The 112120-nt window shown below is 70.6% G+C and carries 113 protein-coding genes and 1 pseudogene (1 of these 114 cut by a window edge); 69 read left to right on the forward strand and 45 right to left on the reverse strand.

Annotation, left to right across the window (positions count from 1 at the left end):
• Positions 1–354: 354 nt before the first annotated feature.
• The 4 genes from O5O46_RS26875 to O5O46_RS26890 all read right to left on the reverse strand — a co-directional run bounded on the left by O5O46_RS26875 (position 355) and on the right by O5O46_RS26890 (position 3095).
• Positions 355–732 (reverse strand): hypothetical protein, encoded by a 378-nt coding sequence (locus O5O46_RS26875; RefSeq protein WP_269858172.1) that lies wholly within the window; start codon positions 730–732, stop codon positions 355–357.
• Positions 733–1002: 270 nt separating this feature from the next.
• A complete protein-coding gene (locus O5O46_RS26880; RefSeq protein WP_269858173.1) occupies positions 1003–1368 on the reverse strand; it encodes a hypothetical protein in 366 nt (121 codons plus the stop codon).
• 196 nt (positions 1369–1564) lie between these two features.
• On the reverse strand, positions 1565–2125 hold the full coding sequence (locus O5O46_RS26885; RefSeq protein WP_269858287.1) for a DUF998 domain-containing protein: 561 nt from the start codon (positions 2123–2125) through the stop codon (positions 1565–1567).
• Positions 2022–3095, reverse strand: coding sequence for an NAD(P)H-binding protein (locus O5O46_RS26890; RefSeq protein ID WP_269858174.1), 1074 nt, complete (start codon positions 3093–3095; stop codon positions 2022–2024). The genes O5O46_RS26885 and O5O46_RS26890 overlap by 104 nt, the downstream gene beginning before the upstream one ends.
• A gap of 611 nt (positions 3096–3706) precedes the next feature.
• Here O5O46_RS26890 and O5O46_RS26895 point away from each other — a divergent pair.
• From O5O46_RS26895 to O5O46_RS26910, 4 genes and pseudogenes are all read left to right on the forward strand, one after another.
• On the forward strand, positions 3707–4876 hold the full coding sequence (locus tag O5O46_RS26895) for a UDP-N-acetylglucosamine--N-acetylmuramyl-(pentapeptide) pyrophosphoryl-undecaprenol N-acetylglucosamine transferase (RefSeq protein ID WP_269858175.1): 1170 nt from the start codon (positions 3707–3709) through the stop codon (positions 4874–4876).
• The gene (locus tag O5O46_RS26900; RefSeq protein ID WP_269858176.1) at positions 4873–5868 is read left to right on the forward strand and encodes an SDR family NAD(P)-dependent oxidoreductase; all 996 of its coding nucleotides are present in this window, start codon (positions 4873–4875) and stop codon (positions 5866–5868) included. The genes O5O46_RS26895 and O5O46_RS26900 overlap by 4 nt, the downstream gene beginning before the upstream one ends.
• Before the next feature lie 254 nt (positions 5869–6122).
• Positions 6123–6351, forward strand: a pseudogene (locus O5O46_RS26905) (hypothetical protein); the annotation flags it as partial.
• Between the two features lie 152 nt (positions 6352–6503).
• Positions 6504–6941: a VOC family protein gene (locus tag O5O46_RS26910; RefSeq protein ID WP_269858177.1), complete on the forward strand. Its 438-nt coding sequence runs from the start codon at positions 6504–6506 to the stop codon at positions 6939–6941.
• Between the two features lie 108 nt (positions 6942–7049).
• Here O5O46_RS26910 and O5O46_RS26915 read toward each other — a convergent pair whose 3' ends face one another.
• Entirely contained in the window at positions 7050–7553 is a 504-nt protein-coding gene (locus O5O46_RS26915; RefSeq protein ID WP_269858178.1) for a metallophosphoesterase family protein, read from the reverse strand.
• Positions 7554–7813: 260 nt separating this feature from the next.
• Between O5O46_RS26915 and O5O46_RS26920 the strand changes: the two genes are divergently transcribed.
• Complete coding sequence (locus O5O46_RS26920) at positions 7814–8263, forward strand: SRPBCC family protein (RefSeq protein WP_269858179.1); 450 nt, start codon at positions 7814–7816, stop codon at positions 8261–8263.
• A gap of 345 nt (positions 8264–8608) precedes the next feature.
• The gene (locus O5O46_RS26925) at positions 8609–9145 is read left to right on the forward strand and encodes a hypothetical protein (RefSeq protein WP_269858180.1); all 537 of its coding nucleotides are present in this window, start codon (positions 8609–8611) and stop codon (positions 9143–9145) included.
• 123 nt (positions 9146–9268) lie between these two features.
• On the opposite strand, the gene O5O46_RS26930 is transcribed toward O5O46_RS26925, so the two are convergent.
• A complete protein-coding gene (locus tag O5O46_RS26930; RefSeq protein WP_269858181.1) occupies positions 9269–10192 on the reverse strand; it encodes an alpha/beta hydrolase in 924 nt (307 codons plus the stop codon).
• Between the two features lie 43 nt (positions 10193–10235).
• On the opposite strand from O5O46_RS26930, the gene O5O46_RS26935 reads away from it, so the two are divergent.
• Positions 10236–10712, forward strand: a complete 477-nt coding sequence (locus O5O46_RS26935; protein WP_269858182.1) for a MarR family winged helix-turn-helix transcriptional regulator — start codon at positions 10236–10238, stop codon at positions 10710–10712.
• A gap of 150 nt (positions 10713–10862) precedes the next feature.
• Here the strand turns inward: O5O46_RS26935 and O5O46_RS26940 are convergent, their stop codons facing one another.
• From O5O46_RS26940 to O5O46_RS26950, 3 genes are all read right to left on the reverse strand, one after another.
• The gene (locus O5O46_RS26940; protein WP_269858183.1) at positions 10863–11603 is read right to left on the reverse strand and encodes an SOS response-associated peptidase; all 741 of its coding nucleotides are present in this window, start codon (positions 11601–11603) and stop codon (positions 10863–10865) included.
• A gap of 466 nt (positions 11604–12069) precedes the next feature.
• The gene (locus O5O46_RS26945; protein WP_269858184.1) at positions 12070–12765 is read right to left on the reverse strand and encodes an alpha/beta fold hydrolase; all 696 of its coding nucleotides are present in this window, start codon (positions 12763–12765) and stop codon (positions 12070–12072) included.
• A gap of 315 nt (positions 12766–13080) precedes the next feature.
• Positions 13081–13236, reverse strand: coding sequence for a DUF6131 family protein (locus O5O46_RS26950; protein WP_269858185.1), 156 nt, complete (start codon positions 13234–13236; stop codon positions 13081–13083).
• A gap of 712 nt (positions 13237–13948) precedes the next feature.
• Between O5O46_RS26950 and O5O46_RS26955 the strand changes: the two genes are divergently transcribed.
• The 5 genes from O5O46_RS26955 to O5O46_RS26975 all read left to right on the forward strand — a co-directional run bounded on the left by O5O46_RS26955 (position 13949) and on the right by O5O46_RS26975 (position 18046).
• Complete coding sequence (locus O5O46_RS26955) at positions 13949–14521, forward strand: EF-Tu/IF-2/RF-3 family GTPase (RefSeq protein ID WP_269858186.1); 573 nt, start codon at positions 13949–13951, stop codon at positions 14519–14521.
• Between the two features lie 451 nt (positions 14522–14972).
• Positions 14973–15416, forward strand: a complete 444-nt coding sequence (locus tag O5O46_RS26960) for a hypothetical protein (protein ID WP_269858187.1) — start codon at positions 14973–14975, stop codon at positions 15414–15416.
• Positions 15417–15866: 450 nt separating this feature from the next.
• A complete protein-coding gene (locus tag O5O46_RS26965) occupies positions 15867–16217 on the forward strand; it encodes a hypothetical protein (protein ID WP_269858288.1) in 351 nt (116 codons plus the stop codon).
• Positions 16218–16531: 314 nt separating this feature from the next.
• Positions 16532–17374, forward strand: coding sequence for a class I SAM-dependent methyltransferase (locus tag O5O46_RS26970; protein WP_269858188.1), 843 nt, complete (start codon positions 16532–16534; stop codon positions 17372–17374).
• A gap of 225 nt (positions 17375–17599) precedes the next feature.
• Positions 17600–18046, forward strand: a complete 447-nt coding sequence (locus O5O46_RS26975) for a DMT family transporter (RefSeq protein ID WP_269858189.1) — start codon at positions 17600–17602, stop codon at positions 18044–18046.
• Positions 18047–18206: 160 nt separating this feature from the next.
• On the opposite strand, the gene O5O46_RS26980 is transcribed toward O5O46_RS26975, so the two are convergent.
• The 3 genes from O5O46_RS26980 to O5O46_RS35670 form a co-directional block, all read right to left on the reverse strand.
• Positions 18207–18830, reverse strand: a complete 624-nt coding sequence (locus tag O5O46_RS26980; protein WP_269858190.1) for a DUF6294 family protein — start codon at positions 18828–18830, stop codon at positions 18207–18209.
• A gap of 403 nt (positions 18831–19233) precedes the next feature.
• Complete coding sequence (locus tag O5O46_RS26985) at positions 19234–19581, reverse strand: DUF1330 domain-containing protein (RefSeq protein WP_269858191.1); 348 nt, start codon at positions 19579–19581, stop codon at positions 19234–19236.
• A gap of 266 nt (positions 19582–19847) precedes the next feature.
• On the reverse strand, positions 19848–20285 hold the full coding sequence (locus tag O5O46_RS35670; RefSeq protein ID WP_443072635.1) for a hypothetical protein: 438 nt from the start codon (positions 20283–20285) through the stop codon (positions 19848–19850).
• Positions 20286–20545: 260 nt separating this feature from the next.
• On the opposite strand from O5O46_RS35670, the gene O5O46_RS26995 reads away from it, so the two are divergent.
• Together O5O46_RS26995 and O5O46_RS27000 are read left to right on the forward strand one after the other, a co-directional pair.
• Positions 20546–22030 (forward strand): MFS transporter, encoded by a 1485-nt coding sequence (locus O5O46_RS26995; RefSeq protein WP_269858192.1) that lies wholly within the window; start codon positions 20546–20548, stop codon positions 22028–22030.
• 342 nt (positions 22031–22372) lie between these two features.
• Positions 22373–22978, forward strand: coding sequence for a polysaccharide deacetylase family protein (locus tag O5O46_RS27000; RefSeq protein ID WP_269858193.1), 606 nt, complete (start codon positions 22373–22375; stop codon positions 22976–22978).
• Positions 22979–23565: 587 nt separating this feature from the next.
• Here the strand turns inward: O5O46_RS27000 and O5O46_RS27005 are convergent.
• Complete coding sequence (locus O5O46_RS27005) at positions 23566–24108, reverse strand: flavoprotein (protein WP_269858194.1); 543 nt, start codon at positions 24106–24108, stop codon at positions 23566–23568.
• A gap of 529 nt (positions 24109–24637) precedes the next feature.
• Positions 24638–25825 carry a PP2C family protein-serine/threonine phosphatase gene (locus O5O46_RS27010; protein ID WP_269858195.1) on the reverse strand — a complete coding sequence of 396 codons (1188 nt, stop codon included), beginning with the start codon at positions 25823–25825 and terminating at the stop codon, positions 24638–24640.
• A gap of 77 nt (positions 25826–25902) precedes the next feature.
• Between O5O46_RS27010 and O5O46_RS27015 the strand changes: the two genes are divergently transcribed.
• Positions 25903–26085 carry a hypothetical protein gene (locus O5O46_RS27015; protein WP_333482430.1) on the forward strand — a complete coding sequence of 61 codons (183 nt, stop codon included), beginning with the start codon at positions 25903–25905 and terminating at the stop codon, positions 26083–26085.
• Between the two features lie 88 nt (positions 26086–26173).
• On the opposite strand, the gene O5O46_RS27020 is transcribed toward O5O46_RS27015, so the two are convergent.
• On the reverse strand, positions 26174–26611 hold the full coding sequence (locus O5O46_RS27020; RefSeq protein WP_269858196.1) for a MarR family winged helix-turn-helix transcriptional regulator: 438 nt from the start codon (positions 26609–26611) through the stop codon (positions 26174–26176).
• 98 nt (positions 26612–26709) lie between these two features.
• Here O5O46_RS27020 and O5O46_RS27025 point away from each other — a divergent pair, with 98 nt between their 5' ends.
• From O5O46_RS27025 to O5O46_RS27035, 3 genes are all read left to right on the forward strand, one after another.
• Positions 26710–27516, forward strand: a complete 807-nt coding sequence (locus O5O46_RS27025) for an LLM class F420-dependent oxidoreductase (RefSeq protein WP_269858289.1) — start codon at positions 26710–26712, stop codon at positions 27514–27516.
• Positions 27517–27831: 315 nt separating this feature from the next.
• On the forward strand, positions 27832–28089 hold the full coding sequence (locus O5O46_RS27030) for a hypothetical protein (protein ID WP_269858197.1): 258 nt from the start codon (positions 27832–27834) through the stop codon (positions 28087–28089).
• A 30-nt stretch (positions 28090–28119) separates the two neighbouring features.
• Positions 28120–28467 (forward strand): DUF6233 domain-containing protein, encoded by a 348-nt coding sequence (locus O5O46_RS27035; protein WP_269858198.1) that lies wholly within the window; start codon positions 28120–28122, stop codon positions 28465–28467.
• A 165-nt stretch (positions 28468–28632) separates the two neighbouring features.
• Here O5O46_RS27035 and O5O46_RS27040 read toward each other — a convergent pair whose 3' ends face one another.
• A complete protein-coding gene (locus tag O5O46_RS27040; protein ID WP_269858199.1) occupies positions 28633–28809 on the reverse strand; it encodes a hypothetical protein in 177 nt (58 codons plus the stop codon).
• A gap of 470 nt (positions 28810–29279) precedes the next feature.
• On the opposite strand from O5O46_RS27040, the gene O5O46_RS27045 reads away from it, so the two are divergent.
• The 3 genes from O5O46_RS27045 to O5O46_RS27055 all read left to right on the forward strand — a co-directional run bounded on the left by O5O46_RS27045 (position 29280) and on the right by O5O46_RS27055 (position 29919).
• Complete coding sequence (locus tag O5O46_RS27045; protein ID WP_269858200.1) at positions 29280–29480, forward strand: hypothetical protein; 201 nt, start codon at positions 29280–29282, stop codon at positions 29478–29480.
• A 115-nt stretch (positions 29481–29595) separates the two neighbouring features.
• The gene (locus tag O5O46_RS27050; protein ID WP_269858201.1) at positions 29596–29790 is read left to right on the forward strand and encodes a hypothetical protein; all 195 of its coding nucleotides are present in this window, start codon (positions 29596–29598) and stop codon (positions 29788–29790) included.
• A 27-nt stretch (positions 29791–29817) separates the two neighbouring features.
• Positions 29818–29919: an LPFR motif small protein gene (locus O5O46_RS27055; RefSeq protein WP_269858202.1), complete on the forward strand. Its 102-nt coding sequence runs from the start codon at positions 29818–29820 to the stop codon at positions 29917–29919.
• 264 nt (positions 29920–30183) lie between these two features.
• Here O5O46_RS27055 and O5O46_RS27060 read toward each other — a convergent pair whose 3' ends face one another.
• Positions 30184–31800, reverse strand: coding sequence for an FAD-dependent oxidoreductase (locus tag O5O46_RS27060; protein WP_443072636.1), 1617 nt, complete (start codon positions 31798–31800; stop codon positions 30184–30186).
• Positions 31801–32172: 372 nt separating this feature from the next.
• Here O5O46_RS27060 and O5O46_RS27065 point away from each other — a divergent pair, with 372 nt between their 5' ends.
• The 7 genes from O5O46_RS27065 to O5O46_RS27095 all read left to right on the forward strand — a co-directional run bounded on the left by O5O46_RS27065 (position 32173) and on the right by O5O46_RS27095 (position 37510).
• Positions 32173–33306, forward strand: coding sequence for a SchA/CurD-like domain-containing protein (locus O5O46_RS27065; RefSeq protein ID WP_269858203.1), 1134 nt, complete (start codon positions 32173–32175; stop codon positions 33304–33306).
• A gap of 62 nt (positions 33307–33368) precedes the next feature.
• Positions 33369–33782, forward strand: a complete 414-nt coding sequence (locus O5O46_RS27070) for a cupin domain-containing protein (RefSeq protein WP_269858204.1) — start codon at positions 33369–33371, stop codon at positions 33780–33782.
• Positions 33779–35047, forward strand: coding sequence for a beta-ketoacyl-[acyl-carrier-protein] synthase family protein (locus tag O5O46_RS27075; protein ID WP_269858205.1), 1269 nt, complete (start codon positions 33779–33781; stop codon positions 35045–35047). Before O5O46_RS27070 ends, O5O46_RS27075 begins: the two co-directional genes overlap by 4 nt.
• The gene (locus O5O46_RS27080) at positions 35044–36288 is read left to right on the forward strand and encodes a beta-ketoacyl synthase N-terminal-like domain-containing protein (RefSeq protein WP_269858206.1); all 1245 of its coding nucleotides are present in this window, start codon (positions 35044–35046) and stop codon (positions 36286–36288) included. Before O5O46_RS27075 ends, O5O46_RS27080 begins: the two co-directional genes overlap by 4 nt.
• Before the next feature lie 37 nt (positions 36289–36325).
• On the forward strand, positions 36326–36577 hold the full coding sequence (locus tag O5O46_RS27085) for an acyl carrier protein (protein ID WP_269858207.1): 252 nt from the start codon (positions 36326–36328) through the stop codon (positions 36575–36577).
• 2 nt (positions 36578–36579) lie between these two features.
• Positions 36580–37068: an SRPBCC family protein gene (locus O5O46_RS27090; protein ID WP_269858208.1), complete on the forward strand. Its 489-nt coding sequence runs from the start codon at positions 36580–36582 to the stop codon at positions 37066–37068.
• Positions 37069–37177: 109 nt separating this feature from the next.
• Positions 37178–37510, forward strand: a complete 333-nt coding sequence (locus O5O46_RS27095; RefSeq protein WP_269858209.1) for a TcmI family type II polyketide cyclase — start codon at positions 37178–37180, stop codon at positions 37508–37510.
• 2 nt (positions 37511–37512) lie between these two features.
• On the opposite strand, the gene O5O46_RS27100 is transcribed toward O5O46_RS27095, so the two are convergent.
• From O5O46_RS27100 to O5O46_RS27110, 3 genes are all read right to left on the reverse strand, one after another.
• Complete coding sequence (locus O5O46_RS27100) at positions 37513–38544, reverse strand: methyltransferase (protein ID WP_269858210.1); 1032 nt, start codon at positions 38542–38544, stop codon at positions 37513–37515.
• A 30-nt stretch (positions 38545–38574) separates the two neighbouring features.
• Positions 38575–39633 carry a right-handed parallel beta-helix repeat-containing protein gene (locus O5O46_RS27105; RefSeq protein WP_269858211.1) on the reverse strand — a complete coding sequence of 353 codons (1059 nt, stop codon included), beginning with the start codon at positions 39631–39633 and terminating at the stop codon, positions 38575–38577.
• 264 nt (positions 39634–39897) lie between these two features.
• Entirely contained in the window at positions 39898–40683 is a 786-nt protein-coding gene (locus O5O46_RS27110) for a VOC family protein (protein ID WP_269858290.1), read from the reverse strand.
• A gap of 284 nt (positions 40684–40967) precedes the next feature.
• Here O5O46_RS27110 and gndA point away from each other — a divergent pair, with 284 nt between their 5' ends.
• Positions 40968–42404 carry an NADP-dependent phosphogluconate dehydrogenase gene (gndA, locus tag O5O46_RS27115; protein WP_269858212.1) on the forward strand — a complete coding sequence of 479 codons (1437 nt, stop codon included), beginning with the start codon at positions 40968–40970 and terminating at the stop codon, positions 42402–42404.
• 73 nt (positions 42405–42477) lie between these two features.
• Here the strand turns inward: gndA and O5O46_RS27120 are convergent, their stop codons facing one another.
• Positions 42478–43689, reverse strand: a complete 1212-nt coding sequence (locus O5O46_RS27120) for a PucR family transcriptional regulator (protein WP_269858213.1) — start codon at positions 43687–43689, stop codon at positions 42478–42480.
• A 136-nt stretch (positions 43690–43825) separates the two neighbouring features.
• Between O5O46_RS27120 and O5O46_RS27125 the strand changes: the two genes are divergently transcribed.
• The 3 genes from O5O46_RS27125 to O5O46_RS27135 all read left to right on the forward strand — a co-directional run bounded on the left by O5O46_RS27125 (position 43826) and on the right by O5O46_RS27135 (position 47360).
• Positions 43826–45013 carry a lactate 2-monooxygenase gene (locus O5O46_RS27125; protein WP_269858291.1) on the forward strand — a complete coding sequence of 396 codons (1188 nt, stop codon included), beginning with the start codon at positions 43826–43828 and terminating at the stop codon, positions 45011–45013.
• A gap of 10 nt (positions 45014–45023) precedes the next feature.
• On the forward strand, positions 45024–46010 hold the full coding sequence (locus O5O46_RS27130; RefSeq protein ID WP_269858214.1) for a 2-hydroxyacid dehydrogenase: 987 nt from the start codon (positions 45024–45026) through the stop codon (positions 46008–46010).
• A gap of 186 nt (positions 46011–46196) precedes the next feature.
• Entirely contained in the window at positions 46197–47360 is a 1164-nt protein-coding gene (locus O5O46_RS27135; RefSeq protein WP_269858215.1) for a permease, read from the forward strand.
• Between the two features lie 35 nt (positions 47361–47395).
• On the opposite strand, the gene O5O46_RS27140 is transcribed toward O5O46_RS27135, so the two are convergent.
• The 3 genes from O5O46_RS27140 to O5O46_RS27150 all read right to left on the reverse strand — a co-directional run bounded on the left by O5O46_RS27140 (position 47396) and on the right by O5O46_RS27150 (position 49447).
• The gene (locus O5O46_RS27140; RefSeq protein WP_269858216.1) at positions 47396–47683 is read right to left on the reverse strand and encodes a hypothetical protein; all 288 of its coding nucleotides are present in this window, start codon (positions 47681–47683) and stop codon (positions 47396–47398) included.
• A 35-nt stretch (positions 47684–47718) separates the two neighbouring features.
• Positions 47719–48921, reverse strand: coding sequence for a globin domain-containing protein (locus O5O46_RS27145; protein ID WP_269858217.1), 1203 nt, complete (start codon positions 48919–48921; stop codon positions 47719–47721).
• Between the two features lie 88 nt (positions 48922–49009).
• Positions 49010–49447, reverse strand: a complete 438-nt coding sequence (locus O5O46_RS27150) for an RrF2 family transcriptional regulator (RefSeq protein WP_269858218.1) — start codon at positions 49445–49447, stop codon at positions 49010–49012.
• A 161-nt stretch (positions 49448–49608) separates the two neighbouring features.
• On the opposite strand from O5O46_RS27150, the gene O5O46_RS27155 reads away from it, so the two are divergent.
• The 4 genes from O5O46_RS27155 to O5O46_RS27170 are packed head-to-tail and all read left to right on the forward strand — an operon-like array spanning position 49609 to position 52301.
• A complete protein-coding gene (locus tag O5O46_RS27155) occupies positions 49609–50469 on the forward strand; it encodes a polysaccharide deacetylase family protein (RefSeq protein ID WP_269858219.1) in 861 nt (286 codons plus the stop codon).
• 14 nt (positions 50470–50483) lie between these two features.
• Positions 50484–51266, forward strand: a complete 783-nt coding sequence (locus O5O46_RS27160) for a uracil-DNA glycosylase (protein ID WP_269858220.1) — start codon at positions 50484–50486, stop codon at positions 51264–51266.
• 47 nt (positions 51267–51313) lie between these two features.
• On the forward strand, positions 51314–51595 hold the full coding sequence (locus tag O5O46_RS27165) for a hypothetical protein (protein ID WP_269858221.1): 282 nt from the start codon (positions 51314–51316) through the stop codon (positions 51593–51595).
• A 46-nt stretch (positions 51596–51641) separates the two neighbouring features.
• Complete coding sequence (locus O5O46_RS27170) at positions 51642–52301, forward strand: PhzF family phenazine biosynthesis protein (protein ID WP_269858222.1); 660 nt, start codon at positions 51642–51644, stop codon at positions 52299–52301.
• A 42-nt stretch (positions 52302–52343) separates the two neighbouring features.
• On the opposite strand, the gene O5O46_RS27175 is transcribed toward O5O46_RS27170, so the two are convergent.
• The 5 genes from O5O46_RS27175 to O5O46_RS27195 all read right to left on the reverse strand — a co-directional run bounded on the left by O5O46_RS27175 (position 52344) and on the right by O5O46_RS27195 (position 56254).
• Positions 52344–52736 (reverse strand): CBS domain-containing protein, encoded by a 393-nt coding sequence (locus tag O5O46_RS27175; protein WP_269858292.1) that lies wholly within the window; start codon positions 52734–52736, stop codon positions 52344–52346.
• A gap of 333 nt (positions 52737–53069) precedes the next feature.
• Complete coding sequence (locus O5O46_RS27180) at positions 53070–53585, reverse strand: hypothetical protein (RefSeq protein ID WP_269858223.1); 516 nt, start codon at positions 53583–53585, stop codon at positions 53070–53072.
• A 194-nt stretch (positions 53586–53779) separates the two neighbouring features.
• Positions 53780–54724: a polysaccharide deacetylase family protein gene (locus O5O46_RS27185; RefSeq protein WP_269858224.1), complete on the reverse strand. Its 945-nt coding sequence runs from the start codon at positions 54722–54724 to the stop codon at positions 53780–53782.
• Between the two features lie 486 nt (positions 54725–55210).
• Entirely contained in the window at positions 55211–55555 is a 345-nt protein-coding gene (locus tag O5O46_RS27190; RefSeq protein ID WP_269858225.1) for a histone-like nucleoid-structuring protein Lsr2, read from the reverse strand.
• A gap of 111 nt (positions 55556–55666) precedes the next feature.
• Entirely contained in the window at positions 55667–56254 is a 588-nt protein-coding gene (locus O5O46_RS27195) for a pyridoxamine 5'-phosphate oxidase family protein (RefSeq protein ID WP_269858226.1), read from the reverse strand.
• Positions 56255–56782: 528 nt separating this feature from the next.
• Between O5O46_RS27195 and O5O46_RS27200 the strand changes: the two genes are divergently transcribed.
• Positions 56783–57817, forward strand: a complete 1035-nt coding sequence (locus O5O46_RS27200; RefSeq protein WP_269858227.1) for a winged helix-turn-helix domain-containing protein — start codon at positions 56783–56785, stop codon at positions 57815–57817.
• Positions 57818–58000: 183 nt separating this feature from the next.
• Here O5O46_RS27200 and O5O46_RS27205 read toward each other — a convergent pair whose 3' ends face one another.
• Positions 58001–58759 (reverse strand): PP2C family protein-serine/threonine phosphatase, encoded by a 759-nt coding sequence (locus tag O5O46_RS27205; protein ID WP_269858228.1) that lies wholly within the window; start codon positions 58757–58759, stop codon positions 58001–58003.
• Positions 58760–58853: 94 nt separating this feature from the next.
• Positions 58854–59498, reverse strand: a complete 645-nt coding sequence (locus tag O5O46_RS27210) for a ScbR family autoregulator-binding transcription factor (protein ID WP_269858229.1) — start codon at positions 59496–59498, stop codon at positions 58854–58856.
• A gap of 149 nt (positions 59499–59647) precedes the next feature.
• Here O5O46_RS27210 and O5O46_RS27215 point away from each other — a divergent pair, with 149 nt between their 5' ends.
• From O5O46_RS27215 to O5O46_RS27235, 5 genes are all read left to right on the forward strand, one after another.
• A complete protein-coding gene (locus O5O46_RS27215; protein ID WP_269858230.1) occupies positions 59648–60568 on the forward strand; it encodes a ScbA/BarX family gamma-butyrolactone biosynthesis protein in 921 nt (306 codons plus the stop codon).
• An 18-nt stretch (positions 60569–60586) separates the two neighbouring features.
• Complete coding sequence (locus O5O46_RS27220) at positions 60587–61525, forward strand: NAD-dependent epimerase/dehydratase family protein (RefSeq protein ID WP_269858231.1); 939 nt, start codon at positions 60587–60589, stop codon at positions 61523–61525.
• The gene (locus O5O46_RS27225) at positions 61522–62256 is read left to right on the forward strand and encodes a hypothetical protein (RefSeq protein ID WP_269858232.1); all 735 of its coding nucleotides are present in this window, start codon (positions 61522–61524) and stop codon (positions 62254–62256) included. The genes O5O46_RS27220 and O5O46_RS27225 overlap by 4 nt, the downstream gene beginning before the upstream one ends.
• A gap of 218 nt (positions 62257–62474) precedes the next feature.
• The gene (locus tag O5O46_RS27230; RefSeq protein ID WP_269858233.1) at positions 62475–63410 is read left to right on the forward strand and encodes a TauD/TfdA dioxygenase family protein; all 936 of its coding nucleotides are present in this window, start codon (positions 62475–62477) and stop codon (positions 63408–63410) included.
• Positions 63411–63482: 72 nt separating this feature from the next.
• Entirely contained in the window at positions 63483–64739 is a 1257-nt protein-coding gene (locus tag O5O46_RS27235) for a hypothetical protein (protein WP_269858234.1), read from the forward strand.
• On the opposite strand, the gene O5O46_RS27240 is transcribed toward O5O46_RS27235, so the two are convergent.
• The 6 genes from O5O46_RS27240 to O5O46_RS27265 form a co-directional block, all read right to left on the reverse strand.
• On the reverse strand, positions 64691–68332 hold the full coding sequence (locus O5O46_RS27240; protein ID WP_269858235.1) for a glycosyltransferase: 3642 nt from the start codon (positions 68330–68332) through the stop codon (positions 64691–64693). The genes O5O46_RS27235 and O5O46_RS27240 overlap by 49 nt on opposite strands.
• On the reverse strand, positions 68329–71403 hold the full coding sequence (locus O5O46_RS27245; protein WP_269858236.1) for a glycosyltransferase: 3075 nt from the start codon (positions 71401–71403) through the stop codon (positions 68329–68331). Before O5O46_RS27245 ends, O5O46_RS27240 begins: the two co-directional genes overlap by 4 nt.
• Positions 71400–72197, reverse strand: coding sequence for a glycosyltransferase (locus tag O5O46_RS27250; protein WP_269858237.1), 798 nt, complete (start codon positions 72195–72197; stop codon positions 71400–71402). The genes O5O46_RS27245 and O5O46_RS27250 overlap by 4 nt, the downstream gene beginning before the upstream one ends.
• Before the next feature lie 194 nt (positions 72198–72391).
• Entirely contained in the window at positions 72392–74134 is a 1743-nt protein-coding gene (locus O5O46_RS27255; RefSeq protein ID WP_269858238.1) for a TIGR03767 family metallophosphoesterase, read from the reverse strand.
• Between the two features lie 192 nt (positions 74135–74326).
• Complete coding sequence (locus O5O46_RS27260; RefSeq protein ID WP_269858239.1) at positions 74327–76240, reverse strand: ABC transporter ATP-binding protein; 1914 nt, start codon at positions 76238–76240, stop codon at positions 74327–74329.
• Between the two features lie 255 nt (positions 76241–76495).
• Positions 76496–76927 (reverse strand): hypothetical protein, encoded by a 432-nt coding sequence (locus O5O46_RS27265; protein WP_269858240.1) that lies wholly within the window; start codon positions 76925–76927, stop codon positions 76496–76498.
• A gap of 249 nt (positions 76928–77176) precedes the next feature.
• On the opposite strand from O5O46_RS27265, the gene O5O46_RS27270 reads away from it, so the two are divergent.
• The 9 genes from O5O46_RS27270 to O5O46_RS27310 all read left to right on the forward strand — a co-directional run bounded on the left by O5O46_RS27270 (position 77177) and on the right by O5O46_RS27310 (position 88594).
• On the forward strand, positions 77177–79573 hold the full coding sequence (locus tag O5O46_RS27270) for a phosphoketolase family protein (protein WP_269858241.1): 2397 nt from the start codon (positions 77177–77179) through the stop codon (positions 79571–79573).
• A gap of 80 nt (positions 79574–79653) precedes the next feature.
• Positions 79654–82092, forward strand: coding sequence for a glycoside hydrolase family 65 protein (locus O5O46_RS27275; protein WP_269858242.1), 2439 nt, complete (start codon positions 79654–79656; stop codon positions 82090–82092).
• A gap of 92 nt (positions 82093–82184) precedes the next feature.
• Positions 82185–82613: an Hsp20/alpha crystallin family protein gene (locus O5O46_RS27280; protein ID WP_269858243.1), complete on the forward strand. Its 429-nt coding sequence runs from the start codon at positions 82185–82187 to the stop codon at positions 82611–82613.
• Between the two features lie 33 nt (positions 82614–82646).
• Positions 82647–84056: a nicotinate phosphoribosyltransferase gene (locus tag O5O46_RS27285; protein ID WP_269858244.1), complete on the forward strand. Its 1410-nt coding sequence runs from the start codon at positions 82647–82649 to the stop codon at positions 84054–84056.
• The gene (locus tag O5O46_RS27290; protein ID WP_269858245.1) at positions 84053–84652 is read left to right on the forward strand and encodes a class I SAM-dependent methyltransferase; all 600 of its coding nucleotides are present in this window, start codon (positions 84053–84055) and stop codon (positions 84650–84652) included. Before O5O46_RS27285 ends, O5O46_RS27290 begins: the two co-directional genes overlap by 4 nt.
• A gap of 97 nt (positions 84653–84749) precedes the next feature.
• On the forward strand, positions 84750–86465 hold the full coding sequence (locus O5O46_RS27295; protein WP_269858246.1) for a sensor histidine kinase: 1716 nt from the start codon (positions 84750–84752) through the stop codon (positions 86463–86465).
• Between the two features lie 156 nt (positions 86466–86621).
• A complete protein-coding gene (locus tag O5O46_RS27300; RefSeq protein ID WP_269858247.1) occupies positions 86622–87485 on the forward strand; it encodes a universal stress protein in 864 nt (287 codons plus the stop codon).
• A 56-nt stretch (positions 87486–87541) separates the two neighbouring features.
• Positions 87542–88120, forward strand: a complete 579-nt coding sequence (locus O5O46_RS27305; protein WP_443072639.1) for an Rv1733c family protein — start codon at positions 87542–87544, stop codon at positions 88118–88120.
• Between the two features lie 48 nt (positions 88121–88168).
• Complete coding sequence (locus O5O46_RS27310; RefSeq protein WP_269858249.1) at positions 88169–88594, forward strand: pyridoxamine 5'-phosphate oxidase family protein; 426 nt, start codon at positions 88169–88171, stop codon at positions 88592–88594.
• A gap of 8 nt (positions 88595–88602) precedes the next feature.
• Here the strand turns inward: O5O46_RS27310 and O5O46_RS27315 are convergent, their stop codons facing one another.
• Both O5O46_RS27315 and O5O46_RS27320 read right to left on the reverse strand, forming a co-directional pair.
• Positions 88603–88833: a hypothetical protein gene (locus O5O46_RS27315; protein ID WP_269858250.1), complete on the reverse strand. Its 231-nt coding sequence runs from the start codon at positions 88831–88833 to the stop codon at positions 88603–88605.
• 40 nt (positions 88834–88873) lie between these two features.
• Positions 88874–89158: a hypothetical protein gene (locus O5O46_RS27320; protein WP_269858251.1), complete on the reverse strand. Its 285-nt coding sequence runs from the start codon at positions 89156–89158 to the stop codon at positions 88874–88876.
• Positions 89159–89351: 193 nt separating this feature from the next.
• Between O5O46_RS27320 and O5O46_RS27325 the strand changes: the two genes are divergently transcribed.
• Positions 89352–90326 (forward strand): CapA family protein, encoded by a 975-nt coding sequence (locus O5O46_RS27325; RefSeq protein ID WP_269858252.1) that lies wholly within the window; start codon positions 89352–89354, stop codon positions 90324–90326.
• On the opposite strand, the gene ftsH is transcribed toward O5O46_RS27325, so the two are convergent.
• The 5 genes from ftsH to O5O46_RS27350 all read right to left on the reverse strand — a co-directional run bounded on the left by ftsH (position 90321) and on the right by O5O46_RS27350 (position 95290).
• The gene (gene ftsH / locus O5O46_RS27330; RefSeq protein WP_269858253.1) at positions 90321–92273 is read right to left on the reverse strand and encodes an ATP-dependent zinc metalloprotease FtsH; all 1953 of its coding nucleotides are present in this window, start codon (positions 92271–92273) and stop codon (positions 90321–90323) included. The two genes, O5O46_RS27325 and ftsH, sit on opposite strands and share 6 nt — an antisense overlap.
• Before the next feature lie 117 nt (positions 92274–92390).
• A complete protein-coding gene (locus tag O5O46_RS27335; protein WP_269858254.1) occupies positions 92391–93248 on the reverse strand; it encodes a universal stress protein in 858 nt (285 codons plus the stop codon).
• 3 nt (positions 93249–93251) lie between these two features.
• Positions 93252–93677, reverse strand: a complete 426-nt coding sequence (locus tag O5O46_RS27340) for an STAS domain-containing protein (RefSeq protein WP_269858255.1) — start codon at positions 93675–93677, stop codon at positions 93252–93254.
• A gap of 146 nt (positions 93678–93823) precedes the next feature.
• A complete protein-coding gene (locus O5O46_RS27345) occupies positions 93824–94828 on the reverse strand; it encodes a 2-hydroxyacid dehydrogenase (protein ID WP_269858256.1) in 1005 nt (334 codons plus the stop codon).
• A 12-nt stretch (positions 94829–94840) separates the two neighbouring features.
• Complete coding sequence (locus tag O5O46_RS27350) at positions 94841–95290, reverse strand: SRPBCC family protein (protein ID WP_269858257.1); 450 nt, start codon at positions 95288–95290, stop codon at positions 94841–94843.
• Positions 95291–95376: 86 nt separating this feature from the next.
• Here O5O46_RS27350 and O5O46_RS27355 point away from each other — a divergent pair, with 86 nt between their 5' ends.
• The 5 genes from O5O46_RS27355 (at position 95377) to O5O46_RS27375 (ending at position 100110) form a co-directional block, all read left to right on the forward strand.
• Entirely contained in the window at positions 95377–95616 is a 240-nt protein-coding gene (locus O5O46_RS27355; RefSeq protein WP_269858258.1) for a hypothetical protein, read from the forward strand.
• A 134-nt stretch (positions 95617–95750) separates the two neighbouring features.
• Entirely contained in the window at positions 95751–96284 is a 534-nt protein-coding gene (locus O5O46_RS27360; RefSeq protein ID WP_269858259.1) for a SixA phosphatase family protein, read from the forward strand.
• Positions 96285–96390: 106 nt separating this feature from the next.
• A complete protein-coding gene (locus O5O46_RS27365; protein ID WP_269858260.1) occupies positions 96391–97152 on the forward strand; it encodes a hypothetical protein in 762 nt (253 codons plus the stop codon).
• Positions 97153–97287: 135 nt separating this feature from the next.
• A complete protein-coding gene (locus O5O46_RS27370) occupies positions 97288–98352 on the forward strand; it encodes a hypothetical protein (protein WP_269858261.1) in 1065 nt (354 codons plus the stop codon).
• A 237-nt stretch (positions 98353–98589) separates the two neighbouring features.
• A complete protein-coding gene (locus O5O46_RS27375) occupies positions 98590–100110 on the forward strand; it encodes a glutamate synthase subunit beta (protein ID WP_269858262.1) in 1521 nt (506 codons plus the stop codon).
• Positions 100111–100163: 53 nt separating this feature from the next.
• Here O5O46_RS27375 and paaK read toward each other — a convergent pair whose 3' ends face one another.
• The gene (gene paaK, locus O5O46_RS27380) at positions 100164–101510 is read right to left on the reverse strand and encodes a phenylacetate--CoA ligase PaaK (protein ID WP_269858263.1); all 1347 of its coding nucleotides are present in this window, start codon (positions 101508–101510) and stop codon (positions 100164–100166) included.
• Between the two features lie 246 nt (positions 101511–101756).
• Between paaK and O5O46_RS27385 the strand changes: the two genes are divergently transcribed.
• The 12 genes from O5O46_RS27385 to hypF all read left to right on the forward strand — a co-directional run.
• The gene (locus tag O5O46_RS27385) at positions 101757–103508 is read left to right on the forward strand and encodes an enoyl-CoA hydratase-related protein (RefSeq protein WP_269858264.1); all 1752 of its coding nucleotides are present in this window, start codon (positions 101757–101759) and stop codon (positions 103506–103508) included.
• A 78-nt stretch (positions 103509–103586) separates the two neighbouring features.
• A complete protein-coding gene (locus O5O46_RS27390) occupies positions 103587–104672 on the forward strand; it encodes a hydrogenase expression protein HypE (RefSeq protein WP_269858265.1) in 1086 nt (361 codons plus the stop codon).
• 84 nt (positions 104673–104756) lie between these two features.
• Positions 104757–106535, forward strand: a complete 1779-nt coding sequence (locus tag O5O46_RS27395; RefSeq protein WP_269858266.1) for a nickel-dependent hydrogenase large subunit — start codon at positions 104757–104759, stop codon at positions 106533–106535.
• Positions 106532–107080 (forward strand): hypothetical protein, encoded by a 549-nt coding sequence (locus O5O46_RS27400; RefSeq protein WP_269858267.1) that lies wholly within the window; start codon positions 106532–106534, stop codon positions 107078–107080. Before O5O46_RS27395 ends, O5O46_RS27400 begins: the two co-directional genes overlap by 4 nt.
• Entirely contained in the window at positions 107077–107709 is a 633-nt protein-coding gene (locus O5O46_RS27405) for a DUF5947 family protein (RefSeq protein ID WP_269858268.1), read from the forward strand. Before O5O46_RS27400 ends, O5O46_RS27405 begins: the two co-directional genes overlap by 4 nt.
• Entirely contained in the window at positions 107706–108353 is a 648-nt protein-coding gene (locus O5O46_RS27410) for a DUF6084 family protein (RefSeq protein WP_269858269.1), read from the forward strand. The genes O5O46_RS27405 and O5O46_RS27410 overlap by 4 nt, the downstream gene beginning before the upstream one ends.
• Positions 108350–109729 carry a hypothetical protein gene (locus O5O46_RS27415; protein WP_269858270.1) on the forward strand — a complete coding sequence of 460 codons (1380 nt, stop codon included), beginning with the start codon at positions 108350–108352 and terminating at the stop codon, positions 109727–109729. The genes O5O46_RS27410 and O5O46_RS27415 overlap by 4 nt, the downstream gene beginning before the upstream one ends.
• Entirely contained in the window at positions 109726–110274 is a 549-nt protein-coding gene (locus O5O46_RS27420; protein WP_269858271.1) for a hydrogenase maturation protease, read from the forward strand. Before O5O46_RS27415 ends, O5O46_RS27420 begins: the two co-directional genes overlap by 4 nt.
• A complete protein-coding gene (locus O5O46_RS35675) occupies positions 110271–110375 on the forward strand; it encodes a DUF6893 family small protein (protein ID WP_443072638.1) in 105 nt (34 codons plus the stop codon). Before O5O46_RS27420 ends, O5O46_RS35675 begins: the two co-directional genes overlap by 4 nt.
• Positions 110376–110555: 180 nt before the next feature.
• Complete coding sequence (locus tag O5O46_RS27425; RefSeq protein ID WP_269858272.1) at positions 110556–110936, forward strand: hydrogenase maturation nickel metallochaperone HypA/HybF; 381 nt, start codon at positions 110556–110558, stop codon at positions 110934–110936.
• A gap of 4 nt (positions 110937–110940) precedes the next feature.
• Positions 110941–111648 carry a hydrogenase nickel incorporation protein HypB gene (hypB, locus tag O5O46_RS27430; RefSeq protein WP_269858273.1) on the forward strand — a complete coding sequence of 236 codons (708 nt, stop codon included), beginning with the start codon at positions 110941–110943 and terminating at the stop codon, positions 111646–111648.
• Positions 111645–112120: the start of a carbamoyltransferase HypF gene (gene hypF, locus O5O46_RS27435; RefSeq protein WP_269858274.1), read on the forward strand. It continues 1888 nt past the right edge of the window; only the first 476 of its 2364 coding nucleotides appear in the window; it begins with the start codon at positions 111645–111647; its stop codon lies off the right edge, out of view. Before hypB ends, hypF begins: the two co-directional genes overlap by 4 nt.

Genomic DNA, 112120 nt, shown 5'->3' on the forward strand with positions numbered 1-112120 from the left:
GCACCGCTACGGCTCGATCGACAACGTCAACTCCGCCTACTGAGCACGCACTCCAGGCGAGACACCACTCCACGCGGGGCGACGGCACTCCAAGTGCCGCCGCCCCGCGTGGCGTTTGCGTTCGCCCCCCGGCGCTTTGCCTCGGCGGGAGGCGTCAGCCATGAGACGGTCAGAGTTCCACGGCGGGGGTGGATGGCCAGAACGACTGCGTCGGTCAGGCCAACGAGGAGTGGGATCACGTTCCCGTCAGCACCTTGACGGGGCAGCGGCAACGCTGAGCCGCTTCCGCCTCCTGTTGGATTTTCGAGCAGCGACACAAACGGTGGGAGCGGTCCCAACTGACCTGCTCTCGCGTTACGGGCTGACCAGTCGGCAGGGGATGTCGAGGTCTTCCGTCAAGTGGTAGGCGGCGCAGACCCGGTGATAGCCGTCGGCGATGATCAGCGGCTGGCCTCGGACAAGGAGCACGGGACTGAGTTTCTTGCCATCCCGGACCTTGTGGATGTTGTGCTTCACATGGATGTTGTCCGCGGGCAGCAGCGGCAGCTGAGACGCCCGCATGATGTCCTTCGCCTTCTTGGCGATCGTCCCGGCTTGGCGTAGTGCAGTCACGGCCCGCTCCACCTGCTCCGCATCGACGAGCAGGTCCAAGTAGTCGGCGGCCGCCGGGAAATCATGCTCTTCCGGATCCGGGAGCCACAGGTCCGCGGCAGACAGGTCGGGGGTACTCACGGCTTCCTCCCCAAGGCTAGGACGCGCTTGAAGAGATGGTACGGCGGTGCCGTCGCGGGTCGGGCGCATATTGGGCGCAACATCCTTTGCCTGGGATCTTCAGTGGCGAGCGACGGGGTGTTCGTGTACCTGGAGAACTACGCACCGGCGACCCGCGCCCTGGACGTATCCGGGCCGCTGAGCGTTGCCCAGAGCACAGTCGAATCCAGCTACGTACGAATCGTGCGAAACTTCAGTTCAGTTCCGCCTAACTCCACCCAGATCAGGCTGTCAGAGCTGCTCCTCCATCCCGATGGCCTCCTTGAGACACTGCCGTGCCTCGCCCTGCTCACCGCCCCAGTGGTGAAGCAGCGCGGTCGCGAGGGCATCCAGCTTCCGCTGGACAGCATGCTCCGCACGACGCTCAGCGTTCTTCAACAACGCCAGCAACAGCAGCGTGAGAGCGCCCATCGCGTCGCCCGCGACGTGCTGCCAGTCCAACGACAGACCGGCCACATGGACCGCGATGAACGCCCCGACGAGCAGGAGGCAGAACGAGAAGAACAGCGGCGAACTGGTCAGGTTCGAGCCCCACTCGGCAAGCCGGGCGAACGTGCCGCGCTGCGGGCCGCCACGCTCCGCAGGGTGTCGGATCATGACCTCGGCGCCGCGGGAGCGCCCAGCCGGGACAGGGTGTACATTCTCACGGCCCTACCAACGTCGGCCGCACTCCTGCCGACACGGGACGCGGCTCACCTACACCGGAACGGACGCGCCCCGGTTCGCGGGCGTGTACCGGACCCCGTGCTCACGACCACGCGGTCCAGCAGCGGCACGGCCCCCGCAGTCCCTCCTACGCTGTGCCTTCACCGTTCGTCCGGCGGCACCGCAGTTCGGCTGCCAGCAGGAAGAACCACAGAGCCACGGTCACCAAGTGGATCCGCTGGGCGATCCCATGCCCGCCCGGCCAGCCCACATAGGGGCCCACGGAGGAGATGGCCGCGGCCATGGACACCGGCAGCAGCCACCGCGCCCAGCGTCCCGCCAACGGCCAACGCCTGGGAGCCGAGTGGGCGGCGATGATGAACGCCGCCATGGAAGCGAACAAGGAGAAGTGCACCAGGGCACTGGTCAGGGTGTGCCAGAGGTTGTCGGCGGGACAGCCCGACTCCCTTGAGGGCGCGCAGCGCATCGGCAACGCGACATCCGCCACCGAGAACATCCCGAACGCCACGACGGCAGCCCAGCCCCCCAGTGCGCCGTCCACAGCCATCAGCCCCGCGGCCATCACCATGACTGCCGTGGCAAGTTCAACTCCGCTGAACAGCAGGCGATGGGGTTGGTCGGCGGCAAATACCTCGCTGACGTAGGAGTTGCGCTGGTCCAGCCCGGTGGGAATCAGGAACTGCAGCAGCCAGTCGTTGTAGGTCACCGCCGCCACCGTCAGCAAGACCGCGGCCGTGGTCGACCGACCCCCCGGTTCCGGCCGGTCGCCGACGACTGGCGTGGCGGTCCTCCCGCGCCGTGGCCTCACCACGGGATGAAGGCTTCCGAAGTTCGGCCGCGTGGTCCTTCGCCCACTGCGAGAACGGGACGGCGGGACGCCCCGTGACTTCCCGTACCCCGTCGTGTACCTCGGCGGGCACGCCGTCGCCTGCGGCGCGGTACGCGATCAGGACATCGGCGATTTCGGGGCCCGTGGACCGTGCCGTACGGGCGAGCTCCTCCTCGCGGCTGATCGGCTTGATCCGGACCGGCTTGCCGATGGCGTGCGCGATGAGCTCGACCATCTGCTCCTCGCTGAGCGACTCGGGGCCGGTCAGGTGGTAAGTCGCCTTGCGATGCGCTTCGTTGAGCAGCGCTTGGACCGCCACCGCCGCGATGTCCCGCTCGTGCACGGGCGAGTTGTGCGTGTTCGGGAACGCGGAGAGCACCACGCCGTCGGCGCGGATCGAGGGTGCCCACTGCAGCGCGTTCGTGGCGAACGCGCCGGGCCGCACGATGGTCCAGTCAATGCCCGACGCGATCAGCGCCTGCTCCGCCGCGATGTGGAACGCGCCGATGGCGTTCGGCTCCGCGCGCTTCTCGCCCGCCGACTGCGACGACAGCAGCACGATGTGCTCCACGCCCGCGGCGCGCGCCGCGTCCAGGAACGCGCCGATGCCTGCGGGCTCCGCGTACAGGAACACCTTGCGGACTCCGTCGAGAGCGGCCTCGAACGTGGTGGGGTCGGAGAGGTCGAGCCGCACGGCCGGCACGCCCTCCGGCAGCCGAGCCTCCTGGGGCTTGCGCCCGGCGGCCCGCACGGGCTCGCCGCGTTCCAGCAATTCCCGCAGGACGGCCGCGCTCACATGTCCTCGCGCGCCGGTCACCAGAATCGTCATGAGTTCTCCTGTCGAGGGGCAGCGATGGGCGTTCCCGCGCCGACCCGCCGCGAGCGGATCGTCCGCACGGACCTGTCGAACCGTATCGATGACCTCAACCGGCCAGTCAGCCCTGGAATTCCCAAGTTGACGCTGGCGAGTTTCGCGCCAACTGCCGTGTTCGCCAAGGACTCCGGAGTCGACGCGGCGGTCGCGACGCCGCGACCGCCTCGGCCGTGTTCACCAGGACGTAGGTATGGGCTCGGCCATTTCGGCGAACGTCGATGAAGCGCCGGTAGTCCGTTGACCACGACGACCCGACCCGTCTTCGGGGCTTCCCGCCAAGCGCAGCCATAGGTCGCCAAGTTCAGGAGTCATCCTTTGGGACCGGATGCTGCGCGAGCGCGGTCCAGGAGCGCAGGAGAAGGTCGAAGGTGTCGACGACGACATCGCCCGGTACAGCGTCGGGGATCAGCAGGTGCTGGACAAGGGGTGTGTGAGGCGCTGGCCTCGGCCGCGGTGGGAGCGTCGGGTGTGCCAGGTTGGGGCCGGAGTGTGGAATCTCCGACGGGTTCCAGTGTGCCGTTTTCCTTTCAGCTTTCTCTTAGGGTTCCAACGCACAGTCCCCGGGCATGGGCACTCACCAGATCCAGAGCTCGGGCCCCGTCATCGCCATCGGCGCCGGCGGGACCGGCGGACACATCTACCCGGGGCTCGCGCTTGCCGAGGCGGTACTGCGGGCCGAGCCGGACGCGACCGTGGTCTTCACCGGCACTGAGCGCGGGCTGGAGACCAGGCTGGTACCCGAGGCCGGGTACCGGTTGCACACCGTCGACATGATTCCGTTCGACCGATCGCTCGGTTCCCGCCGCTTTCTGCTGCCTGCGGCGCTGGCCCGCTCCGCCGAACAGGCCCGCCGCATTCTGCGGGAGGTCGCAGCCGATGTAGCGGTGGGCATGGGCGGCTACAGCAGCGCGCCGCTCATCGCCGGTGCGCGCCTGGCCCGTATCCCCTCGTTGATACATGAGTCCAACGCGGTGCCCGGGCGCGCGAACCGCTTCTCGGCGTCTTTGACGCCCAACATCGCGGTCGCCTCCCGGGCCGGGGCGGCGGCCTTCGGCTATCGGTGCCGGGTCATCGGCATGCCGCTGCTGCCGCAGATCGCCTCACTGGACCGGGCCGCCTCCCGCCGACTGGCCCGGCGCCGCTTCGGCGTGCCGGAAGGCGTCCGGTTGATCGTGGTCAACGGTGGCAGCGCGGGCGCGGTACGGCTCAACGATGCGGCCGTCGAACTGGCGGGCCGCTGGCGGGACCGGCGTGACGTGCAACTGCTGATCAAAGCGGGCAAGGGCGGTCCAGGCCCGTTGAACGCTCGAATAGCCCAGCTCGGCGCCGAGTCGGTGGCACATGCGGTCGGCTACCTGGAGCGCATCGACCTCGCCTACTCCGCCGCCGACCTCATGGTCTGCCGCTCGGGTTCGGCCACCGTCGCCGAGCTCAGCGTCGCCGGAGTACCCGCCGTGCTGGTGCCGTACCCCTATGCGCCCGGCGACCACCAGACGCACAACGCCCGCGAACTGGTCGAGGCGGGCGGGGCCGTGCTCGTCCCCGACACCGAGGCGACCGCGGAGCGTCTGCAGCGGGAACTCGGCGCGCTGTTGGACACCCCCGGGCGTCTCGAAGCGATGGCACAGGCTGCCGCGTCCCCACTGCATGCCCACGCGGCGGACGAACTCGCCGACTGGGTACTCGACTTGGCCGCACAACACCGCCACACCAAGCAGACGAAGGAGATCGCATGAAGAACGACGCCACCACCTACTGGCAGGGCCGCACCGTACTGGTGACGGGAGCCGAGGGCTTCATCGGCAGCACCCTGGTCGAACAGTTGCTGGCTCGGGGCGCGAAGGTGCGTGGCTTCGCGCACTACAAGCCGTACGGCGACCGAGGCCACCTCGCCAATCTGCAACACGATGTCGAGATCGTCTCCGGCGACGTCCGCGACCCCGGCCGGGTGGCCGACGCCGTCGCAGGATGCGAAGTCGTCTTCCACCTCGCCGCCCTGATCGGGATTCCCTACAGCTACCAGGCTCCCGAGTCATACGTGCAGACGAACACCGCAGGCACACACAACGTCGCCGCCGCCTGCCTGCGCCATGGCGTGGCACGCATGGTCCACACCTCGACCAGCGAGGTCTACGGCACCGCCCGCACCGCCCCGATCGACGAGTCGCATCCCCTGCAACCGCAGTCGCCGTACTCCGCTTCCAAGATCGGCGCGGACATGATGGCGCTGTCCTACGCCCATGCCTTCGATCTGCCGGCCTCCGTCGTCCGCCCGTTCAACACCTACGGCCCCAAGCAGTCGGCCCGCGCGGTCATACCCGCAATCCTCGGCCAGCTCCACGCCGGTGCGACGCAGATCAAGCTCGGCGCGACCACGCCCACCCGAGACTTCACCTTCAGCGAAGACACCGCGCGCGGCTTCCTCGCCGTGGCCCAGTCGGACCGCACGGTCGGTGAGGTCGTCAACATCGGTTCGGGACAGGAGATTTCGATCGGCGCACTCGCCGAACTGCTGATCGAAGTCACCGGCTCGCCCGCACGCGTGGTACGCGACGAGGGTCGGATACGCCCGTCCGGCAGCGAAGTCGAACGACTGCTGTGTGACGCGACCAAGGCACACGACCTGACCGGCTGGAAGCCTCAGGTACCGCTGCGCGAAGGACTGCTGCGTACGTCGGAATGGCTGCGTCAGAACGCCACCAACAGGTCGATGGCCTACCAGGTCTGACCGGGCCACGGGATGCGCCCCCGTGACTTCGTCATGTGGCGACGAGCGTGATTTGTGCGGGCCTTACCAGGGCCCGCACAAAGCTGACGACCTGTACGTCCCCCGGGCCCTACGAACAGACAACATCAAACGAGGGAGAGGGAGCCGGACCGTGGTTCAGCCAGACGCACCGGGCACATCTCGTGCCACGGCTGAGGTGAGGGACACCGATACCCGGTCCGGACCAGGCGATTGCCCACGAGTCGTTGCGCGACATCATCGTGCTCGGTGACTTCAACGGAACCGTGGACGACCGAAGCCTTGCCCCGGTAACCTCTCAGCTCCATTCGGCACAAGCCGCGGCGGGCGACGGATTCGGCTTCAGCTGGCCTGCGCGGTTCCCGATGGGACGGATCGCCAGATCCTGGCAGAGGCGTCACCCCGACCAAGGCGTGGGTGCTGCCGAACTCCGGCAGCGACCACCGCCCCGTGGCCGCGACCGTGAGGGAGGGTCCTGCCCCGCAGACACACGCGCATCCGGTGGGCGCCAAAGCGATCGGCATCAGCGGACACCCGTACTGGTCTGGTTGGCCTGGGCACCACCAAGCGTCTGTTGCCTCCAACCGTCCGGCCATCGCTTGCGGCACAGTGGAGAAATGAACGCAGTGGACAGGGGCCTGTTGGCCGGGGCGCGCGTAGCTACCAGGCTTCCGGCTCAGAACCTGGAGCGGGCGCGGCGTTTCTACTTCGAGCAGCTCGGGCTGGAGCCGGTCGACGAACGGCCCGGTGGGCTGCTCTATCGGTGCGGAGGCGCGGACTTCGTACTTTTCCAGTCGACGGGGGCCTCGCCCGGCACGTTCACGCAGATGGCCTGGGAGGTCGACGACCTGGGGAGGGTCGTGTCGGAACTCAAGCGGCACGGCGTGGTGTTCGAGGAGGTCGACCTGTCTGGTCTGCTGGGCGGCGGGCGAACGAGGGACGGCATCGCCGAGATCGAGGGCAACTACCCGAGCAAGGGTGCACGCGGCGAACGCGGCGCCTGGTTTCGTGACAGCGAAGGGAACATGCTGGGTATCGGCCAGCCGGTCGCCTGACCCTCCGGCGGAGCCCAAGTCCGCCCCCGAACTAAGCGCTGCGTCGGCGCGGCTCGGCATCATGTGTGCCCATTCCCGGAGCTGTCTGGTCAGAGGCGCCCGCGCTCGTCATCGACGGGGTGGCAATGCGTGCAGGACGACCTCGAAGAGGCGTCCCGGCTCCGTCACCGCGGTCATGTAGCTGCAGTAGGGCTGGCGTCGACGATCGGTCGGCGACCCGGGATTGAGCAGCCGGAGTCCGCCGGGAGCGATGGAGTCGTACGGGATGTGGCTGTGCCCGAAGACCAGCACGTCCAGGTCCGGAAACCGCTGTGCGCAGCGCTGGTCGCGACCGCGCGTTGGTCCGGTCTCGTGGACAACGCCGAACCGCAGCCCGTCCAACTCGGCGCGAGCCACCTCCGGCAGCCGGGCACGCAGCTCAGGGCCGTCGTTGTTGCCGTACACACCGATCAACCGCTGGGTACGTGAGGTGAACAGGGTGAGCGTGGCCAGGTCGACCCAGTCACCGGCGTGCACCACCACATCGGCGAGTTCCATCTGTGCCAGGAGTTCCTCGGGGAGCTTCTTGGCTCGTTTCGGGAGATGGGTGTCCGAGGTGAGCAGCAGGCGCATGGATCGACGGTAGCGAAGCCGAGCGCGGGAGGCGCGCTGCTGGTTCCGGCCAGGCGCCCCCGGCGGCATGGCCGTTTCGGAAGGTCTGTGATCACGTGCTCCTCAAGGCGTGTGTCGGACGGCCCAGCCGGATGTGACAACCCGTCGGCGGGAAACAGGAAACGCGCAGGCCGAGGCCCTCCCGGTTGCTGGCATGCCATCTGCTGACTCGGGTACCCGCACTGAGGAACAGTCGTCCCCGCACAAAGGAGCGCTGTCACATGTCGACTGTCGAAGAATCCATCACCGTCGACGTCCCCGTCACCACTGCCTACAACCAGTGGACCCAGTTCGAGGACTTTCCCCAGTTCATGGACGGTGTTGAACGCATCGAACAACGCACCCCCACGCTGACCCACTGGGTCACCAAGGTCGGTGGGCGGCAGCGGGAGTTCGACGCGCAGATCACGGAGCAGATTCCCGACGAGCGGGTCGCGTGGACGACCGTGCAGGGTGAGGCTCGGCAGGCCGGTGTGGTCACCTTCCACCGCCTCGACGATCACCACACGAAGGTGATGCTGCAGATGGAACACGACCCGCAGGGCATCGCCGACACCGTCGGCGACAAGCTGGGTTTCGTGACGCGGCAGGCCAAGAACGACCTGAAGCACTTCAAGGAGTTCATCGAGTCCCGCGGCCGGGAGACCGGCGCCTGGCGCGGGGAGGTCTGAGCACAGCCTTCGTTTGGCCCCGGTCAGCCCTCCCAGGCCTGGCCGGGGCCGCTTCGTAGCCACGCCCATTCGCGCGATCCCGCAGGATGACCTCGGCGGCCTCTGCGGCCGGGCGCCCACGGCGTCACCGTCGCGCTCACCGCCGACTTGGTGACCGCGGCCTGGGCGAGACGCCTGCGCCATCCATCGCACGGGAGTGTCACCGGCGAGTTGCTGAGCGTGTGCCCGACCGTGGCGGGATGGGATCTTTGGGTTTATCCGCCTTGATCAGGGTGATCCGTCCCATAGAGGAGCATGCAGCCCAGGAGCGGATGTCAGGAAGCGTGTGGGGGACAGGGAGGAACCGTGGAACGGTCACACGCGGGACAGCCGCGGGCGGAGCGGTTGCGGCTTCTGGGGGTGTATCTCAACGATCACCTCGGGGGAGCCACGTTCGGTACCGACCTGGCCCGTCGGTTGGCGAACCTGCCCCATGAACCCGGGACCGCCGAGTCGCTGCGTCGGCTGGCGGCTGAGATAGCCGAGGACCGGGCCCATCTGCTGGACATAATGAAGCGGCTTGACGTTCCGGTCCACCGCCACAAGGTCGTCGCGGGATGGGTGGGGGAGAAGGCGAGCAGGCTGAAGACCAACGGTCGACTCGTACGGCGTTCGCCGCTCAGTCTGCTGCTGGAACTGGAGATGCTGCGGCTGGGGGTGGAGGGCAAGGCGGCGGGTTGGCGGACGCTGCGTGAGGCGGCCGAGACCGAGCCGAACCTCTCCAAGGGCCTGCTCGACGATCTGCTGGAGCGTGCCGAACGGCAGCGGGACCTGCTGGAGAAGCTGCGGGTGGAGCAGGCGGCACATGTCTTCGTGTCGGATCGGGCGACTGAGCGAGCCTAGGGCGGTCCCATTCCGCTCGGCGCGGGTTCTGCGGCCGACGTGACCGCCGTCGTGGCCGTGGCGTTCGGAGGCGACGCGGACTGCGGTCTCACCACAGCCCGCTCCGCCGTCGTCAGCTGCGGGCTACCGCGCTGACGCAGTCGCCGTGTCGGGGGTGCGGATGTGTTGGGCGATGAAGAGGGCTGCGCGATCCAGCGCCTGGTCGGCCTCGTCGAGGACACCGGCGAACGCCTGGAACACGTGGGGCACGTCGGCGGTGACGTCGAGGATCACGTCCACTCCGGCTGCGCGGGCGCGCGCGGCCATGCGCGTGGAGTCGTCCAGGAGTACTTCGTTCGTGCCCGCCTGCAGGAGCATCGGCGGGAAACCGGTCAGATCGGCGAGGAGGGCCGGGCTGAGCAGTTGCTGTCGCGGATCCTGCCCTGCGAGGTACATGGCTCCGGTGTGTTCCAGGCTCTCGCGCGTGAAGAACGGGTCGAAGCCCGCCCTGGTGTCCATGCTCTCTCCCGTCCGGGTGGCGTCGAGTCCGGGAGAGAAAGCCACGATCGCCGCGGGCAGCGGTAGACCCGCGTCGCGGGCGGCAAGGCAGGTTGTGACGGTGATGCCGCCTCCGGCGGAATCACCGGCGAACGCGATGGTCGCGGGGTCTTCTCCACTGTCGAGAAGGGCGCGGTAGGCGCTCAGCGCGTCCTCGATCGCGGCCGGGAACGGGTGCTCGGGGGCAAGTCGGTAGTCCAGCGAGAAGGCCCTGAAGCCGGTCTTGGCCACCAGGTTCCCCGTCAGCGACAGCGCGGTTTCGGGAGATCCGAACACGTAGGCGCCGCCGTGGAAGTACAGGATCGTCCCGGTGCGCGGGCGCTCGACCGGCTCGACGAGCAGCGCGGGCCGGTTGCCGAGCGTCGAAGCCGCCGTGCGGATGCCATCCGGGACGATCATCTCGGCCATCATCGCCTTGAAGCCTGCCCGCATCTCCTCGACCGTTCGAGGGCCCTCGGGTCGGGGCTGCCGCAGCATGGCGTCGATCTTCGCGCGCTGTTCCTTGCTCATGTGTCTGCTCCCCTTGTAAGTAGCTTCCACTACACTATATGCCGTGGAATATAAATTGAGTGGTGGCACAGTTGACCTGCAGGGTTTCTTCGCTGACCTCGTCCGGTGCGAGACGCGTGTGTACAACGCCCTCAACGACCGCCTTCGCGAGCGGCACGGGATCGTCACCTCGCAGTTCGAATTCCTGCGCTACCTCCGCGACCACCCCGGCTCCCGGGTCGCCGACCTCGCCGCCGAGTTCGCCATCGGCATCGGGGCGACCAGCAAGGGCGCCGACCGCCTGGAGAAGCAGGGATGGGTCGTCCGGCAACCGAATCCGTCGGACCGCCGCTCCTCACTACTGGCCCTGACCGACGACGGCTTGCGACTGGTCAACGAAGCGGAGGAAACCTTCACAGAGCGGCTGATCGAGCTGCTCGGAGACGCCCTGAAGGGGGCGCCCATCTCGGCCGCCGCACGGGCCCTCTCGCAACTCCGCTCCGTGCTGGAACGCGACCAGGTAGGCATGCCCGCAGGGTGAGGTGCGTTCGTGAGCGCCCGCGTCGATGCTGGTCCGTGGATCCGACCCCCGCAGCAGCTTCTCGGCGGTGGCGGCGTCGTCCGCGCGCCTCCCGTTCGAGGGACCTATCGCTTCACCCAGCACACGGCTCAGGGCATCCGCAGCGGTGACTCATCCGGCCTGCGGCGGTGGCGGGTCCAGCAGGTGCGGTCCGTTGTTGCGAACGTTGTTGACCGCGGTGGACACCGGTCGGGCGGCGAGGTGTCCGGCGGCTGGGGTGGTCAGGAGCGCTCGGAGTTCCTCGGTGTCGTGGTGGGTGGGGTCGAGCCAGGAGGCCCAGTCAGTGCGGGCGACAGCCAGTGGCATGCGTGGATGGATACGGCCGGCCGCATCTTTGGCTTCGGTGGTGATGATGGTGCAGGTCATCCACCAGGCCGCCGGATCCTCCTCCGCACCCTCGGGGTCACGCCAGTACTCGTACAGCCCGGCCATGGCCATCACCGACGCGTCTTCCGGTGCGATGAACCACGGCTGCTTGCGGGCCTTGCCTTTCTCGTTGGCCGGGATGGTCTGCCACTCGTAGAAGCCGTCAGCCGGCAGGAGACAGCGGCGTTTGGCGAAAGCGCGCCGGTACGCCGGCTTCTCGTGCGCCGTCTCCAACCGAGCATTGATCATCTTCGATCCGATACTGGGGCTCTTCGCCCATGACGGCACCAGGCCCCACCGGAGCGGGCGCAGTTGCCGCTCCACCTCGCCTGTGTCTTCGTGCGCCCGCTCCAGGACCGCCCAGACCGCGTCCGTCGGAGCGACGTTCCAGCTCGGCTCCACGACTTCTTCCGCGTTCCAGCGGGTGACTTGGAACAGCCCGGCCAGGTCCTCCGGGCGACGGGTGGATACGTAACGGCCACACATGCCTTCCAGCCTGCCACCTGTACCGCGTCGGCGAGGACTGTCACCCGGTCCGGGCAGACGCGGGTTCGGCGACGCTTCCAAACGCCCGTGAGAGCGAGTCCGGCGCCCGCGCCAGTACCCGAGCACTTCAGTCGGCATGGCCAACTGAAGTGCTCAACAGGGTGGTTGAGTCGGTCGATCTTGGGCCGGTCTGGATCAGTTGGCTTCTGCCCCGATGACCGAGGACAGGAGCTGGGTCGGGATGATGGTGTTCAGGCGGAACCCGGATCGGTGAGCAGGGCCTCGAACTCGTCGGCGGTGCGTTCGGTCCGCGCAGCATCATCAGCATGACGATGTCCAGCGCGAGGGCGGGGGGCGGAAGGTGCCGAGGACGCGCAGGCAGTCTTCGTCGGGCCAGTCGTGCGAGATGTGCTTGAGCAGGTAAGGCCGCCGCTCTCCGGCAGGCGGTGGAGACCGCGGTAGTCGGTCAGCGCGTCGCCAGATCGACGAGCAGGTTGCCCAACCGCTCTGGCATCGACCAGAACGGCGAGTGGCCGGCGTCGAGTTCTTGGACGTCGGCTCCGAGCACATCCTGGGCAACGGCCGCATTCCACTTGCCGTCCACCGCTCGGTCCTGGCGGCATGACACGTAGGTGGTTGGCACGCGACGCTCTGGCAGGGCGGGGCAGGTCTGTTGGTAGATCACGCTCGCGTCCGGGCGCAGCCGGGCGACGGCGTCCGCGGAGTCGGCTGGGGTGCAGTCATGGTAGAAGATCTCGGTCGCGACAGCGGGGTCCAGGGTCGAACGTCCCAACTCGTCGAAGTTCATCCTGGCCAGACGTCCCCGCATCTGTTCCGGAAACGGCTCCAATCCGTTGGCCTGCCACGCAACCTCGGGTCGCGGTACCAGGGCCGCGAGCAGGATGAGGGACTTGACCGCGGGGTTGCCCGTCGCCAGCGGTGCCACGAGTCCGCTCATCGAGTGCGCGACGAGAACGACCTCGGAGCGGGACTCGAGCGCGTCGCTGACGGCGGCGAGGTATTCGGCCCGTCCGGACCCGGCGACATCGGAGGGCAGTTCCGGCGTCACCACCTGGTGACCGCGCGCCGTCAGGTGCTTGCGCACCCGTTCCCAGCACCAGGCTCCGTGCCAGGCCCCGTGCACGAGCACGAACGTTCCCATGATCGGTTCCCTCCCCGTAGACGCCGCCGTCAGGATAGGCTTGGCGGCCTTCCGTGGCGACCCTAAACCTGGTCTCGCTTGGCCCGCAGCGGTGCGCCCTTAGTCTGGAAAACGCTTGCCTTTCGCCTCCGCCCACTCCAGTCAGAAGGCGTGGGCGCCGCCACGCGAGACCGGCGGTCGACCGCCGAACTCACCTTGCAGGCACCCATACTTGACGACGCACTGCCGTGCGGTGCCGTCGCGGCCCAACGCGACGACCCCGGGCATGCTGCCTAGGGCCGCCGCCCATCGTTGAAGGGGACGCCCAATCGTCCGCTACCAGTAATGCCGTCGGCCGCCAACGGCGTGCCCGACCGAACCCAGGACCCACAAGATCGCGCCAATTACCACCAGGATGATGCCGATGGTCCAGAGGATGGCGATCTTGAGCAGGAATCCGACAATCAGACAGATGATGCCCAGGATGATCACGGCGGTCTCCGATCCCGCGTATGTGTCCCCCTTCCACACTGTTCCCGAACATCGATGAGGGCAACTCGTCCCGAGCGTCGGTAGCCCTCCGACCTGCAGAACTGGCAGGTTGGGCGCGGTCTGGGGGGTGCGGCCGGGAATCCCGAGCGCGTCGTGGGGCCTGGCCTTCGGCGGACCGCCACGACGGCGCCGAGCCCCAGGCCATGTCGCTGTTCGTCTTGCCGACCCTCATCGCCTTCTCGCATGTCAAACATCGACCCCGGCGGCCTCTGAAACCTGTCCCGTACCCTCTGGCTACCGCTGAGATGATCACGGCGTCAGTTTTGGAGAGCGGTTGCCCGCGCGGTCTTCTCCCAGGATTGATCTCCGCGTGCACGGTCTCCAGGTGGGCGAGGAGGGGCGCCTACGGAATCGGCACCGAGTGGGAGCCGTAGCGGGGTGTTTCTTCGCTCCTACGAGGCCCTGGTCGACCGTTGCGGCATCTGCCTGGTCGCCGTCGGCCATACCCCACCCCTCACGCGCGGCGATGTGGTCTCCCGACCAGTTGCCGGACTGACTCCCTCCCGACTCGCCCTGGCCCGGCGCGCGGACGACGCACAGCCGCTCGTCTGCGGAAGCTGGTTGCCGGTCAGGGTGGGCCGAACATCGTTGATCGTTGCTAGGCTCAGGTGCCTGCGCACGGCCGATGCGCTGGACGGTGAGGGGAGCATCGGTGAATCCCGTGGAGACGCCGTTCCTGATGGTTGTGGAGGATGTCTTCCGCCTGAACCAGGGCAGGGTCATCATGGCGACGGGCCCGATCGAGCGCGGGCGGGTCCGAACGGGCGATGAGGTGGCGACGGTCGGCTTCCACGGCGGTGCGATTGCATGCGTCACCGGAATCGAAGCCTTTCGGCTGCGCGTCGAGGAGGCGAGTGCGGGCATGAACGTAGCACTGCTGCTGCCTGGCGCGACGGCGGGAGCGGTGGAGCGCGGACAGGTGCTCGCGGCGCCGGGATCGGTCGACGCACACACTGCCTTCGGGGCGGACATCGCACTGCTGTCGGAGGAGCAGGGCGGCGGGGAAGTGCGCACTGGTGAGAGACTTGACTTCTACATACGCGCTGGTGGAGTGAAAGGCGTCGTGGCGCTGCCCCGTAAAATGGACGCGCTGCAGCCACTTCACCAAGCCGCGGTGAGGGTAACGCTCGACCGGCCCGTCGCCCTTGAGCCCGGCCAGTCCTTCGCATTCCGGCTCCACGGTCGTGCTGCCGGTTCAGGAACCGTGACCCAACTCCTGCACTGAGCCAGTGCCTGCCGCTGGTGTACTTCTTGCAGGTTGACGTGCGCGTCAGCGGACGTGGTCGAGTGCGTCCCGCGCCACCGGGCGTGCGGCTGCCGGACGACGTCTAGCGGCCTGTGGGGACCCAGCCACCGACGTGTCGCGTCGATTGCGTGTAGTCAACGGGCCGCAACGGCACGCTGCTTCGGCCACTGAGGACGGCGAGGTACCCGGAATCGGCCATACCGGCGGGTCATTTGGCTGCGGCTCCCGCGCCCTTCGACCAACCTCCGCGATGATCGTCCGGTACGGGCAGACGAACGTGGAGGAGGACCGGGGCATGACGGTGATCAGGACGACGGGGGTCCGGGTCGGGATACCGGCAGTGTCGGTGCTGGCTGTGCTGGCGGCGGGGTGTGGAACTCATCGGCCCGGAGACGAAGTTGGTGCGGACAGACCCTCCCGGACCGCGGCAGTGACGCCGAGTACGCCGGTGGACTTCCCGTGCCCTGGCGAGAGCCCCACGTCGGCGCCGTCGACGACCGCGGACGCCACAGGCCCAGCCGCGCCGCCCACCGACCACTACGCCGAGAACCACGGCTTCAGGGTTCCCATCCCGTTGCACGGCCAGAGCCGCTGCGACGGGCTCGCGGCTGCCAAGCGCATCGAGAGTGCGCTTGAACCGCTACGTAAGCGCCGTGACTTCAAGGTGGAAAGCACCCGCAGCACGCTGACCGGCCTCGGCTACCCCGCCCGGACGGTGGAGGTGTACCAGAACGGCCCCACCGGGATCGACTTCCTCGTCGACGCCTCCCGGATGTGCCTGGAGGGGACGATGGACCGAGTCTCCACCCAGGCGGATGCCTTCGCTGGCTACCCCGACCATACCGGCTGCGACGTTCCGTCCGGCGGCCACTGACCGCAGCCGTCCAAGCCTTCATCGCTCTCCTCGCGCTGGTTTTTGGGTCCCTCGTGGCCCAAGCCTCGTGCATAGCTCAGTGGTATGCCAGTCGATGACGTCGTGTCGCTGCCCACTCCAGCGACTTGCAGTCTGCGGATCTCGACGCTCGGTTCCATGTGGCCTGTCGCCTCTGGTGGTCGGGCCTTCCCAGGTCAGTCGCGAGCAGCAGGATGCTGTGTGGCGGGGACTGGCGAGGAGGCGGAGGGAGGTCTCGGTCCGGCTACCGCGCTCGGACTTGTAGACCGCGGTGCGCCGCGGCACCGCGCGAGGGCGTTCGCGAACCTCCGGGTCCATGAAGACGCGGTGAGGTGTGGACGACCTCGCGCTCCACCAGAGCGTCGGGCCTCTGAACGGACGCTGGCCTGGCGTTTGGGAACCAGCTCGGTCGACTGGTTCGTCCCCTTGGGCATGCCTTGCGTTCTCATTCTTGGAATCGACCCGCACGCAGTGCCCGGTATGGATGGAGGCACCATCCGCGCTGGCCTCGATCAGGAACTGGCACGCTTTGGCGAACACGCCATCGATGCGGCCATGACGCTGATTGCGTTGGACGAGTCGGCCGAGTCAGTGATCGCCGCAGCACTGGCCGAACGCGATTGGGATGTGGTCGTCATCGGGGGTGGGATCCGCAAGCCGGAGCCTCTTCTACCGCTTTTTGAGCAGGCTGTGAACCTGGTCCGACGTCATACGCCGAAGGCTGCAATTGCGTTCAACACGAGCGGCGGTGACAGCGTCGAAGCAGCCAAGCGGTGGCTGTGAACCCGAAGCTCGTGCGCAGCCGCGCGGCCCGCCCCGCCTACCGGACGTACCGGTGTTCGGCAAGCTTGCCGTTTGCGACCGCATCACGTCCGCCACCACCTGGGCGCGGATTGAGCCGTTTCTGCTGGATCGGACTTCGAGGCGGGAGTGAGCGCTGTGGTTGCCACCGCGACGTGATCGCTGCGATCTCCTGAAACCTTCTGACGGGTCCCAGCGGTGTAGCCCCGCGAAGGCGCTTGCTGGGGAGGTGACTGCGAGCGGAGGCCTGTCGTCGACTGGCTGGCCGGGTGGCGCCCAGCCCCGGGCGTTCAACCATGGGTTCGGCATGGCGGCGATGGGCTGGCCGCTATCGTCAACGGATGGCTGAAGCTGCGGAGAAGTTCAATACCGCCATGTCCGCTTGGAGGGAGTGGCAGGAGGCCCCCTGGGGCCGCCTGCGCTACGTCGTTGGAGAGGTGAACCTGGTCCGCCATCTCGACGATCTGGCAGATGGGCCGTTGCGCGTCCTCGACCTCGCGGGCGGCGACGGCGGCGACGCCGTACGTCTCGCCGCTCGCGGCCACCATGTCACGATCGTCGACCACGCCCCCACCATGCTCGCCGCCGCAGCCGAGCGGGCGGACGCGGGCGGCCTGGCGGAGCTGATCACTTGCGTCCAGGCCGATATGCACGCGCTGCCCGCTGACCTCGCTGCAGGGGAGTTCGACGTGGTCCTGTGCCACAACCTCCTCCAGTACGTTGATGATGTCCGCCAGACGCTTTCCTCGGCTCTCGGCCCGCTTCGGGCGGGCGGACTGTTCTCCGTGATGGCGATCAACCGGCATTCGGCGCCGTTGACCGTTGCCGTCCGCGAGATGGACCTTGTCGCCGCGATGGCCGCGCTCGACACCGATCAGGCTCGGACCCAGACGTTCGACGCGGCGCTGACGCTCCACACGGCCGAGGAGATCGCCCCGGTGCTTGAGGAGTTGGGCTGCCGTGAAGTGCGGCACTACGGTATCCGCTGCGTGTGCGACTACGTAACCGACGATGAACGCAAGCATGATCCCGCGTTCTACAACAGCCTTGAACGCCTCGAACTCGCCATGACCGCGCGCCACCCGTACATGCACACCGCTCGCCTCTTCCAGTTGATCACCCGAAGGCACGAGAAGTGATGCCGCGGCGGGCGCCCTACGACGGTCGCCCTCGCCTGAGTTCGGTGCTGCCGGATGGGTCCGGCGGATGGAGGAAGCACCCGGTTCAGCATGCCGAAGCGGTGGCGGAGAACGGCAAGAGGGGGGGCACGTCCTCTTCGTGCACGTTGAAATCGTCTGCTGGTGTTAAACGGTGCAGTGCGTTGAGCACCACCCCGCCGCACTCGGCTGCTACGGCGCCTGCTGTTGCGCGAGAGCCCGCCCGATGACGCGTGCGCCGTCTGGGAAGGCGCCAGGGTTCGGACCGGAGTAGTTGAGCCGGAGGTAGGCGCCGGTCGGTTCGGCGGGGAACCCACTCATTACGGCGTCTCGATCGCCCAGCACGCTCCGGCGGGGACCCCGATCCACTGGGCAGCGTGCGCCTACCTCGGCGTGGTGAGTATGTTCCTCAGCGTCTTCGCCTGGTACCGCGGACTGGCAATCGGCCCGATGGCGCAAGTCAGTCAGATACAGCTCGTCCAGCCCGTGATGAGCATTTGCTGGGCCGCGCTGTTCCTGCGCGAGGGAATCACCTTGCCCACGATCCTCGGCGGCTTCACAGTCATCGCCTCTGCGGGCATCGCCGTACGCACCCTGCTGGGGAGAACCCGGGCTTTGACGAAGCGTCACCGCAGTCTTGCCCGGAGGTCGTGACAGTGCAGATCGCATCGTGCATCGCCCGGATAGTGGTGGCGACCCAGCGGACGCACCGGCGCGGTCTAGGGGTTGATCGTCGCGACGGCGAGCCGAACCCTGCCACCGGCCTTGATGGCGGCTTTGCGCAGGACGCACGAAGCCGCCACTCGTGTCTTGTTCAGCACGATGCCCATTGGGTCACGCTGGCGATGCCGTTGTAGACGCTGGGTTCGAAGGTGCCGTTCGCTGTCCAGTCGTGCGGTTTGCTCGGCCACATGACCGGGCTGTCGTATGTGGCCGTGGTGAACAGGGATCGGCCGGAGGAGTCCTTGAGTTGGAAGCGCGCATGCCAGATGTCTCCACTGAACGTTCGGTCCGTCCAGGTTCGTGCGCTGAAGGTGAGCCTTCCGTCTGAGTAGAGCCGGAGATAGCCGCCGGTCTGATGGCAGTCGCCGACCTGCAGGTCCCCCCAGCTGAACCACTTGTACGTGGTGGCGGCTACGCCCGGCCGTGCGTCGCTTGAGAGGCCCGAGTGGATGGCGTTACCGCTTCCCGCGTCGGCCGACGCGGGTGTGTGGAAGACGAGCAGGGTGGCGAGGACGGCGACCACCGTCACTACGGCCCTGCCAGCTTGCCGAAAAGCGGACATGGACAAACTCCCCCCATAGGATTGGGCGTTCGTGGCGGTCGCACCAAGCCGCACGGCGAACGGGCGACTGCTGGGGCCGAGTTGCGCAACCGGCGCGACGACCTTGTCATTTTCCTGATCCGCGGGACTGGCCGGTGTCAGCAGCTTCCACACGGAGGTCTAACGGCAGTTGGCGTCGCGGGCACAGTGAGGGCGAGGCCCACAGCGAAGAGAGCCGCTAAGGCTCTGCGAAGGTTCACCATGCATTCAGGTTGCCCGCCGCCCAATGGGCTACTCGCGGGGGTAAATAGGTCATATGAACGGCTGACTACCGTTGTTGGTGTGGCGCTTGCGCAACGTCCAGTTGGTCGACGAGCGTTACAAGAGACGTGGCGCAACTCGGCCGGGGAAGGCGGCGATGTGCATCGGGTCGGCGGGTGATGGCGGATGTCGACTCGCTCGGGAGTGGCGGCCTGTCGTCGGCGACTCAGGGAAACCTCCAGGCCGCCTGGTCCCGGGCGTTGACGTGCGTTTCCCCAAACTGGCGTGGTGCCCGTCGCTGCGGCAATTCCGAGGGCTACTCGGAAGGCAGGCTCTCCCGTATCGAATTTGCGGTGGCAGCCGGGTCGTAGCCCTCGGGAACACCTTCGACCAGGATGATGTCGCCCACGATGTGCCGCGAGCGTAGCGGTGCGATCTCCTGGTATGCGGGGGAGTCCCACCAGGCCCGCGCCTCGGCGATCCCGGGGAAGCCGATCACCACGACGTGCCCTGGCCAGCTGCCCTCTTTCACTTCATGCGACGTCGCGTGCACGAGGAAGTGTCCGCCGTACGGCTCGAAGGTGGACGTGATGCGCTCGATGTACTCGGCGATCTCTGGGTGAGGGGCAGCCTCTTGGAGGTGAGCTATGGCGTAGGCGGGCATGGCGTCCTTCCGGTCGGTCGGGCTCCGTACGCCAAAGATCATGGCATGTGGACCCGCCAGGTTCGACGGCGTGACAGGTGCGCGGCGTCAAAACGCAGCACGGACACGCCAACTCGGCCAGCACATACCGCAGGTCGCCTGAGTTCGGACGGTGCGGTACCAGTCTGTGGCATGGTCATCAACTCCTGCTCGTTCCAATGGCGTTGAGGCCCGCCACAATGGCGCGGGAACACCACCAGCTATCTGAAACAACCTCCGCATTCGCCTCACGACGGGGAGTAGCCTGCCGAATGCGGAGCTGGCGCCTCAACTCCGGGCTTCCTGTGCTGTGGTGGGCGCACCGTGCGGGAGCCTGATGGTGACGCAGAGCGCTGCGGCGAGGCCCAGACGGTGGAGTAGCTGCCGGTGGTGTCCCGGACCACGTCGGCCAGCATCAACGCGTCGAATGAGCCCGGCAGTTGCTGGAAGAGACCGACACGACCGTCGAACACACCGCCTCCCAGGTCGGCTTCGGCACTCCCGTCTCGCTCCGCCAGCATCTGCAGGCCCGGCTCGGTGTCACCCCCAGCGCCTACCGTGCCGTGCCACCTTCCACGGCCCGGCGACCACACCAGACGAAGCCAGGACGCCACCCCGTACGTCTCATCTGGGGCGAGGAGCTCCCGGTCCAGGCGACCACTGACGGTGCGTCGATCCTTCAGCATGGCTTCGGTGCTGGAACGAGTCGTCAGGCGATGGAGTACCGGGCCGTCCGTCGCTGGCTGCGCAACCGTCAGACGCCACCTTGGCGAGTCGCTGCCGTCCATACAGCCGGGCAAAGTGTCCGCACACCCTGGGGGAGGCGGGTGGCGCTCGGCCTCGCGCTCACCCGCACGGCCCCGGCATGCCGTTGGCGTCGGCGGGAAGAGGTATAACGCGCGCAACCAGCAGTGGGGTCCTCGGGACGCATCAGGGAGGCTTTGTCATGGCGAGTGCTGACCTACGTCCCGAGGGAACGGGAACCATCACCACCTCCGTGCCCGCGCGGCTGGACCGGCTGCCGTGGTCGCGATGGCACTGGATGGTCGTGATCGGGCTGGGCACGGTGTGGATCCTCGACGGCCTCGAAGTGACGGTGGTGGGCAACATCGCCACCCGGCTGTCGGAGAAGGGCAGCGGGCTGGCCATCACCAGCGCCCAGGTCACCGGCGTAGCGGCGGCCCTGTACGTGGCGGGCGCCTGTGTGGGCGCGCTCTTCTTCGGCTGGCTCACCGACCGCTACGGACGCAAGAAGCTCTTCCTTGTCACCCTCGCGCTCTACCTCGGCGCCACCGCGCTGACGGGGCTCTCCTTCCACGCCTGGTGGTTCTTCCTCTTCCGCTTCCTGACCGGCTGTGGCATCGGCGGGGAGTACGCCGCCATCAATTCGGCCATCGACGAGCTGATCCCCGCGACCTACCGCGGCCGGGTCGACCTGATCATCAACGGCAGCTTCTGGGTCGGGGCGGTCGGTGGCTCGCTGCTGTCCATCCTCATGCTCAACAAGGCACTCTTCCCGGCCGACCTCGGCTGGCGGTTGACCTTCGCACTCGGGGTGGTGCTGGGCCTGGTCATCCTGCTGGTCAGGCGTAACGTCCCCGAGTCGCCGCGCTGGCTGTTCATCCACGGCCGCAAGGCGGAGGCCGAGGAACTCGTCGCGTCCATCGAGGCCAAGGTCGCCGCCCAGGTAGGCCACGACCTGGAGCCGGTCGACCGAGAGATCACCGTCCACCAGCGCAAGAGCATCGGGTTCGGCAAGATCGCGGCAACCGTCTTCCGGTCCTATCCGCGCCGGGCGGTGCTGGGGCTCTCGCTCTTCATCGGCCAGGCCTTCCTCTACAACGCGGTCACCTTTGGCTTCGGCGCCATCCTGACCACCTTCTACCGGGTCCCCTCCGGTAGTACCGGCTACTACTTCGTGGTCATCGCGATCGGCAACTTCCTTGGGCCGCTGTTGCTCGGTCACCTCTTCGACACCCTGGGCCGCCGTCCCATGATCACTGGAACGTACGTGCTCAGCGGATCGCTGCTGTTCGTCACCGCCTGGCTCTTCGGCCGGGGCTCGCTGACCGCGGTCACGCTCACCGCGTGCTGGTGCGTCGTCCTCTTCTTCGCCTCCGCGGGCGCGAGCAGCGCTTACCTCACCGTCAGCGAGATCTTCCCGATGGAGACCCGGGCAATGGCGATCGCCTTCTTCTACGCGGTCGGCACCGCCGCTGGTGGCATCACCGGACCGCTGCTCTTCTCCCAGCTCACGAGCACGGGAGTCGCGTCCGACACGGTGCTGGCGTTCCAGATCGGTGCCGCGCTCATGATGGCGGCTGGCGTCGTCGCCGCCTTCCTTGCCGTGCCAGCCGAACGCCGCTCGCTGGAGGACATCGCCGCCCCGCTGACGGCGGCAACCAGCCTCGCCCCGCGAAGCGCCGGTTAGGCGGTTTGATGGGGACCGTCTGGTCGTGTGGTCCGGTGACCGTAGGGCCGCTTGTTGCCTCGCCGGTACGGTTGCTCACGCCGTGGATGGAGCCGTTCGGCGGCGGCCTGCCTAGGCGGCGAGCGAGATGGGACGGCGTACCGCGAACGGTCCTGGCGGTTTCTGTGTCCGTGCCGCGGGCAGGAAGACCGACAGGGGGCGTAAGAGGCGAGCTGGTGCGTTATGCCGAACCGGATCAACTGGTGGCATCCGGCGATCGCAGCGGCTGCTGTCGTGGTCGGGACGGCCTCGGCGGCGGTGCCTGCGTACGCCTCGCCTGTGAGTTCCGGGCCAGACTGTCGGGTGTCCAAGTGCGTGGCGCTCACTTTTGACGACGGCCCTTCCCGGTACACCCCGCAGCTGCTCAGTGACCTTGAGGCCCGGCACGCGGTGGCCACGTTCTTCCTCATCGGGCCGCATGCGCTGGCCCACCGGCAGGTCGTGCTGCGCGAGGCGCGGGACGGGAACGCGATCGGCGACCACACGGTCCACCACCCCCGCCTGACCGGGATCTCCTCGGCGCGGGTGAGCTACGAGATCACCACCGCCGCCCGGCAGATCGCCTCCATCACGGGGCACCGGCCGACCATGCTGCGACCGCCGTACGGGGCGTGGAACGCCCGCGTGCGAGCCCTTGCGGGCAGGGCTGGGCTGGCGGTGATCATGTGGAACGTCAATCCGCGGGACTGGAAGAACCACAACACCCCGCTCATCGAGCAACGCGTTCTCAATCACGTCCGGCCGGGCGCGATCATCGACATGCACGACACGTACGCGACCACCCCACCGGCCGTTCCCAAAATCATCTCCGGCCTCAAAGCCCGCGGCTACACCCTGGTCACCGTCCCGCAGCTGTTCGCGAACACCGGCGGCATCAAGTCGGGTGTGGTCTACCACCACGGGCCCTGATCAGCCGACCGCGAAGGGTGATCAGGCCAGGCGCCGCGCGTTGGGTGTGGCGGGCTGCGAGGTCCCCACGGCCCTCGGGGTGCGGCCCGCGTTCGCGCCCTGGACCGGTGAGGGCGCGGCCGGGAAGCCTCTCCGTGCCTCGGGCCGATTGCTGACGTACCGTCACGTAGGGATGTGAGTAAGCTCGTTCAGCGGGACTTGCCCGGCGTGACTGCTCCACTGGCTGGCGTTTGACCAGCTGGCTGCGTCGAAGCGGTTTGCGACGCCGAGGGGTGTTCTGGCGCCTGAGAGCCCGTAAGGCGTTCGTCCACGGCCCTGCCCACTCCGTAATTGCTCGCACCAGAGCCCCGGTCGCTTCCAGTTGCGCATCTAGCCAGCGCCGCCGGGCACGCCCTCCCCGGGCCGATAATGCGTTGTCGGCTTCAGCCGGGCTGCGAGAGCATCCGGTGTATGGAAGAGCCTGCCGAAATTCTCACTTCCGACCAGGTTGAACTGACGCTGAGACGGCTCCGGGGCATGCGGCCATGACCATGAGAGGGCGTATGACTGTTACCGTCGTCGACTGACTGGCGCCGCGTCCAGCTCGATCACCGCGGACTCGCAGCGCGCACCGCGTCAAGGACCAGGTGCCACGGATACGTTTCCGGACGTTCCTCGCCAGGTTGTTCGGGCACGAACCCGCCGTCGCCGTATACCAAGTTGACGCCGACCGACCGTAGCGTCTCCATGGACTTCTCGAACTGCGGGTGCTCCACGAGTGCCTGGTTCACGCACGGCATTGCCACCAGCGGAATGCCCTTCCCGATCGCCTCCGCAGCCACCCCGACGGCGAAGTGGTCCGTGATCCCAAGCGCCCACTGGTTGATGGTGTTGAACGTCGCCGGGGCCACGGCGATCACATCCGCAGGCGGCCACACGTCCGGCTCGCCCGGCAACTTGTATTCGCTCCGAACAGGGTGCCCGGTGAACGCCGCGAGCCTGCTCACAGACGAGTTGAGCCAGCGCGCTGCGGTCGGCGACAGGCCGACGCACACGTCCCACCCTTCCGTCTGGGCCTGCTCGACGGCGCGGCCGATGTCGACGACGGGCGGGGCCGCAGTCCCGAACAGGTACAACACGCGAGACGTCATACGCTCTATCCCACCCGCACTGCCGAAAACGCGCAACCGTCCCTGCCGGAGAACAGTAGAGGCGGAACACCCGTCACGGCAGTGCACGCCGTTGAAGACACGTACCGTTCCGGCTGACGAGGCAGGAACAAGCGGAGCCCGGTGTGCGCAGGCCCAAGGCGACCACACTGACAACGGTGTTGCCACGCTGCTCCGGACTCCGCGGATCTGGACGATGCGGTAGCCACGCGTAAGACGATCACCCAACCCGCCACCGCCACCCGGGGACTGGTCCGTGAGGTTCCGGCGGTGGAGCCGTTTGCATCCTGGCCTTCTTCGCAGGCCGGGCCTGAACCGTCGATGGCGCTGCCAGCACCGCACGTTGTCCGCCGCACCGCCTCCTGCTGCTACTTCCGCATGGAGTTTGGCGACCATGTCGCGCGTCGCGCGGTCTGTCGGGTCGCTGGTAATAGGTCGAACCACCGCACTCGGGCGTCGGGTCCGCAGTCGGCCGGGACGTGGGCGTGGCTCCGTCGACCCACGGCATCGCTCAGCGAGGTTCGGGCGGTTGCGGTCCGTTGCTGCGGTGGTGGTGCGAGGTGAGGTGGGGGTGGTGAAGGTGGTGGGGGGAGGGGGTTCGTTCGATGACGAGGACGGCGGCGTCGTCGGCGGGGTTCTCGCCGATGTGCGCGAGCAGGTCGCTCTGGATGTGGTTCAACAGGGTCTCTGGGCTGCCGGCGGGCAAGGAGCCCAGCCGTTCGATGAGCGGGTAGAAGGCTCCGGCAGGCGAGCGAGCCTCGATGACACCGTCGGTGTACAGCACGAGCATGTCACCGGCCTCGAAGGTGAACGGATCCGCGCTGCGGCGTGGGCTGGACAGGTCGCACATGCCCAGCGGGGGCGCGGGGCGGTGGGGGTTCAGGACCGTGACCTTGTGATCGTGTAGTAGGAGCGGCGGCGGATGGCCGCAGTCGAACATCTCTGCCTGCTCCTCGTGGTCGGGGATGTCAACCATCAGAGCGGTGATGAAGTGCTCGCCGGGGTCGTGCTCGGTGTCCGCGACCTCCTCCAGGTGGCGGCAGACGCTGTCTTCGACGGCGGCCGCGAGTTCGGGAAGGTCGGCGCACCGGTGAGCCCCCTCGCGGAACGCGCTCATCACCATCGACGCCTCGCCGATGGAAGCCAAGCCCTTGCCACGGACATCGCCGATGAGGAGCCGGGTGCGGGCGTCGTCAGCCCGGGCGATCGCGAACAGATCGCCGCCGATCTGCGTCTCGTCCTCGGCGGCCAGATACAGCGAAGCCACGCGCAACGGCCCGATCCGGCGGGGCGGGGGTCGCAGCAGTACCCGCTGTGCCGCCTCGGCTACTGATCGCGACCGGCTCAGCGCCCGCTCACGCCGCTCCCGCACGCAACTGAAGAAGACCACCATTGCGGAGAGCAGGGCCAGCGCGATGATCTGGGCCATGTGGTTGGCTGTGGTCAACCCGCCGTGGAACGTACTGACGAGTGCCAAGGCCACAACTGCCAGTGCCCCGACGAAGGCGGTGAGCCGCGGTCCACCGAAGGCGGCCCCGAGGGCCGGCGCGATGATCAGGAACGGGCCCAGATGGATGCTGGTCGGGGTGTAGATGTCCGCGATGACGATCACCACGATGAGCACGACCGGGACTGCGACCAGCCCCCGACCAGGGGGCCGCTCCAGCAGCCGGTCCATCGACACACGCCGACCACTCATGCGGCCCTTCTGCCCGCCGGTTCCCCATACATGCTTCAGGGGAGCGCAGCCCCCAGGTGGTGGGCCCGTGAAAGGTGGTGCTGCTCAGCCCGCTGGTCATTGATCCGCGGATCGAGGTCGCGGAGTACATGGACTACGGCGATCCTGACGGCGCGACCGGGTTCGAGCATCGCAACGTGCTCCACGGCTACGGGCCGGAGCGGCCGGGCGTCGGCAGGCACTACTACCAGACACTGATCATGCTTGGGCTGGCCGGATGAGGTGGAGCGGCTGGCTCTGTAGGTGTGCGTCCGAATGAACGGGCGGGCGGTCAGGGCGGTTCGCCATCGCTCGGGGCCGTGGTCGGCGTCAGATGCTCTCGGCCAGGCGCTCGATCAGCGGTGCTGCGGCTGTGAGGGTCTCCAACTCCGCAGCTGTGAAGTGCTGTTCGAGGGCGGTCGCGAGCTGCCGGGCTCGGGCGTCGTGCTTGCGTCGCAGCATTGCCAGACCGGTCTCGGTCAGCGACATGAGGACTCGTCGGCGGTCACGGGGGTCGGGGCGCCGCTGGACGAGGCCCCGCCCTTCCAGGCCGCTCAAAGTGGTCCCCATCGCCTGAGGGGTGATCTGCTCGGCTCTCGCCAGCTCTGCGGCCGTGGCCGGGCCGCCGCGATCCAGCCGTGCCAGCGCGGAACGTTCGGGCAACGAAAGCTCGCCGGGGGCCGACGCATGGCGGAGCCGCCGCGCGATCAGCCTGATGCCGTCGTAGAGCGCTCCGCCCAGGTCATCAACGTTCGCAGACTGAGCCATGGGGTCAAGCTAATTTCATCAACTAAGGTTGTCAAACTGGATTGTCAGCCCAGGCTGATGGGTTTAGCGTGTGAGGCATGAAGACCGAATTAGGCGCTATGACGTTCGGCATCCACGCCATTGCCACCGACGAGGCCATCCACCCCGCCAAGCTCGGTCCGGCCGTGGAGGAGCGCGGGTTCGGGGCCCTCTTCCTGGCCGACCACAGCCACATTCCGGCTGACAGCGTGACCTCCTACCCGCTCGGCGGCGAGTTGCCCCGGCAGTACTACCGGACGCTCGACCCGTTCACAGCTCTCGGCATGGTTGCCGGAGTGACCGAGAACCTGCTGCTGGGAACCGGAGTCGCCCTGCTGGTCCAGCGTGACCCGATCCAGACCGCCAAAGAGGTCGCCTCCCTGGACTTCCTGTCCAACGGTCGGGTGATCTTCGGTATCGGCGCGGGCTGGAACCGCGAGGAAATGCGCAACCACGGGACCGAGCCACGTACCCGAGGCCGGCTCCTGGACGAGCGGATGGCCGCGATCATCGAGATCTGGACCAAGGACCAGGCCGAATTCCACGGGAAACACGTCGACTTCAACCCGGTCTTCGCCTGGCCCAAGCCGGTGCAGCGACCGCACCCGCCGGTGTATGTGGGCGGCCAGAGCGCCAGGGCGATCGCCCGGGCCAAGCGGTTCGGCGGCTGGATGCCCAGCGCCACGACCGACGCCGGCGAGGTGCTTGAGCAGATGGCGCTCATCGGCCGGGAGACACCGGTGATCGTCAACGCCGTCCCGCCGGAGCCGGACATCGTCGCGGCCTACCGGGAGGCCGGTGCGGCGGGCATCACCTTCCATCTGCCCAACGTCCCGGAAGTCGAAGCGCTGCGCGTCCTGGATGAACTGGCCCGACTGATCGGCTGAGCCACACGCGCGCAGACCTGTTCACAGGTCTGCGCGCTCACCCTCCCGCGTCTGAGCCAGCAACCGCTGAGGTGCCGCGCCCATCGCGGGGGCCGGGGGTGAAGGCGGACTGCGCGTCGCTCGACATGGGCGACACAGGCGAGACGGGAGACACAAGCGACATGGGCGCCCCTCAGTCCCGTGTGCGACTTGGCCTCGCAGCCCCGCGCGCACCCGTGTGTCGCGATGTCGGCGCCTTCCGTGAGCTGACCCGGTGGGTCGACTTCACCCGCACGTGTGTCGCACTAGAAATCGAACATGTGATGCAATCTTGTGGTGACGTCCTATGCCTTCCCTGACGATCTTCTGCAAGCTCAACGAGCCTGGTATGCCGCGTACCGGCAGCTCGCCGAGGCGAACAACCCTGCGCAGACCACGGTCCTGCGGCGCACGCTGCAACGACTTTCCGTGAAGATCAGCACGCACCCGTTCTGGGCCACCGTGCCCGACCGAGGGCCTGCCGCGCGGATGGCGCTGAAGGAGATGGCCTGGGGTGCTGGGCAGGAGGAGACGAGGTCGTGCGCTCGCTCCTGACTGGTACGGGGTGCGGGCGGGTGACCGGGAGTGAGTGACCTCCCCCCGGATCTGAACCGCCTCCAGGTGCTGCGGACCTACCTGCGGCTGCAGTTGGAAGCGGTCGACGCGCGGATCCGCGAGATCGAACGTGCCCCTGGTGCGGCCCGTGGGGTGGCGTCGGGGCACCCTGTACACGGCAAGGAGGCGGCGAACGAACTGAAGTGGTGGCGCTTCGCCCCTGACGGTGCTGGCAACGTCGGCGGCACGCTGCACCGTGGGGACTGTCGCCACGCTGTCGGCGGGGCCCTGCTCACTCTGACTCAGGCCAGGCTGATCCTCGAAGAGGGCGCCCGGCCCTGTCGGCAGTGCGGCCCGGAGGCCCGGCTTCAGGGGTAGCGGACGACGGCCGCGTGTTTGACGTTCCGTGACCGCCGGGGCTTTCTGTGTCGGGAGACGTCCGGTTGGGCGCCTCGATGGGCGGGGTGGTCGCGCAGACGATCGCGATCGAGCATCCCGGTCGCGTCCGGTCGCCGACGGGGACGTACTCAGGCGTGTGCGCAGTCAGTCACCGCGATGCTGCTCGACGATCGAGTCCGCGTCCACGGGATCGTCGGTACGAAGCGTCGTGGCGTATTGCTCGGTCAGTTTCAGCTGCATCTCGCGTGACTGGGCCTCCACCCATCGGCGGTTCTCCGGGCTCAGCTGTTCCAGGAATCCGGAAAGGTCCATGTCGCTCATGGCTGGCCTCCTGTGGCTGGTGGACGAGGCGCGGAAGGCCTCATGAGGCAGCACCGGCGCCAAGCCTGGTCCAACGGGGGAGCGTAAGCCTGCGTTTGGGTGCACTTGAGCCGTATTGGTAGCAGATTTTGAGCCGGTTGTTCGCAAACCGAGATTGGATCAGGCGTTGCCGTAGAGGACGCGCGGCTCATTCCCTCGCCACTCCTTAAGGAGGTACAAGATGGTTCTTACCGGGCTGCTCGGAGCTGTCCTCGGGCTCGTCGGAGCGCTGCTCTCGATTCTGTGACGCGTGACGACGGAACCTGTCGGTAACTCCGCCTGCTCCTTCTCCTGGTTCGGCTTCGTTCGATTCCGTACGGGAGAAGGCAGCTGGACAGTCTGGCGATCTTTGACGGCGGCGGTACCGGTTACCGCCGAAGGAATAGCGGGTCGGCGTGCGCCCGAGGAGGGCTGGGCGCAGGGTGGGGGGTATGGAGGGTCCGCTGATCGTCGTGCATCCGCCTCGGGACGGCGAGCGTCTGCTGACGGTCCTCGGGGAGCCCGTCGGAATCGTTGATTCGCTGGGTGAGATCGAGTTGCTACTGCGCCGCGCGGGGCTGAGTCCCGCCGATGTCCTGGATGATCCGGATCTGATCGAGTGGCGCGGCGGCGGCCCCGAGGTTTGGGGCTAGATCGGTGTCGCGGCGCGGCGGGGTGCGCGCGGGGAGCTTCTCGGAATATGTAGGTGCAAAACGGAAGGAATTGCACATATGTGCGGAATATTCCGTGGTCGGGTGGGAGAGCGCGATGCCGAAGGCACCCAGGAAATCACGCAAGGCGGCCGAGAAGTCCGGGGAGAGCCTGTCTCGGGGCGCCGAGGAAACCGCGCAGGCGGGCGACAAGGACGTGGAGCACCGGGGGCACAGGGGCCGCGCGCAGCGCCCCACCGGAAGCGTCGATCCGTCGTCCTACACAGGGGTCAAACCGCCGTCCGACAAGTGAGCGGGCTTAGCGACTCTGGGGTGAGTGATGTTTCAGACGATTGCCGAGGTTCTGGGCTCCATCGGTCATGCGGTCGCGACGGCGGTGGCGGCACCGTTCCGTCTGGTCGCCAGGCTGTTCGGCGGCTGAATCCGCCCGCCGGGCCCAAGGTCCACGGTTGGGGTCTTTGTGTGCTCCCCGGGAGGAGCGCCGGGTGCGCCGTGTCGGTGCGCCCTGGGCCGTCCCACCGGGTTCTCCGCAGCTGCCGTCGGCGTGCCCGGCGGAAACCCCCGTCGACGTGGAACAGGACGCCGCCGTTGCGTTGGTGGGCACTGCGAATGCCCACCGAAGCCACTTGAAAGGCCGTGGAGGTGTGAGGTCCCGCCGTCAGCCCGACGCCTCACCCCCGACGCCTCATCCCCGGCGCAGAACGGATGCCAGGACCTTGGTGAGGGTTGTCGCGGGGTCGGCCGCGGCGGCCGTTGCTCGCCAGGCGACGAAGCTGTCGGGGCGAACTAGTACGGCGCCGTCCGGTGAAGTGCCGTGTGCCTGGGCCCAGTCGGTGTCCGGGTCCACGATCAGGTCGTGGCCGACCTGGTAGCACTCCAGAGGTAGCCCCAGCCGCTGGGCGACCCGACGCCCCGCCTCGAACCACGTGTGGCCGTGGGTGCCGCTGAGCAGTACCAGGGACCGTTCGTACAGGTCGAGCGAGGACATCCGTACCCCGTCCCTGCGCAGCCAGAAGTGCGGTGCGCGGCTGCCAGGGGCGGCGGTCAGCTCCAACTGGTCTGGTACGACGGGCGCGTTGGGGTCGGTGCCGACGACGGCACCCCGGTTGTAGCGGTAGCCCAGGGCGGTGGGCAGGACGCCGCGCTGCGGGCCGGTGGTCGGCGCGGCGTCGTAACCCGGGTGCCGGTGCTCGGTGGAACGGGCGGAGGCGCGCTCGCTCGTCGCCTGTGCCACCGGCTGCCGCTCGGCGCCGTAGGTCTCCAGCAGGCCGGGCCCGGCCCAGCCGCCCAGTACCGCGGCGAGCTTCCAGGCCAGGTTGTGCGCGTCCTGGATCCCGGTGTTCGAGCCGAAAGCGCCGGTGGGTGACATCTCGTGCGCGGAGTCACCGGCCAGGAACACCCGCCCGGTGCCGTAGCTGCTGGCCACCCGCTCCGCGGCGTGCCAGGGTGCCTTGCCGGTGATCTCCACCTCCATCTCCGGTACGCCGGTGGCGCGCCGGATGTGTTCGGCGCACCGCTCGTCGGTGAAGCTCTCCAACTCCTCGCCGTGCTCGGGGTGCCACGGGATGTGGAACACCCACTGCTCCCGGTTGTCCACGGGCAGCAGCGTGCCGTCGGCCTCGGGATTGCGCAGATAGCAGGCGATGAATCGGCGGTCGCCCACCGCGTCCGCCAGCCGTTTGGCCTGGAACGTCACGCTGACGTTGTGGAACAGGTCGCCGCGCCCGGTCTGACCGATGCCCAGCCGCTCCCGGACCGGGCTGCGCGGGCCGTCCGCGGCGATGAGGTACTGGGCGCGCACCGTGCGGCACTCGTCCGTGCCCCTGCGGCCGATGACGGCGGTCACCCCGTCCGCGTCCTGCTCGAAGGAGCGCAGTTCGGTGCCGTAGCGCAGGTCACCGCCCAACTCGCGGGCGCAGTCCAGCAGTACCGGCTCAAGGTCGTTCTGGCTGCACAGGCACCAACTGGTGGGGCTGAGGCGGGACAACCGGCCGCCCGGGTCGACCTCCTTGAACAGCCACTCCTGCTCGGTTCCGGTCAGCGTCTCGGCCTGGAGGATGCCGTGGTTGTCCGCCAGGACCGACGCCGCCACTTGGATGCGCGATTCCACCCCGGCGACCCGGAACAGTTCCATCGTGCGCACGTTGTTCCCGCGACCACGGGGGTGCCGGGAGGTTCCCGGGTGCTTCTCCACCAGCGTGTGCGGGACCCCCAGGCGCCCCAGGAAGAGGGAGGCGGACAGGCCCACCAGAGACCCGCCCGCGATCAGTACCGGCACCCGCTCGTCGATCTTCGCGTTCATCCATGGCTCCAGGCGTTGCGCGGATTCCCGAGTGCGGACTCCCGGATGCGGGAGCGGCTTCGCGGGTCACAGTGGCCCGCGTCATCGATCCTTGCCCGGGTGGCGGTGTTCCGCCCGGCCAGGTCACCCGAACGGCCTACACACGTTGCGGCATCCGTGGTAGCCCATCACCATCGATTCACGGGCCTGCTTCCGGAAATCCCGAAATAATTCCGGGGATTGGGTTCAGGTGGCGAAACTTTTTCGGAACGCCGCGGAAGGAACAATGCGTGCGGCCTGCCGGGAAGTTTATCCGGCCACCGCCCGTCCGGCATCCAGTCCGGCCCGAGGCCCGTTGACGCCGAGTCCCCTGCCCGCGAAGGAGCGGTGAAGATGACGGTGCTGTCCAAAGCCGAAGCGCCCCGATCCAAAGCCGGAGCACTTGAATTCATCCCCAGCGAATCCAAGCTGCGGGTCATTCTCGTGCTGCACATCAAGGACGGCGCCGAAAAGCGCTTCATGGAGGTCTACAGGACCCTGCGCGATCAGGTGGCGGAGGTTCCGGGACACATCAGCGACCAGCTGTGCCAGTCGATCCAGAACCCCTCCGAGTGGATCATCACCAGCGAATGGGAGGGCCCGGCCCCGTATTTCGCCTGGGTCAACAGCGCCGAGCACGTGCGCATGGTGGAGCCGATGCACGAGTGCGTGCACAACACCAGGTCGATGCGCTACGGCGTGGTCCGCGAGACCCGACCCGCTGCCGCCGCTCCCGTCCCGAGGGCGGAACGCCACACTGAGCGCCCGCCCGACGACGTGGTGCGGCACGCCGTCACGTTCACCGTCAAGCCCGGCAGTGAGCAGGCCGCCGCGCGGGTCCTGGCCTCGTACGCCTCCCCGGACCCGGAGGTCGACGCGATCACGAGACTGCACCGCACCTCGCTGTTCATGCGGGGCAACCGCGTGGTGCGGGCGATCGAGGTGATCGGCGACCTCGGCGCCGCGCTGCGCCACGTGGCCGGCCAGCCGGGCGTCAGGGCGGCCGAGGAGGCGCTCAACCCGCATCTGGAAGAGGCCCGAGACCTGGACGACCCGAAGGCCGCGCGTGAGTTCTTCATGCGCGCCGCACTGCCCGCCGTGCACCACCTGACGGTCGGTGACGTCAACGCCCCCGGCGTGCGGCGGCGTGCGCTGAGCTACCCGGCCCGGCCCGGCTGCGGGGCGGCGGTGGCGCTGTTCCTGTCCCGGCAGGATCAACTGGCCGCGGCCCGGCATCCGTCGGCACTGGTGAGCAGCACGATCTACCAGCGCGGCGACATCGTCGTACGCGTGGTGGACCTGCGCTCGGCCAGTGAACCGGACCCCCGGGTGATCCTCGGCATCGAGGGAGTGCGCGCCCCCGCCGTCCTCAGCCGACTGGTCGACGTCGGCGCCGACGGCGATCTGGGCACCAGCGCGGGGATCAGCCGCTTCCTCGCCGACTGCGACATGGACCTGGTCACCGACCGCCGGGCCCAAGAGCCCTGAGGACGGCGGCAGTTCACGGAGACAGGCAACCGCCCGCCCGACGCGATGACCGGGAGAACACCATGCCCACACAGACCGCACGCATCGTGCACATCGACGAGACCAAGCCCAACCGGCGACGCGGTGGCGACCTGCGCACCCTGCTCACCCCCACCACGGTGGGCGCCACGAGCGGATTCATGGGGATGGCCATCATCAGGCCGGGCGAGCGCATCGGGGAGCACTACCACCCGTACTCCGAGGAGTTCGTCTACGTCGTGCAGGGCCAGGTCGAGGTCGACCTGGACGGTGAGCCGCATCCGCTGGGCCCCGACCACGCACTGCTGATCCCGACCCACGTGCGGCACCGGTTCCGCAACGTGGGCGACACCGAGGTACGGATGGTCTTCCACCTCGGACCGCTCGCCCCCCGACCGGAGTTGGGGCACGTGGACACCGAGGAAGGGCCGCCCGAACCGGCGAAGGCGGTGTCGTGATGCGACGTGTGGCCGTCACCGGCGTCGGCGTGGTCGCGCCCGGCGGAGTGGGGGTGCCCGCGTTCTGGGACATGCTCACCGCCGGACGCACCGCGACCCGGGGGATCACCCTGTTCGACCCCGAGGGGTTCCGCTCCCGGATCGCCGCCGAGTGCGACTTCGACCCGATCCAGTGCGGCCTCGACGCCGACCAGGTCGAACGCGCCGACCGGTACGTACAGTTCGCGCTGGTGGCCGTGGACGAGGCGGTGCGTGACGCCGGCCTCGACCTGGCGGCGGAGAACCCCTGGCGGATCGGGGTGTCGCTCGGCTCCGCGGTCGGCGGCACCACCCGGCTGGAAGCCGATTACGTGCGGGTCAGCGGCGCTGGCGAGCGCTGGGACGTGGACCACCAGCACGCCCGGCCGCATCTGCACCGTGCCTTCTCGCCCAGCGCGCTCGCCTCCGAGGTGGCGGAACGCACCGGCGCGCACGGTCCCGTGCAGACCGTGTCCACCGGCTGCACCTCGGGCCTGGACGCGGTGGGGTACGCCTTCCACGCCATCGAGGAGGGCGACGCCGATGTCATCGTCGCCGGTGCCGCGGACTCGCCCATCTCGCCCATCACGGTGGCGTGTTTCGACGCGATCCGGGCCACGTCCCCCAACAACGACGACCCGGAACACGCCTCACGGCCGTTCGACGCGCGCCGGGACGGTTTCGTCATGGGCGAGGGCGGTGCGGTGCTGGTACTGGAGGAGGCGGAGCACGCACGGCGGCGTGGGGCGCGGATCTACTGCGAGATCGGCGGCTTCGCCACGTTCGGCAACGCCTACCACATGACCGGGCTGACCCGGGAAGGACTGGAGATGTCCCGGGCGATCGACAACGCACTGGACCATGCGCGCATCGACCGCTCCGACGTCGACTACGTCAACGCTCACGGCTCCGGCACCAAGCAGAACGACCGGCACGAGACGGCGGCGGTCAAAAGGTCGCTGGGTGAGCACGCCTATGCGACACCGATGAGTTCGATCAAGTCCATGGTGGGGCACTCGCTCGGCGCGATAGGCGCGATAGAGCTGGCCGCCTGCACCCTCGCCCTGGCAAACGGCGTCATACCGCCGACCGCCAACTACGAGACGCCCGACCCCGAGTGCGACCTGGACTACGTGCCGCGCACCGCGCGCGCGGTACCGCTGCGCACCGTCCTGTCGGTCGGCAGTGGATTCGGTGGATTCCAGTCCGCTGTCGTCCTCAACCGCAGGGAGAGGCGGACACGATGAGTCAGCGCAACAGCCGCCGTGTGGTGGTGACCGGAATCGGTGTGATCGCCCCCAACGGGGTGGGCAACCGGGCGTTCTGGAAGGCCACCAAGGAAGGTGTCAGTGCCCTCGACACGATCTCCCACGACGGCTGCCGGAACTATCCGCTCCGGATCGCCGGGGAGGTAAGGGGCTTCGACCCCGCGGACGCGATCGAGGGCCAGTACCTGGTGCAGACCGACCGGTTCACGCACTTCGCGATGGCCGCGGCCGACCTGGCGAAGGACGACGCCCGGCTCGACACCACCGGACTGTCTCCGTACGCGGTGGGCGTCGCCACCGCGTCCGGCTCCGGCGGCGGCGAGTTCGGCCAGGGCGAACTGCAGCAACTGTGGGGCCGGGGGCCGAAGTTCGTCGGCCCATACCAGTCCATCGCCTGGTTCTACGCGGCGAGCACCGGCCAGATCTCGATCCGCGGCCAGCACAAGGGGCCGTGCGGAGTACTGGCCAACGACGAGGCCGGGGGGCTGGACGCGATCGCCCACGCCTGCCGGAACACCCGGCACGGCGCCGACGCGGTCATCGTCGGATCCACCGAGGCACCGCTGGCGCCGTACTCGATCGTCTGCCAGCTCGGCTACCCGGAACTCAGCCGGGCGGACGTCCCCGAACGCGCCTATCTCCCGTTCACCGCGGACGCCTGCGGCTTCGCGCCCGGGGAGGGCGGGGCGATGCTGGTGGTCGAGGACGAGGAGGCGGCCCGGCGGCGCGGCGCCACGCCCAGGGCGGAGGTCCGCGGCCACGCCGCCACGTTCACCGGCGCCTCCGCCTGGGAGCGGTCCCGGGAGGGGCTGGTGCACGCCATCCGCGGCGCACTGGACCAGGCCCGGTGCGCCCCGGAAGAGGTCGACGTGGTGTTCGCCGACGCGCTCGGGGTGCCTGCCGCGGACCGGGCCGAGGCGCTGGCCATCAACGAGGCGCTGGGCCGCCGGGCCGCCGAAGTACCGGTGACCGCACCGAAGACCGGTTTCGGCAGGGCGTACTGCGGGGCCCCGGTACTGGACGTGGCCACCGCGGTGCTCGCCATGGAGCACGGCCTGGTGCCACCCACCCCCAACGTGGTCGACGTCATCCACGACATCGACCTTGTCACCGGCCTCGCCCGCCCCACCGAGGTGCGCACCGCGCTTGTGCTCAGCCGCGGACTGATGGGGTGCAACGCCGCGCTCGTGCTGCGACGCGGCGCCGACAAGCCGGCATGACGGCAGCGCCGTCAGCGGAACCGGAAGGAGAGTAGTGGTGAGCGATCGACTGACCTTCGACGAGTTGGCCTCGTTGATGAAGAGCAGCGCCGGAATCACCGTGGAGGCCGGGGAGTTGGAGAGCCGCCCCGACTCACCCTTCGCCGAGTTCGGGCTGGACTCGCTCGGCCTGCTCGGCATCGCGGAGAAGCTGGAACACCGCTTCGGGCAGCCCGTTGAGGCGGAGAACTGCAAGACCCCCGCCGAGTTGCTCGACCTGGTCAACTCGGCACTGATCGCGGGAGCGTGACCATGTCCGGACACACCGAGAACGAGATCACCATCGCGGCCCCCTTCGACCTCGTCTGGGACGTCACCAACGACCTGGAGAACTGGCCCCGCCTGTTCAGCGAATACCGCAGCGTCGAAGTGCTCGGCCGGGAAGGCGACAAGACGACCTTCCGGCTGACCATGCACCCCGACGACAACGGCCAGGTCTGGAGCTGGGTGTCGGAACGCGAAACCCACCGGGACGCCCGCACCGTACGGGCGCGCCGGGTCGAGCCGGGACCGTTCGAGTTCATGGACATCAGGTGGGAGTACGCGCAGACCCCGGACGGCGGCACGAGGATGCGCTGGATCCAGGACTTCGCCATGAAGCCCACCGCACCCGTGGACGACGCCGGGATGACGGACCACCTCAACCGCAACACGCGGATCCAGATGGACCTCATCCGGGAGAAGATCGAACGCCGGGCCCGGGTACGCACCGAGTACGCGGAGTCCACCGTCTCCAACTAGCCCCCACCCCAGGGTGCCTGCCCCGGCCGGAAGGTCCGGCCGGGGCACGCCTGGACCGCCCGCGCACGCCCGGACCGGCGTGCCCCCCACGAGCGAGAGGACACCGCCCATGCACCGCGCCTTGATCGTGGCCCGGATGAAGCCTGGCTCCGCCCCCGGCATCGCCGAGGTCTTCGCCGACTCCGACCGCGGCGAACTGCCGCATCTGATAGGCGTCAGCGGCCGCAGCCTCTTCCAGTTCGGCGATGTGTACCTGCATCTGATCGAGGCCGACGAGCCGCCCGGCCCCCGGGTCGCCAGCCTGACCGGCCACCCGGAGTTCCGCAGCGTCAGCGAACGGCTCACCGCCTTCGTCCGGGCCTACGACCCGAAGACCTGGCGGGAGCCGAAGGACGCCATGGCCCACGAGTTCTACCGGTGGGACCGGGACGGCACCGCCTGACCTCACACCGGCACGCTCGCCTCGAAGGCGTGCAGATAGGCGTTGATCGGCTGGATGTCACCCAGTTCGAGACCGGCCGCCGTCATCGCCTGGACCAGGCTCTCCTTGGAGTGCTTGGCGCCGCCCACGTTGAGCAGCAGCAGCAGGTCCATGGCGGTGGTGAACCGCATCGACGGGCTGTCGTCCACCAGGTTCTCGATGACGATGACCCGGGCGCCCGGACTCGCCGCGGCGATCACGTTCCGCAGCGTCAGCCGGGTGCTCTCGTCGTCCCACTCCAGAATGTTCTTGATGATGTACAGGTCCGCCCGCACTGGCACGTCCTCCCGGCAGTCACCGGGCAGGAGTTGGGCCCGGTCGGCCAGCGGGCCGCCGGGGCGCAGCCGGGGATCGGCGTTCGCCACCACCTTCGGCAGGTCGAGCAGGGTGCCGCGCAGCTTCGGGTCCCTCTCCAGCAGGCTGGCGATCACATGGCCCTGTCCGCCGCCGATGTCCACCACGCTCGACACACCTGTGAGGTCGACATACGCGGCGAAGTCCTCGGCGGACTGCTTGCTGGACTGCGTCATGGCCTTGTTGAACACCTCGGCCGACGCGCCCGCGCCGTCGTGCAGGTAGTCGAAGAACTCCTTGCCGAAGACATCGGGGAAGACCTTCCGGCCCGACCGTACGGCCTCGTCAAGCCGCGGCCACACCTGCCAGGTCCACGGCTCGGTGCACCACAGTGAGATGTAGCGCAGGCTGTTCGGGGTGTCCTCGCGCAGCAGCCGGGACATCTCGGTGTGCGTCCACCGGTCGTTACCGGTCTCGGCGAAGATGTCGTAGCAGGACAGCGTGCGCAGCAGTCGGCGCAGCGGTCGCACCTCGGTGTTCAGTGCCGCTGCCAACTCCTCGGTGCTGGTCGGAGCGTCCTGCAGGGCGTCCGCCAGGCGCAGTTGTGCCGCCGCGCGGACGGCCGCGGCGCACGCGGCGCCGAAGACCAGCTCCCGAAGGCGCATGCCCGCGGCCGGTGAGGTGGGTTGTGCGGTGGTCATGAGGCCGCCTTCCGGGTTGTGGGGGCGCCGTCAGCACGAGCCGGTGGGCTCGGAGGTACGGCAGTAGTTCCTGACGAAGGTGTTGTCCGTGCCGACGTCCCGATCGGCAAGGTCCGCCGGGGCGTTGTCGCGCACCGTGTTGTCACGAACGGTGATGCCGGAGTTGGGCGCTCCGAACCTGCTGCGGAACAGTACGATCCCGCCGGACATGGGCGTTCGGCCACGGTTGCCGCGCACCAGGTTGTGCGTCACCAGCGTCTGCTCCGCCCCGGTGACCAGGATTCCCACGCCTTGTGTCATCGACATGTGGGCGCTCGGGCCGCAGTACTTGTTGTTGAGTTCCACCCGGTTGTGGCGGACGGACAGGGCGCCGGCGCGGGGGATGTTCTCGTCGCCCACTACGAAGACGCCGCCGCAGTTGCCGGTGATGGTGTTGTGCTTGACCACCAGGTTCCGGGCCCGACGGATCACCACGCCGAAGCGGTTGCCCTGGACGGTGTTGCCCGAGATGACCGCGCCCTGCGTGTCGAGCGCCCCGGCCTCCCGGCCGATCACGTTCGCCAGCAGGATGCCCGACTGGCCGTTGTCCCTGATGACGTTGCGCTTGAACTCACCACGGGTGGAAAGCTGTTGGCTGATGCCCTGCTGCCCGCTGTTCTGGACGAGTACGTTGCGCACGCTCATCCGGTCCGTCCAGGAGGCCGCGATGCCGTCGTTCGGGAAGCCGGAGACGGCGAGCGATCTGATCCGTACGCCGGGGATCGGCTGGTCCGGGGTGCCGGTGACGCAGATCCCGTGACCGGCCCGTGCGCAGGCGGTGCCGGACCGGGTGGCGCCGGGGGCGAGCACGGTACGGGGGCCCATGCCGCGGATCGTCAGGCCCGGGACGGTGACCTCGACGCTCTCCCGGTAGGTGCCGGGGAGCAGCAGCAGGGTCTCGCCGGGGCTGGCCCGGTCGACCGCCTCCTGGATCGACTCACCCGGGCGGACGATGTGCCGGTTCGCCGCGCTGGCGGGAGGTGCCGCCACGAATCCGGCGACGAGGAGTGTGGCGAGCGGCGCGAGATGGCGGGAGCTTCGCTGGGGCATGGGCCGATGCTGCCTTCCTGAAGACCAGCGGCGGAGCACCCTGGGTGCTCCGCCGCCCGGCGGTGCGGGGACGTTGCGGGGAAGCAGGGCGCGCTGCCTGCCGCCTCGAAGCTATGAGGGCCCGTCAGCCCCCGCCACTCGTACGCCTCCGTCCGGCGCGGCCGATGCTCCGCAAGGGGTAACCGGCGGCTCTCGGCTGGTCCGCGATGGTTCGCGCCCCGTGCGCTCGCCACCGCGGCGGAAGGCCGAGCCGCGCGGCGACCGTTACTCAGTGGCACTCGTGATGACCGAGAAGCTGGCGCCGAACGGGTCGGTGAGGGCGGCCATCCGGCCGACGCCCGGCACGGTCTCCGGCGGCATGGCGACCTCGCCGCCGTTCTCCTGGGCCACGCCGATCGCGGCGTCGCAGTCGGCCACCTCGAAGTACGGCCGCCAGCGGGTCGTCCAACCCTCCTGCCGCATCTCGTCGCTGAGCCCCATGATCCCGCCCTGACGGGCGTCCTCGCCGCCACCGGCGGGGGAGACCACGGTGTACGTGAAGCCGTCCATGGGCATGTCCTGGATCTGCCAGTCGAAGACCGAGTGGTAGAACGCCTTCGCCCGCTCCGGGTCGGCGGTGTGCAGCTCCGCCCAGCACAGGGTGTTCGGGTCGTTGACCGCGCCCAGGCCCCGAGTGTCCCCGGGCTGCCACACGGCGAAGTCGGCGCCGGTGGGATCGGTGAAGGCAGCCAGCCGGCCCGCGGTGAAGACGTCCATCGGCGCCATCCGGATCGAGCCGCCGGCCTGCTCCACCGCCTTGGCGGTGGCGTCCGCGTCGGGCGTGTGGAAGTGCACGGTCCAGGCCGAGGCGGCGCCCTCCTGCATCAGCGGGCCGGCGGCGGCGACGATCTTCCCGTCGAGGGTGAACATGCCATAGCCGCCCGCCTCCGGCCCCTGGGACTGGAAGTCCCAGCCGAACAGCGCGCCGTAGAAGTCGGCGGAGGCCGCCACATCGGGGCTGCCGAGGTCGACCCAGAGAAGCGATCCAGGCACGTAGGGAGTGGTGATCATGACGGTGGCCCTCCGAGGTTCAGCCATGGCGGGGACCGCCCTCCGGCCAGCGGATTCGGGCGGTTTCCCGTGGACGAGTTCAGCATGGCAGGGGGCACTGACAATCGCCCCGCCCGGCGCCCGGCGCCCCGCCGTGCGCGAACCGCGCCACTGGCACATAGTGGGATTGCCGGGGGTAGGACCGCCCCCTACGCAGAGGCGCTTCACCCCTATTCACCAGGCCGACCGCCAGACGTGCTCCGTCAACGACGGCTACACTTCGCGCTGACTTGAAGGAGCGTCAGATGACTGCCAAAGCGCAGATCGGGGTCACCGGGCTCGCGGTCATGGGCCGCAACCTCGCCCGTAACTTCGCCCGCAACGGCTACACCGTCGCCGTCCACAACCGCACCCCCGCCAGGACCCGTGCGCTGATCGACGAGTTCGGACACGAGGGCGACTTCGTACCCACGGAGACCGCCGAGGAGTTCGTCGCCTCGTTGGAGCGGCCGCGGCGGCTGCTGGTGATGGTCAAGGCGGGGGAGCCCACCGACGAGGTCATCAGGGAGTTCGCGCCGCTGCTCGAAGACGGCGACATGATCATCGACGGTGGCAACGCCCACTTCGCGGACACCCGGCGCCGGGAGGCCGCGCTGCGCGAACAGGGCATCCACTTCGTGGGCACCGGCGTGTCGGGCGGTGAGGAGGGCGCGCTGCACGGGCCGAGCATCATGCCCGGCGGCTCGGTGGAGTCGTACCGCACGCTCGGGCCGATGCTGGAGAAGATCAGCGCCAAGGTGGACGGCGCCCCGTGCTGCACGCACATCGGAACGGACGGCGCCGGGCACTTCGTGAAGATGGTGCACAACGGCATCGAGTACGCCGACATGCAGCTGATCGCCGAGGCGTACGACCTGCTGCGCCGGGCCGCGGGCATGACACCCCAGCGGATCGCGGAGACCTTCCGGCGCTGGAACACCGGACGGCTGGACTCGTACCTCATCGAGATCACCGCCGACGTGCTCACCCACCCCGACGCCGCCACCGGCAAGCCCTTCGTCGACATCGTCGCCGACCAGGCCGAGCAGAAGGGCACCGGCCGCTGGACCGTACAGACCGCGCTCGACCTCGGCGTACCGGTGCCGGGCATCGCCGAGGCGGTCTTCGCCCGGTCACTGTCCGGCCACACCGACCTGCGCGCCGCCGCCCGCTCGCTGCCCGGCCCCAAGGGCAACGTGCTGGACGCCAAGAGCGCGGAACGCTTCGCCGACCAGGTCGAACACGCCCTGTACGCCTCGAAGATCGTCTCCTACGCGCAGGGCTGGAACATGATCCAGGCCGGCGCCACCGAGTACGGCTGGGACATCGACCTGGGCGCCGTCGCCTCGATCTGGCGCGGCGGATGCATCATCCGCGCCGCCTTCCTGGACCGCATCCGCGCCGCGTTCGACGCCGATCCGGCGCTGCCGAGCCTGCTGGCGGACGCGCAGTTCGCCAAGGAGATCGGCGAAGCCCAGAGCGCCTGGCGCACCGTGGTGGCGGCGGCCGGTGAGCACGGCATCCCGGCCCCCGGCTTCTCCGCGGCGCTCGCGTACTACGACGCGCTGCGCGCCGAGCGGCTGCCCGCGGCGCTCACCCAGGCACAGCGCGACTACTTCGGTGCGCACACGTACCGCCGCGTTGACCGCGACGGCAGCTTCCACACTCGGTGGGGGCAGGACAAGTCCGAGGCGGAGGCGTAGTGCCCGCCCGGCGGATCTGACGCTGGGGCGCGGCTTTTCACGGACCGCACGTGCCAGGAACCCCGGGCAACCCTCAAACACCGCCCGCGCCCGGCCGGTTGGCCAGGGTGCGGGCGATGTCCAGGGTCAGGCGGTGCCAGGGCTGGCGCGGGTCGCGTGCGGTGAGTTGGGCGATGCGGCGCAGCCGGTAGCGCATCGACTGCGGGTGCAGATGGAGCTCGCGGGCCGCCGCGGTGGCCGAGCCGTTGTCCAGGTAGGCGCCGAGCGCGGTCAGCAGGTGCCGCTGGGCGGGCTCGACCAGCGGGCCCAGCACGACGCGGGCGATCTGGTCCGCGGTGGCGGAGGCGCGGCCCGCGAGCAGGCTCAGTACGTGCGCGTCGGCGTCGGTGAGCAGCCGTCCGGGCTGGTGGGCGTGGCCGGGAGCGGTGTCCAGCGCGTCCGCGGCCAGTCGGTACGCGGCGGCGACGCGGTCGGGGCCCTCCCGGGTGATCGCACAGCCACGCCACGCCCGGGTGTGCAACGCCGCCGCGGCCTCCTCGGCCGCGGCGGCGGGCAGCAACAGGACGACACGCGGGCCGCGGGTGGTGGCCAGCGGTGTCACACCGCCCGCGTACGGGGTGAGCGCCTCCAGCAGTTCGGCCGCGGTCGCCTCGGTCACCGAGTGCGCGGCGGCCTCCGGGAACGCCTCGGGACCGCCCGGCTCGGCCAGCAAGAGGCAGTAAGGATCGGGGAGTTGAACCTCCAGCCGCTGGGCGCGGTCGGCGATCGCGCCGGCCGAGGCGTGGCGTCCGGCGATCAGGTCGTCCAGCAGATCGCGCAGCGCGCGGGTGCGGTCGCTCGCCAGGTACTCGGCGGTGGCGGCGTAGGCGGTTCCCATCACCTCGGAGAGGGTGTCCAGGGTGGTGAGCAGCAGCCGGGTGAGGGCGAAGATGTCCGCACTGTCCACCTCGCCGCCGGTGCGTGCCGCGATCAGCTCGGTGATGGTGGTCAGCGCCACCCGGTAGGCCCGTAGCACGGCCTGTACCGGGCGGCCGTCGGCGGCGCGGGCCGCCGCGATGCCGCGCAGCAGCCGCAGGTCGGCGGCCTCCAGCCGGCCGTCGACGGTCCACCGGTGCAGGACGCGGTGCAACGCCTTTCCGGTGATGGCTCTGACCTCGGCCATCCGCCCGTCGTCCAGCGCGGCGTAGGCGGGCACCCGCTCGTGCACCGCGGCGATGATCGCCTCGACGGTTCGCGGGTCGCCCATCAGCTCCCGCCGGATCCGTTCCCGTTCGCGGTGCGCCACCCGCGGCCCCTTCCGACTTTGTCACATGGTGATAGATCTAGCGGTGCCGGGTGCGCACCCCCATGGACTCACATTGTCACTCTGGCGAGGATCGGACGTGCACGGACCCGACCCCGAGGAGAGGCAGGGCGCGTCGATGAGCGACAGCACGGATCAGGCCAAGGAGTGGGCGGCCTTCCAGTACGAGATCTACCTGAACGGCATGACGGGCGCGGTGCCCCGGCTGCCCACCGACCTGACCCGGCTGGAGGAGGTCGCCGAGGCCCGGCTCGGCCCCGGCCCGGTCGGCTATGTGGCGGGCAGCGCGGGCAACGGCCGTACCACGAGGGCGAATCGGGAAGCGCTGGACCGCTGGCAGATCGTTCCCCGCATGCTGCGCGACGTACAACGCCGCGACCTGTCCGTCGAGTTGCTCGGCACCCGGCTGCCGGCACCGCTCGCCCTCGCCCCGGTGGGCGTGCTTTCCATCATGCACCCGGACGCGGAGACCGGGGCCGCCCGGGCCGCCGCCGCGCAGGGCGTACCGTTCATCCTCTCCTCGGCCTCCAGCACGCCGATGGAGCGGGTCGCCGAGGCGATGGGGGAGGCGGAGCGCTGGTTCCAGCTGTACTGGCCCAAGGACCGCGAGGTCACCAAGAGCCTTCTGGGCCGGGCCAAGGCGGCCGGTTACACGGCGCTGTTCGTCACCCTGGACACCTGGCTGCTGGCCTGGCGGCCCCGCGACCTGGACCAGGCGTACCTGCCGTTCCTGCACGGTGTGGGCACCGCCAACTACTTCACGGACCCGGCCTTCCAGGCCGGGCTGGCCAAGCCGGTGCACGAGGACCCCAACGCCGCCGTACTGCATTTCGTGAACATGTTCGCCGACCCCACGAAGACCTGGGACGACCTGGACTTCCTGCGCGAGCACTGGGACGGCCCCATCGTGCTCAAGGGGATACTGCACCCCGACGACGCCCGCCGGGCCGCCGCCGCCGGGATGGACGGCATCGTCGTCTCCAACCACGGCGGGCGCCAGGTCAACGGGGCGATCGGCGCCGCGGACGCACTGCCCGGCGTGGTACAGGCGGTCGGTGACCGGCTCACCGTTCTGTTCGACAGCGGGATCCGCACCGGCGACGACATCTTCAAGGCCCTCGCCCTGGGCGCCCGCGCCGTACTGCTGGGCCGCCCCTACGCGTACGGGCTCGGCCTGGACGGCCAGCCCGGCGTGGAGCACGTCATCCGCTCGCTGCTGGCCGAGTTCGACCTCACGCTGGCCCTGTCAGGACACACCACCGCGGCCCGGCTCACCCCCGCCGCCCTCACCCGTACCAACGCCTAGGAGCCCTGAGTTGTCCATCGAGCAGAACGCACCGCGCAACGTGCTCGCGATCGTCTCCCCGCACGTCGGAGGCCGGGCCGCCGGAACCGCGCTGGCCGCGGTCTTCGCCGACCGTGCCCAGGTCACCGTGGTCGAAGCGGCCGACGAGGACCCGAAGGCGCTACGGGATGCCCATGTCGTCATCACCGGCCTCGGCCCGGTGACCGCAGACCACATCGCCGCCGCGCCCGAGCTGCGACTGATCCAGTGCGCGAGCCACGGCTTCGACTACGTGGACGTGGCCGCCGCCCGGCAGCGCGGCATCCCGGTGAGCACCATCGGATCCAGCGGCGCGGAACAGCAGAACGTCGCCGAGCAGACCTTCGCCCTCATGCTCGCACTGGCCAAGCAGCTCATCCCCGCCCACACCGCGCTGGTCGACGCGGACTGGGCGCTGCCCCGGCTCCAGCAGTCCATCACCGAGCTGTCCGGCAAGACCCTCGGCATCATCGGCTTCGGCCGCATCGGCCAGGAGGTCGCCCGCCGCGCCGCCGCGTTCGAGATGCGGGTGGTCTACACCGACCGGTCCGGTGGATCACCGCGGGACGATCTCCAACTCGAAGCTCATCGCGTCGAGTTGGATGAGCTGCTGCGCACCGCCGACTACGTCTCCGTGCACGCCCCGCTGACCGACGAGAACCGGCATCTGCTCAACGCCGAGCGGCTGCGCATGCTCAAGCCCACCGCGTTCGTCATCAACACCGCACGCGGCGCGCTGATCGACCAGGACGCGCTGGCCGACGCGCTGGAGGCGGGCGCGCTCGCCGGAGCGGGTCTGGACGTCTTCGACCCCGAACCGCCCACCGCCGCACTGCGGTTGCTGCGCGCCCCCAGGGTGGTGCTGTCGCCGCACGTCGCCGGGGTGACCCGGGAGACACTGGTGCGCATCGCGATGGCCGCGGTACGCAACGTCTCCGACTATCTGGACGGCAAGGAGCCGCGGGACATCGTCGGGTGACGGCTCCGGCCGCCCGGCACCAGGTCGCCGTGGACGGCCGGTCCACGCCGCGAGGGTCGCCCGCCGTCACGGCGGGGCGAAACGTCGGGGGCAGGCCCCCGACACCCCCGGCGGGTCGACCGCCATCCCGGCGATGTCTCCGCGCGCCTTCCGCTCGGCGGGTGCCGGGTGCTACGGCATAGGGATATGCCCGCGATCCTGCACGCGCTGTCCATCACCGGTGCCATGACCTGGGAGATCACCTGGGCGCTGATCCTGGGCTTCACCCTGTCCGCCATCGTGCAGGCCGTGGTGCGCAGGTCCACCATCGTGCGGCTGCTGGGCGACGACCGCCCCCGTACCCTCGCCCGAGCGGCGGGCCTGGGGGTGGCGTCGTCCTCCTGCTCGTACGCCGCGGTCGCGCTGGCGCGCGCGCTGTTCCGCAGGGGCGCGAACTTCACCGCCGCGATGGCCTTCGAGATCGCCTCCACCAACCTGGTGGTCGAACTCGGGGTGATCATGGCCCTGTTGATGGGCTGGCAGTTCACCGTCGCGGAGTTCATCGGCGGACCGATCATGATCGTGGTGCTGGCGGTGCTGTTCCGCCTGCTGCTGCGGGAGCCGCTGTTGCGCGAGGCCCGTGCACAGGCGGAGCGCGGGCTGGCCGGTGCCATGGAGGGGCACGCGGCGATGGACATGTCGGTACGGCGCCCCGGGTCGTTCCTCCGGCGGCTGTTCTCTGCCGAGGGCTTCACCGCGACATCGCACGTCTTCGTCATGGAGTGGGCGGCGATCCTGCGGGACCTGCTGGTCGGGCTGCTGATCGCCGGGGCCGTCGCCGCCTGGGTGCCGGACACGTTCTGGCGCGGGTTCTTCTTCGCCGGGCATCCGCTGGCCGCCAGGCTGTGGGGGCCGCTCATCGGGCCGGTGGTGGCGGTGGTGTCGTTCGTCTGCTCCATCGGCAACGTGCCGCTGGCCGTGGTGCTGTGGAAGGGCGGCATCAGCTTCGGCGGCGTGGTCGCGTTCGCCTTCGCCGACCTGCTGATCCTTCCGATCCTCAACATCTACCGGAAGTACTACGGCGCGCGCATGGCCGCCTTCCTGCTGGCCACCTTCTACGTCGCGACGGTGGTCGCCGGCTACTGCGTCGAGTTCCTCTTCGGCGGGGTGCGGCTCGTCCCCGACCAGGCCAGGGCCAGGCTCCCGGTGGAGGGGGTGTCCTGGAACTACACCACCTGGCTCAACATCGTCTTCCTGGTGCTGGCGGCGGTGCTGCTGGTGCGCTTCGTCCGCACCGGCGGGTTCGCCATGCTGCGGATGATGGGCGGCTCACCGGCCGTGTCCGGTGACCACGGCCACGGCGCCCAATAGGCCCGCGGTACGGGCGGTTTGGGCGCCGCGTCGGGTCATACGATGGCGCGCTCCGGGATGGGCACCTCCTCGCCGTCCACCTCCAGGGTGACGCGGGGGATGGCGGAGCCGAACCGGGCCTGGTGCACATGGATGCGGAACGGCAGGGGCGGGTCCTCGGGCAGTTCACCGGAGAGCAGGCTGGTGCCGGAGCCGTGCACGCGTTGGCAGAAGACCTCTTTGCCGTCGACCAGCAACTCGATCTCACTGGTCAGCCCGGACCGCACCGTCACCGTGATCGAGTGTCCGGCGTGGTCGATGTGGAAGTGGAACGGGCGCCCCATGACGCACCTCCGTAGTACTCAGGTGCTCATCCAGCTTATGGCCTGTCCGCCGGATCCTCATCGGATGTGCGCGGCGGCAGCCACAGGTCCGGGCCGAACACCTCGTAGTGGATGTCCGCAGCGCGCACACCCAGTTCGAGCAGTTGCGACCGGGCGGCGCGCATGAAGGGCAGCGGGCCGCACAGATAGGCGGTGGTCCGTGGTGGTACGGGGAGGGTGCGCAGGTCGACCAGGCCCGTGCGGTCGGCGGGCCAGGGGCCTTCCGGGTGCTCGTACCAGACGTGCGCGGTGGCGTTCGGCAGCTTGGCGACGAGCTGGTCGAACTCGGTGCGGAAGGCGTGGGTGCGCGGGCCGCGGTCGGCGTGGACGGCGATCACCTGCCGCCGTGCGCCGGTGGCGGCGAGCTGGCCGAGCATGGCGTTCATCGGCGTACAGCCGATCCCGGCGGAGGCGAGCAGCACCGGTGTGTCGCCGTCGTCCAGCGTGACGTCGCCGAACGGGGCGCTGATCCGCAGCACGTCGCCGTCGTGGACGTGCTGGTGCAGATGCCGGGAGACCGTGCCGTCGGCCCTGACGGTGAACTGGAAAGCGGCGGTGCGCGTACCGGACAGACTGTACTGGCGTATCTGCCGTGCGCCGTCGGGGAGTTGGGCCTGGACGGAGACGTACTGGCCCGGCCGGGACGGCGGTGGCGGGGCGCCGTCCGCGGGCCGGACCAGGAACGTGACGACGTCGGCGGTCTCCTGGAACCTGGCCAGCACCTGGTAGTCCCGCCAGGTGTCGCCGTCCGGGGCGCCGAAGCGGGCGTACAGCCGTTCCTCGATGGCGATCAGGGCGTTGGCCATCAGCCAGTACACCTCGTCCCAGGCGGCGGCGACCTCCTCGGTCACCGCGTCCCCCAGCACTTCGACGATGGCCGCGAACAGATGGGTGTGGACGATCTCGTACTGGTCGCGGGTGATGCCGAGCGAGGCGTGCTTGTGGGCGATGCGGGCGAGCATCGTGTCGGGGCGCACCTCGGGGTGGCTGACCAGGGCGCCCGCGAAGGCGGCGATGGAGCCCGCCAGGGCCTGCCGCTGGGCGCCGTTGGCCTGGTTGCCGCGGTTGAACAGGTCGCGCTCCAGCTCGGGGTGCGCGGCGAACAGCCGGGCGTAGAAGGCGGCGGCGATCTCCTCGATGGCCGCGCCCACGGCGGGCAGGGTGGCGCGGATGGTGTCGGCGGACTTCTGAGACAGCATCAAGGGCTCCAAAGTAGTATGTCAGATTCGTATTTTCGAACGCGTGGAACCGGCCTTCGAGCGTGGTGCGCGAGGGGAACGGGCTCGCTCAACCCCGCAGCGGCAGCCCCATCAGGACCGGGCCGGTGGGGGAGGCGACCAGGTCCTGCACGGTGATCGGATCGAGCGCGGCGTAGAAGGCGTCCTGCGCGGCCCGTAGCGCGCTGCGCAGTCGGCAGGCGGCGCGCAGCGGGCACGGCGGCTCGTCCTCGCAGCCGACCACGTCCCCCACCCCCTCCAACTCCCGTACCAGCCGACCCAGCGAGCCGGTGCGCCCGGTGTGGGTGAGGGACAGGCCGCCGCCCCGGCCGCGGCGCGCGTCGACCACGCCGAGGTGCTGGAGCCGGGTCACGACCTTCGCCGCGTGGGTATAGGGCACGGACATCGCGTCAGCCACCTCGCGGGTGGTCGGCGGGTTCTTCCGGTCCGCCACGGCGAGGCGCATCGCGATGCGCAGTGCAAGGTCTGTGCTCTTGGTCAGTCGCACGAGCAGCAGCGTAACTAATGCGAATCTGATGCTCCAGATTGGGTTCCGTAGTACGTCACCTGGTCCTCGGGGCTCCCAGGGCGTGACCAAGATCCAGGTCATAGGGTTGCCCCTGCCGCTCGCCGGAGCGGCGTGGCAGCGGAAGAGACGTGGAGGAACGGATGTCGGTCAGTCGCCGGACGGTACTGGCGGTCATGGCGGGAGGGGTGCTCGCGGGCTGCGGCACCGCACGGAACACCGCCGCGAGCGCGTCGCCGAGGCCCACCGCCACCCCCTCGGCGGAGCCCACGCCCTCGGTGGCGCAGCCGGCCGTGCCCACCCGCGCCGACGAGGTCGCCCGCTACGGACGCCTCACCCCCACCAAGTGGGGGCTCGACGGCGTGCCCGGCATGGTCTCACGGCTGCCCGCCGGACATCGGGCGACAGCGCTGACCTTCGACGCGTGCGGCGGCCGGGGCGGCAGCGAGTACGACAGCGGGTTGATCGAGTGCCTGCGCGCACACAAGGTGCCCGCGACCCTGTTCATCAACTCCCGCTGGATAGACGAGAACCGCGCCACCTTCGACCACCTCGCGGCGGACCCGCTGTTCGAGATAGCCAACCACGGCACCCGGCACCTCCCGCTGTCGGTCTCCGGCCGATCCGCGTACGGGATACCCGGCACCCGTAGCGCCGGAGAGGTGTACGACGAGGTGGCGGGGAACCGGGAGAAGCTCACCAAGCTCCTCGGCCACCCGCCCCGCTACTTCCGCTCGGGCACCGCCTACTGCGACGACGTGGCCGCGCGGATCGTCTCCGACCTCGGTGAGCGGTTCATCAGCTTCGACGTCAACGGCGACGGCGGCGCCACCTTCACCCCGCAGCAGGTGCACCAGGCGGTGCTCACCGCGCGGCACGGCTCCATCGTCATCAGCCACATGAACCACCCGAGGGGCGGCACGGCACGCGGATACGCAACCGCCATACCGCGACTGCTGGAATCCGGCCACCAGTTCGTAAGGCTCTCCGACGCGCTCACATGAGCCATCCTTGGGGCATGCCCGACGAGCGAACCGAGGACCCCGGATACCCGGCACGGCAGGCCTCCCGGATGGCCTCGCTGGAGCAACTGGACGCGACGGTGCCCACCTGCCGCGCGTGCCCCCGCCTGGTGGAGTGGCGCGAGCACACCGCGCGGGTCAAGCGCAGGGCCTTCCAGGACTGGGACTACTGGGCCCGGCCGGTACCCGGCCTCGGGCCACCGGACGCGGCACTGGCCGTCGTCGGGCTGGCTCCCGCCGCGCACGGCGGTAACCGCACCGGCCGGATCTTCACCGGCGACCCATCCGGAGAGGTGCTGTACGCGGCGCTGTACGACGTGGGCCTCGCCTCGCAGCCCACGGCCACCCACCGCGACGACGGGCTGGAACTGTACGGCGTGCGGATCACCTCCCCGGTGCACTGCGCACCGCCGCAGAACCGGCCCACCCCGGCCGAGCGGGACACCTGCCGACCGTGGCTGGCGCGGGAGCTGGAACTGCTGCGGCCCACGCTGCGGGCCGTGGTGGTGCTCGGCGCGTTCGGCTGGCAGGCGCTGCTGCCGGTGCTGGCCAGCGCCGGATGGCGGCTGCCCAGACCGCGCCCGGCCTTCGGGCACGGGGCACAGGTCCTGCTGGCGGACGAGCGCGGCGGCCGGGGACTGCATCTGCTCGGCTGCTACCACCCGAGCCAGCGCAATGTGTTCACCGGTCGGCTCACCCCGGCCATGCTCCGCACCGCGCTGCGCGACGGCGCCGCGCTCGCCGGACTGCCCCGGCCTCCGTCCACCGACGACCGGTGACGGCCCGCCGACATGCGCGGCACGGCAACCTGGCGGAAGGTGAGCATATGAACCACCATCACCGCTCGCCCGCACGGGCGCTCGACATCGACACCCGCCTGGTCACCGCCGGAGCGATGCTCACGGTGTGCGGCTCGCTGGTGGCGTTCGCCGGTTTGGCACTCGCCGGCTTCGCGCTGGTCAACGCGGGACGGCAGTGGGTACGGCAGATGGAGGTGCCGCCCGGCGAACTGGCGGCGGCCAAGCTGCGCCAGGCCAAGCAGGCGTCGCTGGCGGGCATGCAGGCCTGGCAGGCGGCCCAGGGCGACGGCGGCCGGACGAACCCGTAACGGACCCACCTGCCGCCCCTCACCCGGCGGGTGCTTGAATCGCCGGATGATTGATCATGTTGTGCTGCGCGTGTTCATCGGACCCGACGGGCGCGGCGGGAACCCGCTCGGCGTGGTGACCGACGGCACCCAGGTACCCGGCACGGACGAACGCCAGCGGCTGGCCGCCGAACTCGGTTACAGCGAGACCGTGTTCATCGACGACGCCTCGCGCGGCGCGGTCGACATCTACACCCCAAGCGCCCGGCTGCCTTTCGCCGGGCATCCGCTGGTGGGCGTCTCATGGCTGCTGGGGGAGCGCGGTCAGCGGGTCGAGGTGCTGCGACCGCCGGCCGGGGACGTGCCGACCTGGACGGACGGCGACTTCACCTGGATCCGCGGGCGCGCCGAGTGGGCCTCCGGGCGACGCACGCAGCAGTACGCCTCGGCGGCCGAGGTGGACGCCCTGCCCGCCCCGCCCCCGGGCGAGGGCTGGCTGTACGCCTGGGCGTGGCTGGACGAGGCGGGGGGACGGGTTCGGGCCAGGGCCTTTCCGCGGCGCGGCGACAACATCGTGGAGGACGAGGCGACGGGCGCCGCCGCGGTCGTCCTCACCGCGGAACTAGGCCGCCCGCTCACCATCCACCAGGGCGCCGCCTCCCAGATCCTCACCCGTCCCCAGGAGGACGGCTGGATCGACGTCGGCGGTCGCGCCGCCATGGCTTAAGGACCGTGCCCGCACCGGGAGCGGTACGGGCACGTGATGCGGTCACCGGGCGGAGTACACCGCGTCGCAGAACTCGGCGATCTCGTGTTCCGGCAGGTTGCGCACGACGTCGGCCTCGCTGATGACGCCGACCAGGCGCTTTTGCTCCAGCACCGGAAGCCTGCGGATCTTGTGGTCCTCCATCATGTGCAGCGCGTCGCCGATCTCCGCGTCGGCGTCGACCCAGTGCAGACGGCTGGCGAGTTCACGGGCCTTGACGGTCGACGGGTCCCGGCCTTCCGCACAACACTTGATCACGATGTCGCGGTCGGTGATGATCCCGGTCAACCGGTCGTGGTCGCAGATCGGCAGCGACCCTACCTCGAGGTCGCGCATCATCACCGCGGCGTCCTTGAGGCTCTTCTCCGCGTCGACGCACTGGGCGCCCTTGTGCATGATGTCGCGGGCCTTGCCTTTGAGTGCTGTCTTCCGCTTCGCCACTGTGGCTCACCTCCTCGGTGATTCCCGGCCATGCCGGTATTCCTCTGCCAGGGCGAACCCGTGCATACCGAGAAAAGTGCAGAACAGTTCCATACTGACCGCGCCCCGCGCATCCCACCATCGGAGCGCATAAACGGGTGGAGCCCGTTCACTACTGACCGCCACAGCACGAACCCGGTACGGAAGCGGATCTGGACGGTTCACGGCGGAACCCGCGTGCGGTTGCGCCGTCCCACGCCGATCGGTCGAACCAGGCCACCGCGTACCGTTCGGTGCGGCGAAGGGTACCTAGTGGGCGGTGACCCGCGCGCTCATGTGGACCAGTCCCGCGACCCCGAACTGGAGCGTCAGCGGCAGCGTGCCGTTGGCGGTGGCGCCGTTCACCTTGGGGAGTTGGACGCTGGGGCCGCCCTGGCCGCCGAAGGTGACGGTGGTGCCGGGGTTGAGCAGGATGCCCGAGGTGGACAGCGAGCCGTTGCCGGTGCTGTTGCCCTGCAAGGTGGCGCGACCGCCGTTGGGGGTCGCGACCATGGCCAGGTGCTCGGCCACGCTGCCGCCGTTGCGGATGGTCATGGTGAGCTGGCCCGTGCCGGACGGCCCGATGTGCGCCACCGCGTTGTGGACCGCCAGGTTCGTGCCGGGAACCTGGATGTTCAGCTCGCCCGGGGTGGTGGCGGTGTCGCTGGGGGTGACCGGACCGGATGGCTGGGTCTGACCGCCCGAACAAGCCGTGGCCAGTGCGAGTAGCGCGGCCGTGGCCACGGCCGCGCTGGCGGTTCGGGAGGAGACGCCGTTGCGTGTCATCCCTGCATTATGGCCTCCGGCCCGGGCTGCTCCGCTGGGCGGGCCGGAGGCCCGGGTCGGGGTGGGTTCGGCACAGCCGGGGTGCGCGCTTGCGGTTGACCGCCGTCGCGGCGGGGGCGTCGGGGCCAAGTCCGCGGCGCCCCGGTGCGGTGCAATCGAGGGCGCCGAGGGCAGGCCCTCGGCGCCCCTCCCGGTCAGCGGCCGGGGTAGCTGTATGTGTAGCCCTGGGCGTCCAGTTGGTCCAGCAGCGCGGCGAGGGCCGCCACCGACTGGGAGCGGTCGCCGCCGCCGTCGTGCATCAGGATGATGCCGCCGGGCTTCAGCTCCTGGTTGATGGTCTTCATGATGGCCGGCACACCAGGGCGCTGCCAGTCGTTGGAGTCGACCGTCCAACCCAGCGGGCGCAGGCCGTGCTCGGCCGCGATGTTGCGGATCGCCGGGCTGAAGTCACCGCCGGGCGCACGGTAGTACCAAAGCTTCGCCCCGGGACCCGCGGCGGCGGATATCTCGCGCTGGGCGTCGACTATCTCGTGCGTGTTGTAGTCCAGGGACTTCTTGCTCTGCTGCTCGTCGTGGTGCACCGAGTGGTCACAGAGCCGGAACCCGGCCTCGGTGATCTGCTTGGTGAGGTAGGGGTAACGCTGGGCGTTGGGGCCTATCTCGCAGAACGTCGCCTTGGCGTGGTGCTGTTGGAGCAGCGCCAGCACCTGCGGCGTCCACTTCGGGTCGGGGCCGTCGTCGAAGGTCAGCGCCACCGACTTGCCGCCGTCCTCCGTGCCGTGCTGGATGGACGGGTTGACCAGTGGCGCACCCGACGGCGCGCTGGCGGACGGGCTGCCCGGTTGAGCGCTGGGACTTTGCGCCGGATTCGAGGCGGAGGCGCTGGGGGAGACCTGCCGTGCGGGCGCCGACGAGTCGGCCGACGACGGCGAGAGGACGGAACCGGAGGCCGACGTACCAGCGGAGGGAGTGCCGGAGGCCGCGGCGGAACCGGTGGCGGTCGTGGAGGGGGAAGCGGCCGACGCCGAGTCGGCCGAGCGGGTGTGCGCGTGGACCTGCGGGCCGCACGCGGCCAGGGCGGCGCCGGAAAGCGTCACCACGAGGGCGGCTGTCGTCCTCTTCGCACTGGCGAATGCCACAGCTGTACCTCCAACGGCATCGTTGACGGATGCCTGAATTGCACGTTCAGTAACTCTTCATGCGCGGTGAGTACGGACCGAGCGGCGAACGGGAATCAGCCGGTTCGGCCGTGGGAATGTGATGCGATCGGCCGCACTGTATGGCCTGTGGCGGCTGGCTCGCTCATCTCCGGTTCACTCCGTGCGTGGGATCGAATACGGAGAGTCCGTTTTGCGCGTTATGTCGTCAACCGTAGAGGAAGGGCGGCGCTCAGCCCAGAGTGTTTGATGTGAGATATGTCCCTTATGCACTACGGCCCGCGTGTGACGGGAGGGGAAACGGGGTGACGTGGCCCCTCGTTCGGCTGACGGTGACTGCCTGGCCGTGACGGCCGCCTCCGTACCCCAACTCACCCAGTATGGCGTGCCGTTGGGGGGTTGGGGAGTCGGCGCCCGAAGAAAGCGCCCGGTGGAAAACGACTCCCGCCCCCCGTTCGAGAGGGGCGGCTAGTTCGCGGACTCGTACCGCTCGATGATGTCGCGCGGAATCCGGCCCCGCGGGCTGACCTCGATGCCCTGCTCCTTGGCCCAGGCGCGCACCTTCACCGGGTCGCAGCCGGTGGCCGCCGAGTCGCCGACCACCGACTGCTTGGTCTGGGCGCTGCGGGAACTCCCCGTTTTCCTGCCGTGCCGGAGGAAAGGTGCCAGCGCTTCAAGGAGTTTGTCGTAGTTGTCGGCGCCGAGGTCGATCTCGTAGCCGATGCCGTCGACACTGAAGGTGTGGGTGGCAATGTCGTCACCCTGTTCACCGCTGATGTCGTCGGTGAAAAGGGTGATCACGCGCTGAACCATTGTCTTGGATCCTTTCCAGGCAGGCGAGTGGATGCTACCCGGGTCTGCTGTTGGGACCCAAAGGGATCGGAAAATCCCGGCTGTTCCGTACCGTTTGGTGCGGCGTACCGTTCAACTCGTGCGCGGCGGCAGTGGCAGCGGCAGCCCCGGCAGACCGTCGAGGCTGACGGCGACGTGCTCCTTCTTCTCGCAGTACACGGCGAAGGACTCCTCGGTCTCCCGGGCGAAGCGCTGGGTGTGCAGCGGGCGTTCCTCGCGGTAGTCCAGATGGGGAACCGCGTATCCGCAGGTGTCGCTGACGCGTTCGGCGGTGACCACGATGATGGCGCGCAGATCGGTGCGGCGGCGGAACTCCTCGCCGAAGTGCGGAAGGAGGTCGTCCCAGCGCGGGTCGTCACGGAACACCGGTACACCTCGGCCGTGGATGCGGACGATCTTGGGCGGGCCGGTGAAGGCACACCACATCAGGGTGATGCGGCCGTTCTCCCGCAAATGGGCAATGGTTTCCGCGCCGCTGCCGCCCAGGTCGAGATAGCAGACGGTGTGTTCGTCCAGCACGGCGAAGGAGCCGGCGAGGCCCTTTGGGGAGACATTGACATGACCGTCCTCGGCCAGCGGTGCGGTCGCGGTGAAGAAGAGGTGCTGCTCTTCTATGAACTTCCGCAGCCGTCCGTCTATTCGCTCGTAAGTCTTTCCCATGCGGCCATTGTCGCCACCGCGGGCGGATGTGAACAGCGTTTTCCGGGATCAAGGGGTGGGAGCGGACGGGGAGCCCTCTGGGAGCACGGTTGCTTCTCTCTCCAAGCGGGTTACACCGGGCCGGAGTTGTACGTCATCGGATCGGGCTGCTGCCGGGGGAGTACGGCACTGCCGTGACCGCCTCATCGCTCCGGCGGGGGAGGTCGTGAGGAGGGTGAGGGCAAGGCAGTGGACAGCGCGTGCGGCCGGGACGAGGTGTGCGCGGGCGTCATGATGGAGACCGGCGGCGAGGACGGCGACGCCGAGGACCTGGCCGAAACGCCGACACCGCTCGTAGCGCCGGTTGGGCCCCGGGGCGTCGGCGCCGGCAGGACGCCGATGTGGTGTTTATCGGCTGGTTATGGGTGTCCAGGACGGTGGAGGCGTTGCGTCCGCTGTCTTTCGCAGGAACAGGAGTACTCCATGCACACCAGCGATCTCCGGTTTGCCGTGTGCGCCTTCTTCGCGGTTCGTCGTGGCGTGTAGCGGATGGACCTGCCAGGGGGCCATGCCCTGATCCGGATCGAACTGGACGCCCGCGCCCTGGGCAACGTCAGGTTCGCGCTGTCGCCACTGCACACGCTCACCGAGGCGCTGCTCCTCGTGCGCGGCGGCGCCGACCCCGGCCGCGGCGGCTGGGCGCGGCAGGTCGCGGAGACACTGCGTGCCCGCCAACTGGTGCTGCTGGCCGCGCTGTTCGGCGAACCGTCGGACTACATCCCCGACTTCGTCATCCCGCGCCCGGTGAGCTATGAGGAGTCCGTCGACGCGGAACTCCACCGGATCGCCACCGCCCGACCGGCACGGGTCCGCCAGGAGATGACGCTGCTGATCCACGGCGGCCCCGGCGTCCACGGACTGGGCGGCGGTCCCGCGGCGCACCCGCTGCTGCGCGCCTTGCGCCACGGCGAACGGGTCATGGCCGAGCAAGTCGCAGCGGAACTGGCCCAGTTGTGGCAGACCGTCATCCACCCGTGCTGGCCGCGGCTGCGTGCCCGGATGGAGGCGGACATCGCGCACCGGGCTCGGCTGATGGCTCGTCAGGGCACGGTCGGCATGCTGGTCGGCCTCCATCCGTGGATCGAGTGGGACGGTCACCAGGTGCGGCTGGCCGGTCCGGCCCATGCCCGGGTGCGGTCCGCCACCGGCCTGTTGCTGATGCCCCGGCTGTTCGGCCCGACCCCGATCACCATCAGCGGCTCCCCGGACCGCCGCCAGCCGCTGCTGATGTACCCCGCGCTGCCGGTGCCGGAGGGCCCGCGGCCCGGTGCTCCCGCCGTGCGTGAACTCCTCGGTGACACCCGGGCGATGCTGCTCGCCGATGTGAGTGTCCCGCGCAGCACCGCCCACCTCGCCGCCCGGCACGGCCTGAGCAAGAGCACCGTCTCCTACCACCTCGGGGTGCTGCACCGCGGCGGTCTGGTGACCAAGGCCCGGCACTCCCGCCAGATGCTGTACCAGCGGACCCACCGCGCCGACCAACTGCTGCTCCACCAGGCGCTACCGCGGTCAACCAGCCGCTGAGCGAAGCCGCCACCGTGCCCGGTCACCGCCAACTTCACCGGTGGCACACGGCAATTGGCGTCCAGCACATCGGCGATGCCGCGGCTGGAGTACCTGACCGGCAGGGCCTACGGGCCGTCGGTGAACGTGCCGCCGCCCATCGCGGCGACCTCGGAGGTGTAACCGGCGGCCGAAGCCCTTCCGCTACGGCGACCGCGGCGACCACTCGCCGATGCGCACCACTGCCAGGGTGATGTTGTCCGGGCCGCCCGCCTCGATCGCCGCCTTCCACAGTTCGAATGCGGCCCGCCCGTCCTCGTACTCCTGCAACAGGCTGTCCAGTTCCTCGTCGGGCACCGGATCGGTCAGACCGTCCGTGCAGACCAGGAAACGGGCGTCCTCGGTCAGCGGGTGACACCGTACGTGCGGGTTCACGTCCCTGAACTCGACGGCACCGCCCAGCGTCTGTGTCACGATGTTGGTGGTGCGCTGTCCGGGCGCCAGCGGTGGGTTGTCGTCCACGCTGAGCTGGCGCAGGCCGTCCTGGCCCACGGCGAGGACCCGGCTGTCGCCGATGTTGAACGCGAGCGCGGACTCCGGCAGCACGACGACGCCCGCGACCGTGGTGCCCATGGTGCGCAGAGCGGGATTGGCGTCGGCCGCCGCGTACACATCGTGGTTGCACGCCTTCAGGGCGTCGCGGAGGTTCGACTCGGTGTCCAGCGCCCGGCCGACCCTGGACAGCCGGCGCACGGTCAACGCGCTCGCCACCTCACCGCCCGGCTGCCCGCCCAGCCCGTCGGCGACCGCGACGACCAGCGGGGTGCCGAACGGGAACAACAGGGTCTGCGGGTTGTCCGTCACCGTTCCGCACAGCGTCCACGGCCCGGCCGCCAGGCTGTCCTCGTTGTGCTCCCGGACCAGCCCGACGTGGCTCAACGCGCTCACCGCGATGTAGGCCATGAAGCCTCCCACGGTCCATGGTAGAGCGCCTGACCCGGACCATCCGGCGGGCCTGGTCGGCTCCCGAGACGGGCTTCAGGGCGCCCGTCAGGCCTCAGACCGACTCGGAAGGGGGCTGTGCGGCGTCGCCGCTACTGCTGCCGCGCGGGTCGACGCGGGGCAGGACAAAAGGCGCGCCGAGGCCGGGAAGAATGTGCTCCCACAAATCCGTCACGCGTTGCTGGAGATCCGCTCGGCCGTTGAGCGTCTCGGACAGCAGCTGAATACCGGTGAAGCAGCCGATGATGAGTTCTGCGGTCTTCCTGGGAACAATGTGCTTCAGCACGATGCCATCGCTCTGCGCCTTTTCCAGGAATGTGCAGGCGATGTCGGTCCACTCGCGATAGGGCTGGGTGGTGGGCGCGGTGAAGGAGCCCTCGATCACCAGCCGGACCCCGGCCTGCATCATCGGGTTGCCCTGAAGCTCACGTGCCATGAAGTGTGAGGCGTCGATGGCGGCTTGGAGGGGGCATTCTGCGACGTGCGAGGGCAGAAGGCTGGTCTGTTCCTCGATGACCGCCTTCGCCAGGTCCTCTTTCGAGGCGAAATGGAAGTACAGCGCACCTCTTGTGGTGCCGGACTCCTTCAGGATGTCCTCCACCGCGGAGGCTGCGTAGCCGTTCTTGGCGAACACCACGGCGGCCGCGTTAAGGATGCGTCGGCGAGTTTCCCTGGCTCGCTCTTGCTTCGGTTCTCGCACTTTATTTTCTCCGGGCGCGCACCTCGCGCCGTCAAGGCTCGGGAGTGTGAGCGTTACGTCATCTTTGCGAACGCTAAACCAACTGACTGTCCGGTAGGTATCCTAGCAGCGCAAAAGGAGCAGCCCCCCGACGAGGCGGAGAAGTGCACATGTCCATACCCGGGCTGATGGATCCATGGCAACGCGAGTTCACTGGTACCGCCCCCCGGGAGTACGTGCACCGCCGTGCCATCGCCGAAGTGTTCCTTACCAATGTCTGGCGATGTGTCGGCAAGGACTCCTTCGCGCTGATCACGCAGTGGCCGCGTGCTCACATGCTCTATGCCCCCCTCCGTGGTGGCTGGTATGACCCCATGATTGCCGTGGAAACCATCCGGCAGGCCGGTTTGTTGATCGCCCATGCCGAATACGGCGTCCCCCTAGAGTATCAATTCATAGTCGAATCAATAGAGTTGACCACCCACAAGGCCGTACCGGTGGGCCGCCTCCCCGCGGAACTCGATCTGCAACTCGACGCCGACGACATCAAACAACGAGGTCAGCACCTCGCCCACATGCGGTGCACGTTCCGCTTCTTCCAGGGCGCCGAGAAAGTCATCACCGGCAGTGGAACCTTCACCTGCGTCCCCGTCCGCCTCTACCGGCGCCTGCGCGGTGCGAGGGCCTGCGCGGCCCCGACGACTCCGCAGCCACCCGCGGTCGCAGCGGAGACCGTCGGCCGCCGCTGCGAGCAGAACGTCCTGCTGGCCCCCGGCCGTGGACCGCGCTCATGGCAACTGAGGGTCGATCCACTCCACCCGGTGCTCTTCGACCATCCCGTCGACCACATGCCCGGCATGGCCCTTCTGGAGGCGGCCAGGCAGGCCGCCGAAGCCGTCACGGAACCCGGGCTCCTGCCCACCCGGATTCAGGTCGCCTTCGAACGATACGTAGAGTTCAATGCCCCTTGCTGGATCGAGGCCGAACCAGAGCATGCCGGGAGCGACGGTACAACCCAGGTGAGCGTGATCGCCCGGCAGAACGGCACTCCAGCGTCCAGGGTCACCATCGTCATGAGACCCGGTACATGAGCGGGACAGGGGAACACAGTGCGCGTACTCATCACCGGTGCTTCCGGTTTTATCGGACGACGGGTCGTCCAGGCCATGGCGGCGGACACCTGCCGACTGCGTCTGCTCGCGCACACCCGCGCTCTTGAAGACGCCCCGAGCGATGTGGAGACCACGCGCGCGGATCTGACGGACCCGGCGTCGCTGCGCGGTCTGTGCGACGACGTCGACGTCCTGGTGCACTGCGCCGCGCACATCGGCGAGGACCCGGAACTGTGCGAAGCCGTCAACTCCCAGGGCACCAAGTCGCTGGTGGCCGAAGCGCAGAGCGCGGGCGTGGGCCGCATCGTGTACCTCAGCACCGCGGCCGTCTACGGCGAGGGGCCCTTCACCGAGCTGCGGGAGGGCGCGATCTCCCCCCGGCCCGTGTCCGTCACCAGCAGCACGCGCCTGGCCGCCGAGAACGTGGTACTGGCGAACGGCGGAACCGTCCTACGGCCGCACCTGGTGTACGGCGCGGGGGACCGCTGGGTGATCCCCGCGACCGCCTGGATCGCCTCGACCATCAAGGCCACGGTCGACGGCGGCCGAGCCCGCTTGTCGCTGATCGACGTGGACGACCTCGCGCACGCCATCAGGGCTTGCGCCCTGAGCCCCAAGCCCCACTCCGGCGTCTACCACGCCGCCCACCCGCGTCCCGTGCCGCTGAAGGAACTGCTCGACATCGTGACGTCCCACCTCGGGCTTCCCCGGATCGACGAGGACCTTCCCTACGACCAGGCCCTGGAGCGCTTCACCGCGCAGGGTGGGCGCAGGCGCCACCTGGACATGATGGCGCGAGACCACTGGTTCGACAGCACACGGCTGTGGTCGGACTTCGCCCATGTCCCGGGGGCGGGCTTCGCCGAACAGTTCGGCCGCCACGCCGCCTGGTACCGCGACCAGTTGAAGCACTCGGCGCCCGGGAAAACCGCATGAGCGAACACATCGCGCCACGCCACATACTGGTACGGGCCAACGGCGGTGCGTCGCCCCTCCACATGCCGTCCGGCGCCTGGAGCGATCCGGCTGTGGAGTCGTTCACCGCCCACGTGGGACTGGACGACAGCGAACTCCAGCTGCCGACCGAACTGGCCGACCAGCTACGCAAATGGTCACAGGCCCGACCTGAAGGGGGATTCACCAAAGGCCCCGAACTGCGCAACCACGTCAAGGCCGGCCGGAACGCGGCCCGCGCTTTGGCCAGGCACCTAGGGGCCGAGTGGGTGGTGCGGTACTTCGACGACAGTCACGGGACGGCCAAGTTCGTCTGCTGGGGCTGTGATCGTCTCCATTGGAGCCGCTACGCGGACGACGAGCCCCCGCACCCACTACATGTCGCCGTGCAGGCCGAGTACCGCTGGGGTCCGTTGCGCGCTGAGGGGTTCGGCGATTTCCTGCCCGACGACCCCGCCGCCGGACTGCGGCTGACTGATGAGCTGGTCGAGGGCCTGTACGCATGGTCACGCGATGTGGACGCCCTACTCGACCGCCAACTCGCCACCCGGGAAGTGGAACCAGCCGCATGGGAGGCGTTGTCCGTGCACGGTCTGCGGCTGGCCGGACGGCTCGCCGGCGAAATCGAGCCAGGGCGGACCGTGTCCTATGAAGGCATCGTCCACTACCCGCAGGACCTGCACAGGAGAACGTCTCCGGTAGAGCCAGAGTAGGCGTTCTCCCTTTTCTTTCTCTGGCTGGTGTCCGGCATTCGCGTTCGCCGTTCGTGGAACTGCCATACGGCCGTAACACCCGGGCGTTGACCGGTGTTCGGGGCCGCTGGAAGCATCGGCGGCATGTCGCTTTCCGCCTGTCACTCGGGGTGTATCGGCGGCTGTGGCCGCGCTTTCGGTGAATCAGTCGCATCCGCACCACGAAGTGAGGACGAACCATGACCACTGCCCCCACCACCATCGATGTCCGTAAGATCGCCGGGCACATCGGCGCTGAGATCGGCGGCGTTGATCTGGCCGACGAACTGTCCGCGCCGGTCGTCGCCGCGATTCGCGCCGCGCTGTTGGAGCACGGGGTCGTCTTCTTCCGCGGCCAGCGGCTCGATGCCGAACACCAGGAGGCGTTCGCCCGCCGCTTCGGCAGTCCCACCACCGCGCATCCGACCGTACCGTCGCTCGACGGGAGCCCCGCGGTGCTCGACCTGGACTATGGCCGCACCACCAGCCGCGCCAACAACTGGCACACCGATGTCACCTTCGTCCGGCGGCCTCCGCTGGGCTCCATCCTGCGCGCTGTCACCATTCCGCCCTATGGTGGCGACACCGTGTGGGCCAACACGGTACGGGCATACGCCACCCTGCCCGTCGAACTGCGGGAGCTGGCCGACCGGTTGTGGGCGGTGCACTCCAACGCGTACGACTACGTCTCCGACGCGCGCGAAGGCGATGACGGCGAGGTCGCGCGGCGACACCGCGAGGTGTTCACCTCCACCGAGTACGTGAGCGAGCACCCGGTGGTACGGGTTCACCCGGAAACCGGCGAACGGGCCCTGGTACTGGGCGGGTTCGTGCGGCGGTTCGTCGGGTGGACCGGAGATGACTCGCGTGATCTGCTGCGGCTGTTGCAGCGGCATGTGACGGCGCTGGAGAACACGGTGCGCTGGCGCTGGCACGCGGGCGATGTGGTCTTCTGGGACAACCGCGCGACGCAGCACTACGCCGTCGCGGACTACGGTGACCAGGCGCGCCGGGTCCAGCGCATCACGCTCGTGGGCGATGTGCCCGTCTCCGTCTCCGGTGAGCGGAGCCGGTCGGTCGCTGGGGACGACACCTCATACAACACGGCGCTGGCGCGGTCGACGGACGCGCGGTAGGCGGCGCGTCGGCCGGGGGAGCGGTGGCGCCGAACCCACCGGAAGTCCCGGTACCGTGTTGTGGTCATGGGCATGACCGAGAATCCGCGCGACCGCCGGGGACGGTCCCGGTCGCTGCTGGCGGCGGTGGCCGTGTTGGTCGGGGTCGCCCTCGTGATGGCCTCGGCCGGATGCCAGCCCGGGAGGCGGCAACCGCCGCGCGGCGGCCCGTGGTTCGGGGTGTTGCAGGTCGGTCCCGGCTCAGTGCGGCCGTTGGTCGGAACCGGGGTGGACCGGGCGGTCGTCGGGCTGGACTGGAGCCGTTACGAGCCGGAACCGGGGCGGACCGACGCCGCGTACGTTGCCGGAACCGTCGGCCTGATCCGGCGGTTGAAGGCCCAGGGCATCGGCGCCGTGCTCGATCCGGGGCTGCACCATCCGCCGTCCTGGGTGTTCGCGCTCCCGGGCGCGACCCGCTTCCAGGACCAGTACGGCGTGCAGTGGCGGGGCTCCGCGACCTCCGGTACCGCGGTGGCGAACGCCGTGTTCGACACCGCGGTCCGCACGGCAGAAGGCGACTACCTGCGCCGGATCGCCGCCGACCTGGGCGGCGGGACATTCGCCGCGGTCCGGGTCGGCGGCCTGCTCAGCGGCGAGCTGCGCTATCCGCCCGCGGACGACGGCGCCGGACACCACGACGCCGTCTGGTACTTCGACTCCGGTGCGCGCGCCACCGCACCGGTCCACGGCTGGCGGCCGGGCACGGGCGGCAAGGCTGATGCGGAGCGTTCCGTACGCGGCTACCTCGGCGCCTTGACCGAGTACGAGCGCTGGCTGCTCGGCGCCACCGCCGCCGCCTTCCCCAGGGGGCAGTTACAACTGCTGCTGCCCGGCTGGGGGTTGCGGCCCGGCCAGGTGGCCGCCGCGGTCGACGACGACCTCGACGGGCACAGCCGGGCCGAGCAGGGCGGCATGCTGTCTTCCGGACTGGCCTGGGACGGCCAGGTTCGGGCACTCGGCGCTTACCGCTCCCGTGCCCTCGCGTACACCACCTGGCTGGACGCGCCCTCGGGTGGCCGTTCCCCGCAACTGGTCAGCCCCGCCGAGTACCTGGCCGGGCTGACCGCTGCCGTAGGAGTGCCGTTGGCCGGGGAGAACACCGGGCAGAACGCCACCCGACAGGCGCCGAAGTCCGCCCTGCGGGTCTGCCTGCACCGGGTCCGCACGCTGCGGCTGGCCGGAATGATGTGGATGAGCGAGCCCGACCTGCTCTCCGGCCGGGCCGGGCTCACCCTGGCCGACTACGCCGGCGCGGTGTCCGCGTTCCGCTCCCGGGGCACCGCGGACTGACCGCGTACCACCGGCAACCCGGCCAGCCAGCCCGCCAGCGTGGCCGTGTCCAGCGACTCCGCGCGGTGCGCCGGAACCCCCGAAGCGGCCAGCCAGGCATCGGACTTGGGCTCGAAGGAGATGCCGAACAACTCGGTGCGTTCCGCCACCGCGTAGATCTGGGCGTGCAGCCGCATCGCCACGATCCCGCTGGCCGCACCCACCAACGCCTTGGCGACGGCCGGATGCAGGCCGGGGCCTGCCAGCGTGGCCCGGGCGCCGAGCCCGGAGCGCCGTGCCACCTCGACCGAGAGCGCCGCGTCGCCCAGTGCCGTGCCGAGTCCGTAGTCGCCACGGTCGGAGAGGCAGAGGAAGACCACCGGGCGCTCGTCGTCCCACTCCCGTAGCGCGTCGGCGACCGCAGCCGAGACCCGCTGCCGCATTCCGGGGTCCGGCATCGGCTTGAGGCTCACCAGCAGCGGACGCGTCGCCGGATCGACACCGGTCGCCTTCCGCACCCGTTCGGCCGGTGCCGGGGCCAGCGACTCGGCCGGGTCGGGGACCAGCGCAGGGCGCACCCAGCGGGCCGGTCCCGACGAGAGCAACTGCCGGGTGCCGGTGTCCCGTACCGTCACCGTGCACGCGTGGCGGCAGGCCAACTGGAGCAGCCAGCGCGTCGGTTGGGGGGTGTCGGGATACGCGCCGATCGCCACGATGTGCAGTTCCTTGCCGAGCAGTCTGCCCACCAGCAGCACCGCGGGCAGCGCCCGCACCAGGGGCGGCAGTCCGCGCCCGAACATCCCGCCACCGCCGACCGCGATGGCGTCCGCTCGCAGAAGGGCGCGTACGGCGCGAACGGAGGTGGTGCGTACGGCGGCCAGCCCGTGCAGCCCCGTGACCGCGTCCGGATCGCGGCTGACCACCGTGAACCGGTGCCTTCGCTCACCGGCGAGTTCGCCGAGCCTGACCAGGATCGACTCGTCACCGGTGTTGCCGTTGCCGTAGTTGCCGATCAGCAGGGCGCGACCCGCGCGGCCGCGGCGGTCCCGCAGCAGATGGCGCAACTGCGCACGGGTGTCCAGTGGTTCGTCGGCGACCGGCCCTGACGCGTCACGGTAGACAACGAGTTGGGCATCCGCTATGCGGTCCCAGTCCAGATGGCGCACACTGGCCGGACCGGCGGCGCCCAGGGCCGCGCAGTGCTCGGGGTCGGCCGCGAGCTTGGCCAGTGCCTCCGCGTAGCCGGTGACATCGCCCGCGGGCACCAGCACTCCGACGGCCTCACCGACCAGCGCGCGCAGGCACGGGATGTCGTACGCGAGCACCGGCGTCCCGGTGGCCAGCGCCTCGGCGGCGACCATGCCGAAGGTCTCGTAGCGGCTTGGCATGCACACCAGCCGGGCACCGGCCAGCAGGTCGAAGCGGGCGGTGCCGTCCACCCGGCCCAGCCAGTCGACCCGGTCCGCGATGCCCAACTGCCCGGCGAGACGGCGCAGTTCGGCCTCGTCTGGTCCGTCACCGGCGATCCGCAGCCGTGCGCCGAGTCGCGGCGCGGCCTCGGCATAGGCGCGCAGCAGCAGGTCGAGGCCCTTCTGGGCGATCTCAAGGCGGCCGAGGTAGAGCAGGTCGCGGCGGTCGCCGGTGGCGGGGATGCGGTGGTCGAACGCGGCCGGTTCGAGGCCGTTGGGCACCGCCGTGACGGAGGCGGCCGGATTGCGGCGGCGCAACTCCTCGGCGAGGTCCTCGCTGACCGCGACCAGTCGCTGGTGTGAGGCCACCCCGAGCCGTTCCACCACCCCGAACGGCAACTTGTACTGGCGGGACTTGTCACGGGCGAACAGCCACTGCACCACACCGACCACCGGACGGCGGGTCAGATGCGGCACGCACAGCGAGGAGAACGGTGCGGCGAAGTCCTCCACCACCACATCCGGGTCGGTTCGCCGTACCAGCAGCCACAGTCCGCCCAACACGGCCGTGAAGTAGCCGAGTTGGCCACTGAACCGCACCCGCCCCAGCGGCCCCAGGCGCGGCCCGAACGGCAGGTACCGTACGCCGTCGACCACAGCCGGGTCGGCTCCCGGCCAGCGGGCGCAGGCGACGGTGACCTCGACCCCGCGGGCGGCCAGCCGACGGTTGACCTCATGTGTGCGCACCGAGCCGCCGCCCGCGCCCGGTTGCCGCGGGTCCTCGAACCCCAGGTGGAGCACCCGGTACGGTCCCGGCCTGCGGCGGCGCGGCCGTACCGCCAGACCGGCCAGGGCGCACACGGCGAGGGCGGCGCAGCCCCACAGCACCGGACGCGAGCGCAGCGCGGCCAGCACCGTCCAGGCCACCGCGCCCGCCAGCAGGGCCGTGGCCGCACCGGCGGCCGGGCCGAGCCCGCTGACCCGGCGGCGCACCAGGGCGAGCAACAGCAGGGCGGCCGTACCGAAGACGGCCGCCGCCGACCAGGCGAGCGCCGCCGGGTCCTGCGACGCGGCGGCGAAACCCCCGGCACCCACCAGGCAGACGGCACCGAGCAGCACCAGTGCCGGGCGCACCGGACCCCACGCCTGGAACAGCGTGGTGACGAGGTTGACCGTCGCCGCGGCCAGCCCGGCGAGCCCCAGCGGCAGCAGCAGCCCGGCGGCGGACGCGTACCGGGCCGGCAGCAACAGCCCCAGCACGCTCGGCGGGCAGGCGGCCACCACCGCGGTGACCGCGACAGCGGTGATCCAGTGCAGCCGGAGTACCCGGCGGAAGTCGGCACTCGGCACTCGACCACCGCCCGCCGGACGGGCCGCGGCGAGCCTGGGGAATACCACCATGGCCAGCGCGGTGGCCAGGAACACCGGCACCCGGGCCAGTACCAGCAGCGCCTGGTAGGTGGCCAGGCCCGCCGCCGCGCCGCGTACCGCCGAGGCGACCAGCACGTCCAGGGTGAGCAGCACCGACACCAGCGTCTGGATGCCGCTGATGGCGGCGGCCTGCCGCCACAGCTCGCGCCGCTGCCGTACCGCGTCGCCGTCCCGGGCACCGCCGAGCGGCCCGACCAGATCGCGCCGCATCGCCAGCAGCCCGCCAGCCGCGGCCACCCCGGCGCCGACCGCGAAGGCGCCGATCACCCCGGTGCTGCCCCAGCCGAGCGCGGCGGCGGTCACCGCGACCGCGATCCGCACCGCCACCTCGGCCACCCGCAGTGCGCCCAGTCGGCCGAAGTCCTGACGGCCTTGGAGGTAGCCGGCCGCCGCGGACAGCAGCATGATCAGCACACAGGCGGCGGCGAGCACCGCCAACAGCGCGGGACCGGCGTACCGGCTGACCGCCGCACAGGCCGCCGCCGCGCAGCCCACCGAGAGCCCGAGGCTGAGCCGCAGGCAGGAGCGCAGCGACTGCCGACGCCTGGCGCTGCCCGCACCGCTCACCGCCACCTCCCGGGCGAGCACCCACGGCACCGTGGCAGAGGCCAGGGTGCCGACGGTCAGCAGCACCGAGGACACCGCGGCGTACCCGGCGTAGGCGGACGGCGGCATCAGCCGCACCAGGACGAGGGACAGCCCGTAGTTCGCCGCGCCGACCAGCACCGTGGCGGCGGTCAGCAGTGCGGCACCCCGATCGAGCCGGGCGCTCATCGGCCACCGCCCTTCCCGCCGGTGAGCGGACGTACGTCGTAGACCCGCAGTTGGCCGTTGGTGGCACCGGGCTCGGAGTGCAACAGCCGGGCGTGCCGCTGGAGTTGGCCGACGAGTGCCGGGTCGAGCGGGCTGTAGCCCTGGGCGACGAGTTGTGTGGACAGCAGCAGGTAGTCGGCGTGGCCGCGGTCGAGCGCGGCGAGGGTGTGCCAACTGCCCAGCCGTACGCCCTGCATCAGGAACTGGGCGCTGCCCTCGGTGACGTCCACGGTGCTGCCCGGCGGAATGTGGGTCCGGGCCCAGGCGAGGGTGCGCCGGTAGGCGTCGTCGTGCCGGGTGTGGACGTCCGTCCACGCCCAGGCGTCGAGGGCCAGGGCCAGCGCGGTGAGCACGGCGACGGTCCGCAGGACGCGGGCGCCACCACGTCGGGTGCCGGTGGGGTTCGCGGTGCTGTGGGAGCCGGGAGCCACCGGATGGGCCAGATCCACGGCAAGGGCCAGCGCTCCCGTGCTGGTGACGACCAGCGGGTAGAACATCTGCTCCTCAAGCGTGCCGAAGCCGATGGCGTACAGCAGGAAGAACAGCGCGCCCGCCGCCCAGGCGGTGACCACCGAGCGGGCCGGATCGGCGGTGAACTGCCAGGGTTGCCGGGCCCGGCGCAGTAGCAGCCAGGCGGTGGCGCAGCCGCCGACCGCGATCAGCGCGTACGGCACACCGAACTGCCCCAGGTTGGCGAGCAGTCGGTGCCCGAGACTGGCCGAGGCGGTGGCGGCCGGCCGGTTGAAGCCGGTGATCTGCCGGGTGCCGACGGCACGCGCGATGCCCGCGGTCTTCTGCGCCCACCAGGCCGGCCAGCCACCGGCGGCGGCGGTTGCCGCCACGTACACCGCGTAACCCGCCAGCGTGGTGGCCGCGGCGGTCAACCGCAGCCGCCGTGCCGCGCCCCGGGCGCTGAACGCCAGTACCGCCAGCGGAACCAGGGTGACGAGTGCGTACAGCTCCTTGGTGGTGATGGACAGCGCGAACAGCAGTCCGGCGAGCACCCCCGTCCCGGTGCGGGCGCGCCCGGTCGCGGGGGTGCGGGCCAGCACGAGCATGCCCAGGGCCGCGGCGGCGGTGGCCGGGGCCTCCAACATCAGCCTGCTGTCGAAGCGGTTGAGGAACGGGTCGCAGGCCAGCAGCAGTCCGGCGGTGAGCGCGATCGACGGCCGTACGGTGCGGCGCAGCAGCGCGGTGACGGCGACCGCGGTCAGCGAACCGGCCACGGCGTCCACCGGCCGTAGCGCCAGCGCCAGCCGGAGCGTGTCACCGTGTGCGCCAACCGCCTTGATGACGGCGGCGAGCAGCGCGAAGAACGCCGGAGGGTGCAGGTCGAAGGGATGGCCGTAGAGGGTCACGCCATGGCCGGTGGCCAGGTCACGGCCGACATTGACATAGGTGATCTCGTCGATGAACAGGTCGTACGAGCGCTGGATGAACGCCAGCCGCAGGCCCATTGCCAGCACGAACAGACCGGCCAACGCGGCGGCCCAGCGGGCCCGTTGGGGCCGGGCGTGCACCGGTGCGGTGGGTGACGGGCGCCGGGCCTGACCTACCGGTGGATGCTGCCGCCAGCCCAGGGCGTCGCCGTGCCGGGCCAGCCGAATGTCAACGCCGCCCCGCGCGAGGGAGGTTGGCGCGATGCGGCGGACCACCGCTTCGGCGTCCTGCTCGTCGGCGCCGACCAGCAGCAGCGCCGCGTCCGGCCCCGAGCGGTCCACCAGGTCGGTGGCGCGCAGCGCACCGAGGTCGGCGCGGGCGAGCGCGGCGGTGGGCAGCCGCACCAGGGCGCAGGCGTCGGTGACGGTCCTGCGCTGCGGGACGAGGTGCCGCAGCCGTTGCCGCTCGGCGGTGAGCGCGGCGAGCAGATGCCCGGCGGTGGCGTCCCAGCCGAACCGCCCGGCCCACTCGCGGCAGCGCACCGCCCACTCCTCGGCCCGCTCCGGCGTCTGGACCGCGCGCAGCGCGTCGAGCAGGGCGGCGCCAAGGTCGCCGCCGGGTTCCACCAACCAGCCGGTGGCGCCGGGCCGTACGGTGTCCCGCAGGCCGGGCACCGCGTACGCGACGGCGGGCACGCCCGCCGCTGCCGCCTCCATGACCGACAGGCCCCAGCCCTCGCCCATCGAGGCGGTGGCGGTGATCCAGGCGGATGCGACCAGCTCGTCGCGCTTGTGCCGGGACACCCGGCCGTGGAACACCACGGCACCGGCGACGCCCAGTTCGGCGGCGAGCTTCTCCAGTTCCGGCCGCGCCTCGCCGTCCCCGACGAGGTGCAACCGCACACCGGGCAGCTCACGTTGGAGGGTGGGGATGGCGCGCAGCAGATGGTCGACGCGTTTTTGCCGGACGAGGCGGCCGACGCACACGATGCGTGGCGCACGGTCCCGGTGCGCGGTGCGCGGGTCCGGGGCCGGGTCGGGTGCGGGTTGCCCGCAGGGGGCCAGGTACACCGGCCCCGGAAGGGAGAGCCGGGCGCGGATCTCGGCGCGGGAGGAGGGCGAGACGGCGCTGATGGCGCGCTGCCGGTAGACCAGCCGACTGCCGCGGTTCTCCAGCCAGCGGCCGAGCGCGGCCAGCGGCCCGGGGAACCAGACCCCGAACTGGTCCTGGTGCACATGGTGGATCAGCAGCACGACCGGTGTGCGTCGGCGCAGTGTGAGCGGGGTGAAGAACGGGATGCCGTTCTGCGAGTCGATGACCGCGTCCACCCGGGCGCGGTGGAACAGCAGCCACAGCAGTACGAACGGGTACACGGTGAACCGCCCGCCGCCGCGCACCACCGTGCCGTAACGGGTGTGTTCCCGCCGGGCGGTGCCGGGTGGGCGGGCGGTCAGGTACGTGACGCGCAGGCCCGCGCGGTGCAGTTCCGCGGCGACCTCCTCGCAGTACAGTTCGGCGCCCCCGGCCTGCGGGTGCGGTGCGTCACGCCAGTTGCAGACCACCACATGGCGGTCGCGCCATTCGGTGACGCCGGGGAAGGCGTCGGCCAGGGTCCGGGTGCGCGGCTTGGCGACCGCGGTCGCCTGGCTCACCGTGCCGCCTCGGGGACGGGCTGGAAACCGGCCAGTGAACGGTGCAGTCGCCACAGATCACGGGCCACCCGGCGGCCGTCGGTCAGCGGCCGGAAGCTGGAGCCCTCCTGGTCGCTCCAGGCCACCGGGAACTCCTGGAGTGCCAGCCCCAACGCCCGGGCGCGGGCGATCACTTCGAGGTCGAAGGCGAAACCGACGGTGGTGATGTCGGCGAAGATCCGCCGGGCGGCACCCGCCTCGAAGAACTTGAAGCCGCACTGGGTGTCGGCGATCGGCCCGGACAACCGGCGGGTCAGCAGCCTGAAGCCGGCGCCGCCGAGCCGCCGCACCAGCGGCTGGCGCACCTTCAACTCGGCGCCGTGGCAGCGCCGGGAGCCGATCACCACCTGGTGTCCGTCCTGGAGCAGGGCGAGCGCGTCGTCGACGGCGGCGGCCGGGGTGGCGAGGTCGGCGTCGCAGAAGCCGACCCAGCGGGCCCGGCTGGTGACCATGCCGCGGGCCACCGCCGCGCCCTTGCCACGGCGGGAGCAGCCGGTGACGGTCACCGGTACGCCGCGGGCGGCGATCCGGTCGGCGCACTCCGCTGTGCGGTCGCTGCTGCCGTTGTCGATGACGCGTAGGGCGCTGCGCAAGGGGAGTTGGCGCAGATGGTCGGCGAGCGCGAGGAGGGTGCGGGCCAGTCGCCGCTCCTCGTTGTAGGCGGGTATGACGAGTTCCAGGTCGACGGTGGATAAGCTCCCCGGCGGGGACGCGGTGGGGGGAGCGTCACGTCGTTCCGTGTGCGGTGAGTGCATCGGGATTCCTTTGGGGGGACATGCCGGGAATGGGTGACATGCCTGCGTCAAATGATCCCGTCGACACTATCCGTGGCGGAGCGTGCGCCGACAGTGCTCCACGATCTTTTAACAGGGCGGTAGCACGCTGTTTTCATCGCGAAGCGAACGGGGCCGACCGGTGAACGGATCGGCCCCGTCAGGGAGTTGAGCGGTCAGCCGCGTGGCTTGGCCAGCAGCAGTTCGGTGTTGTGGTCCGCCGGGGTGCCGAGCTTGACCGCCGGGGTGGCGTACGGGTCGTTGTACGACAACTCCCGGTACAAAGCGGCCAGTCCGGCGTTCGAGGTGTCGCCGAAGTCGGTGTCGTAGCGGGCGGCCGACTCCACCAGGGTGGTGAACAGCGACAGGGTGCCGTCGCCGTTGTCGGCGATCTCGATGATCCGCGCGTGCTGCGGATAGTCGATGTGGGAGGCGGTGTTGATCTCCCAGAACGCCCGCTCCGGCACCGCGTGGCCGTGCGCGGTGATCTGGTTCTGGTGGGTGTGGCCGTTCACCCAGGCCACCACGTTCGGGTACCGCTGCAACAGCGCCACAAGGGCGTTGCCGTCGTGCCGGGCCTCGAACGGGTTGTACGGATCGGGCAGCAGGTTGCCCATGGAACCGCTGGTGTGGTGGCTGAAGACGACGACCAGCTGGTTGGACGAGCCGCCGCGCACCAGGTTGCCGTCCGTGTCGTACCAGTGGTCGCTGTGCTGCCTGAGCACCGCTTCCAGCCAGTTCAACTGCGCGGTGCCGAGCGAGCCGTCGGCGAACCCGGCCCGGTTGGTGGTGTCCAGGCTGATGCCCAGCACGCCGTCCGACATCGGGAACGCGTAGTACAGCTTTCCGCTGGCTGCGGCGTCCGAGGTGAAGCCGTGCCCCACCGGACCCGGGCCGGTGCAGGCCGGGTTGAGGTGTGCCTGGGCGAACTCCTTGGGGGTGAACGGTATTCGGCGCGGATCGGCCGTCACCTCGCGCACCGGGCCACCGTCGGCCAGCAGCCGGGCGAGTTGCGCCACCGCCTTCGCCGGGTCGTTGCGCAGCGCGTCGGCCAGCTTGGCCGCGTCTGCGTCATCGCACCCTTCGAGCTTGCGGTCCCCGGTGTAGAGGGAGTTGAGCAGCCCGAGGTCGGGCAGCGAGCCCTCGATGCTGTCGTCGTGGTTGCCGACCGTGGTGTACCACGGGGTGCGCAGACCGGGCGCGGTGAACCGGCTGCCCGCGGCGGACAGGAAGCCGGATACCTGCGGGAAGCCATGCGACTTGTAGGTGTCCTGGAAGGACGACTCCGGGTTCCAGTACAGCTCGCTGCCCGAGTCCTGCACCCCCTCGTAGCGGTTGGGGTCACCGCTGTTGGGGGTGATCTGACCGCCGCTCATCACCGTCAGGTACCAGTCGAGCTCGATCCGCTCGTGGTTGTCCGTGTTGTCGCCGGTCGCCATGACCAGCGAGAACGGCGCGCCCGTGAAGGGGCCGCCAGGCAGCGAGTTGACCCGTTCCACCAGCGAGGAGGCGCCGCGCACGGTCAGCGCCTCGTGCGGGCGGTACGCGCTGTCGAGGTAGCGGGCGAGGTACTCGAACCGCACCGGGGACTCGGTGTCCACCAGGTGCAGATCGGTGAACTGCACGAACGACGCCAGAGCGGTACGCCGGTCATCGCGGGTCGACGCCGCGGCGGCCAGGTCGGTGCGCACCACCAGCGGCCAACCCGGGCCTGACTGAAGCCTCTTGTACGCTCCGCTGCCGGTCGGGGTGGCCACCTGCTCCAGCGTGGTGCCCGCGGTACGGACGGCTCGGGTGGCGGTGGCGGCCAGGGCGCGATCGAGCGTCGCGGCGGACGCGAACCGGCCGCCGCCGAAGGCCAGGGCCGCGGCGGCGGCCGAGGCTCCGGTGATGAACTGGCGTCTGTTGTAAGCGGGCATGCCGCGGTCTCCTGACGGTCGGTGGGGGACGACTCATACGCGTCCGCCGCGGTACGCGCCCGAGGCCCCGACGCCGGGCTACCCGCAGGTAACGCGCCGTCCGTCAGAATGCCCGGTGACATTGGTTGTCCTGTGAACAACTGGCGAAGCAATGGTGAGGAATCGTTGTCCTGTTGGCCCTCCCGACGGATCTCAGGAGACCTCGTTGGGCACCTCGTTCACGGTGGCCGACGCCGTACCGCGGTCGTTCTGCAGCGACCACAGGTCCCGGAACAGGCCCGGAACCGCGACCAGTTCGTCGAACGTGCCCTGCTGGACGACCCGGCCGTGGTCCAGCACGACGATGCGGTCCGCGATGGTCACATTGGTCAGCCGGTGGGTGACCAGCACCACCGCCCGGTCCGCCGCGATGGCGCGCAGCCCGGAGAACACCCGGTGCTCGGCGCGCGGATCGAGCGCGGCCGTCGGCTCGTCCATCACCAGCAGCCCGGCGGGCCGGTGGAACGCCCGGGCCAGCGCGATGCGTTGCCACTGCCCGCCGGACAACTCCTCGCCGCCGAGCCACTCGCGGGCCAGCAGGGTGCGCAGCCCGGAGCGCAGCCCGCGCACCACCTCATGGGCGCCGCTGGCCTCGCACGCCTGCCACACCGCGGAGTCGCCCAACGGCGCCGGTTGGCCGAGGGTGATGTTCTGCCGGGCGGACAGCGGCCAGCGCGCGTACTCCTGCGGCACCACCGCGACCCGCTCCCAGGCCGCCAGCGGATCCACCTCCCGGGTGTCCACCCCGTCCCACCGCACCATGCCGGACGTGGGCAGGTAGAGCCTGGTGAGCAGCTTGGACAGGGTGGTCTTCCCCGAGCCGTTCTCCCCGACCAGGGCCAGCACCTCTCCCCGACGCACCGTCAACGTCACCCCGTCCAACGCGTTGCGGTCCGCGCCCTCGTACCGGTACACGAGGTTGTCCGCCCGCACCTCGCGCGGCGCCGTGGGCAGCGCGGCACCGCGCCGCAGCCGGTAGCCGCCGGCCTCGTCCAGGAACCGCGACCAGTCGTCCACGTACATCCCGGTACGGAACATCCGGGCGCCGCAGCCCACCAGGCTCTGCACCGACGCGGTGACGGTGCGCAGCGCGAAGATCGCGGTACCGGCCGAGGCCACCGACATCCGTCCGGTGCCCAACAGCAGCGTCAGCGCCACCCACACCAGACCCGACGCCAGACCGCCGGCCGCCGCACCGAGCAGCGCGGTACGGGCACCCCTGCCGACGGCGCGGCGCTCCGAGGCGTTCACCCGGTCAGTGATCCTGCGGTACTTGCCCAGCAGGAAGCGCGCCATGGTGCCGGAGCGGATCTGGTCTGCGGCGTGGGTGTCCGCCATGTGCCAGCGCAGCACCGACAGCATCCGGCGGTGGCCCACCATCTCCATCGCCGCCAGGTAGCTGACCCGGGCGGCCCGAACCTGCGCCACCCCCTGCGGCAGCCCGGCGAGCACCAGCAGCGGCAGCAGCACCGGGTGCAGGGCGGCGAGCACTCCCGCCCCTGCGATCAGCGAGGCGGTCGCGGAGAGCAGGTCCTGGCCCTGCTGGATGAGGTCCTGGGAGACCTGCGCGCCGCGCTCCGCTGCCTCCCTGCGGTCGTTGAAGCCCGGGCTGTCGTACGCCGCGAGCTCCACGTTGACCGCCGCGTCCAGCAGCATCAACTCCGCTTCCTGGGACATCAGCGGAGCCAGCCTGGCGGACAGCCAGTTGACCGCGATGCCGAGCACCGCCCGCAGCCCGGCCGCCGCCGCCAGCACCGTGAGCGACGGCCAGGCCGCCCACAGCCGGTCACCGATCCGTCCGGAGGAGATCAGCGCCGTGATCGTGCCGGTGGTGGCGAGCAGCCCGAACGCCTGGGAGAGACCGGAGAGGATCTGGCAGACCAGCAGCCCGGCCACCGAGAGCCGGTCCGCGCGCCACGCCAACGCCAGTGAACGGCGGACCAGTTGCGGCAGCTTGCGCGCCATCTGCCGGGTGGTGATGGACTTTCCGGCCTCCCAGCGCTGGTCGCCGTCGAGTTGGAAGTCCAGTTCGTCGTCGGACTCCGCCGGCAAAGTGGCTTCGACCATGGCGCCCCCCACTCGGATCGGGGTGCTTCACCCCACGCGATGGCCGGACGCTATTGGGCACGGCGGTCACCATGACGGGCCTTCGCCGGAAGAACGCCCGATCGAGTGGGGGCGCGCGGTGGCCTTTCCGGCGCCGAGGAGACCGCTGGCGTGAGCGGGCTCAACGGACGGCGGATCGGGGCCCGTTGGGTCGGGCGGTGCCGTGCGGCGCCGCCGGCGGTCGCCGCCTACGGCACCGTGGAACCCCCGGCCTTGTCAGAAGAAGCCCCCGTCGTCGTCCACGACCTCCTCGTAGACGTCCGTGTCCTCGTAGTAGTTGTTCTCGATGACCGTGCGCGGCCGCTCGTCCTCCAGCATCTCGCCGATCAACGCGCCGCCGACCAGGCCCGCCACGCCCGCGCCCACCACGGCGGCGGTGCTGTGGCCCGGCCGCTGCTGCGGGTAGCCCGGCTGGGGGTACCCGGGCTGCGCGTAACCCGCCTGCGGGTAACCGGCCTGGGGATAGCCCGCCTGCTGGGGATAACCGGCCTGCGGGGCGCCCTGCGGCTGGTAGTACGGCGGCGAGGTCGTCTGCACCCGCTGCGCGCACGGGCCGCACGCCTGCACGGGGCGGGACACTCCCCACTGCGGCGACCACATCACGCTCACACTGCCTGGAGCGTGCGCGGAGTCGAAGAAGCAAGTCATATGTGCCCCCTTGAGGTCACCGGCGTTTCCCGCCGGGTGGACGTTCGGTACCGCACCCTGCCGATCCCGTCCGCACAGGGTGCGGCCAGCGTACCCGCGGCCGTCGCGGGGCCTCGGCGTGGGCCGTTCGGCTCTGCTTGCCGCCCTGGCAGGCCGCGGCCCGGCGTACCGGGTACACCACAGGCCTGAGCCGTGCCACAGGTGGCGCGTGACCGCATCCCGCGTACCGACGACGATTCGGAGGACGTCATGACCGACGCGCAGGCGGACCCTTCCGGTTCCCTCACCGAGGAGGAACTGACGGCACTCGACGCCCACTGGCGGGCCGCCAACTACCTGGCGGCCGCCCAGATCTACCTGATGGCGAACCCGCTGCTGACCGAGCCGCTGCGCCCGGAGCACATCAAGCCGCGGCTGCTGGGGCACTGGGGCACCTCGCCGGGGCTCACCTTCGTGTACACGCACCTGAACCGGCTCATCCGGCAGCGCGGCCTGGACACGATGTGCGTATGGGGTCCGGGGCACGGCGGCCCCGCGGTGCTGGCGGGCTCCTGGCTGGACGGCAGTTACGCCGAGCGGTATCCCGACGTGAGCCGGGACGCGGAGGGCATGGCGCTGCTGTTCCGGCGGTTCTCCTTCCCCGGCGGGGTACCCAGCCACGTCGCGCCGGAGACGCCCGGCTCCATCCACGAGGGCGGCGAGCTCGGCTACTCGCTCGCACACGGTTACGGGGCCGCGCTGGACAACCCGGGGCTGCTGGTCGCCTGTGTGATCGGGGACGGTGAGGCGGAGACCGGGCCGCTGGCCGCCGCCTGGCACTCGACCGCGTTCCTCGACCCGGTGCACGACGGCGCCGTGCTGCCGATCCTGCACCTGAACGGATACAAGATCGCCAATCCGACCGTGCTGGCCCGCCTGCCCGAGCCGCGACTCGACGCACTGCTGCGCGGCTACGGCCACGAGCCGCTCCACGTCACCTGCGCCGACGGCGACGACCCGCGGACGGTCCATCAGGCCATGGCCGCCGCCCTGGACACCGCCGCCGACCGGATCGCCCGCATCCAGCGCGACGCCCGCGAGTCCGACTCCGCCGAACGCCCGCTGTGGCCGCTCATCGCGCTGCGCACTCCCAAGGGCTGGACCGGCCCAGCCGAGGTCGACGGCCTTCCGGTGGCCGGTACCTGGCGGTCCCACCAGGTGCCGTTGCCCTCGGTCCGGGAGAACCCGGACCACCTGCGCCAACTGGAGTCCTGGCTGCGCTCGTACCGGCCCGAGGAACTGTTCGACGCCGAGGGACGGCCGCGCCCGCCGGTGCTCGACCTCGTACCCGACGGTGACCGCAGGCTCGGCGCCACCCCGCACGCCAACGGCGGCCTGCTGGTGCGTGAACTTCCGTTGCCACCGCTGGAACGCTTCGCCGTGCCGGTGGACAGGCCCGGCGGCACACTGCACGAGCCCACCCGCGTGCTGGGCCGGCTGCTGGAGTCGGTGATGGCGGCGACCGCGCAGCGCCGTGACTTCCGGGTGGTGGGCCCGGACGAGACCGCCTCCAACCGGCTACAGGACCTGTACCAGGCCACCGGCAAGGCATGGCAGGCCGAGGTGCTGCCGACCGACGAGCATCTGAGCCGCCATGGCCGGGTGATGGAGATCCTTTCGGAACACACCTGCCAGGGCTGGCTCGAAGGCTATCTGCTCACCGGGCGGCACGGCCTGTTCTCCTGCTACGAGGCGTTCGCGCACATCGTGGACTCCATGGTCAACCAGCACATCAAGTGGCTGAAGTCGGCCCGCGCGTTGCCCTGGCGGGCGCCGATCGCCTCCCTCAACTACCTTCTGACGTCGCATGTCTGGCGGCAGGACCACAACGGCTTCTCGCACCAGGACCCCGGCTTCGTGGACCACGTGCTCAACAAGTCGCCGCAGATCGTGCGGGTCTACTTGCCGCCGGACGCCAACACCCTGCTGGTGGTGGCCGATCACGTGCTGCGCACCCGCGACCACGTCAACGTGGTGGTCGCGGGCAAGCAGCCGTGCTTCGACTGGCTCACCCTGGACCAGGCCCGGGCGCACTGCGCGCGCGGCGCCGGGATCTGGGAGTGGGCCGGCACCGAGACCGGGCACGGGGAGCAGCCCGACGTCGTACTGGCCTGCGCGGGTGACGTGCCCACCCAGGAGGTCCTGGCGGCGGCCAAACTGCTGCGCGGTCAGCTGCCCGAGCTGGCGGTCCGGGTGGTGAACGTGGTGGACATGACCCGGCTGATGCCGGAGCGGGACCATCCGCACGGGATGCCGGACGGGGAGTTCGACGCGCTGTTCCCGCCGGACCGACCGGTGATCTTCGCCTACCACGGCTATCCATGGCTGATCCACCGTCTGGCCTACCGACGGGCGGTCCATCCCCGACTGCACGTACGCGGCTACCGGGAGGAGGGGACCACCACCACACCGTTCGACATGGTGGTCCGCAACGACCTCGACCGGTACCGGCTGGTGATGGACGTCATCGACCGGGTGCCGGGCCTGGCGGTGACCGCGAGCGCGGTACGGCAGGCGATGGCGGACGTCCGCACCCGGCACCACAGGTGGATCCGCGAGCACGGCACCGACCTGCCCGAGGTCGCCGACTGGACCTGGAGCGGCTGACCACGGGATGCCGTCCAGGTCACTCGCGGCCACCCTGGAGGGATGCGGCCGCGAGCAGCGAGAGGCGGTGGACGGGCGCGATGCCGGAGGACTGGACGTGGGAGTACGAAGGCTGGGACCCGGCGGAGGAACGGCTGCGGGAGTCGCTGTGCACCCTGGGCAACGGCTACCTCGCCACCCGGGGCGCCGCCACCGAGGTCACCGGCGGCCTGGCGCACTACCCGGGCACCTACGTCGCGGGCTGCTACAACCGTCTGGTCTCCCAGGTCGCCGGACGCCTGGTGGAGAACGAGGACCTGGTCAACCTGCCCAACTGGCTGCCCCTGCGCTACCGCATCGCCGAGACCGACCACCGGCCCCCCTCAGCCTGGCTCACCCCCGCCCACCGCGGTCTGCTGACCTACCGCCAGACCCTCGACCTGCGGCGGGGCACCCTCACCCGGCGACTGCGCTTCACCGACGGGCGCCCCACCGACCGCCGCCACCTGGGCGTGGAGCAGGTCCGGTTGGTCCACATGGGTGCCCCGCACCTGGCCGCGCTGCGCACCACCTTCACCGCCGAGGACTGGTCGGGCCACCTGGACATCGAGGCCGCGCTCGACGGCCGCACCACCAACGCCGGGGTGGAGCGCTACCGGGAGCTGAACGGCCACCACCTGGGCCGGGTGCGCACCGCCGCCGAGGGGCCGGACGTCCTGCGGATGCGCTGCGCCACCCGCAACTCCGGTATCCGCATCGCCCTGGCCGCCCGGACCGCGGCCTGGCAGACCGCCGACGACGGTGACACACCGCTGCCCGTCACGCCGCGCGTGCGCCTGGGGGAGCGCACCGCCGCGCACCACCTGACCGTGCCGATCGCGCCCGGACAGCCCGTCGTGGTGGACAAGATCGTGGCGCTGCACACCTCGCAGGACCCGGCGATCAGCGACCCGGACGAGGCGGCCCTGTACGAGGTGTCACAGGCCCCGGGCTTCACCGAACTGCTCGCCACGCACGAGGCGGCCTGGCGGCGGCTGTGGCGGCGGGCCGAACTGGACGTCTCCGGGGAGCCCGGCCGCATCCTGCGGCTGCACCTGTTCCACGTGCTCCAGACGCTCTCCCCGCACACCGCGGGACTCGACGTCGGCGTGCCCGCCCGCGGACTGCACGGCGAGGCGTACCGGGGACATGTCTTCTGGGACGAGCTGTTCGTGCTCCAGTACCTCAACCTGCACTTCCCCGAGGTGTCCCGGGCGCTGCTCGACTACCGGTACCGACGGCTGCCGCGGGCCTGCCGGGCCGCCCGGCAGGCCGGTCTGGCGGGCGCGATGTACCCGTGGCAGAGCGGTTCCGACGGACGGGAGGAGACCCAGACGCTGCACCTGAACCCGCGCTCCGGCCGCTGGCTGCCCGACCACTCCCATCTGCAGCACCACGTCGGCTCGGCCATCGCGTACAACATCTGGCGGTACGGACAGGCCACCGCGGACACCGAGTTCATGTACACCAGGGGCGCCGAGATGCTGTTCCAGACCGCCCGCTTCTGGGCCAGCGCCGCCGAGTACGACCCCGCGACGCTCCGGTACCGGATCCGCGGCGTGGTCGGCCCCGACGAGTACCACGACGCCTATCCGGGCGCGCCGTTTCCCGGGCTGGACGACAACGCGTACACCAATGTGACCGCCGCCTGGGTGCTGGCCCGGGCGCTGGAACTGGCCGAGGTGCTGCCCGCGCCGCCGCGGCAGGAGCTGTTCGAACGGATCGGGCTGGCCGAGGAGGAGCTGGCCGGGTGGGAGGACATCTCCCGGCGGGTGCGGGTGCCCTTCCACGGCGGCGTCATCAGCCAGTTCGAGGGGTACGGCGACCTGGCCGAGCTGGACTGGGACGGCTATCGGGAGCGGTACGGCGACATCCGCCGCCTGGACCGGATCCTGGAGGCGGAGGGCGACACCGTCAACCGCTACCAGGCGTCCAAGCAGGCCGATGTGCTGATGCTCGGTTACCTGTTCCCGCCCGCCGAGCTGTCGGCCGTCTTCCAGCGCCTGGGGTACGCGGTGGACGACGCGCTGTGGCGGGCCACCGTCGACTACTACCTACGGCGCACCAGCCACGGATCCACGCTCAGCGGCCTGGTGCACGGCTGGGTGCTGGCCCGGGCCCGGCACGCCGATGCGTGGAAGTACTGCCAGGAGGCCCTCACCAGCGACGTGGCCGACCTCCAGGGCGGCACCACCGCCGAGGGCATCCACCTCGGCGCCATGGGCGGGACGCTCGACCTCGTACAGCGCGGCCTGACCGGTCTGGAGACCCGCGACGACACCCTGTGGCTGGACCCGGCGCCGCTGCCGGAACTCTCCGAGTTCGACCTCACCCTGCGCTACCGCGGTCAGTGGGGTATCGGGCTGCGGATGAAACCGGGGCAGCTGCTGATCAGCGTCCCCGTCTCCAACGAGGCATCGGTGCGCTTCGCGCTCGCCGACCGGGCCTGGAACGTCGCCCCGGGCACCGAGCGGGTGGTCGCGCTGCCAACCGGGGAATGAGCACCGGCCCCGTGTGCGTCCGGACGGTGCGGGCGCGACGCTGGAGAGCGGGGGAACCTTCGGCAATGGGAGCAATGGGAAGGGAGTAGGCGATGAACCACGTGGTAGAGCGGCGCCAGAAGCGGCCATTCGCGCTACAGGACGTGTTCGACTGGTTCGAGACCGGCCTGCCCGGACTCCACCCGCCGGGCCTGCACAGCATCCGCGTCGAGGAGCGTTCCACGGACGACGCGTACGTCGTGCGCGCCGAGCTGCCGGGTATCGACCCGGACAAGGACGTGGAGATCACGGTCGACAACGGCATGCTGACCCTGCGCGCCGAGCGCACCGAACGCACCGAGGACGTACGGCACTCCGAGTTCCGGTACGGCGCGTTCTCGCGGTCCCTGCGGCTGCCGCCCGGCGCGCGCCCCGACAACGCCACCGCCGACTACAAGGACGGCGTGCTGACCATCACGGTGCCCGTGTCGGAGCGGGCGGCGAGCGCCACGAAGATCCCCGTGAGGCACGAGGGGAAGTGAGCCGCACACCGTCGCGGGAAGGGGACGGCACCGATGTCGACGGCGAGTACCACGGACCTCTACGAGGTGACGATGGCACTGTCGTACCTGGCGGAGGGCATGACCGAACCCGCGACCTTCGACCTGTTCGTACGGGACCTGCCGGACGACCGCGGCTTCCTGGTCGCGGCGGGACTGGAGCCAGCGCTGGACTACCTGTCCGGGTTCCGGGTCACCCGAGAGGACGTCGAGGCGTTCGCCGCGGTGCTGCACCGGCCCGCGGCCGAGCTCGAACCGCTGCTGGGGCTTGAGTTCACCGGCGGGGTGCGTGCGGTGCCCGAGGGCCGGATCGTGCTGGCCGGCGAGCCGCTGCTGGAGGTGACCGCGCCGCTGCCGCAGGCGCAGCTGGTGGAGACCTACCTGCTCAACCTGGTCAGCCACCAGACGATGATCGCCTCCAAGGCGGCCCGCTGTGTGCTGGCCGCCGACGGCCGCCCGCTGGTGGACTTCTCGCTGCGGCGCACCCACGGCGTACAGGCCGGGATGCAGGTGGCCCGGCTGGGCGCGCTGGTGGGCTTCGCGGCGACCAGCAACGTGGCGGCGGCCGTCGCCTACGGGATCGCCGCCAGCGGCACCATGGCGCACTCCTACGTGGAGGTGTTCCCCAGTGAGGAGGCCGCGTTCCGGGCCTTCGCGCGCAGTCATCCGGGCCCGGTGACGTTCCTGGTCGACACCTACGACACCGAGCAGGGCCTGACCACCGCCGCCCGTGTGCTGCGCGAGCTGGGCCTCGGTCCGGGCTGCGCGGTCCGGCTGGACAGCGGTGACCTCGCCGCGCTGGCGGTGCGCGCCCGGCAGATCCTGGACGACGCCGGGCTGCCGCTGGTGCGGATCGTGGCCAGCGGCGGGCTGGACGAGTACGCGGTGGACGACCTGGTCGGTGCCGGGGCGCCGATCGACGTCTTCGCGGTCGGCACCCGGGTCGGGGTGTCGGCCGACTCGCCGTACCTGGACACCGCGTACAAGCTGGTCGCCTACCGCGGCCAGCCGGAGATGAAGCTGTCGGCGGCGAAGATGACGCTGCCGGGACCCAAGCAGGTGTTCCGCCGCCCCGGATACGAGGACGTGATCGCGCTTCGCGACGAGCCGCCACCGCCGGACGGCGAGCCGCTGCTGCTGCCCGCCATGGCGGACGGCCGGCGCACCCGCGAGCCGTCTCCGGTGACCGACGCACGGCAGCGGTTCGCCGCCGACCTGGCCGGGCTACCGCCCGCCGCCCGGCGGATCCACCACCCCGAGCCGCCGCACGCCACCCTGTCCGAGGCGCTGACCGCGCTGACCGGCCGGGTGCGGCACCGGATCGAGGAGGACGTCGTCGGCGCCCACCGGCGGCCCGCCCCCCGGGAGTACGTACCGAGACCGGCGGGTCGGCGGCCGGGGGACGGCGGGGGCCGAGCACCGTGACGGTACTGCCCCGCGTGCTGGACGCGGTGTTCGGGCATCCACGCGGCCTGGCCGGGCGGCTGGGCGGCGCGCTGATGGCACGCGGCAACGCCGGACAGGAGCGCTGGGCGGTCTCGGCAGCCGGACTCCACCCCGAGGAACACGTCCTGGTGGTGGGGCCCGGTCCCGGCGTCGGGCTCGCCCTGGCCGCGGAAGCGGTGGGGCCGGACGGGCTGGTCGTCGGCGTGGACCCCTCGGCGACCATGCGCCGGCTGGCCGAGGCACGCTGCGCCGCACCGGTCACCGCCGGGTACGTACGGGTGCGGGCGGGCCGCGCCGAGCGAACCGACTGCGAGGACGCGTCGATGGACGCGGTCATCTCGGTGAACAACGTGATGCTCTGGGACCGCCCGGTGGGCTTCCGCGAGCTGCTGCGGGTGCTGCGCCCCGGCGGTCGGCTGGTGATCACCGTGCACCGGCACGTGCTCGGCGTCCCGCCCCAGCAGGTAGTCAGCGACGCTGTGGCGGCCGGGTTCGTGGAACCGGAGCTGACCTTCAGAAGGCGCCGCGCCACCAGCGACGCCGTCCAGCTGCTGCTGCGGCGGCCCGCCCCCTGAACCGTGCCCGGCCGATGGCCGCCCGTCGGCGCGTGGGGTGTACTTACGAATAAGGGGACTCTCGTGATCGCACAGCCGATGGAGGGACCGGTGGCCGGTGGGGACGGAAGGAGCTAGGGGAGCCGAGCACCTGCGACGGCTGCAACTCGACGAACTGCTGGAGGAGTTGCAGGTGCGGGTCGACGCCGCCCGCGGCACCCGGGACCGGGTGCACAACCTGCTGGAGGCGGTGCTGTCGGTCGGCCGGGGCCTGGAGCTTCCGCAGGTGCTGCGGGGCATCGTCGAGGCCGCGGTCGAACTGGTGGACTGCGAGTACGGTGCGCTGGGTGTGATCGCCGAGCACCAGAAGCTCTCCCAGTTCGTCCCGGTGGGCGTCTCCGAGGAGCGGCAGCGGCTGATCGGGCACCTGCCCGAGGGCCACGGCGTGCTGGGCGAGCTGATCCGCCATCCCAAGGCGCTGCGGCTGCGCGAACTGTCCGACCACCCCTCCTCGTACGGCTTTCCGCCGCACCATCCGCCGATGCACTCCTTCCTCGGGGTGCCGATCAGGGTGCGCGACGAGGTGTTCGGCAACCTGTACCTCGCCGAGAAGCACGGCCAACGGGAGTTCGACGTCGAGGACGAGGCGGTGCTCCAGGCGCTGGCCGTGGCGGCCGGAATCGCCGTGGAGAACGCCCGGCTCTACCAGGAGACCCGGGACCGTCAGCGGTGGATGGAGGCGACCGCCGAGGTCACCCGTCGCCTGCTGTCCGGCGCCGACGAGGAGCCCGTGGTGCGGCTGATCGTGGAGCACGCCCGGCGCATCCTCTCCGCGGACCTGGGGTTGCTGGCGCTGCCGCTCGAGGGCGGGGACGAGGTTCAGGTCGCCCTGGCGGTGGGCACCGACGCGGAGATCCACAGCGGTCTGGTGCTACCCAGGCAGGGCTCGTTCGCCGGAGCCGCGTTCGCCGCGGCCGGGCCGGTGACCAGCCTCGACATCGGTACGGATCCTCGGGCCAGCGCCGGGCCGCCGCGCTGGCAGGGGCTGGGACCGGCGGTGGCGGTGCCCATGACCGCCGCAGGGGAGACCCGCGGGGTGGTGCTGCTGGCACGCGCCGAGGGCCGACCGGGGTTCACCGGGACCGAGACGGCGCCGCTGCTCGCCTTCGCCGGGCAGGCCGCACTGGCCATGGAACTGGCCGAGCGGCGCCGGGACGCCGAGCAGATCGCGCTGCTCGAAGACCGCGACCGGATCGCCCGCGACCTGCACGACCTGGCCATCCAACGGCTGTTCGCCACCGGTATGACGCTGCAGAGCGTGGTGCGCCTGGTCCACCACCCGGAGGCGACGGAACGGCTGCTGCACGCGGTGGACGACCTGGACGAGACCATCAAGATCATCCGTTCCACGATCTTCGGGCTGCGGGCCCGGGAGGGCACCCCGCAAGGACTGCGGCTGCGCGCCGTCCAGGTGGTCGAGGACGCGAAGCTGGCGCTGGGGTTCACGCCCGCGTTGCGGATGGAGGGCCTGGTCGACACGGAGGTGTCGGATCCGGTGGCGGACGACGCGGTGGCGGTGCTGGGCGAGGCGCTGTCCAACGTGGCGCGGCACGCGCATGCCCGGTCCGCCGACGTCCGGATCCTGGTCGCCGAGGGCGGGTTGGCGCTCACGGTGACCGACGACGGCCGGGGCATCCCGGACGGCGCCCGCCGCAGCGGCCTGGCCAACCTCGCCGAACGCGCCGCGAAACGCGGCGGTGCCCTGCACCTCGACACCCCGCCCACCGGCGGCACCCGCCTGAGCTGGCGCGTACCGCTGCGCGAGGGCGGTTAGCCGACGCCGCCGGGCGTGGCGCACGGTGCCTCGGCACCGGACAGGGGCCAATGGCCATCTTCCGGGGGACGACCGGCCCATCCCGCCCAGGCGGTCCTCGGAGGGACGCTGGAGACAAGGACGTTTCGACCAGTACGCGACCCGGAGGTGCGCGTCGTGGCCCGCCCCATCACCGCCGGTATCAACGGTTCTGCGGAAAGCCTCGCCGCCGCGCACTGGGCGGCCGGTGAGGCCCACCTGCGCGACCGGCCGCTACGGCTGGTGTACGCCTGGGAGTGGCTGCCGTCCCAGGAGGAAGCGGGGGCACGGCAGACGTGGCCGGGCCGCGTCCTGAGCGAGGCCGCGGCCGAGATCGAGTCCAGGCACCCGGGGGTGCCGGTCACGGTGGAAGGGATCGAGAACCTGCCGGTCAAGGCCCTGGTGGCGGCGGCGCTCGATTCCGAGCTGCTGGTCCTCGGCTCCCGGGGGCTCGGTGGGGTGCACGGCTTCCTCACCGGCTCCGTCGCCCTGGGCGTGGTGGCGCGCGCGGAACGTCCCGTCGTGCTGGTACGTGCCGGAGCGGTGCCGCCCGGCGGAGCGGCGCGAGACGCCCGGCACGAGGTCGTCGCGGGGCTCGACCTGGACCACCACTGTGAGCCGGTGGTCGCCTTCGCCTTCGACGCAGCGGCGGTGCGCACGGCCACGCTGCGGATCATCCGGGCCTGGCACGCACCGGCGCTGTACGACTACGCGGCGGGTGGGGTGGACGCCGAGTCCGCCGACACCACCGAGCAGCAGGAACGGCAGGAGCTGTCCGCGACGCTGCGGCCCTGGCGGGAGAAGTACCCGCGGCTGACGGTGCGCGAGGAGGCCGTCGCCGGAACTCCCGCGGAACATCTGGTGGCCGCGGGCCGCGACGCCGACCTGCTGGTCGTCGGACGACGTTTCCGTCGCTCGCCGATGGGCACGCGGCTCGGGGCGGTCGCCCACGCGGTACTGCACCACGCGCCCTGCCCGGTCGCCGTCGTACCGCACGAGTAGGGGGGGACGACGGCGCGACGGTGGACGGGTGACGGAACGGAGAGCGGGTGAGCGCCATGGGCGCCACGGTGAGGTTGTGGAAGGGGCGGCACAATCCGCTGATGCGGCGGACGGACGTCGCGGAGGCATGGCTCGGCGTGGCCACGGCGGTGCTGGTGACCGCGCTCGCTCCGCTGGCCGGAGCGGTCCTCGCGGGAAACGTCGACGCCGAGTTGCTGCATGAGCAGCAGGGCTGGCACCGCACCGCGGCCGTACTCACGGAGAACGCGGCGGCCACCGAGACCGGTGTGGCGGTCGGCGAGGACACCGCGCGCGCCGATGCGCTGGTGCGCTGGACGGCCCCCGACCACTCGGTGCGCACCGCCATGGCACAGGTGCCCGCGGGCGCCAAGGCCGGTGACACGGCGGTGGTCTGGACCGACGCCGGCGGTCGGCTCCGGCACCAGCCCATGACCCCGCACCAGGCGGAGGTGCTGGGTGACCTCGCGGGCGCGTGCGCCGCAGCCGGGGTGTGCGTGCTGCTCGTCGGCGGCCGTCGGGTCGTCGTCCGGGTGGGGCTGGACCGTTACCGCGCCCGGGCCTGGGAGCGCGCCTGGGCCGAGGTCGAACCGCGGTGGACGCACCGCCACGCGTGAGAGCGGAACCGTCGGCTCGCGGCCAGGAGACCACGCTGGAGGTGGCAGATGACGCAGGAGAGGCCTTCCCCCTCGCGCATGGTCGAACTGAGCGAGGCCGAGGCGCTGGAGCTGCTGGCGGGTGTGTCGTTGGGGCGGGTGGTCTTCTCCGAGCAGGCGCTACCGGCGATCCGCCCGGTGAGCCACATCGTGGACGACGGCCGGGTGGTCTTCCTGGTGCACGACGGCGCCGCCATCCTGAGCCCCACCGCGGAGCGCGGCGTGGTCGCCTACGAGGCCGACGAGTTGGACCCGTCGCGGCACACCGGATGGAGCGTCATCGTCACCGGCACCGCCCACCTGGTGAGCGACAGCGCGGAAGTGTCCCGCTACCGAACGAAGTTGACGCCCTGGACCGAGACCGGAACGGCGCATGTCATCCGGATCAGCCCGGAGATCATCACCGGTTACCGCCTGGTGGCGGACGCCGGGTGACCGCCGGGCTAGTGCGGCTTCCTGGCCACCAGGGTGGGCTGCCCGGCGTGGATCTCCACCCGCAGCTGGTTGAAGATGTCCGGCAGGGTGGACTCGGTGTATGCAGCAGGTACCTCGACCTCGGCCACCTCCTGGCCGTCCGTGGCGAGCAGCTGATGGGCGGGCTGGCCTTCCTCCACGGCCGTGCCCGACAGGGCGACGAGGTTGCCTTCGGTGTCGTAGAGCACCTGGACTCTCATGCCACTCCTTGTCCTTCGTCCGGGGCGTGAACCTCTTGCCTCAGGGCGCCACCACGGTCATGACGGCCTGGAATTCCTGTGCGTTGAAGTGTGCGTTGTGCCAGGTGACGAGACTGTCGTAGCGCCGGTCGCCGGAAACCACGTCCCAGTCCTGGGCCTCTTTCTCGATTTCGATCGGAATTCCGTCGCTGCGCGGGGTGGGGGTGGCGGAAACGCGTTGCCAGGTTCGCCAGTCCGCCACCCCCGGCCAGTAATACGCCACCGTCACGTGGGCGTCCGCGGCCAGCACCGAAGGGGGCAGGATCCCGCAATGAACGGTTGCCATGGGCTCGTTTCTTTCTTTTGTGCGATGGCCCATGACGACTTTCGATCGATGGGCCAGACGCGTTACTCCTCATTGTGCTCGCCACCCAAATGTCCGATAGGTTCGCCGCCCGTTATTCACTCGGTCGGCCTACTCGGATTACTTATCGCCGGAATCCGGCGCTCCGCCCGTGACAGGAGCAGGATGGACGGTGATGGCAGTCAAGCTCGCACTGGCCGGTGACACGATGCTCGGCCGCGGGGTCGCCGAATGGCTCACGCGGTACGGGCCGGGGGCACTGTTCGCGTCCGAGCTGAGGGAGACCGTGGCGGAGGCGGACGCCTTCGTGCTCAACCTGGAGTGCTGCGTCTCCGACCGCGGCCGGCCCGCCCCCGTAACGGGCAAGCCGTTCTACTTCCGGGCGCCGCCCAGCGCCGTGCGGGCACTGTCCGAACTCGGCGTGGACGCCGTGTCGTTGGCCAACAACCACGCCCTGGACTTCGGCCCCACCGCGCTCGCCGACACCCGGGAACTGCTGGCCGCCGCCGGCATCCAGGCGGTGGGCGCGGGCGCCACCGAGGAGCAGGCCCGCGCCCCCGTCGTGCTGACCGTGCGCGGGCTGCGGATCGGGCTGCTGGGCGTCGTGGACCACGCGGAGGAGTTCGCCGCCGGACCCGACCGGCCCGGAACCGCCTACGCGGACCTCACCGGCGGCGTACCGTCCTGGCTCACCGCGGCGGTGCGCGAGCTGCGCCGGCGCACCGACATCACCCTGGTCGCCGCGCACTGGGGACCGAACATGGTCGGCCACCCCGTGCGCCATGTCCGCCAGGCCGCGCCCGAGCTGACGGCGGCCGGGGCCACCCTGGTGGTGGGGCACTCGGCCCATGTGTTCCACGGATTCACCCGCCAAGTCCTCTTCGACCTCGGCGACTTCATCGACGACTACGCCGTCCATCCCCAACTCCGCAACGACCTCGGGCTGTTGTTCCTGGTGACCCTGGACGCCGACACCGTACGGCGGGTGGAGGCCGTTCCGTTGACCCTGAAGTACTGCCACACACGGCTGGCCCACGGTGGCGACCACGCCTGGATCGGTGACCGGCTCCGCCGGGTGTGCGCCCCCTTCGGTACCGAGATCACCGAGCTGGACGGCCGGCTCACCGCCTCCTGGGCGGACGGCTCATGACCGGGCGGCGCGCGCCGCGGCGCCCGAGGGGTGACCGTCGCCCGGCCGCTGCTCCTGGCGCAGCACCTCAAGGACCGCCGAGCCGTCCACCGTCTCCCGGGCGACCAGCAGCTCGGCCAGCTGGTCCAGGGCCGCCCGGTGGTCCCGCAGCAGGCCCACCGCGCGTTGCTCCGCCTGCCGCAGCAGCCGGGCCACCTCCTCGTCCACCACGCGCTGGGTCTGTTCCGAGTACGGCGGCCGGGTCAGCTCCTCGGGGCTCTGGCCGAGGTACTGCGGATTGGACGACGCGTAGCCGATCGGGCCCAACTCCGGTGACAGGCCGAACTCCCGGACCATGCGGGTGGCGATCTGGGTGGCGCCGGCCAGGTCGTTGGCGGCACCGGTGGAGCCCTCGCCGAAGACCACCAACTCCGCGGCCCGGCCGCCGAGTCGTACCGCCAGCAGATCCGTCAGATACCCCTCGCTGTACAAGTGCCGCTCCGCCTCCGGCAGTTGCTCGGTGACTCCCAGCGCCATCCCGGAGGGCAGGATGGTCACCTTGGCGACCGGGTCGGCGTGCTCGCACAGCGCCGCTACGAGCGCGTGCCCGGACTCGTGCACCGCCACCGAGCGCCGCTCGTCCGGCAGCAGGGCGTTGGAGGTCTCCCGGCGGCCCAGCAGCACCCGGTCGCGGGCCGCGTCCAGGTCCTCGGCGCTGATGATGGAGCGTTCGGCGCGCACCGCGTTGATGGCCGCCTCGTTGATCAGGTTCGCCAGGTCGGCGCCCGAGAACCCCGGGGTGCCGCGGGCGACCGTGTCGAGGTCGACATCGGGGGCGAGTACCTTGCCGCGGGCGTGCACGGCGAGGATGGCCGCCCGCTCGGACTGGTTGGGCAGCGGTACGGTCACCTGCCGGTCGAACCTGCCCGGGCGCAGCAGCGCGGGGTCCAGCGCCTCGGGCCGGTTGGTGGCGGCCAGTACGACGATGCCGGTGGCCTCGTCGAAGCCGTCCATCTCGGCGAGGAGCTGGTTCAGGGTCTGCTCGCGCTCGTCGTTCCCACCGAGCCGTACCCCGCTGCGTCGGCTGCCTACGGCGTCGATCTCGTCGATGAAGATGATCGACGGCGCCCGCTTGCGCGCGTCGTCGAACAGGTCGCGCACCCGGGAGGCGCCCACACCGACGAACATCTCCACGAACGCCGAGCCGGTCACCGACAGGAACGGCACGTCCGCCTCCCCGGCGACCGCCCGGGCCAGCAGCGTCTTGCCGGTGCCCGGCGGCCCGACCATGATCACGCCACGGGGTCCCTTGGCGCCCGCCGCCGCGTAGCGGGCGGGGTTGCGCAGATAGTCGACCACCTCGCTGATCTCCTGCTTCACCCCGCCGTACCCGGCGATGTCGTCGAACCGGGTGGTCGGCCGCTCGGCCTCGATGATCTTCGCGCGGGACCGGCCGATGGCGCTCAGCCCGCCGGTCAGCGAGCTGGCCGTGCGCCGCGCGGTCCACAGGAAGAAGCCGATGAGCAGCAGGAACGGCAGGAAGCCCAGCAGCACCGACAGCAGTGCGTTGCCCCCACCGCCCTGGGTCGCGGTGACCTGCACATGGTGGGACTGCAACTGCTGCTGGAGCTGGCCGGTGCCCAGCGCGGTCGGGATACGGGTGGTGAACTTGGTGCCGTCCTTCAGGGTGCCGTCCACCGCGCCCTTGTCGTCCACGTCGACCGACTGCACCTGGCTGGCGCCCACCTTGCTGACGAAGTCGCTGTAGCTCAGCTGGGTGTGCGGCGCACCGGTCGGCGCCCGCGCCAGCAGCACGATGATCGCCAGGGTGGCGAACACCAACGGCAGCAGCCAGCGCCGCCACGGCGACGGCGGCGGCGTGTCCGGCCGCTTCAACGGGTCCTGCGGCGGCCCCGGCTTGACCGGTGGTGTCAGATGCCGATGCGGCAGGCGTACTCGTGTGATCACGGGAGCGATCTCCTCAACGGCCGAGGACGTGTGCGCCGGGCGCACCCGCGCACCACGATCCCGTCCACGGCCCTCTCTTCCCAGTGTCGCCCTCCACGGCCGGGGAGCAGACCGACGTCACGCCGGCACGACCACCACCGGGCACCGCGCATGGTGCAGCACCCGCCGCGTCACCGGTCCCAGCGGCAGCCCGAACCGGCCACGGTTCCGACGCGCCCCCACCACGACCAGCGACGCCTCCCCGGAGGCGTCGACCAGCGCTGCCTCCGGCTCCGCGAGCCCCACCTCGATCCGCACCGCCACCGTGGGGAAGCGCTCGCGTACCGGGGCCAGTAGGGCGGTCACTTCCTTGCGCTCGGCGCGATCGCGTTCCACGGCCTCCAGCGCCGGCACCACCACGTGGCCCGGCAACGTCTGCGGGTACAGCCAGCCGCGCACCGCCCGCACGGGGACGTCCCGTCGTTCGGCCTCCGCGAAGGCGAACTCCACCGGCTCTTGTGGCTCGTCCGGCGCCACGCCCACCACCAGCGGCCCCTCTCCGGAGGCGGTGGTGCGCACCACCGCCAGCGGGCAGGTCGAGTGTGCCGCCAGCGTCTCGCTGACCGAACCCAGCAGCAGCGCCGTGAAACGGTTCAGCCCGCGCGCCCCCACCACCAGCAGGTCGGCGCCCTCCGCCATGCTCATCAGGTTGACCGCCGGTTCGCCGGGGAGCAGTTCGGTGGTCACGTCGAGTTCCGGGTGGCGTTCGCGTACCCGCCGCTCAGCCCGTGTCACCAGTTCCTCCGCGGCATCGCGGGCAGCTTCCACCAGGTGGCCGCGGTCGGCGTCCAGCAGTGGATGGACGGCCACCCGCCAGGCGTGGCAGATACGCAGTTGGTCATGGCGGGCGACCGCGACGTCGGCCGCCCAGTCCAGGGCCGCCTCCGCGCCGGATGACGCGTCGATGCCCACGATGACGTTCGGGTCAGCGGCCATCGGTCATCCCGGCTGCACGGCCCGGCGCAGTGCGGGAACGCGGTGTCCGGCGGCGGCACCGTGCGCGACGAGCGCCTCCTCCAGCCCGCCGTGCACCTCGAACGCCCTGGACAGCCCCGCGAGGGACAGAGTGCGCAGCACCCGCGGATCGTCGATGACCAGCGCCAGTCGGCCGCCGCGGGCCCGCACCCGGCGCCGCGCCCGGCACAGCACCCCGAGACCGGCGCAGTCGATGAAGGTCACCGGACGCAGGTCCATCAGCAGCAGCGGGCGCCGCCGGGCCGTCAGCCGGTCCAGGCAGGCCTTCGTCGCACCGGCGGACACGAAGTCGACCTCGCCGTGCAGTTCCACGACGAGGACGCGGCCGACCGCCCACTCGCGTACGTAGGTCGCTGACTGGCCGTCGTACGACGGCTGGCTTTCCGGCATGGCAGCCTCTTGGTGGCGTTGGCGCCCGGACCGTTCCTCGGCCTGCGGTGCACCTTCAGCAAAGCCGCGCGAGGGGGTCCGCGTAAGGGCGGATGGTCCCCGCTGGCGGGGCCGATGGTCCCTGGCCATGACGGTCCGCTGCCGGGTCATGCGTGGTCGTGCGGTGAGGTGAGGGTGTTCTCGCCGGTGCGTCCGGCCAGGTAGTCCTCGACGTTGCGCGCGGTGGCGTCGACGATCTGGGCGACGGCCTCCTGGGTGAAGTACGCCTGGTGGGCGGTGACCAGCACGTTCCGGAAGCTCATCAGCCGGGCCAGTGTGTCGTCGGTCATGACCTCCAGGGACCGGTCGAAGAAGAAGACCCCGGCCTCCTCCTCGTACACGTCAAGGCCGACACCGTCCAGACCGCCCCGGCGCAGCGTCTCCACCAGCGCGGCCGTGTCGATCAGGCCGCCCCGGCTGGTGTTGATCAGGATCGCGTCGCGCTTCATCCGCCCCAACGCCTCCGCCCCCACCAGGTGGTGCGTCTCCGGCAACAGCGGAAGGTGCAGGCTGACCAGATCGGATTCGGCGAACAGCCGCTCCCGCTCCACGTACTCCATGCCGAGCGCCAGGCACCGCGCGTTCTGTGTGGCGTCCCAGCCGAGCAGCCGCATGCCGAAGCCGTTGGCGATGCCGGCGAACGCGGTTCCGATCCTGCCCGTGCCCAGCACACCGGCGGTACGGCCGTGGAAGTCCCGGCCCATCAGGCCGGTCAACCGGAAGTCGAACTCCCGGGTCCGCCCGACCGCCCGTACCACCTTGCGGTTGACGGCGAGGGCGAGCGCCCACGCGAACTCCGCGACCGCGTGCGGGGAGTACTGCGAGACCCGGGCGACGGTCAGTCCGACCTTGCGCGCCTGGTCGAGGTCGATGTTGTTGTAGCCGGTGGCGCGCTGGGCCACCAGCCGGGTGCCGCCCTGCGCCAGTGCCTTGAGCACGTCAGCGTTCAGGCGGTCGTTCACACCGCTGATCACCGCCTCGTACCCGGCGGCCGTCGGCACGGTGTCCTGGTTGAGCACGAACTCCAGGCAGCGCAGGTTGTGCCGGCCCTCGAAGGCCTGCTCCAGCATGGAACGCTCATCCGCGAGCACCCCGTAGGCGATGATGTCCACGCGGGCGGCCGGTCAGTGCTTGCCCTCGACCAGGTCCTTGAACTGTTCGAGGTCGTGCTGGACCAGTTCCTGGATCGCGTCGGACTGCGCGAAGCCCCTGGGACCGCCGAAGGCCTCCCGGGTCCGCTCCGGGTCGTACTCCACCCGCACCTGGACCTGGGTGTGCTGGTCGTCGATCGCCCGCACTGTGAAGGCGCCCTTGAGGTCGGCGCTCTCGCCCTTGGCGGTGTGCCAGAGCATCACGTTGCCCTTCTCGCCGCCCTTGGCCCGGTCGGTGATCTCGGTGTCCACCTCCCGCACCCGGGCGCCGGTCTCCAGGTCGAGATGTGCTTTGCGTTTGCCCTCTGGTCGTGCCTCCCGTACGCCGTCCACGAACTGCGGATAGCTCTCCACGCTGTGCAGACAGTCCCAGGCGACTTCGGCGGGGACGTCGACGTCGATCTGCTTCTCGATCGTGCTCATCGTGCACCTCCGTGTTCATCCGTGCTCACAGGGCCGGACCTCCCCTCCACGATGCGCCGTCCGGGGGATGGCCGCACCCTGAAGGTATGAAGGACACCGCGAGCGGGACCGGCCAGGACTACCCGGTCGAAGTGGCCCCGTACGAGAGCGACAACCGCTACCGGCGTGTGCACCTCCAAGGACGCGGGTGGGTACCGCTGGAGCGGGAGGAGTTCGAGCCCCGGGTGCACCAGGCGTTCCCAGGGCTCGACCTGAGCGACCCCAGCAAGGTGCACTGGGACGACCACCCCTGGGAGTGGCCGCCCTGGCACCCGGGGGAGGCGTGAGGCAGGCGGCGCCCAGCACCGCCGCGGCGTGAACCGCGCGGCGAGCGCGGTGTGTTGCCGGTGTCCGGCGGCGGGCGCGCACGCCGGTGTCCGCGCGCGGAAGCCCTCCTGGCGCGGTGCGGGAGACTGGCGGCATGACGACGCCCGGCGCGAAGCGCCTCTACGTGCTCCGGCACGCGAAGTCCGCCTGGCCGCAGGGGGTGGCCGACCCTGATCGGCCGCTGGCCGGGCGCGGGCGGCGGGACGCCCCGGCCGCCGGGCGCTGGCTGCGGTCCGCCGGCCGCCCGCCGGAGCTGGTGGTCTGCTCCCCGGCCCGGCGCACCCGCGAGACCTGGGAACTGCTGCACGGCGAACTGGCCGCCGACCCCGAGGTCGTCCACGACGACCGGGTGTACGCGGCCGAGCTGCCGGAACTGCTCCGCGTACTACGCCAGACGCCCGAGCCGGTGCGCACCGTACTGCTGGTCGCACACCAGCCCGGAGTGCAGGAGCTGACCCTGGCGCTCGCCGGTGCCGCGAAGGGCGACGCGCTGGAGCGGGTACGGGAGAAGTTCCCGACCTCCGCGATCGCCGTGCTGGACCTGGATGGCCCCTGGCCGCGGCTGGGCGGCGGGTGCGCCGTGCTGGCGGAGTTCGTTGTTCCGCGTGGTGGGAAGAAGCCGGGGTAGCGGACGGCGAGCGCCGGGTCGACACTGGATGTGGCGCTCGCGGCGTTGAGGGGCGCCAACCGCCGTGCGAGCGGCGCCAGTTGACGCGGCACGAGTGGAGGACGATGTGCGCCTCACCGACGCCCGGACCGGGCAGCGTGCCGAGCTGCGTTCCGCCGGCCGTGGCCTGCTGCGGGTGTGCGTCCATCTGTCGGCCGGCGACCGCCCGGCGGGCCTCGACGATCTGCGGGCGCTGCTGGCGGCCGACGTGCTGTCCCGGACGGCGGAGACCGAGGGCGCCCAGGTGCTGCTCGGCTATGCCGCTCCCGGTCTCACCGAGGAGCGGGCCGAGGCCTGGGCGCGGCACGCCGGTCCGCTCGGCGTCCACCCGCCCGCCGGTCACACCGACTCACTGGATCCGCGGGCGCTCTTCGGCGCCCCGGTGGACGTCCACGTGGGCGCCGGACAGCCCACGGCCGACGGTCCGTGGTTCCGCACCGGCCCGGTGCGCGCCCCGGGCGTCGACGCGTGCGCGGGCGGCCCCGAGCCGCTCGCCGTCCGCCTCGCACTGCTGGGCCAGCCGCACCAACGGCCCGCCGCCCTCGACCCCGCGGCGCTCACCGAGTCACAGGCCCTGCTGTTGCACTGGCGGCAGCTGGTCGCCGACTGGGCCGACGCGCCCTCCCGGCCCCCGCACACCGAGGCGCTTCGCCGGGCCTTCAGCGGGTTCCACGAAGACCTGGACACTGCCACCGCGCTCACCGTGCTACGGGACCTGGAGTCCGATCCCGCCGTTCCGGACGGCGCCAGGTTCGAGAGCTACCTGCGACTGGACCGGGTGCTCGGCCTCGAACTCCCCGGAGACATCGGGCGTCAGCGAATACGGTGAGCGTCCATCAGGTTGTAATTTCTCCGCGTCGCGTGGGATGTCCGCCGCACCGGGGGAACCATCCGCCAAGGTGAACAGTCCCTGACTCCAGAGGCGTACGAACGCAACCACAGCCCGAATGTGGGGGGAGCCAAGATGACACGAAGAGTGGCACAGCAGCGCACGGCACGTAAGGCACACAGAGCGGCCGCCGGATCGGCGATGGCGCTGACCGCGGGGCTGGCCCTGGTGGTGGGCACCGCCGGGACCGGCCAGGCCGCCACCACGGTCGGCGGTGCGCAGGCCGTGCCGAACTGCGGCGCCGAGCAGCGGGAGGCGGCGACCGCGGCAGCGGACTCCGCGGCCCCGTCGCCGGCCGCGGTCGGCACTGCCGGGCAGAAGATCTCGTACGGCCTGGCCGGGCAGGCGCCGATCGGCCTGTGGTCGTCCTCCAGCGTCACCCTCCGCACCCCCGTATCCAAGGGCACGGTGCGGCTGGACGTCAGCAGCCGGGGCTTCAGCACCGACTCGCTGGAGGTGCAGCGGTACGTTCCGCGCAGCCACCGCTGGGTCGACCTCGACACCAGCCCCGGCGGCGGCAGTTCGCCGCAGCACGGTGTCTTCACCTTCCCGGTCAGCGCGACCGCGAGCGCCAGCCACCCGTACACCGTGGCGCTACGGGTGCAGGACCTCGACCGTCCCGGCAGCTTCACGGTTGCCGCCTCCGTGAAGGACGGCCATGGCCACACCTACCGGGCGGCGGCCCGTACCGCCACCGCCACCCGTCCCACGGTGACGGTCAGCGGCTGGCAGCGCGACACCACGCTGGTGCGGGGCGGTGCGGCGCGTGACCTCACGCTCACCGTGAAGAACACCACCAACCGGGCCTACCCCGCGCTGAACGCCGGCTACTTCGCCTACGGACAGGGGAATCAGCACGCACTGGTGCCGAAGGACCTGGTGCTCAAGGAGTACCAGCCAGGGCGTGGCTGGACCCGGATTCCGCTGGTCCCCAACGGCTGCGACCCGGGTATGGCCGCCGCCCTCCACCCGACCGGCAGGACCCCGCTCGCCCCGGGCGCAACCGCCGTCTACCGGCTGCGCCTGTCCGTCGCGAAGTCGGCCCCCGTCGATGTGAGCCACGCGGACGCGGGGCTTTCGGTGGGCAACGGTGAGCAGCAGTTCGCCTCGCAGGAGCTGCCGTTCACCATCCGCCGGTGACAGGCCCCTGCGGCCGATCCTGACCAGGGCCGCGGCTCCGCTTGTACGTGGTCACTCGCCGTCGCGGCGGAGTTCGGCTGCCGCGGCCTCGCGGAAAGCCTTCACCGCCGCGACGGCGAGACCAGCCTGCGCTGACGCGCCAGGCGCGCTTGGCGCGCCGGATGGGACGGCACGGTCGTATCGTGGCCGAAAGGCGCCCTGAAGCGCCACGCCGCAAGCCGTACCGCGGAGGCCGCGATGGCCGATCCCAAAGCCTTCCTGAACATCCCCCGGCGCACCTGCGCCCGCCGCCCGGTCGAGGAGCGGATCGGGGACTGGAACGAGGTCTACGACGGCCAGAGCCTGCTCCCGATCATCAACGCGCAGGCGGGCCGCTGCATGGACTGTGGAATTCCGTTCTGCCACAGCAGTTGCCCGCTGGGAAACCTGATCCCGGAGTGGAACATGCTGGTCTCCCGGGACGACTGGGACGAGGCGAGCCAGCGGCTGCACGCCACCAACAACTTCCCCGAGTTCACCGGACGGCTGTGCCCGGCCCCATGTGAGAGCGGCTGTGTGCTGGCGATCAACGCGGATCCGGTGACGATCAAGAACATCGAGATGGCGATCGCCGACCACGCCTGGGAGCACGATCTGGTCCAGCCGCTGCCCCCGCAGCGGCTGTCCGGCCGGACCGTCGCGGTGATCGGTTCGGGCCCGGCGGGCCTGGCCGCCGCCCAGCAGCTCACCCGTGCCGGGCACACCGTCGTGGTGTACGAGCGCGACGACCGGGTCGGCGGGCTGCTGCGCTACGGCATCCCCGAGTTCAAGATGGAGAAACACCACCTCGACCGCCGGATAGCCCAGATGCGGGCCGAGGGCACGAAGTTCCGCACCGAGGTGGCCGTCGGCGCCGACGTCGACGCCGCCGAGCTGAAGGAACGTCATGACGCGGTGCTGGTCGCGGTCGGCGCGACCGAGTGGCGGGAACTGCCCGTGCCGGGAAGGGATTTGGCGGGCATCCACCAGGCGATGGAGTACCTTCCGCTGGCCAACCGGGTGCGCGAGGGGGACTTCGCCGAGCCGCCGATCACCGCCGAGGGCAAGCACGTGGTCATCGTCGGCGGCGGTGACACCGGCGCCGACTGCCTGGGCACCGTACTGCGGCAGCGTGCGGCCTCCGTCGTCCAGCTGGACATCAATCCCAGGCCGAGCGACTACCGTTCCGACGACGAACCCTGGCCCACCTATCCACGGGTGCACCGCGTCTCGCCCGCGCACGAGGAGGGGCATGTGCTCGCCCAGCAGCGCGGCGAGACGGACACCGGCGGGCTTCCGCTACCGCAGACCGAGGCGGACGTGCGGGTGTTCTCCGCCTCCACCCTGCGCTTCGAGGGCGACGACGCGGGGAGGGTGCGGGCGCTGCACCTGGCCGACACCGAGCCGGGCGAGCGGCGCCCGATAGCCGGTACGGAACGGTTGATACCGGCCCAACTGGTGCTGCTCGCCCTGGGATTCACCGGCCCCGAGCGGGACAGCGGCATCATCGAGCAGCTCGGACTGCGGCTCACCAGCCGCGGCCGACTGGCCCGGGACGACGTCTTCGGCACCGACGTGCCCGGTGTGTTCGTCGCCGGTGACGCGGGCCGGGGCCAGTCGCTGATCGTCTGGGCCATCGCCGAGGGCCGCGCCGCGGCCGCGGCTATCGACCACTATCTGACCGGCCGCACCGAACTGCCCATGCCGGTCCGGGCCACGGACCTGCCCCTCACCGCGTGACGCCCGGGCACCGGCGGTCGCGACGTCGCCCGTCGCCCATCGGCTCCCTGTGCCTACACCGTGCGTTGGTCGACCACGCGCCGTATCTTGCCCAACGAGCGCTCCAGCGTGCCGGGATCCACGACCGTGACCTCCACCGTGACGCCCACGCCGTCCTTGACGCCCTGGGCGATGGCCGTCGCGGCGGTGGCGCGCAGCGGTGGGGCCAAGTCCGGGCGGGCCTCGACGCGTAGCGTCATGTGGTCCATCCGGCCGCGACGGCTGAGCAGCACCTGGAAGTGCGGCGCGACCCCGGGCGTGCCCAGCACGATCTCCTCGATCTGGCTCGGGAAGACATTGACCCCGCGAAGGATGATCATGTCGTCACAGCGGCCGGTGATCTTCTCGATCCGGCGGAACGCCGGACGCGCCGTGCCGGGCAGTAGCCGGGTCAGATCCCGGGTGCGGTAGCGGATGACCGGCATCGCCTCCTTGGTGAGCGAGGTGAACACCAGCTCGCCGCTCTCCCCGTCGGGCATCACCTGGTCGGTGATCGGATCGACCACCTCCGGATAGAAGTGGTCCTCCCAGACGTGCAGCCCGTCCTTGGTCTCCACGCACTCCTGGGCCACCCCGGGCCCCATCACCTCCGACAACCCGTAGATGTCGACCGCGTGCAGATCCAGCCGGTCCTCCAACTCGCGCCGCATCTCCTCCGTCCACGGCTCCGCGCCGAATATCCCGACCCGCAGCGATGTGCCGCGCGGGTCGACGCCCTGCCGTTCGAACTCGTCGAGCAGGGTGAGCATGTAGGACGGGGTGACCATGATGATCTCGGGCTGGAAGTCCACGATGATCTGCACCTGGCGGGCCGTCATGCCGCCGGAGGCCGGGATGACCGTGCATCCGGCCCGCTCGGCGCCGTAGTGGGCGCCCAGGCCGCCGGTGAACAGGCCGTAGCCGTAGGCGATGTGCACCTTGTGGCCCGGGCGGCCTCCGGCGGCCCGGATCGAGCGGGCGACGACATCGGCCCAGACCGACAGATCGCGCTCTGTGTAGCCGACCACCGTGGGGCGGCCGGTGGTCCCCGACGAGGCGTGGAGACGGCGCACCTGGGCCATGGGCACGGCGAAAGTACCGAACGGGTAGTGCTCGCGCAGATCGGCCTTGGTGGTGAACGGGAACCGGGCGAGGTCCGCCAGCGTACGGCAGTCCTGTGGCGTCACTCCGGCGGCGTCGAACTTGCGCCGGTACATCTCGACATGGTCGTAGGCGTGCCGCAACGTGGCCTTGAGCCTGGCGAGTTGGAGGCTCGTCAGCTCGGTGCGGCTCAACCGCTCACCGTCGTCCAGCAGTTCCACCGGCGGCGCCTCGCCCAGGCGCCGCCGCGGACCCGTGGCAGCGGTCAGGTCGCTGCTCATCCCTGCCTCCCCGCACTCCGTACCCCGCGGTTGCCGACCGAACATTCGGTCAGCCTTGCGCACGGTCATGTAACCCAGCGTGCACATCACCTGTCAAGACCTGTGGACGGGAAACCGGACCACCGTATGGGCCGCTGACCGGGTGATCCGCCGGGCGGGGCGACCGGGACGGCGGCGGGGGGAGCGGCATGATCGCCATGGCGGGCCAGGGTCTAGCGCCACGCGGCGGGCGCACGGGAGGTTGCGGTGCACATCCTGCTGATCGCGAGCGCGTTCAACAGCCTGACGCAACGGGTGTTCGGGGAGCTCGGCGACCGCGGCCACACGGTCGCGGTGGAACTCGCGCTGGGCGACGAGTCGCTACGGGAGGCGGTGCGGCGCCACACGCCGGACCTGGTGATCGCCCCGATGCTGAAGTCCGCGATCCCGCGCGACGTCTGGTCGACGCACACCTGCCTGATCGTGCACCCGGGACCGGTCGGCGACCGCGGCCCCTCGTCGCTGGACTGGGCGGTCCTTGAGGGCGCCGAGACCTGGGGCGTGACGGTGCTGCGGGCGGAGGCGGAGATGGACGCCGGGGAGGTGTGGGCCTCGGTGCCGTGCCCGATGCCGCCGGTGGCCAAGAGCGACCTGTACCGCAACGAGGTCGGCGACGCGGCGCTGGAAGCGGTGCTGCTGGCCGTACACCGCTTCGCCTCGGGCACGTACACGCCGCGGGCGCAGCGTGCCGAGGAGGCGCGGATGCGGCCGTACTGCGACCAGAGCGTGCGCCGTATCGACTGGGAGACCACCCCGACCACGGCGGTCCTGCGGCGACTGCGCGCCGCCGACTCGCAGCCCGGGGTGCTGGACGAACTGCTCGGCGACGAGTGGTACCTGCACGGCGGCTACCCGGAGGACGTCCTGAGAGGCCGCCCCGGCCAGTTGCTGGCCACCCGGGCGGGCGCGATCTGCCGGGCCACCGTGGACGGCGCGGTGTGGATCCCGCAGCTGCGTCCGCGGCGCCGACCGGGCGGCCCGGCGACGTTCAAGCTGCCCGCCACGCTCGCGCTGGGCGACCGGCTGCCCGCCCTGCCGGACATCCCCGCCCCCGCCTGGCTGCCCGAGCACCGTGAGACCTGGACCGACGTGCGCTACCACGAGGAGGGTGCGGTCGGCTTCCTGCGGTTCTCCTTCCCCGGCGGCGCGATGAGCACCGACCAGTGCCAACGCCTGCTCGCCGCCTACCACTTCGCGTGCTCCCGGCCGACCTCCGTGGTGGTGCTTGGCGGTCCCCGGGACTTCTTCAGCAACGGCATCCATCTGAACGTCATCGAGGCCGCCGCGGACCCGGCCGAGGAGTCCTGGGCGAACATCAACGCGCTGGACGACCTGGTCGAGGCGGTGCTGACCACCACCGACCGGCTGGTGGTCACCGCGCTGGGCGGCAACGCCGGAGCGGGCGGAGCGATGCTGGCGCTCGCGGCCGACCAGGTGTGGTGCCGCCACGGCGTGGTGCTCAACCCGCACTACCGGCTGATGGGCCTGTACGGCTCCGAGTACTGGACGTACACCCTGCCGCGCAGGGTGGGACAGGCCATGGCCGAGCGGCTGACCCAGCGGGCGCTGCCGGTCACCGCGGCGGCGGCGCACCGGCTGGGCCTGGTGGACCGTGTGCTGCGCAAGGCGCCCGGGGAGTTCGCCGCCGAGGTGGCCAGGCTCGCCGCGCAACTCGCCTCGATGCCGCGCACCCAGCGGTACATCGCCGAGAAGAAGGCGGTACGCGAGCGCGAGGAGGACGTCAAGCCGCTGGGCGTCTACCGGGAGGAGGAGCTGAGCCGGATGCGCCGTGACTTCTTCGACCCGGCGGCCCCCTACCACGCCCTGCGGCGGGCCTTCGTCCGCAAGGAGCCGCCGCAGGACACTCCGCCCCACCTGCGCGCCGCCTCTGCGCGATCCGCTGGTGGTCGTCACTGGATTGGTCCCGCTCGGGGCATGGAACGGCCACTCGCCTGGTAGGAAGAGCCAAGACCGAATTGCGGCATATGCCCACTTTGTAGTTGTGTCCGTGCCGTTGACTTCCCAGGAGGCCTCCAGATGGCTGCATCGCAGACCGCCGTTGACACCGGCCACGGGCCCGCACAGGGCGGCGAGGAGACCCCGCCGATCCATGTGCTGTGGATCAACGCGGGCCTGAGCTGTGACGGTGACTCCGTCTCGCTCACCGCCGCGATGCAGCCCAGCATCGAGGAGATCGCCCTGGGGGTGCTGCCGGGCCTGCCGAAGGTGGTGATGCACTGGCCGCTGATCGACTTCGAATGCGGTCCGGTGCAGGGCGCGGACACCTTCATCGAGTGGTTCTTCAAGGGCGAGCGCGGTGAGCTCGACCCCTTCGTGCTGGTCATCGAGGGCTCCATCCCCAACGAGAAGGTCAAGGCCGAGGGGTACTGGTGCGGCTTCGGCGACAACCCGGACACCGGCCAGCCCATCACCACCAGCGAGTGGATCGACCGGCTCGCCCCCAAGGCCACCGCCGTGGTCGCCATCGGTACCTGCGCCACCTACGGCGGCATCCACGCCATGGCGGGCAACCCCACCGGTGCCATGGGCGTGCCCGACTACCTCGGCTGGGAGTGGAAGTCGAAGGCCGGGATCCCCATCGTGTGCGTGCCCGGCTGCCCGATCCAGGCGGACAACTTCGCCGAGACCCTGACCTATCTGCTGTACCAGATGGCCGGGTCCGCGCCGATGATCCCGCTGGACGACAAGCTCCGCCCCACCTGGCTCTTCTCGGCGACCGTGCACGAGGGCTGCGACCGCGCCGGGTACTACGAGCAGGGGCAGTTCGCGGAGTCCTACAACTCGCCGCAGTGCCTGGTGAAGGTCGGCTGCTGGGGACCGGTGGTCAAGTGCAACGTCCCCAAGCGCGGCTGGATGAACGGGATCGGCGGCTGCCCCAACGTGGGCGGCATCTGCATCGCCTGCACGATGCCCGGCTTCCCCGACAAGTTCATGCCGTTCATGGACGCACCGCCCGGCAGCAAGGTGTCCAGTGCCGCCAGCCACACCTACGGCGGGGTGATCCGCAAGCTGCGCACCATCACCGCCAAGACCGTGGACAAGGAGCCCAAGTGGCGGCGTACCGGACGTGAGTTGACGACCGGGTACCACCCACCCGCCTGAACCCGCCCCGCCCCCAGGGGCGTTGCCTTCCCACCTCGCTTGATGACCAGTAACCCAGGCACGTAGAAGGGCGCGACACACACAATGGCACCGACGACGAAGGCGGCCGGGGACGGCCTGATGGAGATGTCCTGGGATCCGATCACCCGGATCGTGGGCAGCCTGGGTATCCACACGAAGATCGACTTCAAGCAGAAACGGGTCGCCGAGTGCTACAGCACCTCGTCGGTGTTCCGCGGGTACAGCGTGTTCATGCGCGGCAAGGACCCGCGGGACGCGCACTTCATCACCAGCCGGATCTGCGGTATCTGCGGTGACAACCACGCCACCTGCTCGGTGTACACGCAGAACATGGCGTACGGCGTCAAGCCCCCGCACCTGGGCGAGTGGATCATCAACCTCGGTGAGTCCGCGGAGTACATGTTCGACCACAACATCTTCCAGGAGAACCTGGTCGGGGTCGACTACTGCGAGAAGATGGTGCGGGAGACCAATCCCGGCGTACTGGAACAGGCCGAGCGCACCGAGGCCCCGCACGCCGCGGACCACGGCTACCGCACCATCGCCGACATCATGCGCGCTCTCAACCCCATCGAGGGTGAGTTCTACCGGGAGGCGCTCCAGGTCAGCCGCTACACCCGGGAGATGTTCTGCCTGATGGAGGGGCGCCACGTGCACCCGTCCACGCTGTACCCGGGCGGAGTGGGCACGGTCGCCTCGGTCCAGCTGTTCACCGACTACCTCAGCCGGTTGATGCGGTACGTGGAGTTCATGAAGCGTGTCGTGCCGCTCCACGACGACCTGTTCGACTTCTTCTACGAGGCGTTGCCCGGATACGAGGAGGTGGGGCGGCGCCGGGTGCTGCTCGGTTGCTGGGGGGCCATGAACGACCCGGAGTACTGTGACTTCACCTACCGCAACATGTCCGACTGGGGCCGTCGGATGTTCGTCACCCCGGGCATCATCGTGGACGGCAAGCTGGTCACCAACGACCTGACGGAGATCAACCTCGGCATCCGGATCCTGCTGGGCAGCTCCTACTACCAGGACTGGGAGGGCCAGGAACTCTTCGTCACCCACGACCCGTTGGGCAACCCGATCGACCCGCGCCACCCGTGGAACCAGCACACCATCCCGGCCCCGCAGAAACGCGACTTCTCCGACAAGTACAGCTGGGTGATGTCCCCGCGCTGGTTCGACGGGAAGGACCACCTGGCACTGGACACCGGCGGCGGCCCGCTGGCCCGGCTGTGGTCCACCGCGCTGTCCGGCCTGGTGGACATCGGCTACATCAAGGCCACCGGCAACAGCGTGGTGATCAACCTGCCGCGCTCCATGACCAAGCCGGAGACCACCTTCGAGTGGAAGATCCCGCGCTGGAGCAACACCATCGAACGCAACCGCGCCCGTACCTACTTCCAGGCATACAGCGCGGCGATGGCACTGCACTTCGCCGAGATGGGACTCGAGGAGGTCAGGGCGGGACGCACCCAGACCTGGGAGAAGTTCGAGGTGCCCGACGAGAGCATCGGCTGCGGCTTCAGCGAGGCGGTACGCGGTGTGCTCTCCCACCACATGGTGATCAGGGACGGGAAGATCGCCAACTACCACCCCTACCCGCCGACCCCGTGGAACGCCAGCGTCCGCGACAGCTACGGCACTCCGGGCCCGTACGAGGACGCGGTGCAGAACACCCCGATCTTCGAGGAGAACCCGCCGGAGAACTTCAAGGGCATCGACATCATGCGTACCGTGCGCAGCTTCGACCCCTGTCTGCCGTGCGGCGTGCACATGTACCTGGGCAACGGCCGTACCATGCGGCACACCCACATGCCCACCGGGCTGAGCGGCCTCGCCGAATGAGCGCGCCCAACGGCGCGGTCGACGCGGAGCGCACCGGCAGGAGGGTGGAGGCGGTACTCGACCGACTGGCACGGGACGGCGACCCCACCGCGACCGAGGCGGCTGAAGAACTGGTCCGCGCCCTGATGGACTTCTACGGCGCCGGGCTCGCCCGGGTCGCCGCGCTGGCAGCGAAGCAGACCGACGGCCCGCTGGCCGCCCTGCTGGAGGACGAGTTGGTGGCCGGTCTGCTCGTGCTGCACGGACTGCACCCCTGGGACGCCACGACCCGGGCGACCCGGGCCGTGGCCGCCCTCGCCGGGCGGCCGTTCGAGGCGGCCGACTTCGACAGCGCCACCGGTACCCTCCGGTTGCGCCCGGTCGGCGGCTCCGGATGCGGCCAGACCGTGGAAGCCGCCAGGGAGCAGCTCGAAGCCACACTGTCCTGCGTGGCGCCGGAAGTCACCGCCGTCGAAGTCCAGCCACGACAAGCGCAGTTGCTGCGCATCGGCCCGACCCGCACCAGGGACGCCGACGCCGAGCCGCGACCGGCGGAGGTGCCGTGAGCGCGCCGCCCGCCACCGGCCTGCGCCGCTTCCTCACCCCCGCCCCCGCCGCACCGGAGTGCTGCGAGCTGTGCGGCCGCCAACTGCCGGACGAGCACCGGCATCTGGCGGACACCGCACAGCGCTCACTGGCCTGCTCCTGCGACGCCTGCGCGGTGCTGTTCACCCGGCCAGGGGCGGGCGTCGGCCGGTTCCACACTGTCCCCGACCGCTACCTGGCCGACCCCGGCCCCGGCATCGAGCAGGCCGTCTGGTCCCAGCTACGGATTCCGGTCAGCGTTGTCTTCTTCTTCCGCAACGGCTCGATGGACCGGCCGGTCGCGCTCTACCCGAGCCCGGCGGGCGCCACGGAGAGCGAACTCGACCCGGAAGCCTGGCAGGCCGTCGCCACCGCCACACCGCTCGCGGAACTGCTCGCACCCGATGTGGAGGCACTGCTGGTGCGCCACACGGCGGATCGCGGCGAGTGCTACCTCGTGCCGATCGACGACTGCTACCAACTGGTGGGCCGGATGCGGCTGCACTGGCAGGGCTTCGACGGCGGCTCGGCGGCGCACGCCGAACTGGACGCCTTCTTCGACCGGGTGGCGGCGCGCGCCCGACTGCCGCGGAAGGACGAACAGCGGTGACCGAACTGACCTTCGCCTGCACCGGCGTCCGCGCCGACCGCTACGCCCCAGGACCGGCCCTGGTGTTCCGGCTGCGGATCACGGCGGCGGACGGCGCCCGGGTGCACGCCCTCACGCTGCGCTGCCAGCTGCGCGTCGAACCGGCCCGCCGCCGCTACCAGCCGCCCGAGACCGACGAGTTGCGCGACCTGTTCGGCGAACCGTCCAGCTGGGGCAGCACACTGCACCCGATGCAGTTCGCCCAGGTCCCGTTCACCGTGTCGGGGTTCACCGGGCAGACCGAGACGGACCTGGTGGTGCCCTGCACCTACGACATGGACATCGCCGCCACCCGGTACTTCCGGGCACTACGGGACGGTGAGGTGCCGCTGCTGATGCTGTTCTCCGGCACCGCGTTCACCGGCGACGGCGGCTTCCGGGCCGAACCCGTGCCCTGGGACCGGGAGGCACGGTTCCGCATGCCGGTACGGGTGTGGCGGGAGATGATCGAACAGCACTTTCCGGGCTGCGGCTGGATCCGGCTGCCCCAAGAGACCATGGACGCACTGCTGCGGTACCGCTCGCAGCGCGCGCTGCCCTCCTGGGAGGCGACGGTGCGGTCCCTGCTCGGGACGACGGACCAGACCGAGGTGGTCGCGACATGACCGCGCCGACGCTCACCCCACGGCAGGACTCGCACTTCCAGCACGCCCGGCAGGTCGCCGACGCCGTGCTGTTCGAGGGCTATGTGCTCTACCCCTACCGTGCCTCGTCGGCGAAGAACCAACTGCGCTGGCAGTTCGGGGTGCTGGTGCCCCCGGCCTGGGGCGCGGGACGCGCCGAGCACACCTACCAGCGCACCGAGTGCCTGATGGAACCGCGCCGCGGCGCCACCCTCTCGCTGGAGCTGCGCTTCCTGCACGCCCAACGCAGAACCGTCCAACGGCTCGGCGCCGACGGCCGGTTCACGACCGTCGACTCGCTGGACGCCGGAGACCGGGTGTACGTCCCATGGGACGAGGGCGTCGAGGAGCGCATCGAACTGAGCGTGCCGGTGGCCGAGTTGGCCGGAGCGGGCGTCAGCCTGCCCTTCACGCGGCCCGCGCACGAGGATGCCGAGGCGGTCCGCGTCGACGGCCGGACCGTCGGCCGCCTGGTGCGCCGCCGGGAGCGGGTGGACGGGCTGCTGCGGCTGTCCGCCACCGAACTCGACGGCCCGTACCGGGTGTCCCGGCTGACCGCGGTGGTGGAGAACACCGCCGACTGGCCATCGAACGGCATGGCCGCGGAGCGCGCCGACGCGCTGCCGCGCTCCCTGGTCTCGGCCCATCTGCTGCTGGGGCTCAGCGGCGGATCCTTCCTGTCGATGGTGGATCCGCCCGAGTGGGCCAGGTCCGCCGCCGCGTCGTGCCGCAACGAGCACACCTGGCCAGTGCTGGCCGGGGAGGACGGCCGCGCCGATGTGCTGCTGTCCTCGCCGATCATCCTGGAGGACCATCCGCGAATCGCCCCGGAGAGCCCCGGCGCGCTCTACGACGCCACCGAGATCGACGAGATCCTGGCCCTGCGCACCGCCGCGCTGACCGAGCAGGAGAAGCGGGAGGCGCGTGGCACCGACGACCGGGCCGCCGCGGTGATCGACCTGGCCGACACCATGCCCCCGGAGATCCTGGACCGGCTGCACGGCGCGGTACGCGCACTGCGCGAGGTCACCGGCCCCGCGGGCCGGCCCGATACGCCCTGGTGGGATCCGGCGGGCGACCCCACCGTCGACCCCGCCCACGACCGGATCGTGGTGGACGGCCACCAGGTGGGTGCCGGCAGCCGGGTGCGGCTGCGCCCCGGGCAGCGCCGCACCGACGCCCAGGACCTGTTCCTGCAGGGCCGCACCGCCCAGGTGGAGGCGGTGCTGCACGACGTGGACGGCATGGTGCACCTGGCGGTCACGGTGGACGGCGATCCGGGCGCGGACCTGCGCCGCGAGCAGGGACGTTTCCTGTACTTCCAGCCCGACGAGGTCGAGCCCGTGGAGGAGCCATGACCAACCCCGCAGAGCGCGTACTGGTCGCGGGCGTCGGCAACGTCTTCCTCGGCGACGACGGGTTCGGAGTCGAGGTGGTGCGGCGGCTGGCGGACCACCGTCTGCCGCCGCACGTGGAGGTGGTGGACAGCGGAGTGCGCGGGGTGCACCTGGCGTACCAACTCCTGGACGGCTACCGCACGGTGCTGCTGGTCGACGCCGCGCCGCGCGGCGCGCCACCCGGAACCGTCCACCTGATCGACGCCTCGGCACCGAAGGCGGTGGTACCGCGACAGCCCCAACTGGACGGCCACCACATGTCCCCGGACGCCGTGCTGGCACTGCTGGAGACGTTGCGGCAGAGCATCGGCGGCAGCGCGCCCGAGCGCGTCCTGGTCGTCGGCTGCGAACCGGCCAGCGTGGACGAGGGCATCGGGCTGAGCGCACCGGTGGCCGCGGCGGTGGACGAGGCGGTGGACCTGGTCCTGCGCCTGGTGCGGGACGAGCAGCAGTGCACGGCGGTCGTGCCGGACGGTACCTACCCGGAGAGGAACACCCAGCCATGAAGAAGATCGCCCTCGGCGCCGCGGCGGCGGCAGTGCTCGCCATGATCGCGGCCCGCAACCTGCCGGACCTCAGACGCTATCTGCGCATCCGCGCCATGTGAGCGGGCTGCGGCGAACGGCGTACGCCCGGCCACCCGGGCGGCGCGTCGGGACCACCGGGCGCTGCCCGCCGCCTGTAATGGAGCACGGCGGACGGCCCCGTTGGCGGCGGCCCCCGCGCCTGACAGGCGACAGAACCGGAACGCGTGACGGAAGTCGGGACGGGCGGCGGAAAGAGACCGATGCACGAGATGTCCATCGCCATGGCGGTCGTGGAACAGGTGACCGCCGCCGCCCTTGACGCCGGCGCCGACTCGGTCCAGCAGGTACGGCTCGAGGTCGGCGAACTCGCCGGTGTGGTACCGGAGGCGCTGGCCTTCTCCTTCGAACTCGCCTGCGGGGGAACGGCATTGGAGGGGGCCGAGCTGATCGCCGAGCCCGTGCCGGGCCGCGCCCGCTGCGACGACTGCCGCACCGAGTGGCCGACCGGAATGCCGCCGAAGCTGTGGTGCCCGTCCTGTTCGGCGTCCTCGGCGCGGCTGCTGTCCGGCAGGGAACTGCGGATCGTCAGCGTGCGCTGGACCGAGGAGCCCGAGCCCGTACGCGTCCTTGAGGAGTGCTGAGGCCATGTGCCGTGTCGTTGATCTCCAGCAGGCCGTGCTCGCCAGGAACGACGAGCACGCCGACCTGCTGCGCGCCGATCTGGCGGCCCGCGGCACCACCGTCGTCAACCTGCTGTCCAGCCCGGGCAGCGGCAAGACGGCACTACTGGAGCTCGAACTGGCCATGGCCCGGGAGCGCGGTGTGCCGGTGGCGGCCCTCACCGCGGACCTGGCAACCGAGAACGACGCTGTACGGCTGGCCCGTTCCGGAGCGCCGGTCAAGCAGGTGCTCACCGACGGCCTGTGCCATCTGGAGGCCCGGATGCTCGCCGGCCACCTGGACGGCTGGCTGCCCGAGGCGACCCGGCTGCTGTTCGTGGAGAACGTGGGCAACCTGGTCTGCCCGGCCTCCTACGACCTGGGCGAGGCACTGCGCGTGGTGCTCGCCTCCGTCACCGAGGGCGAGGACAAGCCGCTCAAGTACCCCACCGCCTTCGGCCTCGCTCACCTGGTCGTGGTGACCAAGACCGACATCGCGCGGGCCGTGGACTTCGACGAGGGGGCCTTCCGCGTCAACGTCGCACAGGTCAACCCGGGTGTCGAGGTGCTGCTCACCTCCGCCCGCGCCGGACAGGGCGTCGGCGCCCTGCTCGACCGGGCACTGGCCGCCGGGGACGGCGAGCCGGTCCACCGCCCGGTGATGGCCGCCTCCAGCGCCCACCACCACTCGTGACCCCGCAGCAGCAGGCAGCGCCGAGCGCCGCACCGGTACAGCGCCGCCGGGTCACCGTACGCGGAGTGGTGCAGGGAGTCGGGTTCCGGCCGTTCGTCTACACCCTGGCCAACGAGTTGGGCCTGGCCGGGCATGTGACCAACACCTCCGACGGGGTGCTGGCCGAGGTCCAGGGCGATCCGCGGCTGCTGTCGGCGTTCTGCGACCGGCTCGCCGTGGACGCGCCACCCCTGTCCGTGGTCGAGTCGGTGGCCCATGAGACGGTGCCGCCGACCACCGCCTCCGGCTTCGCCATCCTGCCGTCCAGCACCGGCGGGCCACCGCGCACCCTGGTGTCACCTGACACCGCGACCTGCCGCGACTGCCTCGCCGAACTGGCCGATCCGGCCGACCGCCGGCACCGCCATCCGTTCATCACCTGCACCCACTGCGGACCGCGCTTCACCATCGTCACCGGCCTGCCCTACGACCG

The sequence above is a fragment of the Streptomyces sp. RPT161 genome, assembly GCF_027533845.1.
GTDB classification, from domain to species: domain Bacteria; phylum Actinomycetota; class Actinomycetes; order Streptomycetales; family Streptomycetaceae; genus Streptantibioticus_A; species Streptantibioticus_A silvisoli_A.

Excerpts from the sequence above, each read along its gene's own strand:
- O5O46_RS26880 (WP_269858173.1), bottom strand. The coding sequence starts at position 1,368 with ATGATCCGACACCCTGCGGAGCGTGGCGGCCCGCAGCGCGGCACGTTC.
- O5O46_RS26890 (WP_269858174.1), bottom strand. The coding sequence starts at position 3,095 with ATGACGATTCTGGTGACCGGCGCGCGAGGACATGTGAGCGCGGCCGTC.
- O5O46_RS26895 (WP_269858175.1), top strand. The coding sequence starts at position 3,707 with ATGGGCACTCACCAGATCCAGAGCTCGGGCCCCGTCATCGCCATCGGC.
- O5O46_RS26900 (WP_269858176.1), top strand. The coding sequence starts at position 4,873 with ATGAAGAACGACGCCACCACCTACTGGCAGGGCCGCACCGTACTGGTG.
- O5O46_RS26910 (WP_269858177.1), top strand. The coding sequence starts at position 6,504 with ATGAACGCAGTGGACAGGGGCCTGTTGGCCGGGGCGCGCGTAGCTACC.
- O5O46_RS26915 (WP_269858178.1), bottom strand. The coding sequence starts at position 7,553 with ATGCGCCTGCTGCTCACCTCGGACACCCATCTCCCGAAACGAGCCAAG.
- O5O46_RS26920 (WP_269858179.1), top strand. The coding sequence starts at position 7,814 with ATGTCGACTGTCGAAGAATCCATCACCGTCGACGTCCCCGTCACCACT.
- O5O46_RS26930 (WP_269858181.1), bottom strand. The coding sequence starts at position 10,192 with ATGAGCAAGGAACAGCGCGCGAAGATCGACGCCATGCTGCGGCAGCCC.
- O5O46_RS26940 (WP_269858183.1), bottom strand. The coding sequence starts at position 11,603 with ATGTGTGGCCGTTACGTATCCACCCGTCGCCCGGAGGACCTGGCCGGG.
- O5O46_RS26945 (WP_269858184.1), bottom strand. The coding sequence starts at position 12,765 with ATGGGAACGTTCGTGCTCGTGCACGGGGCCTGGCACGGAGCCTGGTGC.
- O5O46_RS26965 (WP_269858288.1), top strand. The coding sequence starts at position 15,867 with ATGCCTTGCGTTCTCATTCTTGGAATCGACCCGCACGCAGTGCCCGGT.
- O5O46_RS26970 (WP_269858188.1), top strand. The coding sequence starts at position 16,532 with ATGGGTTCGGCATGGCGGCGATGGGCTGGCCGCTATCGTCAACGGATG.
- O5O46_RS26985 (WP_269858191.1), bottom strand. The coding sequence starts at position 19,581 with ATGCCCGCCTACGCCATAGCTCACCTCCAAGAGGCTGCCCCTCACCCA.
- O5O46_RS35670 (WP_443072635.1), bottom strand. The coding sequence starts at position 20,285 with ATGCTGAAGGATCGACGCACCGTCAGTGGTCGCCTGGACCGGGAGCTC.
- O5O46_RS26995 (WP_269858192.1), top strand. The coding sequence starts at position 20,546 with ATGGCGAGTGCTGACCTACGTCCCGAGGGAACGGGAACCATCACCACC.
- O5O46_RS27005 (WP_269858194.1), bottom strand. The coding sequence starts at position 24,108 with ATGACGTCTCGCGTGTTGTACCTGTTCGGGACTGCGGCCCCGCCCGTC.
- O5O46_RS27010 (WP_269858195.1), bottom strand. The coding sequence starts at position 25,825 with ATGAGTGGTCGGCGTGTGTCGATGGACCGGCTGCTGGAGCGGCCCCCT.
- O5O46_RS27020 (WP_269858196.1), bottom strand. The coding sequence starts at position 26,611 with ATGGCTCAGTCTGCGAACGTTGATGACCTGGGCGGAGCGCTCTACGAC.
- O5O46_RS27025 (WP_269858289.1), top strand. The coding sequence starts at position 26,710 with ATGACGTTCGGCATCCACGCCATTGCCACCGACGAGGCCATCCACCCC.
- O5O46_RS27040 (WP_269858199.1), bottom strand. The coding sequence starts at position 28,809 with ATGAGCGACATGGACCTTTCCGGATTCCTGGAACAGCTGAGCCCGGAG.
- O5O46_RS27045 (WP_269858200.1), top strand. The coding sequence starts at position 29,280 with ATGGAGGGTCCGCTGATCGTCGTGCATCCGCCTCGGGACGGCGAGCGT.
- O5O46_RS27050 (WP_269858201.1), top strand. The coding sequence starts at position 29,596 with ATGCCGAAGGCACCCAGGAAATCACGCAAGGCGGCCGAGAAGTCCGGG.
- O5O46_RS27055 (WP_269858202.1), top strand. The coding sequence starts at position 29,818 with ATGTTTCAGACGATTGCCGAGGTTCTGGGCTCCATCGGTCATGCGGTC.
- O5O46_RS27060 (WP_443072636.1), bottom strand. The coding sequence starts at position 31,800 with ATGAACGCGAAGATCGACGAGCGGGTGCCGGTACTGATCGCGGGCGGG.
- O5O46_RS27065 (WP_269858203.1), top strand. The coding sequence starts at position 32,173 with ATGACGGTGCTGTCCAAAGCCGAAGCGCCCCGATCCAAAGCCGGAGCA.
- O5O46_RS27070 (WP_269858204.1), top strand. The coding sequence starts at position 33,369 with ATGCCCACACAGACCGCACGCATCGTGCACATCGACGAGACCAAGCCC.
- O5O46_RS27080 (WP_269858206.1), top strand. The coding sequence starts at position 35,044 with ATGAGTCAGCGCAACAGCCGCCGTGTGGTGGTGACCGGAATCGGTGTG.
- O5O46_RS27090 (WP_269858208.1), top strand. The coding sequence starts at position 36,580 with ATGTCCGGACACACCGAGAACGAGATCACCATCGCGGCCCCCTTCGAC.
- O5O46_RS27095 (WP_269858209.1), top strand. The coding sequence starts at position 37,178 with ATGCACCGCGCCTTGATCGTGGCCCGGATGAAGCCTGGCTCCGCCCCC.
- O5O46_RS27100 (WP_269858210.1), bottom strand. The coding sequence starts at position 38,544 with ATGACCACCGCACAACCCACCTCACCGGCCGCGGGCATGCGCCTTCGG.
- O5O46_RS27105 (WP_269858211.1), bottom strand. The coding sequence starts at position 39,633 with ATGCCCCAGCGAAGCTCCCGCCATCTCGCGCCGCTCGCCACACTCCTC.
- O5O46_RS27110 (WP_269858290.1), bottom strand. The coding sequence starts at position 40,683 with ATGATCACCACTCCCTACGTGCCTGGATCGCTTCTCTGGGTCGACCTC.
- gndA (WP_269858212.1), top strand. The coding sequence starts at position 40,968 with ATGACTGCCAAAGCGCAGATCGGGGTCACCGGGCTCGCGGTCATGGGC.
- O5O46_RS27125 (WP_269858291.1), top strand. The coding sequence starts at position 43,826 with ATGAGCGACAGCACGGATCAGGCCAAGGAGTGGGCGGCCTTCCAGTAC.
- O5O46_RS27135 (WP_269858215.1), top strand. The coding sequence starts at position 46,197 with ATGCCCGCGATCCTGCACGCGCTGTCCATCACCGGTGCCATGACCTGG.
- O5O46_RS27140 (WP_269858216.1), bottom strand. The coding sequence starts at position 47,683 with ATGGGGCGCCCGTTCCACTTCCACATCGACCACGCCGGACACTCGATC.
- O5O46_RS27145 (WP_269858217.1), bottom strand. The coding sequence starts at position 48,921 with ATGCTGTCTCAGAAGTCCGCCGACACCATCCGCGCCACCCTGCCCGCC.
- O5O46_RS27155 (WP_269858219.1), top strand. The coding sequence starts at position 49,609 with ATGTCGGTCAGTCGCCGGACGGTACTGGCGGTCATGGCGGGAGGGGTG.
- O5O46_RS27160 (WP_269858220.1), top strand. The coding sequence starts at position 50,484 with ATGCCCGACGAGCGAACCGAGGACCCCGGATACCCGGCACGGCAGGCC.
- O5O46_RS27165 (WP_269858221.1), top strand. The coding sequence starts at position 51,314 with ATGAACCACCATCACCGCTCGCCCGCACGGGCGCTCGACATCGACACC.
- O5O46_RS27170 (WP_269858222.1), top strand. The coding sequence starts at position 51,642 with ATGATTGATCATGTTGTGCTGCGCGTGTTCATCGGACCCGACGGGCGC.
- O5O46_RS27175 (WP_269858292.1), bottom strand. The coding sequence starts at position 52,736 with ATGCACAAGGGCGCCCAGTGCGTCGACGCGGAGAAGAGCCTCAAGGAC.
- O5O46_RS27180 (WP_269858223.1), bottom strand. The coding sequence starts at position 53,585 with ATGACACGCAACGGCGTCTCCTCCCGAACCGCCAGCGCGGCCGTGGCC.
- O5O46_RS27190 (WP_269858225.1), bottom strand. The coding sequence starts at position 55,555 with ATGGTTCAGCGCGTGATCACCCTTTTCACCGACGACATCAGCGGTGAA.
- O5O46_RS27195 (WP_269858226.1), bottom strand. The coding sequence starts at position 56,254 with ATGGGAAAGACTTACGAGCGAATAGACGGACGGCTGCGGAAGTTCATA.
- O5O46_RS27200 (WP_269858227.1), top strand. The coding sequence starts at position 56,783 with ATGGACCTGCCAGGGGGCCATGCCCTGATCCGGATCGAACTGGACGCC.
- O5O46_RS27205 (WP_269858228.1), bottom strand. The coding sequence starts at position 58,759 with ATGGCCTACATCGCGGTGAGCGCGTTGAGCCACGTCGGGCTGGTCCGG.
- O5O46_RS27215 (WP_269858230.1), top strand. The coding sequence starts at position 59,648 with ATGTCCATACCCGGGCTGATGGATCCATGGCAACGCGAGTTCACTGGT.
- O5O46_RS27225 (WP_269858232.1), top strand. The coding sequence starts at position 61,522 with ATGAGCGAACACATCGCGCCACGCCACATACTGGTACGGGCCAACGGC.
- O5O46_RS27230 (WP_269858233.1), top strand. The coding sequence starts at position 62,475 with ATGACCACTGCCCCCACCACCATCGATGTCCGTAAGATCGCCGGGCAC.
- O5O46_RS27235 (WP_269858234.1), top strand. The coding sequence starts at position 63,483 with ATGACCGAGAATCCGCGCGACCGCCGGGGACGGTCCCGGTCGCTGCTG.
- O5O46_RS27240 (WP_269858235.1), bottom strand. The coding sequence starts at position 68,332 with ATGAGCGCCCGGCTCGATCGGGGTGCCGCACTGCTGACCGCCGCCACG.
- O5O46_RS27250 (WP_269858237.1), bottom strand. The coding sequence starts at position 72,197 with ATGCACTCACCGCACACGGAACGACGTGACGCTCCCCCCACCGCGTCC.
- O5O46_RS27255 (WP_269858238.1), bottom strand. The coding sequence starts at position 74,134 with ATGCCCGCTTACAACAGACGCCAGTTCATCACCGGAGCCTCGGCCGCC.
- O5O46_RS27260 (WP_269858239.1), bottom strand. The coding sequence starts at position 76,240 with ATGGTCGAAGCCACTTTGCCGGCGGAGTCCGACGACGAACTGGACTTC.
- O5O46_RS27265 (WP_269858240.1), bottom strand. The coding sequence starts at position 76,927 with ATGACTTGCTTCTTCGACTCCGCGCACGCTCCAGGCAGTGTGAGCGTG.
- O5O46_RS27270 (WP_269858241.1), top strand. The coding sequence starts at position 77,177 with ATGACCGACGCGCAGGCGGACCCTTCCGGTTCCCTCACCGAGGAGGAA.
- O5O46_RS27275 (WP_269858242.1), top strand. The coding sequence starts at position 79,654 with ATGCCGGAGGACTGGACGTGGGAGTACGAAGGCTGGGACCCGGCGGAG.
- O5O46_RS27280 (WP_269858243.1), top strand. The coding sequence starts at position 82,185 with ATGAACCACGTGGTAGAGCGGCGCCAGAAGCGGCCATTCGCGCTACAG.
- O5O46_RS27285 (WP_269858244.1), top strand. The coding sequence starts at position 82,647 with ATGTCGACGGCGAGTACCACGGACCTCTACGAGGTGACGATGGCACTG.
- O5O46_RS27305 (WP_443072639.1), top strand. The coding sequence starts at position 87,542 with ATGGGCGCCACGGTGAGGTTGTGGAAGGGGCGGCACAATCCGCTGATG.
- O5O46_RS27310 (WP_269858249.1), top strand. The coding sequence starts at position 88,169 with ATGACGCAGGAGAGGCCTTCCCCCTCGCGCATGGTCGAACTGAGCGAG.
- O5O46_RS27315 (WP_269858250.1), bottom strand. The coding sequence starts at position 88,833 with ATGAGAGTCCAGGTGCTCTACGACACCGAAGGCAACCTCGTCGCCCTG.
- O5O46_RS27320 (WP_269858251.1), bottom strand. The coding sequence starts at position 89,158 with ATGGCAACCGTTCATTGCGGGATCCTGCCCCCTTCGGTGCTGGCCGCG.
- O5O46_RS27325 (WP_269858252.1), top strand. The coding sequence starts at position 89,352 with ATGGCAGTCAAGCTCGCACTGGCCGGTGACACGATGCTCGGCCGCGGG.
- O5O46_RS27335 (WP_269858254.1), bottom strand. The coding sequence starts at position 93,248 with ATGGCCGCTGACCCGAACGTCATCGTGGGCATCGACGCGTCATCCGGC.
- O5O46_RS27340 (WP_269858255.1), bottom strand. The coding sequence starts at position 93,677 with ATGCCGGAAAGCCAGCCGTCGTACGACGGCCAGTCAGCGACCTACGTA.
- O5O46_RS27350 (WP_269858257.1), bottom strand. The coding sequence starts at position 95,290 with ATGAGCACGATCGAGAAGCAGATCGACGTCGACGTCCCCGCCGAAGTC.
- O5O46_RS27355 (WP_269858258.1), top strand. The coding sequence starts at position 95,377 with ATGAAGGACACCGCGAGCGGGACCGGCCAGGACTACCCGGTCGAAGTG.
- O5O46_RS27360 (WP_269858259.1), top strand. The coding sequence starts at position 95,751 with ATGACGACGCCCGGCGCGAAGCGCCTCTACGTGCTCCGGCACGCGAAG.
- O5O46_RS27370 (WP_269858261.1), top strand. The coding sequence starts at position 97,288 with ATGACACGAAGAGTGGCACAGCAGCGCACGGCACGTAAGGCACACAGA.
- O5O46_RS27375 (WP_269858262.1), top strand. The coding sequence starts at position 98,590 with ATGGCCGATCCCAAAGCCTTCCTGAACATCCCCCGGCGCACCTGCGCC.
- paaK (WP_269858263.1), bottom strand. The coding sequence starts at position 101,510 with ATGAGCAGCGACCTGACCGCTGCCACGGGTCCGCGGCGGCGCCTGGGC.
- O5O46_RS27390 (WP_269858265.1), top strand. The coding sequence starts at position 103,587 with ATGGCTGCATCGCAGACCGCCGTTGACACCGGCCACGGGCCCGCACAG.
- O5O46_RS27395 (WP_269858266.1), top strand. The coding sequence starts at position 104,757 with ATGGCACCGACGACGAAGGCGGCCGGGGACGGCCTGATGGAGATGTCC.
- O5O46_RS27400 (WP_269858267.1), top strand. The coding sequence starts at position 106,532 with ATGAGCGCGCCCAACGGCGCGGTCGACGCGGAGCGCACCGGCAGGAGG.
- O5O46_RS27415 (WP_269858270.1), top strand. The coding sequence starts at position 108,350 with ATGACCGCGCCGACGCTCACCCCACGGCAGGACTCGCACTTCCAGCAC.
- O5O46_RS27420 (WP_269858271.1), top strand. The coding sequence starts at position 109,726 with ATGACCAACCCCGCAGAGCGCGTACTGGTCGCGGGCGTCGGCAACGTC.
- O5O46_RS35675 (WP_443072638.1), top strand. The coding sequence starts at position 110,271 with ATGAAGAAGATCGCCCTCGGCGCCGCGGCGGCGGCAGTGCTCGCCATG.
- O5O46_RS27425 (WP_269858272.1), top strand. The coding sequence starts at position 110,556 with ATGCACGAGATGTCCATCGCCATGGCGGTCGTGGAACAGGTGACCGCC.
- hypB (WP_269858273.1), top strand. The coding sequence starts at position 110,941 with ATGTGCCGTGTCGTTGATCTCCAGCAGGCCGTGCTCGCCAGGAACGAC.